Genomic DNA, 113,580 nt, shown 5'->3' with positions numbered 1-113,580 from the left:
AGTCGCTCACCACCGTGTCGCGGCCGATGTGCAGGCCAGGCGTGGGCGGCATCGAGCAGCGGACGTCCTCGCGCAGCAGTGTGGCGAGCCGGTCGATGTCCGTGGCCACGCTGGCTTCGGTGTAACGGCGTACCAGCTCGCGCGTCCTGGCGTCCTGATCGCCGCCACTCCAGTCCTGCCGCTCGGCGGGCAGGTGCTCCCGCATGCCGGCGCGGGCCCGCTGCAACGCGCTGTTCACGGAGTGGACGGAGTCGCCGAGGCACTCCGCGACGTCCTTCGCCGGCCAGCCGAGCACGTCGCGCAGGATCAGCACGGCCCGCGGGCGCGGGGCGAGGTGCTGGACCGCCACCAGGTACGCCAGCTCGATCGTCTCCCGCGCGACGGCGACGGTCTCCGGCTCGTCCGCGTCGCCCGCGGGCAGATCGTCGAGCAGCCGGTCCGGGTAGGGCTGCAGCCACAGCACCTCGCCGCCGGTGGCGGGCTCCGGACGGACCTTGGCGAGCAGGTCCAGGCAGGCGTTGGTGGCGATCCGGTACAGCCAGGCCCGGAACGTCGAGCGCCCCTCGAAGGTCTCCCGCCGCCGCCAGGCGCGCAGGAACGTCTCCTGCACCGTGTCCTCGGCGTCCTCGAACGACCCGAGCATCCGGTAGCAGTGCACGTGCAGCTCCCGCCGGTGCCGTTCCGCCAGCCCCGAGAAGGCCTGCTCGTCGACCTCACCCGGACCGCTCACGCCCAGCTCCTCCAGCCGCGTGTCCGCACTCATCACATCGTCCCTCCGCCTCGTCCTGTCCCGTCGTAGGTGTGACGGGGGCGGGCGCGAAAACTCATCACCGGGGGCAGGTCGGGCGACCGGCCCGCGCCCCTGTCTTGTGGCGACCTCTCGTGTGGCGACACTCCACCAGCCTGCTACAGCGGGCCGGCGGGCGTGTCCGTCGACTCCGGGTGCAGCGCCCCGTCCTTGCGCAGCAGCGCGCTCACCGCGTCGCCCGACGCGCGGTCCAGGCCCTCGCCGTCCGGCAGTACGCCGAGCGCCGTCGCCACGTCGCGCCCGTACAGGTCCACGGCCCCCTCCACCAGGTCCGCGAGTGCCTCCGCCGCGCCCCGCGCGCGGATCCAGGCCGTGGTGAGGGTGACGGTGGCGACGACCGCGGCGGGCCACCACCACAGCGCCACCAGGAGGTACATCAGCCCCCAGCCCGTCAGCCGGGCGTTCGCCCGGTACGCGGCGTGCGCATCCGTCAGTTCGGCGCGCGCCGGGTCCGGCAGCGCCAGCCACAGCCTCGGCCACAGCGCCTCCACGTCGACCCGGTAGGCGTGGTGAACCCGCAGGTCAACGGCCCGCAGCCGGTCCCCGATCCACGTCGGCCGGTCGGCCGGCACCGGGCAGATCCGACGGCACCGGTCCAGCGACGCCCGCAGCGCCGCCCGTGCCTGCGGGTCAGCCCCGTGCGGAGGTACGGCGCTCAGCGCCACCGCCCGGCGCGCCGCGACGACCTCCGCGTACGCCCGCCGCCACCGCTCCCGGCGCCGCTCGGCCAGCCACCGCCCCGGGCCGCGCCGCCCTTCCGCCGCCCACAGCAGCGCCACGCCCTCGCCGAGCGCTGCCGCGGAGAGACCAGCGCCCGTGGCGGCAGCCAGTGCGCCGGCCGCCACGAGGACCACGATCCCGACCTGACCGGCGCCTCGCGCCGCCGCGAGGCCGTCGACCCAGGCGCTCAGTCCGCGCAGGTCCAGCGCCCGCCCCTGGCCGAGCACCGACGCGGCCGTCACCACGGCCACGTACAGCACGCCCGGCAGCAGGAGCAGCGCCACCCAACGCTCGGCCAGCTTCCGGCCGAGTTCCCCGAGGAAGGCGTTCACAGCGGGATCTCCACCCTGACCAGCGGCGTTGCCAGCGCCTCGCACACCGGGTCGGCGTCCCCGCCCGGGGCTCCGGTGTCCAGCTGGGTGAACCGGGAGCAGCGCTGCGCCGCCGGACAGACCCAGCCCCGCAGCACCGGATGCCCGACGGTCCCCGACAGCGGTCGGTAGGCCCGGGTCCGGGTGGTCAGGCCGTCGATGCCGTGCCGGGCGAATCCCTCGTCCAGCGCCTCGAGATCGTCACGTACCCGCTCCGGATCGGTCCCGGAGCGCACCGCGTCCAGCACCCGCTCCAAGTGCTCGGCCACACCGTACTCCCGTGCCCTGCGGGCGAGTTCGCCCCCACCGAGCAGTCGGCACAGCCGGTCGAGTCGATCCGCCAGGTCCTGCATGCGCCCTCCCGTTCAAGGTCGTCATGGCAGAGAATGACAGACAGTGGCCGGTCGTGGGACGGGAGCGTCGAGTGGCTGTGGAGCTGAGTCTTTACGCCGAACTGCGCGCCCGCGTCAGCCTGTTCGAGGACACCGGGGACGTTGCGCCGCTCCTCGACCCCACCACCGCAAGCTTGTTGCAGCTCACCGACGGGGCGCTGCGGGACCATCCGCCGCCCGAGGCCGACATGGCACGGACCGTCGCCGTGGCGAGCTGGCAGCTCCACCTGGCCGCCCCGCCGCCGCCCCTCAGCGCGCGCACCCTGCGGAACCGGGCCCTGGAGCTGTCCGCCTGGCTCGACGCCCTCGCACCCGCGCTGGTGCCGCCCGACATCCGGGCCGGTGTACGGAGACTGCCGCGCCTGCCGAGAGACCTCGCCAGGACCGCACGCGACTCCGACCTTCGGCTGGAGGCGCTCTACGACCACGCCGCGTTCGCCGTCGAGCGCTACCGCGCGATCCGCGACCCGGCGACCCTCCGCACGGCCATCGTCCTGCTCAGCGAACTGGTCGCCGTCACACCGGGGTTGTTCGCGATCCTGCCCGAGGACCAGCGTTCCCGCAGCGTCCGCGCCCGGACCGCGCTGGGCGTCGCCCTCCAGCACGAACTGGCCCGCACCGGCGAACTCCACGTGCTGCACGCGGCGCGCGGCTACAGCGAGGAGGCCGCCCGGCTCTGCGCCGCACACGATCCACAGCGACCCCTGGTCATGTTCAACCACGGCTCGCTGCTCCTCGACGCGTTCCGCCGCACCGGCGACGAGGCGGCCCTGAAGGAGAGCCTGGAGGTCAGCGTCGTCGCGCTGAACCTCACTCCCTTGCACGACCCCCTGCGCGCCGTGCGCCTCTGCCACGTCCAGAACCTGTACTCGGCGCTGTACGACCGTTCCGCCGACCCAGCGGTCCTGCGCTCCGCCGTCGACTTCGGCGCGGAGGCGGCTCGCACCGTGCCCGACGCGGAGCCGCAGCGGGCCGCGATCCTCAACAACTACGGCAAGGACCTGCGCAACCTCTACAAGGAGACCCGCGACCTGGAGCTGCTGCGCCGGTCCGCCGACGCGCTGCGAGCCTCCGTCGCGGGGTCCGCCGCCAACGACCCGAACCGGATCACCCGCCGGCTGCTGCTCACCCGCTGCCTGCTCGACCTCGTCGGGCAGGAACGGGCGGGCGGAGGCACGGCGCTCGTCGCGGAGACTCTGGCGTCCGCCGAGGAAGCGGTCCGCCTCGCACCGCCCGGACACGCCTCGTACCGCGACGCCGTCGGGCTGCTGAGAGAGGCCGAGCGACTGGCCCACACGGTCGGGCAGGACCCCGCCGACCCCGTCGAGGAGGCGCGGCAGCGGGTACGGGCCGAGGCGCCCGGGCCCCGGTCGCGCCGCGCGCGGCGGGCGCTCGCCGGGGCCCTGATGGAGCGCTACGACGAGACCGGGGACCTCGCCGCACTCGCCGAAGGCATCGAGCTGCTGCGCGAGCTCGACGGTGGGCCCGACGGCCCGGACCCCGACCTCACCGCCGGTGAGCAGCTCACCTGGCTCTCCGAGTTGAGTCAGGGGCTCTTCCAGCTGTATCAGCGCCGCCGCGACCTCGACGCGCTCAGGGACGCCGAGACCTACGCCCGGCACGTGGTGGCCTCCTCTCCCCCGTCCGGCGTGGGCCGCGCCGTGGCGCTGGCGCACCTCGGCGAGGTCCTGGTGCGCGGGGCGGACCGGCTGAGCGACGAGGACGTGTACGTCGAGCGGATCTCCGAGGGCGTCAGCTGCTGCCTTCAGGCCCAGCAGACCTGCCCCGACGACCATCCCCTCAAGCCGTCCCTCGTCGCTCAGGCGGGTCACGCCGTCCTGGGCCTGTGCGCAGGGCCCGAGCCGCATCCGGCCCTGCTCGAACTCGCCCTCGCCCTGCTGCGCGAGGCCGTCGCCGCGATCCCGCTCGACGCCACGAACGGACCCATGGTGCGCATCGCACTCGCCGAATGTCTGCAGGTCCGCCACCGGGCCGCAACGGAGCTGGAGACGGCGGAGCCCGGCGCCCTCGCGCAGGCCGCCGCCCTGGCCCGCGAGGCGGCCGCCGCCGTGCCCGAACAGCATCCGGACCGTGCCGAGTTCCTGCTGACGCTCGCCGTGGTCCGCGCCGACGACAACCGCGAGGCGCGGGCGGCGGGCGACGCCGAGCGCGTCGCGCAGTCCGCCGCGGAGGCCGAGGAGGCCTTCCGGCAGGCTGCCGCGATCACCACGGCCCGGCCCGCCGCACGGTTCGCCGCCGCGGCGCGCGCCGGCAACTGGGCCATGGACCGCGGGGACGCCGAGGCCGCGCTCGACGCCTACGGGACGGCCGTCGGACTGCTTCCGCTCCTGGCCCCGCACGAACTCACGCGCCGGGACCGGCAGTTCACGCTCCGGGAGACTGCCGGGCTGGCCTCCTCCACCGCGGCCGCAGCCGTGGCGGCCGGCCACCCCGCACGGGCCGTCGAACTCCTTGAACGTGCCCGGGGCGTCCTCGCCGCCGACGCCCTGGGCGCCCCCGGCTCCGCGCTCTCGACGCTGCGCCGCGAGCAGCCCGGACTCGCCGCAGAGTTCGATGAGTTGCGTCTTGCCGCGCCGACCGCGTTCGACGGCTCGGCCGAGGAGCGGATGCGCCACGGCGTCCGCTGGACGCAGCTGCTCGCCCGCATCCGGGCGGTGGGCAACGCCGACTTCCTGGACGGGCCGACGATCGACGAGCTGCGGGAGGCGGCAGGAGAGGGCCCGGTCGTGCTGGTCTACACCAGCGCTTGGCGCTCCGACGCCCTCGTCCTCGACCCCGCCGCACCACCCACGGCACCGGTCGCCGTCGTTCCGCTGCCTGATCTGATCGCCGAGGACGCGGTCACCCGCGCGCAACGGCTCCAGGACACGCTCGCCGCCCTCCACGAGCCGGGCGACGACCCGTTCGCCGCCTTCGGCGCCCAGGAACACGCCCAGAGCGAGCTCCATGACGTCCTCGAATGGCTCTGGGAGACCGTCGCGGCCCCCGTACTCGACCGGCTCGGTGTCGACGGTTCGGCGGACCGCCCCCCGCCTCGCCTGTGGTGGTGCCCGGTGGGGTTCCTCGCATCGCTGCCCCTGCACGCGGCCGGCCTGCACCGCTCTCCCCCGCCCGCGGGCCGGCGCCGCGCCACGCTCCTCGACCGGACGGTCTCCTCGACCACCTCCACGTTGCGCATCCTGGCGCAGGCCCGGAGGCGTCCGCCCGCGTCCCCGGCAGCAGGCACGCTGGTCGTCGCCCTGCCGCGGACCCCGGGCGCGGAACCCCTCGGCCACGCCGAGAAGGAGGCGGCGCGCGTCGCCGAACTTCTGCGCCCCGCCGGGCCCGTCACCGTACTCGCCGGTACGGCCGCCACCGCACAGTCCGTGCTCGACGCCCTTCCCCGGCACGGCACCGCGCACTTCGTCTGCCACGGTCTGACCGACCCGCTCGACCCGTCGGGCAGTCGGCTGCTCCTCGCCGATCACCGGGAACGTCCGCTGACCGTCGCCGTGCTCGCGGATCTCCGCCTGCGCGAGGCCGACCTGGCCCACCTGTCCGCGTGCAGCACCGGCGTCACGGCCCACCGGCTCGCGGACGAGTTCGTGCACATCACCGCGGCCTTCCAGCTCTGCGGTTACCGTCAGGTCGTCGGCACCCTCTGGCGGGTGACCGACGCGGCGGCCGCGGCGCTGGCCGGGGCCTTCCATGCCCGCCGCGCGGCCGGCCTGCCCGGGGCCCAAGCCCTGACCGAGACCCTCCTGGATCTGCGCGACCGCTACCCCGCGACCCCCACCCGCTGGGCCGCGCACGTCCACACCGGAGTCTGAGCTCGTGCCGGGGTGCCGCCTGGGCGGGTACGACGCACCGCTTGGGGCATCACCTGGCCGTTCCGGCGGGGCGGGGCGGCATTCGAGATGCTCGTGCGGCTCCTGGGGACCGCGGATGACAGGATGGGGGCATGACTATCAAGGTTTTCTTCGACATCACCATCGACGGCGTTCCCGCCGGCCGGATCAACATGAACCTCTTCGACGACGTCGCCCCCAAGACCGCGGAGAACTTCCGCGCGCTCGCGACCGGCGAGAAGGGCTTCGGTTACAAGGGCTCGTCCTTCCACCGCGTCATCCCGGAGTTCATGCTCCAGGGCGGTGACTTCACCCGCGGCGACGGCACGGGCGGCAAGAGCATCTACGGCGAGAAGTTCGCCGATGAGAACTTCACGCTCAAGCACACCAAGCCGGGCCAGCTCTCCATGGCCAACGCCGGCCCGAACACCAACGGCTCGCAGTTCTTCATCACCACGATCGTGACGTCCTGGCTGGACGGCAAGCACGTCGTCTTCGGTGAGGTCGCCGACGAGAGCAGCATGGAGCTCGTACGCAAGATCGAGAGCTACGGCTCGCGGTCCGGCCGCACGTCGGCCACGATCACCATCGCCGACTCCGGCGTTCTCTGACGATACGTCGCCGCGTGCGGGGCCCGGTCGGACCGGACCCCGCGCGAGAGTGCTCTCCAGATCCCTCGTACAGGCTGCTACGGCTTGTCGAGCACCGTCCCCGTCAGCACCGGCCTGCCGGGGAGCGGCTCGGCGTTGCGGTCGGTCAGCGCGAGGCGCATCGACTCGACCGGCTCGGCCACCTGGTCCCGTACCGTCGGCACGACGAAGTCCACGCCTGTACTCCCGGGCGGGATGTTCAGCCACGCCCACAGATGCGCGTCGGACAGCGGCCGCTCGGGGTCGGGCACGTCACCGGACCACTCCTCGAGCCACTGCGGGTCCACGTCCTTGGTGGACAGCTCGGCGCCCTCGGTGGCCGCAAGCACCCGCACCGGCACGTAGAGGTCCACCGCCGCGGGCGCGTCCACGGACAGCCGCCAAGTCAGCGTCCCTCCCTCGGTCACGCGGTCCGTGACCGGCGACAGCGTGATCACCGGCTCGGGGTCGTCGTTCTCGACGGTGAGCCCGCCCCGGTACTTGCCGACGACGGCGCCCCGGACGGCCTTGACGGCGATGTCGTGTGCGACGTCGTCGCCGTAGACCGTGTCGCCCTTCACCCGGACCGGCACGTCGATCGCGTCGCTGCCGGGCCGTACGGTCACCAGGCGGTTGCCGGCCCGGCCACCGTCCGGGTCGAGGACGTACACGCGGACCTGCCCGCTGCCGCGCCCGGAGATCTCGACCGGGATCCGGTAGGTGCGGGTGCCCGAGTCGCCCTCCTTGACGATCGTCCGGCCCACGTCGACACGCGGCAGAGCGGCCGCCTTCACCGCCGAAGTGCCGGGTGCCCACCCCCAGGCGTCCATCAACCAGGCCCGCCCGGTCCGTGAACGGGGCGTCAGCTCAAGGGACTTGACGTGCCCGAGGTCGAGTCCGGCCCGGGTCGCGGCCGACAGCGGGACGCGCAGCTCCCGCGCCCAGTAGGAGGCGGTGTTCGCGGAGCCCGGGAGCCCGTCCACCCGGACGGAGCCCAGGTTCACCCGGCGGTCGGAGGAGTCGGTGACGGACACGTCGAACTTCGTGCCGGTGGTGTTCGGCGGGACGAAGACCCGCAGCGCGAGCTGCTGGGCGCCGCGGAGGGAGAGCGGCTTGGTGGGAGCGACACGCGCGGCCCTGCCCGGCGTGGACCATTTCAGGTCCACGGCGCTGCGGCCGGTCTCCCGTTCCGTCTCCCATGACGCGAAGTGCGGTGACGATCCGGGGGTCTCCGGGTGCAGACAGGCCACGGCCGGGTCCGGGTCGATCGCCGAACACAGCCGGGCGCCGGTCACCTTCGCCCCGCCGTCCGGCAGGAAGCCACCGCTGCGGCGGCCGCCGACCGCGTGGGTCAGCACCCGGGCCGGGTCAGCGGACGGGGCGCGCCTGCCGGAACCGTCGAGCAGGGGACGCACCCGGTCGTCCCCGGCGAGGAAGAGCCGGGCCGCGGCGGCGATGTACGTGGCGCCCGCCTTGTGCTGCTGGGCGGCGGTCAGCCGGGTCGCGGCACCCGGCGCGCACACCGGGTCCGCGGGCTGCTCCGGGTCGGTCCCGAAGTCGTCCTGGGCCGGTGCGACGGCCTCGCCCGGGGTCCACTCGCTGTTGAAGTAGTTGTGGTTGGCGCCGACCATGTAGACCGCGCTGTGCAGTGCCGTGCCCCGGCTGATCCCGCGCGTCCCGTCGACGAAGGCCTCGCCCTGCAAGTCCGAGACGTCACCGTCGCAGCCCGGCAGCAGCGTCACCGACGGCACATCGGCGACCGGATTCTGACCGAAGATCGTCGGTCCGATGAGCACCGTCCCGCGCACCTTCCAGCGCACCGGGCCCCGGTAGCCGTCCTCGGCGGCCGGCGGCGGGTAGAGGCTGTCCATGGCGGCCCGGTTGACACCCTCGCCACCGCGCGAGTGGCCGACGAGCAGGACGCGGGAGAGGTCCGCCTTCGCCGCCTGGCGTACGACGGCCGGGGCGGAGGAGCGATGGGCGGTCCAGTCGGCCCAGCGGGCGAGGTGCTGCCGCACCAGCGAGGAACGCGCCTGCGCGCCGGCGTCCTCGGCCTCCCAGTCCTGGGCGTTGATGCCGTTCGCCGAGATCGACACCGTCACATAGCCCTGGGAGGCCAGCAGTCGCTGGTCGCGCAGATAGCCCAGATGGCTCGGGATCGGCTTGTAGCCGTCCGCGCAGGGCCAGTCACCGGTCACGTCGCCCTCGGAGCCCGGCTTGTAGCAGGTGGAGTGGCGGCCGTGCAGGAACAGTGCGAGCGGCCGCCTGCCGGCGGCATCCTTCGGCGCCACGACCTCGGCGGTCATCTCCACCGGGGTGTCGAACCCGGGCAGGCGTACCGGGCCGAGGCCGTACCTCCCTGTGACCGTGCGATACGAGCCGGGCTTGCCCGGATCGACGCCGTTCACCGGCGCCTGCGCGGGCGTGCGTGGCCCGCGCGATCCGGACTCGTGCGTGCCCTCGGCCGCCGCGTCCAGCCGGCGTCCCGCGGCCGTCACCTGAAGGTCCCTCAGCTGCTTGGGCCGCGTCTCGTCGAGGGCGAGCCGGAAGGTCCGCCCGTCCTTCGCCGGCTTGGGCACCCCGAGCAGCCGGCCCCCGGTACGGAACTCGACCCGCGCGTCCCCCATGGGCACGGTCGTCGGCGCACGCCAGACCAGCTCGCGCGTCCCTCCCTTCCCGCCGATCCGCCACCCCGGCGGAAGGGGGTTGTCGTCCCTCGCGCTCAACAGCCCTGATTCGTGTGGCTGTTCAGCCTGTGCCAGTCCGGGCGAGCCCGCCAGGGCCGCCAGCACCGCCACGGCGGTCACACATATTCGCCGGGCACGGATCAATGATCCTCTCCTCAAAACCCCGTGCGCAGACGTCCCGTCGGTCCCGGGCGCCTCTCGCGTCACATAGGACGGGGGAGGGATGTCCGTGGGTTGTCTGTGGAGCGGAGCGAGTGATGTGATCAAGCCAGTGCGGCTGCGGGGACCAGATCCCGCCCGGGCGATCATGCGTTTGGTTGGAGTGCCTCGGCGAAGGGGACTGATGAGCACTGGGGAGATGAGTCGCGCGGACGCCGTCGCACTCGTGCAGCGGATCATGCAGGGGGACCACGCCTCGGACGACGAGGTGGACGGCTGGCTGGACAGGCTCGACAGAGCACTGGCATGCCCGTCCGGTCATGTCGGCGGATTGGTCTTCTGGCCGCCGGAGCGGGAGCTCACGGCCGATGAGGTGGTCGATCAGGCGCTGGCGTACCGGCCCATCGCTCTGTGAGGTACCGCTCTTCGAAGGACTCGGCTCCCCGCTCCGCCGGCCCACAGCGCCACCTCGGTCCTCAGCCAGGGCGATCTCGACTTCGCACAACCCGGTCCGACCCACATATTGACGTGTCACACGTCACACAGCTACTGTCCCCGCGACCTGCTTGATTGAAACGATTCAGCAGACCGGAGAAGCCATGCTTCTGAGGCGCCCCAACATGCTCGGTCTCCTTACGGGCTTCGTCGTACTCGCGGTACTCGGCGGCGTGACCGTGCTGCCCACTCCCCTGTCACCAGCGGCGGCGGCCGCGGGCGTTCCCCTCGCCGTGCGGGCCCTGAGCACCAACAGCCGGACGAACCCCCTCGGCATCGGCGGTGAAGCCCCGGTGTTCGGATGGCAGCTGGCGTCGGACCGGCGGGCGACGGCACAACAGGCCTATGAGATACAGGTCGGCCGCGGACCGGGGGCCGCCGACGTGTGGTCGTCCGGCAAGGTGAGGTCCGGCCGGCAGGTCGACGTCGAGTACGGCGGCCCGCCCCTGAAGTCGGCCACTCGCTACCACTGGCGCGTCCGGGCCTGGGACGACAAGGGAGCGGTGAGCCGGTGGAGCGCGGACGCGTACTTCGAGACCGGCCTGCTGGACGCCGGTGACTGGGACGGCGCGCAGTGGATCACGCGCCCCGGCGCTCCGAGTGAGCTGGACCAGTGGACCGACTACGCCGCGACCGTTCGGTTCACGCTCGACAGCGGCGCCTTCGGCATGTTCCTGCGCGCTCCCGACACGGCCAACGGCTACATGTGGCAGGTCAACGTCACGGCCGCGAGCCCGACGCTGAGACTGCACAAGCAGGTCAAGGGCACGTACAGCGTCGTCAAGGAAGTAGACCTCGCCCCCTACGGTTTCACCAACGCATCCCTCCTCGCCGACCGGCACACCGTGCGCTACGACGTGGCGGGCGACACGATCAGGACGACACTGGACGGCAGGCTCGTCAGCACCTTCACCGACTCCACGTTCGCCAAGGGCTACATCGGTTTCCGCACCCACGCCTGCTGCGGTGAGCGGGGGACGGTCCATGACGCCGTCGTGACCGGCGCCGACGGCAGCACTCTGCTCGACACCGACTTCGCCTCCGGCCGGAACCCCTTCTCCGGCGGTGACATCGCCAACTCCGCCCTCGCGGTCTCCGGCACCACGGACGCCCTGTACGGTCCCGACGTCCGGCCGATGCCCTTGCTCCGCAAGGCCTTCGCGACCGAACCCGGCAAGAAGGTCGCCTCCGCACGGGTCTACGCCTCCGCTCTCGGCGTCTACGCGCTGGAGATCAACGGCAGGCCGGTCGGCGACCAAGTGCTCGCCCCGGGCTGGACCGACTACCACCGGCGCATCCAGTCCCAGACCTACGACGTCACGAAACTGCTCAACAGGGGCGACAACGCGATCGGCGCCTCGCTGGCGAACGGCTGGTGGGCCGGCAAGGTCGGGCTCGGCTGGAGCCGCCAGTACGGCGACACTCCGGCGCTCGTGGCCAAGATGCGCGTTGCCTACACCGACGGCTCCGTGCAATGGATCGCCACGGACGGCTCGTGGAAGGCGGCCGAGGGACCTTACGTGAAGGCCGACCTCCAGGACGGTGAGACGTATGACGCCCGTCTGAAGCCGGCGGGCTGGAGCCGCGCCGGATTCGACGACGCCGGCTGGGAGACGGCGGCGACGGTGGAGTCACGCACCGCCCGGCTCGTCCCGCAGAGCGACGAGCCGGTGCGCGAGACCCAGGTTCTCAGGGCCCGGAAGATGACCGAGCCCGGCTCCGGGACCTACGTGTACGACCTCGGCCAGAACATGGTCGGCGTGTCCCGGCTGACCCTCACCGGCTCCTCCGGCCGGACCGCGAAGATCCGTTACGCCGAGGTGCTCAACAAGGACGGCACCCTCTACACCGACAACTTCCGCAGCGCCAAGGTCACCGACCGCTATGTCTTCGCCGACTCCGGAACGGTCACCTACGAGCCCGCCTTCACCCAGCACGGGTTCCGCTACATCGAGATCACCGGCGTGGACTCACCACCCGCGCTCACCGACGTTCAGGGCGTCGTCTGGGGCTCCGACCTCCCCTCCACCGGCACGCTGGAGACCTCGGACGGCATGCTCGACCAGTTGGTCAGCAACATCTCCTGGAGCCAGCGGGGCAACTTCCTGTCCATCCCCACCGACACCCCGGCCCGCGACGAGCGCCTGGGCTGGACGGGCGACATCAGCCTGTTCGCCCCGACAGCCAACTACCTCGTCGACACCCGCGCGTTCCTGTCCCACTGGATGACGGACGTCCGCAACTCCCAGCACGCCAACGGCGATCTGCCGGCGGTCGTGCCGACCCCCCAGGGCCAGTTCGCCGAGAGCGGCGTCGGCTGGTCCGACGTCATGATCACCGTGCCGTACCACGTGTGGCGCTCCTACGGTGACACCCGCATCCTGCGCGACAACTACCCCGCCATGCGCAGGTTCTTCCAGTTCGTGCGTGAGAGTGCCGGAGCGGACCTCCTGGAGCCCGGCCGCACCACGTTCTTCACCAACGACTGGCTGCATCTGGACGACCCCACCGAGCAGGGCGTCCTGGGCACCGCCTATTACGCCGAGAACGCCCGCATGATGGCGGAAACCGCCGACGCCCTGGGCGACGAGTCCGCGGCGTCCGACTACCGCAAGCTCTCCGCCGACATCCGCCACGCCTTCACCCGGGCCTACGTCTCGGCCGACGGCACCGTGCAGGGCAACTCCCAGACCGGATACGCCATGGCCCTGGGCATGGACCTCGTCGCGGACCCGGCGCTCGTCGGCAAGGTCGGCGAGAGGTTCGTGGCCAAGCTGGCCCTGACCGGCTACCACCTGCGCACCGGCTTCATCGGCACTCCGCTGCTGCTCCCCGCGCTGAGCCGGATCGGCCGCGACGACCTGGCCTACACGATGCTCCTGCACAAGGACTACCCGTCCTGGGGCTACGAGATCGAGAAGGGCGGCACCACCATGTGGGAGCGCTGGAACTCGATCATGCCCGACGGCGAATTCGGCCCCGTCGACATGAACTCCTTCAACCACTACGCGTACGGCGCCGTGGGTGACTGGATGTTCCAGAACATCGGTGGCCTCTCTGCCCTCGAGCCCGGCTACAAGCGCTCCCGGATCGCTCCCGTACCCGGCGGGAGCCTGACCAGGGGTTCCGGAAGCCTCCACACCGTCCACGGCCTGCTGTCGTCGCGCTGGACCAGCCGCAACAGCGTCTTCAGCCTGAGGGTGACGGTGCCGGTCAACACGGTCGCGGAAGTCCATGTCCCGGCCGGCACGCGCCGCGCGGTGACCGAGGGCGGCCGGCCGGCGGACAGGGCGGCGGGAGTCCGCTTCCTGCGTATGGAGGACGGGGCGGCCGTCTTCCAGGTCGGGTCGGGCACCTACGACTTCGTCGCCGGGGCCGATTCCCGCTAGGCAGTCCTGGCGGCGCGCCGCATCGAGGGCGTCCCCGAGCAGGCCGGGCATCCCGGCCTGCTCGGGTCGACCGACCGCCTCCGCGGGAACGCCGCAGCTCCCCGTCCGGCCGGTCGACACCCTTGTTGCCCATGCCGGCCGCCCTCCCCCTGCGACGGGCAGGCCCCTTGCTGCCGCTTCCGGACTCCGGCGCGTTTCTCCACCGTTCTGTCACGGTCCGGGCACGCCTCGCGCGTACTTCTGGCCACGCAACCGCGGTGGCCGAAAGATGTGTCCTCGAGTGCGGGGCCGGCCGCTGCCGGACGGTCGCCCAGGGGGGATGCGATGAACATATGGGAAGTGCCCGGATACACCGGGTCGCTCGAGCTCGGGGAAGGGGCGAGCGGGCGGGTCGTCCTGGCCGTCCACGAGGAGACCGGGGTTCCGGTCGCGGTGAAGTACCTCAGCGAGTCCCTGCGCACCCGGCCGGGCTTCGTGCACGACTTCCGGGCGGAGGCACGGCTGCTGGGCGGGCTGGACAGCCCGTACGTCGCCGGGTTGTACGAGTACGTGGAGAGCCCGGACGGCGCGGCCATCGTGATGGAACTGGTCGACGGCGTCTCGCTGCGTTCGCTGCTGAAGCGGGAGGGCCCGCTCGATCCCGAGGCCGCGCTCGTCATCCTCAAGGGATCGTTGCTCGGGCTGGCCGACGCGCACCGGATCGGCGTCGTCCACCGCGACTACAAGCCGGAGAACGTCCTCGTCACGCCGGGTGGGTGCTCGAAGCTGGTCGACTTCGGCATCGCGGTGGATGCGGGAACCAGCTCGGGTGTGGCCGGGACCCCCTCCTACATGGCCCCCGAGCAGTGGACCGGCGCTCCCGCCTCTCCCGCCGCCGATGTGTACGCGGCCACGGCCACCTTCTTCGAATGCCTCACGGGCCACAAGCCGTACCTGGGCGACAACATCGCCGAACTCGCGCTTCAGCACGTGGACGCACCCGTGCCGGCCGAGGAGGCCCCCGAGGCGGTGCGGGACCTGGTGCGCCGAGGCCTGGCCAAGAACCCTGACGAACGGCCCGCACGTGCCGAGGACCTCGTCGCGGAACTGGAGACCGCCGCCGGCACCGCCTACGGCCCCGGCTGGGAGGAACGCGGCCGGGGCCGGCTCGCCGCGCTGGTGGCCCTGCTGCCGCTGCTCCTTCCCTCGTCACACGAGGCCCCCCGGAGCACCACGGACACGGCGCGCACCGTCCTGCACCGCCGGCCGGGGCTCGGCCGGGCACGGTCCTGGCTGCCCGGTCGGCCGGGACTGCTCGTGTCCGCCGGCGCAGCGCTTCTCGGTGTCCTTCTGACCCTCGGGATCCCCTTCGAACCGGGGACCGCCGCGCAGCAGAAGGCGCAGGCCCTGGCCACCACCAGTGCCCGGCCCGGCGACAGCGGGGCCGCTCCGCCCGCCGCCACCGCCTCCTCGCCCTCTCCGTCCATCACGCCCACCGGGTCAGCGAGCGTGTCGCCGTCACCCTCCCTGTCGTCGCCCTCGGGCCCGGAGACCACCGGTCCGGAGGAGCCCCCGGCCCCCGCCACCTCTTCCGGCGGCCAGGCGACCACCGCACCGGAGGGTCCGGCCACCGCGGCAACGCCGACGGCCACCACCTCCACCCCACCTGCCGCACCCTCCGTCAAGGACGTCGTGGTGTCGGCCTTCCGGCAGACAGGTCCGACCAGCGCCACGGCCACCATCGGAATCACCACGGACGGCACCGGGCCGGTCTCGATCACGGTCTCCTGGTTCACCGGCCGCACGGCGGGCCCGCTGGGCACTGCGGACGGGCCGTCCCAGACCTTCGAGCGCAGCGGCGCCACCCAGTACACCCTCACCGTCGACCACACGTTCCAGGGCCTGGGCTGCTATTGGGCGGTTCAGGCCACCACCACCCCGGGCTCCGCCGACGGGGGCGCCTCGCAGCAGCTCCTCACGAGGCGGTGCGATCTCCGATGACCGCACACGACGACCAGCACGCTCCCGCTCCCGCCGGTGACCCCAACGCGCAGCCGGGACCCGCGGACGGGCCCACCGAGGTGCTGTGGTCCAAAGCCCGGCCGACTCAGGCACTCGGCAGCAGCCGCGCCCGGAGCGGTGAGCCGGGCCCGGCCGACTCCGAGTACAGCGCCACGGTGCTGGCCAGCCACTGGATACAGCGCCCCGCGACGGACGAGACGCTTGTCGAGGCGGCGGCGGAGGAGCGATCGACGCCGCCCGACCGTGTCGAGGGCACCGTGCTTCGCTTCGGCCCTGGCGTGACCGCCTCCGCCGCGCATCGCACCCAGCGGATGCCCGCCGCGACACCGCCTTCCACACCCCGGCTTCGACGGCTGCGCAGGCACACACTGCCCGTGGTCGTGGTGCTCTGCGTTCTCGCGCTCCTCGCCTGGCAGCGGCTCGGGCAGCCGCTCAGGGTCGACGGGATCACGGTCACGGCCCGGCCGACGGCCCTCGGGTGCGACGGCACCGCCCACATCGTCGCCCTCGTCACGACCAACGGCCGTCCGGGCACCCTGTCCTACCGCTGGGTTCGAAGCGACGGCACCGCCTCGGGCGTCCTGGAGGAGGGGACGGTCCGGGGACAGAAGCGGGCACGGCTCCATCTGCGGTGGACGTTCCAAGGTCCGGGACAGCAGACGGCCCGGGCCGAACTGCGCATCCTGTCCGGGCCCGAGCACACGGCGGCCACCCGTTTCACGTACACGTGCCCCTGACCGCTCGGCCCGGCCCGGTTTTCGTGTCACTCGCCGGTCTGCGGACCGTGCGGCTGCAGGAGTTGGTCGACGGGTGCGTGATCGTCGGTGAGCGGTGGGGCGTCGCCGGTCCAGGAGCCGAGGTCCCCGCCGGTGGTGATCTTCCAGCCGGTCTGCCGGGCGTCCAGCTCCTTCTGCGTCGCGCGGAGGTCGAGCGGTCGGTCGGAGGCGAGCACCACCAGGTTGCCGCCCCTGGAACCGGCCGTCGGGCCCTGGCCGATGTCAGCGGGTTCGCCGAGGACGGCGACGTGCTCGAAGGTCTCACCCAGGGTGGCCACTTCGGCGCGGGCGAAGTCCATACCACCGTGATCGATGAGGTTGGCGACGTACAGCCCGTCCTCGACGAGTACCCGCCGTACGTCGGTCATCGCTTCCACCGTGGTGAGGTGCCACGGCACGCTCACGCCTCCGAAGGCGTCGCCGACGACTAGGTCACGGCTGCCGGTGTCCAGGCGCCGCAGCCCCAGCCTGCCGTCCTCGACGCGCACGCCGATGCCGGCCTGGGACGGCAGTCCGAGTCGCTCGCGGTTGATGCCCACGACCCCGCCGTCGATCTCGGAGACGAGGCTGCGCGTGCCGGGCCGCGTGGCCGCGAGGTAACGGGGCAGGGTGAGTCCGCCGCCGCCCAGATGGTGAGCGGCCAGTGGTGCACCTCGCGGAAAGGCGGCGTCCACTGCCGACGCGATGGCGCGCACGTACTCGAACTTCAGACGGGTCGGGTCGTCGACGTCGACGTAGGAGTGCCGCAGGCCGTCCAGAACGAGCGTGCGGCCGTCGCCTCCGGCGGAGTCCGCGACGACACGTGCGCAGTGGTACTTGGTCTCCACGTCGCAGCCTCCGGGTGCGACGGTGACGCCGAGGCCGCCGGCCAGGACCACCAGTGTCAGGGCGGGGGTGCCACGCCACCCGCGCGTTCGCCACTCGACCCACGCCGAGCCGGCCACCAACAGTGCACCGAGGCCGAGCAGTATCGCGCTGACCGGCAACCTCGAGACGAGGACGAAGCCGGTGAGTACGGTGCCGACGATGGCGCCGACGGTACCGACTCCGGACAGGCGGCCGACCACCGCGCCGGTCTCCGCCAGGTTGGTGAGACGCAGCTTCGTCACGAACGGCGTCACCGCGGAGAGCAGCGCGCCCGGCACCAGGATGGTCAGGGACGCGATCACCAGGAGCACCGCTGGTGCCCACTCCGCTGTGGTGCGCAGGACGGACGGGGTGAGCGCCACGACCGCTCCGGACACTCCGAGCGAGGGGCCGATGAGCCGACGGGGATCGACCTGATCCGCGATGTGCCCGCCCAGCCAGGAGCCGAAGGCTATGGCGGTGAGCGCGATGCCGATCACCATGGTGCTGGTCTCGAGGGTCAGGCCGAGGTAGGGAGCGAGCAGCCGCAGCGCGACGATCTCGACCACCAGAACCGCTGCCGATGAACCGAACACCAGCATCGCGGCGGCACGGGGGCCCAGACCGGCACGGCCCGGCTCGCCCTCGGCGGCGGGCGACGAAGACGGGTCGGTCACGAGCGACATTCTTGCACGCGGCGCACGGACCGAACGGCACCGTGCGAACCGTCATCTCTCCGCGTCTCAGCGTGACTTGCGGTCGGCAGAAGTGGATCGGGCACCGCGTCGGGGGAGCGTGCGCCCGCCGCCGGTCATCCCGAGTCGGCCCCGTGGCAAGGAGCTCAGGGGCGAGGTTGCAGCACCTCCAGGGCGCCGGTTTGGGTGTCGTAGCTGCGCAGGGTGGTGAGCCGGATGGACAGCGGTGGTGCCGGCAGCAGCTCGGGGACCCGCCGGCCCGCGAAGGCACCGGCTCGGCGGGTCCGGCCGAGGGTGATGTGCGGGGCCCAACGCCCGGGTTCGTGGAAGGGGTTGAGGGTCGCGGGCGGGCTGTCCGAGGCCACCGCCTCCCACACCCGGCGGTGCAGCGCGGCCAGCGGGGGGTCGAGGTCCAGCGCCCAGGCCAGCACCGAGGTGGGCCGCTCGAAGCGGACCACGCCGGTGCACCGCACCGGCAGCGGCAGGGCGGCGGCCACCTCGGCGAGTTCCCAGCGGATCGGGGCGGTCAGTTCCGGGCACGCGGCCAGAGTCAGGTGCGGGCTGTTGGTCGGTGAGCGGTGACGTGCCTGGCTGGGCAGCCCCGCGTCCGCGAGCCTCCGCCAGGCCTCCCGGACCGCTTGCTCAGCCGCCTCGTCCAACAAGAGCTCGACCGTGCGCACCCCCGCAGCCTACCGGCGATCACCTACACGGCAGCGCCGACAGGGCCGCGGGCCCCGGGGGCCTGGACGTCTTCATGGCGTGGCCCTGACGTACAGGATGGCCCGGCGCTGTCGTGTACGCCGCACGAGGCTGCCCCCTGAGCAGTGGTCGGTGCTGGAGTCGTTGCTGCCTGCGGTGCACAAGTCGCAGGTGGCCTGGCTGTCGGCGGCTGGTGGGCGGTGTGCGGTGGCGGGTTCGGACCGGAGTTCCGTGGCGGGGGCCGTCCGCCCGTCTTCCATCGTGAGGACTGCACGGCCCGGCATGCGGTCGAGTGCGGGATCAGCCGTCTCGAGCAGCACGGGGCCGTGGCGACCCCGTGCGACAAACTTGCGGTCCGGTTCGAGGCGACGGTTCAGGTCGCGGCGATTCATCAGTGGCTGTGAACCCTCAGTCTGCCGTCGTGCGGATGCCCCAGCAGGAAAGGACGGGCCTGCGGTCATTACGGAGGAAGGGCGCGTTTCCCGGCATCGGCGCGGGGCGGTGTGTATGGGGTTGCACCTTCCGTAGCGGCATGTGGTCCGGTGGACTTACGTCCCGGTCCCTTGAGGAAAGGTCCCTGCTCATGTCCTTCATGCCACCTCGCCAGGTCAAGATCGGTGACGCGGCGGCCTTCGTCGGCACCACGCCGCGGGCGATTCGCCATTACCACGAGATCGGCCTGCTCCCCGAGCCTGAGCGGGGCGGCGACGACCGGCGCCGCTACGGGTACGAGGACATGATCCGACTGCTGTGGATTCGCAAGACGGCCGACGCCGGGATCGCCCTGGACGACATCCGTGACGCCTTTACCACCGGCACGGCTTCCGCCGGTGCGGACAGCGGAGACGGTATCGCGGGCGTCCTGGAGCGGCTGGAGGAAACCCTCGCCGAGCAGGAGGCGGAATTGCGGCGGCAGCGGACCGCTGTGCAGCGGATGCGCACCGAAGGCAGCCGGATGGGCCTGCTCTCCGAATTCGTCACCGACCGTCTCAAGAGTCTGCCCGAGGGCTCCCTGCGTCAGGCGGACCTGGACAGTCTGCTGGTCACTGAGCGGATCCTCGGCCCGCTCGGCGCGGCCGTCCAGACCGCCCGCTTCGTCGTCCTGGCTACGCATCCCACTCTGCGGGAGGACTCCGACCGCATCGATGACGCCGAGGAGGCACTCGATGACAGCGTCGCCGTCGATGATCCGCGGGTGGCTCAGGTGGCCGTCGAGCGGCACGCCTTCGAAAGCGCCCTGCGGGCCGTCATCGAGGAGTCGGGCCTGGCGAAGGACGACGATGCCCTCTTCGACGCCTGGGACACCATGCACCCTGCTACCGCCGATGACGGCGAGGGCGAGGCCGTCATCGGCTCCGGCAGGCGGGAGGCTGACTCCATGAGCGCGTTCGAAGCCATCGGCAAGATGCCCTACGACTTCTCCCCAGCCCGCCTGCGCTGTATGGAACTGGCCGAAGAACTATCCGCCCAAGAGCCACCCGCCACCTGAAACACGGCCTAGCAGGGCCTGACGTACCAGACGGGGGTCCAGTTGTAGCTCGCCACGCTGAAGGGGGCTCCGAGGGTGACGTCGATGACGGTGCGGTTCTGGTTCTTGAACAGTGCCCGGGTACCGCGCGTCTGGTTGTTGTAGTAGGAGCCGTCGCCGGTCCAGTTCTGCAGCGCGTAGTCCTGGCAGTTGTACAGGGCGAGTCGGTCGCCCATGCCGAGGGTCTGACGGTACATGCAGAAGTACTCGTAGTCGCACTCCCATTGGGCCGCGGTACGGCTCGCGGCCGGTGTGCTCAGGTCACGCACGTACTGCTCGCCGGGGACGGTGACCGTCAGCCTGGCACCGTCGGTCAGGACGATCTCGTTCGGCGATACCTGTCGTCCGTCCTGGCGGGCCAGGTAGCGGTCCACCTTGGCCTGCAGAGCACCGGCCTTGTCCTGGCCGAGTCCGGCGGCCCGGGCCTGTTCGGCGAAGACCGCCCGGGTGTGTGTCGTCTCCGCGGATGCCGGGCCCGCCGATCCCACCGTCAACAGGGCCGCGGCCGCAGCTGCGAGGGACGCGTAACGCTTCAGTCTGGCCATGCCATTCCTTTCCTGAGGGAGCAAGGGGAACGTACTCGGCCTGACCTGCGGTCTCCTCCTGACAGGTGTCAGGAGGACACCGCGGCAACCAGCGGAGGGCGGTGTGCCGGGGCCGTTCGCCGGCATCCGAACGGGCGACGCACGGCGGCCGACCGCATCCGGTCCCGGTCCGGCGGACGAACCCTCCACCGCCCGCACGCACGCCCCGCTCGACGGAAGGCTTCCTGCCATGGCCACCGCGCACTGGCTCTTCGGCGACCAGCTCGGACCCCATTTCCTCACCCCCGGCAGTGGACAGGGCCCCGACCGCGGGGCGCCCGTGGTGATGATCGAGGCACGTTCGGTCTTCAGACGCAGACGATTTCACCGCGCCAAGGCCCATCTGGTGCTGTCGGCGATGCGGCACCGTGCGGCGGAGCTGGGTGAGCGGGTGACGTACGTGCGGGTGGAGACGTACCGCGAGGGCCTGCGCCGCGCCGTGGGCGACGCACCGGTGACCGTGTGCCACCCCACCTCCTACGCGGCGCTGCGACTGGTGCGCTCCCTGCCGGGAGTGCGGGTGCTGCCCGCCCGCGGTTTCCTGGTCGCGCACGAGGAGTTCGCCGGCTGGGCCGAGGGGCTCGGCGGACGGCTGCTCCAGGAGAACTTCTACCGCTGGGTGCGCGAACGGCACGACCTGCTGATGGACGGCGGTCGCCCGGCCGGGGGCCGGTTCAACCACGACCACGACAACCGCGAGCCCCCGCCGCGGGGCGCCACCGCACTGGACGTGCCGGGGCCGTACCGGCCGCGCGAGGACGACATCGACGCCGAGGTGCGGGAGGACCTCGAGCGGTGGGAGCGCGAGGGCGTGGTGCGGTTCGTCGGCCGGGACGGTCCCCGCCGTTTTCCCGCCACCCGGCGCGAGGCCCTGTCGGCGCTGCGCCGTTTCGTGGCGCACCGGCTGCCCGCTTTCGGGCCGTACGAGGACGCGATGCTGGCCGGTGACCCGGTGATGGCCCACAGTCTGCTGTCGTCCTCGATGAACCTGGGACTGCTGCACCCGGCCGAGTGCGTGGAGCGTGCCGAACGGGCCTGGCGTGAGGGCGCCGTTCCGGTGAACAGCGCCGAGGGGTTCGTACGCCAGGTCGCGGGATGGCGTGAGTACGTCTGGCAGTTGTACTGGCACTTCGGCGACGACTACCGGCACGGCAACGCCCTCGGGCACACACGGGAGTTGCCGGCCTACTTCACCGGACTCGACGCGGACGCGGTCACCGCTCGCTGTCTTTCCGGGGTGCTCGCCCAGGTCCGTGACACCGGGTGGACGCACCACATCCCCCGGCTGATGGTGCTGGGCAGCCACGCCCTGCAGCGCGGCTGGGACCCGGCCGCCGTCACCGACTGGTTCCACCGCTGCTTCGTCGACGGTTACGACTGGGTGATGCTGCCGAATGTGGTCGGCATGTCCCAGTACGCGGACGGCGGCCGGATGACCACCAAGCCGTACACCTCGGGCGGCGCCTACATCCACCGGATGAGCGACCTGTGCGAGGGCTGCGCCTACCGGCCGACCCAGCGCACCGGCGCTCGCGCATGCCCGTACACCGCCGGGTACTGGGCCTTCCTGCACCGGCACCGGCACCGCCTGTCCGGCAACGCCCGGATGCGGCGGGCGGTGCAGGGCCTGGACCGGCTCGCCGACCTCGACGAGGTGCTGCGCCAGGAACAGCGGCGGGGCGACGGGGTGCCGTGACAAGGCGGCCCCGGCGCACGGTGCCGACGGCGCTCGCCGTGCCTCGTCAGGACGGCACGGCGAGCGTGGGTCGGGGGCGGCTACTCGACGATCTTCAGCAGTTTGTTCGCGGTTCCCTGGGCGGGGTTGGAGATCTTGTCGGGTGTGGCGCCGTCGGTGAGCGCCTTGGCGACCTGCTCCGGCGTGGCGTCCTTGTGGCCCGCCAGGTAGACGGCCGCGGCGCCGACGACGTGCGGCGTCGCCATGGACGTGCCCGATATGGTCTTGGTGCCCTCGTCGCTGTCGTTCCACGCGGAGGTGATGTCGGAGCCGGGGGCGTACACGTCCACGACCGAGCCGTAGTTGGAGAAGTCCGACTGCTTGTCGTCCTTGGTCGAGGACGCGACGGTGACGGCTTCCTTCACGCGGGCCGGGGAGCCCTGACCGGCGTCGGAGGATTCGTTGCCCGCGGCGACGGCGAAGGTGACGCCGGCCGCGATGGCCTTGCCCACGGCTTCGTCGAGGGCCTCGTCGGCGCCACCTCCCAGACTCATGTTCGCGACGGACGGGCCCTGATGGTTCTTGGTGACCCAGTCGATGCCGGCGACGACCTGTTCGGTGGTTCCGGAGCCGTTGTCGTCGAGCACTCGGACGGCGACGATCTTCGCCTTCTTCGCGACACCGTGGGATGTGCCCGCGATCGTGCCGGCGACATGGGTGCCGTGCCCGTTGCCGTCATTGGCGTCGTTGTCGTTGTCCACGGCGTCGAAGCCGGAAGCGGCCCGTCCCTGGAAGTCCTTGTGCGAGGTGCGCACGCCGGTGTCGATGACGTACGCGGTCACGCCCTCGCCCGCGCTGTCGGGGTAGGCGTACTTGCTGTCGCCGGCGGTGTCCGCCTGGTCCAGGCGGTCGAGGCCCCAGGAGGGCGGGTTGTCCTGGGTGGCGTTGATGCTGAACTTCTTGACCTGCACCACCTTGGCGACCGACGGGTCGGCGGCGAGACGCCTGGCCTCGGCGGGCGAGAGGCCGCCGACGGAGAAGCCGTCGAGGGCAGCGGTGTAGGTCCGCTGGAGCTTGCCGCCGTATTCCTTGGCGAGCGAGGGCTTGTTCACCTTGTCGTCCAGCGTGACGATGAAGCTGCCGGGTACGGCTCCCTTCGCGCCGAGGCCGTACACGGTTCCCTCGGCGGGAGCGGGTTCGGGAGCGATCTGTGCGTGGGCCGTCCCGAAGGTCGTCAGGGTTGCGACGACGGCCGTGGCGGTGAGGACCTGCATTCTGCGTGTGAATGCGCGAGCTGACATGTGAGGGTTCTCCTCGTCACTTTTCGTGGGGGGTGTGGGGGTTCGGACCGGAACCGCGTTCGGTCCGCCTCGAACCTGACTCATTGATGTGCTCAGATCAAGAGCTTCACGCCAACCCACGCCGTTTCAGCAGGTCAGTTGCGCACGAACCGGCCACGCTCCCAGCGCGCTTCTTCATCACACGCCGGACGCTCATACGGACGTTGTGTCGAGGGTGTGTGACCATGCGCCCGGGGTGGCGGTGGTTCCGAACAATCTGGGTAGACAGCGCCAGTTCCACAGCAAGCGATTGCGGACCAACATCTTGTTCAACACAAAATGTGTGGCGGACCGCGCCCGGCAGCGAGAACCAGGCCGATTCGTTACCCCGGCCTGACACGCGCCGCCGCCCGCGGTCGCGAACGGCCGTTCAGGGCGTGAACGGAGGAGCCGCGTCGCCGCGGGCGTCCAGGGGACAGGCGTTCAGGAGTGTCGCGGCGTCTGCTTGTCCGGGCATCGGGACGGTGTGGGAGGCCGGCGGGCGGTGTCCGTGCATGAGCCAGTTCTCCAGGGCCGTGAAGGCCGTGCGATGGCATGGCGTGAGCGGACGCAGGCGGTGCGGGTGGGTGTCGACGAGGGCGTCCGTGTGGGTGCCGCCCTCGATGCGGTAGTAGCGGTGCAGCCGGTCGCGGCCGGCCTGGCGCACCATGCGGGCGTAGACGTCGGAGTCCTGGGTGATCGGCAGCAGGACGTCCAGGGTGCCGTGCAGGGTGATCAGCGGTTTGCCGATCCGGCCGGTCAGAGCGATCTTCTCCATGGCCTTGCGGACCTCGCGGGGCCGGGCCGCGTAGTCGTAGTCGGCGTCACAGGCCGGGGTGCCCGGCGCGCAGAAGGGCGTGCCCGCCTCGGCCGGGCCGTCGAAACCGGGATCCAGCTCCTCGCGGTAGATGCGCTGGGTCAGGTCCCAGTACACCCTGTGGTGGTACGGCCAGAGGAACTCGGACCCTGCCGGGAAGCCGGCGGTGTGCAGAGCTCTGCGTGCCGCGTCGGCTCCCTCACCACCGGTGGCGAACACGGGGTGGTTGCGCAGCGCCTGGGGAAGGAAGTCCAGCAGGGTGGGCCCGTCGGAGCGCCACAGGGTGCCCTCCCAGTCGACTCCCCCGTCGTAGAGGCCGGGATGGTTCTCCAACTGCCAGCGCACGAGGTACCCGCCGTTGGACATGCCGGTCGCCAGTGTGCGTGACGGCGGGCGGCGGTAGTGGCGGGCGACCGTGGCGCGGGCGGCCCGGGTCAGCTGGGTGAGCCGGTCGTTCCATTCGGCGATGGCGTCGCCCGGCTCCTTGCCGTCCCGGTAGAAGGCCAGGCCGGTGTTGCCCTTGTCGGTGGCGGCGTAGGCGTAGCCGCGGGAGAGCACCCAGTCGGCGATGGCGCGGTCGTTGGCGTACTGCTCCCGGTTGCCGGGGGTGCCGGCGACCACCAGACCGCCGTTCCACCGGTCGGGCAGACGGATGACGAACTGGGCGTCGTGGTTCCAGCCGTTGTTGGTGTTGGTGGTGGACGTGTCCGGGAAGTAGCCGTCGATCTGGAGGCCGGGTATTCCGCTGGGCACGGCCAGATCCCTGGGCGTCAGGCCCGCCCAGTCGGCCGGGTCGGTGTGACCCGATGCGACGGTGCCCGCAGTGGTCAACTCGTCGAGGCAGGCTACGCGTTGATGCTCGGCGCCCGGTACGCGCACCCGGGTGGGGTGCATGCAGTGGATGCCGCCCGGGCCGGCCGGTGCCGCCGCGGCGGGTGGGGCGGGTTCGGCAGGCTCGGCGGGTTCGGCAGGCGAGGCGGTGAGCGTGCAGGTGAGGGCGGCCAGGGCCAGGCCCGCCGAACCGCCGCGGAGCCAGGAGCGGGCCGGGGGGCGGGATGTGAGCCGCATGGGTGAGCCTCCGCGGTCGGGTACAGGGATGCGCGGGAGGCTATGGCGCCGTTCGGCTGCCACATATGGGGCCGCCCAACACCATCCGGGGCCGCTGCGTAGCTGTCGGCACCACCGGACGCTGAGCGGATCGGCCCTACCACCGTGGGCGGGGGCGGGTCCGGGAGCTCCTGCCCCCTCTGTCGACTGCTGCCATACACGGCCGTGCACGAGCCGGGAAATGTACCGCCGTCACACAGGTTCTCTTCACGCGTGGCTGTCCCACCCATGCCGCCGTCGGGACGCGCACACCGATGATGCACGCCACACGCTCGTCGCCGCTCCCCCGGTACCGGCGAGCTCCCCCCACATCAGGAGGCAGTCGTCATGGGACAGTCGCATCCTGCGTTCCGTTTCTCACGGGCCCGGGCCCTCGTCAGAGGCCTGCGCCGATGGGCAACCGCCGCCGGGGCTCTCGCCCTGACCGGCGGGCTGCTCGCTGCCGGCCCCCAGGCATCCGCCGCGGGTCTGACCCAGGTCACCGGGTTCGGCACCAACCCCGGCAACCTGTCGATGTACACCTACGCGCCGGACGCTCTGCCCGCCGGGGCCCCCTTGGTCGTCGCCCTGCATGGCTGCACGCAGAGTGCGAACGACTACTACGCGCACTCCGGCTGGCCCAAGTTCGCCGACGCCTACGGTTTCGCGCTGGTCCTGCCCCAGACCAGCAGCGCCAACAACGCCAACTCCTGCTTCAACTGGTTCCAGCCGGGCGACAGCGGACGCGGCCGGGGTGAGGCGCTGTCGATCAAGCAGATGGTGGACAAGGCCGTCGCGCTGTACGGCGGCGACACCCGGCGCGTCTACATCACCGGCCTGTCCGCCGGCGGCGCCATGACGGCGAACATGCTGGCCGCCTACCCCGACGTCTTCGCGGGCGGGGCGATCGGCTCCGGACTGCCCGCCCACTGCGCGAGCAGTGTGTCCACGGCGTACACCTGCATGTACAGCCCGCCGGACAAGAGCCCCGCCCAGTGGGGGGAGTCGGTGCGTTCGGCCGCTCCGGCCGGCACGCACTCCTGGCCGCGCGTGGCGATCTGGCAGGGCACCGCCGACACCACCGTGCGGCCGGCCAACGCCACGGAGCTGCGCGACCAGTGGACGAACGTGTGGGGCATCGGCCAGACGCCGTCCCGTACGGAGAGCCTCGGCGGGGGCACCACGCTGAGCGTGTACGACGATGCCTCCGGCCGCTCCGCCGTCGAGGTCTACACCGTCTCCGGCATGGGGCACGGACTGGCCGTCGACCCGGGCAGCGGCGCCGAACAGTGCGGCAGCGCCGGAACCTACTACCTCGACTCCATCTGCTCCAGCTACCACACCGCCCGCTTCTGGGGGCTCGACGGCGACGAGGACACGGGCTCCCTGCCCGCGCCCACCGGGCTGACGGTCACGGGTACCACCGACACCACGGTCTCCTCGAGCTGGCAGGCGGTCGCAGGCGCGGCCTCGTACGCCGTCCGTCGCGACGGCACACAGGTGGGCCGTACGACGTCGGTTTCCTACACCGACACCGGCCTGGCCGCCGGCACGACATACCGCTGTACGGCGACCGCCGTGGACACCGCCGGTGAGACGGGCAGCGCCTCCCCCGCCGTGGCGGCCACAGCCACCGGCTTCACGCCCACGTGTCACACGGCCGACAACTACGAGCACACAGCCGCCGGCCGCGCCTACCGGAGCGGCGGTCACGCCTACGCCAAGGGTTCGGGCCAGGCCATGGGGCTGTGGAACACCTTCACCGGTCACACCCTCAGGCAGACGGCGCCCGGTCACTACGTCATCGACGACGCGGGCTGTCCGGACTGACCCTCAGCCGCCCACGTCACGCCGCGGCATCACACCGCCCTTTGGCACGTCGGCCCCTGACACCGCTGGCGCCCGTCCTCGTACGGCCTCAGCTCTGCGCCTCGGAATCAAGGCGCGCGAGCCCCTGTTCCCGAGCGTGCGGCGATCTCCTCGGGGACGGAGGGATCGGTTTCCCGCGTGTGCTCTGCAGATCCGTGGAACGCATGCCACCGGATCTGCAGAGCGGGAGGTCATCGTCTGCGGGCCCAGCCGCCGCCGACTCCGGCCACCTGGAGAGCGAGGCACAACAGTCCCAGCAGCATGACGTTCGTCGAAGAGAACACGTCGTTGGTGCTGATCTCTGCCGCGTTGATCAGGAACGCGAAGAAGAACAACACCGCCGCGACTATGCCGAGCATGAAACGAGCTCCTCTCGTTGGGGGTGAAGCCCGTATGCCCCGCCTCCGCCTTCGCAGTCACCCTGATGGTGCCTTGGACGCACCATGCAGGGAGATGCGGGCTGCGATGCGCTTGCCGACCGTCTCCCGGTGGACGGACAGGGCATCGGTCACCGCCTTGACGATCTCCAGGCCATGGCCACCGATCCGGCCGGGATCAGCCGTCCGGGGCGCCGGGACCTTGGGATCGCTGTCCCACACGACGACTTCCACCGCCCGCGTGGTCAGGCCCAGTTCCACCAGGACGGGCCCGGGGGCGTACTTGTAGGCGTTGGTGACCAGTTCGCTGACCACCAGCTGGGTGAGGTGCTTCGCGCGGACAGGTACCGTCAAGCCGTAGTCCTCGCAGGCCTGTTCCAGGAAGGCGATGGCGCGTTGGCGGGCGTCCGCGATGCAGCCGTCGTCGCCCCCCAGAGCGAAACCCACCCGTATCAGATGCTCCTCCAGCGTCGTACACCCGCCACCGTCGGTCTCAGATTCCACTGGCCCCGCCTTCCCCGTTCGCCAGCCGGTACCCCGAGTCCCGCCGAACATGCCCCCGTCGAGGTCACGACCGTCACGTGGGTGCATGCGGCCGGGGGCACGGGGAAGGATCACCCGGACGCGTCCCGTCCTGGGGCACCTAGATCGCAGTCGAGGAAAAAGTGGCCCACAGGGAAAGAACGGACCGGCACGGACGCCTCCATGCCGAGCAGCGCGACGTCGAGGGCATCCGTGTCGTGACACTACGGGGCGAGATCGACCACGACGTCCAGGACGTGCTCAGCGCAGCCCTGCTCACCGAGAGCGGGGCTGTGCCGCCGCGGATAGTCGCCGACCTCACCGATGTCACCTTCATGGACTCCAGCGGCATCAACGTCTTCGTCGCCACCCACCGACGGGTCAGCAGCGCAGAGGGATGGGTACGCATCGCCGGCGCCCAGCCGTCGGTGCTGCGCGTCCTGCAGCTGGTCGGCATCGATACGGTCATCACCTGCCACCCCACCACCGAACAGGCCCTCCACTCCGACCTCTGACCCAGGCGCCGGCAGTGATGTCGCACACGGACGGTGACCGGCATTGCCCGGCGCTTTGTGGGTATGCGCTGCCCGTGCTGGACAAAGGATCGAGGGACACGGCGAACTGCATGGACGAGCAAGAGGAAGGTGACGGCGGGCATCCGCTGGCCACCCGTGCCATATCCGTGTCCGCTGCCTTCGAGGACGACACGGGGATCGCTGAAGCCCGGGACCTGGCCCGCTCCTTCCTGACGCGTGTGCAGGCGGTACACGGACTTCCGGTCTCCGGCCGGGCCATGGGCATGGTGCAGCTGGTGGTCAGCGAGCTGGTCACCAACGCCCGCAAGTACGCCCCGGGCCCCTGCCTGCTCACACTCGAGATCGCCGACGGGGCCGCGCGGATCAGTGTCTGGGACAGCAGCACCACCCTGCCGGCGATCCTTGCTCCCGACCCCAGCCGGATCGGCCAGCACGGCCTGGAGATCGTCGCCGCCATCTGCGTCAGCTTCGCCATCCACCGTGAGCCGGTCGGCAAACGCATCACGGCGGACGTCATGCTCGCCGACGACCCCGGCGGCGCTCCGGCGGGCCGCCAGAAGCTGTGATACGGCGGGACAACGCCCTGGGCGCGGCCCTGTGCGCCATCGTCGGGGCCCCGCTCACGAAATCGCCGTGACCGGGGTCCCTGCATCAGCCACCTCGGAAGGTGCCGACCGCCGCTAGTTCCGGTATCGGAACACGATCCGGCCGCGCGTCAGGTCGTACGGCGGGAGCTCCACCAGCACCCGGTCCTCCAGCATGATCTTGATGTAGTTCTTGCGGATCTTCCCGCTGATGTGCGCGAGCACCTGGTGGCCGTTCTCGAGCTCCACGGTGAACATGGCGCTGCGCAGGCACTCGACGACCTTGCCCTCGACTTCGATGACGTTCTTGTTCCGCGTCATCGCACCAGCTCCAGGTTGCTGCTCATCGGCCGGGCGCCGCCGATGCCCTCGAACAGCGCCGAGGCCGCTCGGTTGGACTCGTTGACCTCGGCCCAGGCCGCGGTGGCCCCGGAGCGGTGCAGCGTCCCCAGCGCGTGGGCCAGCAGCGCCCGCGCGATGCCGCGGCGCTGCTCGCCGGCCCGGACCGCGACCAGTCCGATGCGCGGACGTTTCACCCTCACCACCCGGATCAGACCCAGGTAGCGGTCGGGTCCCGCGGCCACCGCGTACTTCGACGGGTCGACGACGGTGTCGCCTTGAGCGCGGGGAACCACCTCCGCGGGCATCGACTGCCACCCGACGGTCGCCTCGACTTCGTCACGGATCGCGCGGTCCACCGCCCGCAGCCGACTCTCGTCCGCCTGGCCGGCGGGCACGATCGTCACGCCCGGAGGCGGCAGGACGTCGTCGAGCCCGGTGACGCTCGGGTCGGTCGGCACGACGTACTCCCACTCGCGGCGCCGGATCGTGAAACCGGCCCGCTTCCAGCCGGTCGTCAGCTCGACGTCGGCTTCGTCGACCACCGTGTACAGCGGTGCCGGGAGTTCCGCCGACATCGCCTCGGCGAGCAGGTCGAAGGCGGTGTCGTGCCAGGCGTCGATGCTGACGAACAAGCGTCCGTCGGGCCGGTGTTCCGCATGCCCGCGGCCGACCACCAGGTCGTCATCCAGTGCGTGCCATTGCCTGTCCGCGACACGCGTGATCACCACCGCGTTCTCGCCCAGGCCGGAAGTGAAGGGCTTTGTGTTCATCGGAGTCTCCCTCCAGGAGTGCCTCGATCTCAGGCGCTCCTGGCGACACCGAACGTCAGCCGCCGGACCGTGACGGGTTGAGGGAGCACCCACGGGTAACTGTGTTCACGGGGCTCACCTCCCTACGACGATGTCACGGTCCACCGCGAAAGTAGCAGTGGGCCGTCTCCTCGCTCAAAGCCTTTTCCGCAGGGTCGTTCGGCATGCCCGGGTCGCGGGCCGGGGCCCTCGGTGCGGTCCCGGCCCCGCGAGGCCGGGCCTACACGCGGTCGGCGGCGATCAGGACGTACTGGAAGGAGCCGTCCCGGTAGGACTCGATGAACGCCTCCTCGATCCCGGTGACCAGCGAGGACGTGGCCCGAAGCTCCCAGTAGGGCAGGGTGTCCGGGGTGAGGTCGACGATGGTCTGCGGCACGAGCCGGTTGTCGGCCATGGCGCGCAGATACTCACGGCGGGAGTGGATGTTGCACTCGAAGTGGGCGTTGATCTGGGAGACCCACTTCGACGGCTGGCCGTAACGGGGGTTCCAGCAGCCGGTGATCGTCACGTACCGGCCGCCCACCTTCAGGAAGCGGGAGTGCTCGGCGAAGAGGTCGTGGAGGTCGACGTACATGGTCGACTCGTTGTTCCACGAAGCGGTGATGCTGCCCTTCTCGAAGGGCGTGTCGAGCATGTTGCACACGCGGGAGCGGACGTGGTCCTCGATCCGCAGTTCTCGCGCGCGCCGGTTGCCGAAGTCGGCCTGGGTGGCGGACAACGTCACACCCTCGACCTTGCAGCCGAAGCGACGGTGGGCCATGACCATGGATCCGCCGCGGCCGCAGCCGGCGTCGACGAGGGTGTCCTCGGGTCCGATGGCGCCGAGGTGGTCCATGAGGGCCTCTGCCTGTGCCGACTCCAGCCGGTGCAGCTCCGCGATGAGCTTCTTCTCGTACTCGCTGTGTGCCGGGTCGCCGAGCGCGGCGTGGTCCACTTCACCGATGCCGTAGTGGTGGTGGTAGAGCCCGTCCACGTCGCCGAGGCGCAGGTTGACCGGTCGCGCCTCGTTGTTCCAGTAGCGGGCGATGTCCCCCTGGTAGGGCGTCGCCGGGGCCGGGATCTTCGCGGTGACGGGGGAGGTCGTTTCAGTGGTCACAGAGATATCCGTTCTCTACCAGAAGTCGGGCAGGCTGTAGCGGTAGGTGTTGGTGCGGTGCCAGTCGTGGTTGCCGTCGACCCAGGCGGCCAGGCCCCTGAGGAAGCGCAGCACGGCGGGCAGGGGGTACGACGCGGCGAGGTCGGCGGCGGCCGCCTCGAAGGCGTGCATGAGTTCGTTGTGGACCGCGACGGCCTTCAGATAGGCGTCGCGCTCGGAGAGCTGCTCGCGTTCCGCGATCACCACCGGCAGGTTCAGGTGGCGGCCCGGGCTGTTGAGTTCCTTGGTGTACGAGTAGAGGTCGTTGACGATGGTGGTGGCATTGCCGGCGAGGGCGATGACCCGCTGCATGTCCGGCTGGGCGTGCAGGTCCGCGGGCAGTTCGTAGCCGCCTACGGTGTCGGTGATCGTGGGGCAGGGGCGGAAGTTGTTGAACTGGCGCATCGCCAGGTACTCCCACACCTCCGGGACGTGATCGGTCTCCGCCCAGGCGGCCTCGGCGAGATAGCCCATGTGGAGCCGGGCCATGTCGTGCCGGTAGCGGTCGGCCTGGGAGGGCGTGGCGGCGCGGACGAAGTAGTCCATGGCGCTGTGGTAGGCCCGGCGCGGGGCGTCCGAGGTGAGCGACTCCTGCCAGGCCGGCGCGTACTCCGCGGTGGTGTGGAGTTGGTCGAGCGCGGTGTGCGCGAGGAGGATGCGCCCGCCGAGACCGACGGGTGACCCGCCGTGGTCCTCGCAGTAGCAGTCGTCCAGCGCGTTCTCCGCGACCATCAGCCGTGTGGCGAGCATCAGGTGGTCGACCGTGGGGGCGTCGGGGTGGCACCCGACCATGTAGCGGCCGACGGAGAAGCCGTCGAACTGCCCTTCCCACTCCTCGGGGTAGAGCTGGACCTCGTCCTCCGCCCACCGCTTGATCCGGCTGCTCACCTCTTCGACGCGTACGGGGTCGGGCTCCGGGACCGGGTGGTGGTAGAGGCCGGGGACGGCTCGCCCCTCGGCGGGCGCGGCGGGAGCCGACGGCACCTGGTCCGGGAGCGAAGGGGCGTCTCCGCGGGTCAGGGAGAGCGATGTCGTGCCCAGTCCGGTCGGTCCGCGCAGGATCCGTTGGAGGGCGGAGTCGGCCGCGGGAACGGCAGGCGTGTCCCGTACGGCGGAGGGGGACGGTGGTGGTGGGGGGCCGGGGATCGGGACCGGCGGATGCAGTGCGCCGAGGAACTGCGGGGCCGTCGGCGGGACCGGAACGTGGTGCACCACCGGCGGGCCGCGTCCTGCACGGCTGTGGGCGGCGTCGGTTGCTGCTCAGGGGGTGACGATCCGAGGGGCCCGGAGTCGGGCATCGGCGGCTCCTTGCTGCGGGGGGGACTCCGTTACGCGTGGAGGTGACCGGAGGTGGACCTGCCGCGCGGGTGAGGGCTTCAGTGGGGCCTGGGGGCGATCTGGACGTTCTCCAGCACACCCAGGGCATCGGGCAGGAGCACCGCGGCGGAGTAGTAGGTGCTGACGAGGTAGGAGATGATCGCCTGTTCGTTGATGCCCATGTACCGCGCGGCGAGCCCCGGTTCGTACTCGTCCTGCAGTCCGGTCTTGCGCAGGCCGATGACGCCCTGGTTCTTCTCGCCGGTGCGCATCGCGATGATGGAGCTGGTCTGCTCCTTGCTGATCGGGATCTTGTTGCAGGGCAGGATGGGCACCCCGCGCCAGGCGGGGACGGACTGTCCGCCGAGGTCGACATGGTCGGGATACAGACCGCACGCGTTGAAGCCACGCCCGATGGCGGCGATGGTCCTGGGGTGGGCGAGGAACATCTTGGTGCCGCGGCGGCGGCAGAGCAGATTGTCCATGTCGTCCGGGGTGGGCGGGCCGGAGTGGGGCTGGATGCGCTGCTTGAAGTCGGCGTTGTGCAGGAGCCCGAACTCGCGGTTGTTGACCAATTCGTGTTCCTGACGCTCACGCAAGGCCTCGATGGTGAGCCTGAGTTGCTCCTCCGTCTGGTTCATCGGCCCGTTGTAGAGGTCGGCCACCCGGGAGTGGATCCTCAGAACGGTCTGCGCCACGGAGAGTTCGTACTCGCGCGGCTCCAGTTCGTAGTCGACGAAGGTGCCCGGCAGTTCCGCCTCCCCGACATGGCCTGCCGACATGGCGATCTCGGCCTCGCCGTGCTTGTTCTGCCGGTGCCGCGCACGAGAGGTGTACGCCTCGACGTGGGCCTGGAGGGCGGGCGAGGAGGCCTGCACGGCGGCGAAGTCGGCGCGGGTGAGTGTGAGGAGGGTGCCGGAGGTCTCGGCGGTGACCGTGCGGTCGTGGCGGGCGTCGGAGTCCAGCAGGGCGTTCTCACCGAAGCGGTCACCGTCCGCGAGCACCTCGAGGGCGATCTCTCCGCCGTACTTGCCCTCGGAGGTCTGGCTGAGCCGGCCGTGGGCGATCAGGTGGATCCCGTCCGCGGAGCTGCCGCGCTCGGCGAGGACGTCGCCGGCCGTGAAGTCGCGCTGGGTGCAGCGGTCGGCGAGGGCGGTGAGGACGTCCGTGTCCTCGAACCCGCGCAGCAGGGCCAGTTCACCGAGTTCCCGGGGGATGACGCGGACCCTGGCGCCCTCCTGGACGAACTCGATGCACCCGTCGCCGACGGTATGGCGCAGCCGCCGGTTGACCCGGTAGGCGCCGCCTTCGGCCTCGACCCAGGGCAGCATCCGCAGCAGCCAGCGGGAGGTGATCTCCTGCATCTGCGGAACGGACTTGGTGGTGGTGGCGAGGTTGCGGGCGGCGGCCGTGCTCAGGGATTGCTGCGGCGCTGCGCGGCTGGTCTCGGTTTCCGGGATGCTCTCGACGGTCATCGGAGGCGGTTCTCCTTGCACAGCGGGGCGACCGACGGCACACGGGTGCGCCGACGGGGAGACAGGGAGGACTGGACAACGAGCGGGAAGAACCACACGGATCCGCCCACCTGCAGAAGCTATCCATTGGGCAGGCCGTATCCGCCGGGAAGACGAGCCGCTTACCTCGAAGCAGTGACAATCTGTTGAATGCGGTTTATCGGTCCGCGACGTGAGATCGACACCTCCTCGCCCGGGAGGCACTTGAGTTTCCAGCGGCTGGAGGGTCCAGGATCTCTGCCATGGACGACGAACGCCCCGAGGTGCTCACCATCGGCCGGCTCGCGCGCCGCACCGGCCTCTCGGTGCGTACCCTGCGCTTCTGGTCGGACGAGGGAGCGGTGCCGCCCGTGGCCCGCTCCGCGAGCGGCTACCGGTTGTACGACGCCGGGTCCGTGGCCCGCGTCGAGCTGGTGCGAACCCTCCGGGAGCTGGGCCTCGGGCTCGACGAGGTGTGCCGGGTGCTGAGCGGTCGGACCACGGTCGCCGAGGTCGCCGACGCGCACGTGACCGCGCTCGACGCGCAGATCCGCTCCCTGAAGGTGAGCCGGGCCGTCCTGTCCACCGTGGTGACACGTGGTTCCACTGCTGAGGAGACGGCACTGATGAACCGGTTGGCGCGGCTTTCCGCCGCCGAACGCAAGCAAGTCATCGATGAGTTCAAGGAGGAGGTGTTCGGCGGGCTCGACGCCGAGCCACGCCTGCGCGACCGCGTACGCGCCATCACCATCGAACTGCCCGACGATCCCACACCCGACCAGGTCGACGCCTGGATCGAACTGGCCGAACTGGTGGGGGACCCCGGCTTCCGCGCCCGGCTGCGCTCCTGGATGGAGCTCAACACGCCCGCACCCGGGCAGGGTCCCCCGCCCGGGGCGTCCATCTGGTGGGCCAGGCAGGTCGTGCAGAGCGTCGCCGAAATCAGAAGGCGCGGGGCCGCCCCCGACGGGCCGGAGGCGGCCGACCTGCTGTCCGAGCTGTTCGGCGAGGCGGACCGGGTCGCCGTCCTGCGCAGCCTGGAGGCCGGGATCGAGGCAGGAGCGGAGCGTTACCGCAGGCTCGTCGCCCGCGTGCGCGGACAGCATGCGTCGCCCGACGCGAGCGAGGAGCTAGAGTGGCTGGCACGGGCCCTGCGCGCCGCGGATCGGGCCTGATCGGCCGTATCGCGCTCGTTCGCCGTCATCTCGTACACACGAGGTGACGGCGAACGGTGGCACGACCCGCCTCGACGGCTCAGGCCGCCGCGCGCCACCACGCGGGAGACACACTGAGGCTCCAGACCTCGCCCGTCTGCTCCCCGGCGTTCTCGTCAGCGCGGACGAAGATCCTCACGCCGGACTCGGGCACCCGGTAGCGGTGCGTGTCCCCGGACGTGCCGTCCTCGTCCGGCTCGGATTCGATCGAGCAGCCGAGCCCGGCGATCGCGGCGGCCAGGTCCTCGAAGCGCGTCGAGGGAGCGAAGACGCCGTACGCATCGCGCAGGGCCGCCGGGACGGACGACTCGGTGTCCCACCGCAATCGGTGCACCTGCACGCTCACTCCGAAGCAGGGCCGGGCGCCGTCCTCCTCCTGGAACGAGAGCTCCACGAGCCCGTAGTCCCGGCGCAGCAGGCTGCCGTCCTCGGCGTCGAGGAAGTCGGCGCCGAGCCTGGTCTCCCATTCGGCGGGCTGCGCGCCGATGCCCACGCCCAGCACGTCGCCGCGGGTGGCGACATGGGCGTAGAAGTCGAGGCCGGACATCTACATCCTCTCCATCGCTTCGATCAGGGCCTGCAGTTCGGCCGTGCGGTCGTTGCTGAAGCGCCACTGCGGGTTGCGGCCTTCCTTCATGGCCTTGGCGCTGGACTCGAAGACCTCCTTGGCGCCCTTCGTCACCCTGATCATGTCAGCGCGCACCTTGGGGTCGGATTTGATCGTCGCGACGACGGCGTCGACCTGCTTCTGCGTGGCGGTGCCGTTCCTCAGCCGAATGGCCTCGCCCCGGATGCCGCCCTGGCCGTCCGGGCGCAGCGCCACTTCCATGCCGTCCTTCATGTTGACGTGAGCGCCCTTGGTGACCCAGTCCTGGTCGACCTGGCCCACGTGGTCGATCTCGAGGCTGCACTTGTTCTTCTTGGCATTGTGGACCAGGACGGGTGTGCTTCCGGCGAGCACGTAGTACGTGTGCGTGCCGGCGACGGTGAGGTTGTGGACCGTCTGCTCGACGGTGCGCGTGGCGACCGCGGTGACTTCCACGTCCCCGCCCGTGCTGGTGCGCAGCTCCGTTCCCGCGGTCAGGTCCACGGCATCGGTCCACAGGCCCGGGCCCGGCGTCCAGAAGGGGTGGCGGTCCGTCGCCGTGATCGTGTCCGTGCGCTCCCCCGCTGCGCCGTCGGTGTCCACGACGACGGTGATCAGGCGCTTCTCCCCCGTTCCCGTGATCAGGTCGGTCACCGGCTCGGCCCGGGTGGAGCCGGTTCCGGGATCGGTGGCCAGCACCTCGTCTCCTTCGCGCACGCGCTCGATCGGTGTGCTGCCCCCGTCGCCCATGAGGACCAGCGTCCCGGCCGGGAAGCTGTTGTCGGTGACGCTTCCGGCGACGCACGTGCCCTTGCGGGCGGTCCGCACGTCGTCGCCGTCCAGGGCCTTCTTGCCCGTCTTGAGCCAGCGCAGCACGACCAGCGCTCCCGTGGCCCGGTCGAAGCCGCTCAGCTCCTCGCCGGTGGCGAGGTCCTTGCCCGTGACGGCCTCGACGATGCCCTTGCCGTCACCGATGCCGGGCAGCAGGTCCAGCAGCAGTCCCATGCGGCGCTGCTGCTCGTCGGCGTCCAGTCCGGAGGTGCCGGAGCCCCAGGTGTCCTTGAGGTGCGAGAAGTCGAACTCGATGCCGGGCAGCTCCTTGAGCTTCTCGGCGCCCTTCTTGATGCCGGGCACGTGCTTGTTGAGCTCGTCCATGCCCTTGTTGGCCTGGCCGATCCCCCGGTTCATCTCGTCCATGCCCTTGTTGGCGCGGCCGATCCCCCGGTTCATCTGGTCCAGGGCGCCGTTCACCTCACCCAGCGAGTCGTTCATGTCGTCGAGGGCATGACTCATCTGGCTGAGGCCGGCGTTGATCTTGTCGAGGTCCTTGCCCATGCCCTCGAGACCGGTCCTGATGCTGGTCGCCGCCTTCTGGAACTCCGGGTCGCCGACGAGAGCGGCCAGGGCGAAGATGATCTGCAGGAACGCGACGGTGACCTCGGCCAGCGCCACCACGGTCTGGATGGTCTCGTTGACCTTCGCGAGCCGGTGGTCGACGTCCGCCTGCGCGGCGGCGTAGGCGGCGCGGATCTTCTTCTCGGCCTCGGCCCGCAGGGCCGGGTCGGTGATGGCGGCGGGGTCCTGTTTGACCGCCTCCTTCAGCTCCTCGAACCCGGCGAGCTCCTTGCGGAGGCCGGCGAAGTGCTGGGTGTTGTCCTTGTGCAGGTAGTGGATGGCGTACGCGGCCACCCCCACGCCGGCGCCGACCCGGATCGCCTTGTCGGCGAACTCCCGGTAGCAGGCGGGCTTTTCGAGCAGCGGCTTGCCGCCGCACCCGGAGTACTTGGCTGCTGCTCTGACGATTCCGGCGAGCTTCTCGGCGGCGCTGACGGCCGCCTGGCGCCTGTCGATGCCCTCGGCCGCGGCAGCGGTCTTCTCCCCCAGGCCCGGGCCGAACAAAACCGCCAAGGCCATCAGAAACGCGACAGTGTGCCGCGTCATACGGTGATGCATACACGTCCTACGTCGAGGGCCCGCGGATGCACGGCTGGTCGACCGTCGCGCGGGCCCAGAGTCCTCGGACGAGAACTCCCCCTGAAAATTACCGAGCGGTAGCTTACGTGAGGTGCACACCGCCCGTGACGGCAGCAGCACGTCGCAGCGGGGTGCGTAGGATGCTCCTCATGCAGGTGCGCAGTACATCCATGCGTGGCGAGATCGTCATACGCCGGGCTGTCGCCCGGGACGTCAAGCGACTCACGCGGCTCGTGCGCGGCTCGCGCGCCTACGAGGGTCAGTACGCGGGGATGGTCGAGGACTACCGCGTCGGGCCCGACTACATCGAGACGCATCGGGTCTTCGTCGCCGTCGACGCCGACGATGCCGGGGGCCGGGTGCTCGGTTTCTACTCGCTGGTCCTCGCGCCGCCGGAGCTTGACCTGCTCTTCGTCGAGAACGGGATGCAGGGCCGCGGCATCGGGCGGCTGCTCGTCGAGCACATGAAATCCGAGGCGCGCGTGGCGGGGCTGGACCGGGTCCGGGTGGTGTCACACCCTCCGGCCGAGGGGTTCTACCGCAGCGTGGGCGCGCTGCCCACCGGGACCGTCTCCGCGAACCCTCCTGCCGTGGCCTGGGACCGCCCCGAGCTGGAGTTCCCGGTCCAGTGACCACCGACCCGAGTCCGCGTGGGACGGGTGGCGGGCGGTGAGCTGTCAGACGGCGGATGCCCGTGGGGGCGTTGGGCGGTTACCGCTCAGCGGGTGGGCGGTCTCTGCCCGTGACGTCCTCGCCCCCACCACCATCCCGCTCGACGGTAGATCCCCGGGCTCAGCTCGACAGTTCCAGAAGGCGCTGCATCAGGAGTTGCTCCCTGTCTGCGGCCTCATGAACGAGTTTTGACGCACTGTGGAGGGATTCCCGTGAGGACGCGACTCCCGCCTCGTTCAGCAGTCCGGCCACCTCGGTCCACTTCTTCGACACCTCGCGGTACGCGTCCGAGACCTCCTGGTATTCGCCCGTGCCGGTGATATCGGCGGTCTCCGCCAGGAACTCCGCCCACATCGTGCGGAACAGGCCGCCGCCGGTTCCCGCGTCCTCCATGATCGTGCAGATCTCCGGAAGGCTGTCGGCGGGTGAGTCGAGGTCGTCGAGCCACTGCGGCATCAGGTCGGCGACCTTGTGCATGCCCTTGTATCCGAAGTTGGAGATCGGCGGATTCAGAAAGTCCTCCGCCGCCTTTTTGATGCCTTTGCGCGCGGCTTTCCCCAGATCGGGAATGCCGCCCTTGGGGAGGTCGAGGGTGAAGGCGCGATTGCGGGAACTCATCGGTCCCCGGGCGTTCCGCGCTGTTTCGAGGGATTCCCCGGAGGCCCACTGGAGGCCGAGCGGCCGGGTTTCGACCAGGGCGAAACGGTCGTCGTCGTAGCCGACGCACGCGACGTAGTGGGCCGCGAACCGGAAGTCGTCGGTGGAGTAGTCGAGGAAGTAGCGGTCGAGCTTGAGACCCACAATGGTTCCGGATTCAAGCTCGGCCAGCAGCTGTTCCTTCGCCCGCTTCACCGACGACGTCTCATGAACGGACAGCCGCAGTTTCAGCGCATTCGCGAGATTCTCGGACAGCGTGTCGGGCTTGATGCGGCCACCGACGAACGGGGTCGGCATCTGCTTCGTCCGCCAGTAGATGAACGACAAACCACCGGCGAGCCCGAAAATGAGCGACTCCGACAAGTCGACCTCCCGCTGCCGCAGGAGATTCACGAGGGTGGTCGACTCGCAATGGTTGCCGACGTACGGATCTTCTTCTAAAAGCGACACTTGTTCTCGTCTCCCTTCCATCGCGTAGAGCGTAGCGCAACCCCCTGAAGTACGATTGCGGACGCCGGAATCAGGGAGGTCTTCTTCGTTCAGATTCGCGAGACCAGGAAGTTGCCGAGGAACAGGTGATCCATCTCGGTCTTGAGGAAGCAGGACAGGGCGTCCGTGGGCGAGCAGACGATGGGTTCGCCGGCGACGTTGAACGAGGTGTTGATCAGGCAGGGAATCCCGGTCAGTTCGGTGAACTCCCGCAGCAGCTCGGCGAGCAGGGGGTTGCTCTGCTCGGTGACCGTCTGGATCCGCGAGGTGGCGTCGACGTGGCAGGCGCCCTGGATCCTCTCCCGGTACTCGGGACGCACCGGAACCACGAAGGTCATGTAGGGCGAGGACGTCTTCTTGCCGAGTTCGAAGACGTCCGGCGCGAGGTGCTCGAGGACCACGGGGGCGAAGGGCCGGAACTGCTCGCGGTGCTTGATGCGTTCGTTGATGATGTCCTTGATGTCGGGGAACTTCGGGTTGGCCAGGATGCTGCGGTTGCCCAGGGCGCGCGGCCCGTACTCCATACGCCCCTGGAACCACCCGATGACGCAGCGCTCCTGCATCAGGGTGGCGGCCTCCCGCGGCACGTCCGCGGGGTCCAGCTCGCGCCAGACGACCTGGTCGGCGTACTGCTGGAGGGCGGCCCGGATCTCCTGGCCGTCGTAGCTCGGGCCCAGGTACGGGGACGGGCCGACCCGGGGCGGTGTGCCGGCCCGGCCACTGGCGAACAGCGCCGCGCCGATGGCCACGCCGACGTCGCTGGCTCCGAAGCTGACGTCCATCCCGGTGAAGCGTGAACGCTCCAGCAGTTTGCTGTTGTTGACGCAGTTCAGGGCGAGTCCGCCCTCGAATATCACGCGCGGCAGGTCGCTCCGGGCTTCGAGCGTCCGGATCTGGCCCGCGGTCGCCGTCTCCAGCATGTGCTGGGCCGCACTGGCCACGCGGACCCGGTAGTCGAACTCCTCCCGGTCCTCGGCATCTCCGCCGAAGATGCGGTCGAAGAGCTCGTAGTAGGCGGGTACCGCGTTCGCCGGATAGGGAATCCTGTAGGTGCCGTCGGGGCACATCTCGACCACGTGCTCGAGGAACGGGTTCGGCTCGGGCGGCGGGCCATAGCCGGCCAGTCCCATCACCTTGTACTCGTCGTTGTTCGGGACGAATCCGAGATAGCGCGTCACCACGGAGAAGAGCATCGCGAGTGAGTGCCGCGAGTCGATGGTCATGTCGTCGAAGATCTTCACCTCGCCGTCGCGCACCTCACCCATGATCGACGAAAGCCATTCGGCACGGCCGTCGCTGACCAGGAATGCCGCGTCTCCGCCGCCCGAGAGGTGGTATCCCGTCATCAGATGCGCGATGTGGTGCGGAACCCGGACCAGCTTTTCAGGGCTCAGCCGGTGGCCCGTGTACTCGAGGAAATCGGCCTCGGTCGCGGCCTCGCCGAACATCGCCTCATGGGTTTCCGCCAGCCGCCGCAAGCGCGCGAACTTCTGCTCGACGGACGCTTCCCGGTCCTCGGTGATCTCGGCGATCATCTTGTTCACCACGTCCTGCGAGAACTGCCAGGAGAAGGCGAACGTGTCGACGTCGTCGAAGGATATGCCGACCGAATCCAGGCACCAGCGCATCGCGTTGACCGGGAAGCTCGACGTCTTCTTCTCCCGGTTGAGCCGCTCCTCCTCGACGGCGGCGACGAGCTTACCGTCGACGACGAGCGCGGCGGACGAGTCATGGCCGTACAGCAGGTGACGGTCGATGCCGGTGGCGCGAAAGAGGCGTCCGAAGATTTCCGCAGACTTGCCGAATCCGTTGTAGCCCAGAACGATCATGAGGAGCTCCTTTCGCTATGGCCAGATCGTGAGGTAGTCCGAGATCACGCTGGATCGCCGGAAGCCCGTATCCAGGACCGCGCCGGTCAGATCGGCACCGCTGAGGTCCGCGCCGTCCAGGTTCGCGCCCACCAGGCGGCAGCCGTTCAACTCGGCCAGGATGAGGTACGCCTCGCACAGGTCGGCGCCTTCCAGATTCGCGCCCCTGAGGTCCGCGGACATCAGATACGACTCGGTCAGCACGGCGTCGGTGAAGTCCGCCTCGGCGAGCTCGGCGCCCTGCAGGTCGGCGCCGTGCAGCATCGCCTTGCGCAGATCGGGCCGGAAGGGGCCCTGCGCCCGGCGCCGGCGGGCGTGCTCGTTCCAGTGTCGGGGACCCTGGAGCAGTACGGTCTCGTCCTCGGTGGGCATGTCTCGACCTCGTGTCTACAGGGTGGTGAGCGCGGTGAGCGCCCGCTTCTCGACGTCCATGGCGGACCGCGCGGTGTCCGACACGGCGTCCACCAGCGTTTTGAGGTCGTCGCGCGCGGTGGCGGCCCCTGCTGCCAGCAGTGCGGATCCCAGGTTCGACCAGAGCCGGCCGCTGTCGAGGAACTGCCCGGCCGCTTCGGCATAGCGCGCGTCGCCGGTGCTGTCGGCGACCCGCGCCAGGTAGCGGCCGATCAGCGGGCGGAACAGCCCGCCGCCGGTACCGAAGGACTCGATCTGCCGTCCCAGGTGCAGCAGTTGACGCGCCAGTGCGTCGGTCCGCACCACATGGCCGGCCAGGTCCACGTCCTCGACCTCACCGTGCTTGGACTGCGGCCAGGACGCCGCCGTCGTGGCCAGCAGCTTCATCCCGGGGATGCCCAGGTTCCGGCTGCCCGGCCTGAGGATCTCGCGGCACAGGGTGCGGACCGCCACCGGACCGACACGGTCCAGCTGCGGAGTTCGCCGCGGGGTGCCGAAGACGTACACCTTCCGGTCCGGGTTCAGCGGCGGCGAGTTGCGGCTGGACCGGGCCGCCTGGAGCTCGGCCGCGCTCACCGTGACGGGTGCGTCGAACGCGGGGTCCGACACCTCGAAGGCGTCGGCGCCGAGCGGGCGGACCACGTTGACGAAGTACCCACCGAAGGAGGTGCGCCCCTCCAGACCCCAGTAGGGAAGCAGACCGAGGTCGACCCGGGTCATGACGGCCGGCGCCGAGGCGAGCAGCTTGGCCAGGCCGTCACCGGACTTCGGCGTGTGCGTGGCGACCTCGACGCCCATCAGCCGTGCCGCCCGGAGCGGCATGATCGCCTGCTTGCCGACGACGATGTCCGGCGCGTTGCCGTTCGCCGGGAAGAACGAGAAGCCGAAGCCTCCGTCCAGCCCGAACACGATCTCCTCGTCGACGTCGTAACCGCCGGCCGCGAGGACCGCGCATTGGCAGGCCGACTCGCAGTGGATGCCCCGCCGGTGGGCGTAGCGGCCGGTCTCGTTCATCGCGTCACCCCTGTCCCAGTGCCATCAAGGACCGGCGCAGCCGCGGGTCCATCTTCTCCACCGCGTACCGGAACGTGTCGCGGGGCATCTCGGTGTGCCAGGTGCGCAGGAACTCGGCCACCTCGTCGGGGTGGGCCTCGGCGGTGACCTTGAGCAGCCAGCCCGAGCCCTTCCGCACGTAGACGTCGTCGTCGTGCATGAGCCGGACGCAGTTGTCGAGGACGTGCGACAGCGGCAGCTCGAAGACCGTACGGCCCACCTTGCGCCGGACGAACTTCACAACTGCCACGTTCGCGGCGCGTCTGGCCCACGGGGAGGCGGACTCGGCCCAGCTCCGGGTCCGCGGGATCAGCTCCAGGTGCCCGAGGAAGAACGGGTACAGGAGTTTCAGGCACATGTCGTCGCACTGCGCCCAGTTGGACACGTACGTCTCCAGCCAGTGCCGGCAGCGCTCCAGCAACTCCTCGCCGAGTCCGGTCCTGGCGACCTTGTGCAGGACCGCGAAGCCCAGGAGCACCTCCTCGTGGTATTCGGCGTGCGCCAGCAGCTCCTCCGCGAGGAGCAGCCGTGTCGCCGCGGGAGTGTCGCGCCGGTGGCGGAAGTAGTCGGTGGCGATCTCGGCGACCGCGGCGTTGCCGACCCCGAGCGCCCGGATCTCGTGCGGGAAGTACCGCTGCATGCGCACCGCGAAATCCGGGTCGGCCCTGGCCGCGAGTGTCTTCGACAGCTCGTCCGCGGCGGTTGGAACATTGATCACTTGGTGCCGATCGTGAGTTTGAGCGGCTGGGCGGTCACCGGCTTCGGTGCGCGTTCCAGCCGAGGCTTGCCTTGCATGACGTACTCGTATTCCTGGTGCATATCGGCCACGGCCTGGACGGTTTCCCTCGAACGGTCCGTCAGGTTCTGGCCGCCCAGGCCCCACCACAGGTACCAGTTCTTGTGGCTCAGATAGGCGTCGCGGACGAAGTCGAGCGTGTCCCGGTCGGCGAGGATGGCCGGCTCCACGTAGAAGGCGGGGACGAACGTGCCCTGGCCCTCCCGCAGGATCCCGGCCTTGACGGCCTGGCGCTGCAGCTTGGTGCCGCTGAGGATCCGGATGCCGAGGTTGGCGTAGATCTGAGCCGGATTCAGGTACCGCTCGGTGAAGCGGATCGACTCCCTCAGTGCCTGCGGGGTCTCCCCCGGCCCGCCGAGGAAGATGCAGTGGGTATGTTCGATCGGGCTGGCCGTGAACAGGCGGTCGATCTCGAGGACCCGGGCCATGTCGAAGCCCTTCATCAGGTCCGCCAGGGCCTCGTCGGTGAGCGCGTCGGTGCCGAGGTCGACCCGGATGCAGCCGGCCGCGTGCAGCAGCTTCACGAACTCGGGTGTGACCGCGTTCGGCGTCAACTGGCAGTACCAGGGCACGTCGAGCTTGGCGCGGATCATCTCCTCGCACACCTCGGCCGCGTACTCCATCGGGTAGTTGAAGGTCGCGTCGACGATCTCGAACTCCCGCACGGCCGGGTTCTCCGCCATGGCCCGCTGGATCTCGCCGACGACCTCGACCGGGTCCTTGAACCGGTCGCCCTTGCCCTCGGTCTTGCGGATGATGCAGTAGGAGCAGAACAGCTTGCAGCCCCGTTTGGTCTGCAGGGTCTCGATGGCCGGCTGGTGGTCGCGGGTGAGGTCGGAGGCCGCCGAGACGCCCTCCTCGAAGTACCGGGGGTCGTAGACGGAACGGTCGGGCTCCAGCGCTCCCAGGTCGAACGCGGAGTTCGACTGGTTCTGGCAGAACTTGCCGTTGTCGTCGAGGTAGCAGAGCCCCGAGATGGACTCCCGCCGCCCGCCGGACTCCAGGTAGTCCAGCAGCTGGACGATGCCGGCCTCGCCCTCACCCGCGATGCCGTAGTCCGGCTGGGCGTACTCGAAGAACGACAGCGGCTCGACGGAGAAGCCGGAGCCACCGAGGACGACCTTGGCGCTGGTGTACTTGCGCACGCACTGGACGATCTTCTCGGTCATCGGGCCGAAGAAGACCGGGTCGATGAAGGTCAGGTTGTCCAGGTTGCGTACGGCGATGCCGACGACGTCGTACGTCCCGGTGGTCAGCTTCTCCCGGACCGACTTGAGCTCCCTGGACTCCCAGAGCAGGTCGAGGACGTCGACCTGGTGTCCGGCGTGCTTGAGCGCGGCGCTGATGTAGGCCATGCCGATGGGCAGCGCCGGCCGCGGCACCCGGATCTTGTTGGTGGAGATGAGCAGTACGCGCATGGGCCTTCACTCTCGTCAGGACTGCCAGTACGTCGCCGGCTGCAGGTCGCCGCTCAGGGTGGCCTTGGTGCGGTAGCGGCGCATGCGGTCCAGGTCGACCTCGACGACGCCGACACCGGGCTCCTTGCCGAGGTCCACCATCCGTTCGTCGCCGTCCACGAAGTCGAATCGTTCGGCCTCCAGGAACAGCGGGTCCGCCAGGATCTGGCTGCGCCCCATGTAGCCGAACCCGGCATACAGGTTGGTGCCGATCCCGGAGGCGAACGCGATGATGCATTCGGCGTCCACCGCCCTGACCGGCAGTCGCATGTTCGCCACGTAGGCGAACATCTCGGGTACCAGCGCGGAGCAGACGATGATGTCGACCCCGCGGCGGCAGTACTCCCGTGCGACCTCCGGGAAGTTGATGTCGTAGCCCTGCATCAGGCCGATGCGCCCGAACTCGACGTCGAAGACGGGGTATGCGGATCCTCCGCTGAGGTAGCGGGCCTCCAGTTCGTGGCTGTGCACGCGCCGGTAGTGGCCGAGCAGGGTTCCCTCGGGGCCGCACAGCACCGATGTGCTGTAGTACTTGCCGTCGTCGCCGCGCTCCAGCAGGCCGGCCACGATGTGCACACCGGCCTGCTTCGCCTGCTCGCGCAGGAAGTCGGTCTCCGGCCCCGGTATGGTCACCGACACGTCCGCGGCCTCCAGGATGTTGCCGGAGGTGGAGAACGCCTCGGGCAGGCAGATCAGGTCCGCTCCCTGCGCGACGGCCTCGCCGATGTAGTGCTCGGCGCGGCGCAGGTTCTGCTCCGGCTTGCCGAGCTTCGACTCCATCTGGACGACGGCGATCTTCGTCCCGGGCATCAGGTGCTCACCGGTTCGAGGGGACGCGAGGAGATCACCAGGCCGAGGTCCTCCTCGACGACCTGCCAGTCCGCCAGGCCGGCTTCCTTGAGCAGCTCGGCCGCCTCGTCACGGGTGTAGGCGGCCTGCAATGAGCGCATGAACTCGTCGCCGCCCTCCTTCACGAACTGCAGGATGAAGGTGATGTGCCCTTCCTCCGCGTGCCGGTTCATGTCCTCGATGATCACGATGCCGTCGGGCTTGCAGATCCGGGCGCACTCCTTCAGCGTCTCGACCGGCCGGCGCCAGCGGTGCAGCGAGGAGAACGAGAACACGATGTCCGCGGAGTCGTCCGGGAAGGGCAGCCGGTTCAGCTTGGCCATCTCGAACTCCACGTCGCCGGCGCTGTTGGCCCACACGGCCAGCGTCAGGTTGTCCTCGGCGACGTCCACGAGGTTCTGGTTCTCCTCGACGCCGGACACGGCCAGGTCCGGCAGCTTGCCGGCCACGTGGAGGGACAGCAGGCCGGTGTTGAAGCCGACCTCGACGAGGTCGGTCATCCCGTCGCGGACGTGGGCCAGGATGCGGTCGCTCGGCCGCTTGTACGCCATCAGCGCGGAGCGGCGCATGCCGAGGTCGTAGAAGCGGACCTTGTCGATGTCGTCGTGCGGGGACGCCTGCGGCACTCGCTCGGTCAGGTTCAGCAGTCGGGCCTCAGTGGTGGTCACAGCCGGCCTCCTCGTCCTTGGGCCGCGTGGTGAGCTGCAGGGGGATCGGCCGGCTCGAGATGAAGTTGGAGATGTCCGCTCCCAGGTGCTGCGGGTAGCGCCGGAATTCCGGCGAGTAGAACGCCTTGGAGATGTTGTCCAGGTAGTACCAGCCCTTGGGGCCGGTCACCTCGATGCCGTTCTCGTCGGCGGTGATGAGTTCCTTCTCGATCAGGTCGTCGATCTCGGCGCGGAACATCTCCATGAAGTCGACGCCGTGGATCCGGCGGAAGCGCTCCCGGTTGACCCGCCCGGCCTTGACACCGAGGACCATCGACCGGCGGATCGACTCCGACTTGGTGATGTGCTTGCCCATGGAGATCGGCAGCCGGCCTTCCATCACCGTCTGGATGTAGCGGCCGATGTCGGGCTCGTTGAAGTACCAGTGGTCGCGCAGGTGCCCGGTGGCGGTGGGGCCGAGCGGGATGATGGGGATGTCTTCGCTCCACGACGTCTCGCCGTATTTGGGCTGGTGGCCGGGCTTGGCGAAGCAGTCGCCGTAATAGCCCAGGAAGCCGGCCTTGGTGAGCTTCTCCGCGGCGAACAGGAACATGTCGTCGACCACGGCCTTCTCCGGGACCGGCGGCAGCTTCCTGCGCTTGGTGGAGATCTGCGCGAACTCCATGTACGTGTAGAACGAGATGCAGGTGACCCCGAGTTCGATGGCGACGTCGAGGCTGTGCTCCCAGCTCTCCATCGTCTGCCCGTTGATGCCGTGCATCAGGTCGATGTTGATGTTCTCGAACCCGCACCGGCGCAGCAGCCGGATGCTCTCCTTGAGCATCTCCGGGTCGTTCGGGCGGCCGATGTTCTTCAGTTCCTCCGGCACGAAGGTCTGCACCCCGAGGCTGATGCGCCGTATGCCACGCTCCAGCAGGACGGTCGCCTTGCGCTCGCTGATGTCGACCGGCGTGGTCTCGATGGAGAAGTCGGCGCCCTCCTCGACGTTGAAGCTGCTGAACATGTGGCCCAACAGGTCGTCGAGTTGGGGGGCGGTGAGCGCGGTCGGGGTGCCGCCACCGATGTAGCCGAGGGTGATGACGTGGTCCTGGATGTAGGGCCGCTCGGCGTAGTTGGTGATCTCGGTCTTCAGCGCGTCCAGGTAGGTGCGGGTCAGGTCGCGGTCGGTCTGGTGCTTGATGTACGGGCAGCTGAAGCAGAGCCGGTTGCAGAACGGGATGTGGACGTACACGCCCATGGGCTTGCGCGTGAACACCTCCTCCTCGTTCACCGGCACGTGCTTGGTCGGGTACTGCCGCACCCACTCGCTGTCGCGCTCCGGGTACTCCTTCCAGAACGGCATGCTCGTGGTCGTGGTGGTGATGCTCATGCGATGTCCTCCGGTTCGACTTGGTCGACGATGGAACGGACGACGTCCGCCAGAGTGGGCTGGAAGTAGGACGCGGAGCGCAGTGCGAGGCCGGCGGCGTGGGCGCGGGCGACCACCTCGGCCAGCGTGCCCTGGTGGTCGCCGTCGGCCAGGTCGAGCCGTACGCCCTGGTCGACGGTGCGGACGGAACGGACCGGGCCGCCGGCCTGCTCCTCCTGCCCGGCCCAGTCCTGCAGTCGCGCGAGGTGGGACTCGGTGAAGGCCTCCAGGATCAGGCTGGAGCGCTCGCCCCACCGGGTGACGGCGTCGAGCGAGGCGTCCTTGATCTGGCGGCCCTGGTGGAGCACCACGACCGAGTCGGCCAGCGCGAGAAGTTCGTCGCGGTGATGGCTGGCGAACAGCACGCCGACGCCGTCCTTCTTCAGGCTGCCCAGCAGCTCCAGCAGCGTCTCGCGCGCCGTCGGGTCCAGGCCGGTGGTCGGCTCGTCGAGGATCAGCAGGTCGGGGCGGTGCGCCACGGCACAGATGACGTGCAGTTTGCGCTGGCTGCCGCCGGAGAGACTGCGCACGTACTGGTGGCGGTACTGCTCCAGGTCGGCCAGGGCGATGAGCTCCTCGTACCGGCCGGGGTCGGCCCGCCGGAGCTTGAGCTGGTGCTTGACGTACGTCTCCACGCTGACGCCGTCCGGGAGGTCCTTGGCCTGCTGGACGTACCCGATGTGGCGGCCGACCTGCCCCCAGCGGCGGGGCGGAGTGCCGCAGACGCGCACCTCGCCGCCCGACGGGCGCAGCAGGCCGGCGACGAGCCGGATCAGCGTGGTCTTCCCGGCGCCGTTGGTGCCGATGATGGCCACGCCCTCGCCGGCGGCCACCGAGAAGGTGAGGGAGCGCAGGGCGAAGTCGGGGCTCACCCGGTGGTCGAGCCGGGAGACCGACAGGACCGGCGCTGCGGTGCTCGTGCTGTCAGCCATGGCCGATCCTCCTGCGGAAGGCCCAGGCTGCGACGCCGAGGGCCAGGAACGAGTAGGCCACCGCCAGCACCGATGCCCCGGTGGCCGAGACGTCGGGCGAGGTGGCGGCGCGGAAGATGTCGACGTGCACCGAGAGGGGGAGCCGCTCGAAGACGTCGCCCAGCGCGCCGAGGTTGTCGAGCGGGAAGAAGATCCCGGCGAAGTACATGAGCGGGATGACGATGATGTTCACGACCGCCGGGAAGGAGATCTCGTTGGTGTACGTGGCGATGAGGATCCCGAGTCCGGCGAAGGCCGTGCACGCGGTGAAGAAGCCCAGCACGAACAGCGGCACCGACTCGATCCGGGCGTCGAAGACCCCGACGCCGAGCAGGAGCACCAGCACGAACTGGAACAGGCACTTGAGCACGACACCGACGATCCGGGCGAGCAGGAACCCGGAGTACGACAGGGGCGAGAGGATGAGGTCCTCGATGGTGCGCCGGTTGCGGTCGATGATGACCGTGTAGCCGACGGTGTAGGTGCAGCTGAACATGATGCCGGCGCCGATGATGCCGGGGAAGACGAAGCCGAAGTAGTTGGCGGCCGTCGGCGCGGGGCTCACCATCTGGTCGGTCGCCGCCCCGAAGGCCAGCACCATCGACACCGACGTCAGCAGCGTCGACACCGCGAACAGGCGGTTGTCGAAGAACTGCCGCATGTCCATCACGACCAGCCCGAGCACATCGCCGAGCCAGCCGGACTCCGGCTGCATACGCGTCGCCCTCATCAGGCGGGCCCCCCGTGGTTCGTGGTCCAGGTCGAGCGCAGGTCGTCGTGGAAGGGCAGCCCGGCGCGGACCTTGCGCCGCTGCCGCCAGTGCACGTCCGCGTCGATCACCGTTTCCTGGCTGCCCGGGCCGGCCTCGGCGAGGATGTCCGCGTCCTGGTCCTCGCGGGCGTCCTGCACCAGACCGTCGACGATCATGCTGCGGCCGACGTAGGTCATGTTCGCGAAGCGGTTCTCCCCCACCCCGCCGGCGAAGACCAGCGCGCACTCGTTGTCGGCGGCCCGGGCACGGCACAGGGAGCGCAGCGGATGCGAGAACGGCCCGAAGAGGTTCGCCACGCAGACGACGAGGTCGGCGTCCTGGGCGAGGTACTGGCGGCTGGCCTCGGGGAAGCGCAGGTCGTAGCTGACCTGGAGGCCGATCCGCCCGACGGGTGTGTCGATCACCTCGCCGGGCGCGCCGGTGGAGATGTATTCGGCCTCGCCCGCCCACACGCAGGCGCGGTGGTACCAGCCGAGCGGGTCGCCGCCGGGGCCGACGAGTACGGCCGCGTCGAAGACGTCCCGGCCGGCCGACAGCAGCACGCCCGCGGCGATGTGCATCCCGAGGGTGCGGGCCTGCTCGGCGAGGAACTCGACGACCGGACCGTCCTCGGCGGTCGCGTCGGTGCGCAGCGTCGGGAAGTTCAGGCCGGTGGCGAACGTCGCAGGCAGGCACGCCAGGTCGGCCTCGCGCTCTCGTGCGGTGGACAGGAGCTTGGCGGCTCGCGCCAGGTTCTCGTCCCGCTGCCCGGGCTCGATCCGCATCTGCAGGGCGGCGAGCCGGGTTCGGGGACCGCGGAAAAGGCTCATCGCGGCGCCGCCTCGGCCGTGACTTCCTTGCACGCCCGCTCGAGCACCGGAAGGAACTCGTCCACCATCGCGGGTGTCACATGCCGGGTGACGACCAGCCGCAGGGTTTCGCCGAATCGCTTCGAGGTGGAGACGATCCAGCCCTTCGACTCCAGCAGCTGCGAGATGCGCACGGCGTGCGGCATCTTGACCACCACGATGTTCAGCTGCGGTTCGGCGAACAACTCGTGCCCGGCGGCGCGCAACCCGTCCACCAGGTACCGCGTCACCTCGAAGTTGGTCCGGGTGAGGTCGCGGAAGCCGTCACGGCCGAGGTGCTCCAGCACCGCGTAGGTCGACACCGCGGCGGCGCCCGGCCGGGTGCCGAGCAGGGTGTTGTGCACCGGTGTGTCGATGAAGAACGAATCGACGGCGAAGCGTCCGGCGTCCTGTGCGCCGCGGAACAGGATCGCCCCGGCCGGGACGTTGGCCAGTCCGTACTTGTGCGGGTCGATGGTGATCGAGTCGACGCCGTCGACCGTGAAGTCGAACTGGGGCAGGTCGTGGCCGAGTTCACGCGCGAAGGGGATGATGAAGCCACCGGTGGCCGCGTCCACGTGCAGGTGCACCTCGCGTCCCGCCACCACCGGCCCGATCTCGTCGACCGCGTCGACCACACCGAACTCGCTGCTGCCGGCGGTCGCGACGACCGCGACGGTGTGCTCGCCGATGCGCCGGGCCACCTCACCGGCCGGCAACCGCAGGGAGTCGTCGACCGGCACGACCACCGGGGTCAGGCCCAGCAGGCCGAAGACCTTGGTGAAGGAGAAGTGCACGGTGCTGCTGACGACGACTTCGGGCCGGTCGGTCAGCCTGCCCCGGGCACGCGCCGACTCGCGGGCCACCAGCATCGCGATCAGGTTCGCCTCGGTACCACCGGACACCAGGCTCCCCGACCCGCCGGGGTTGCCCAGCAGGTCGAGCAGCAGCTCGACGACCTTGCGCTCGATCCGTTTGGTGCCGCGGAAGATGCGCACGTCGCCGAGGTTGGTGTGGGCCGCGGCGGCCGCCATCTCGACGCCCAGCGGATGGGGTTCGGTGCAGATGGAATTGAGCACCCTGTTCCAGGGCACGTCGTCCGCCATCTCCGTCGCGATCCGCCGTCGGACGTCGGAGGCGGACTCACCGGCGTTGCGCATCTCAACTCACCTGCGCCGTCAGGTCCGTGTACAGCTCCGTCCGGCGCGCCCACAGCCCGAACCAGAGGGTCTGCTGGAAGCGCAGGTCGGGTTCGCGAAGGTGCCGGATCCTCTCGACGTCCCAGGGCGCCTCGATGACACCCTCGTCGGTGCCCGCCTCGGCGACGAAACCCTCGGGCACCGCCACGGCACTGCCCCCGCCGCAGCGTTCGCTCAGCGAACCGGCGAAGACGACCGCGACGGTGTTGAGGGTCGCGATCCCCCACACCGCGGCGCGCTGCGATGCCTGCTGCCTGCCGTCGAGGGACCCGGCCACCAGCAGCAGCTCCGCACCGGCCAGGCACTCGATGCGCGGCGGTTCGACCAGCCAGAAATCGGGGCCCAGGAGCACCCCGACGCGGCCGAACGGCGTCTCGACGACGGGGAAGTCGTCGCCGGTGCCGGTCGTCCCGTCGGGCAGGACGGGCCGCTCCACCCGGGCGCACTCCGAGCCGCCCGGGTCCAGCAGCCTGGTCACCTGCACCAGCCCGCCGCCCGGCCGTGTCTCCGTCCACGAGCCGGTGAGCACGTAGGTGCCGCGGGTCCGCGCCAGTGCCGTCAGCCGGTCCAGGCACTCCTCGCGCAGCCGCCGGGGCAGCTCCTGGACGTCGCCGCCGTTGGTGAACACGTTCTCGGGGAGGACGAGGAACGACGCCTCGTCGGTCACCCGGCTGTCGAGATCGTCGAGTACGGCCGAGGCCGTCGCCTCAGGGGTCGCCCGGCGGGCGTGCTGCGCTACGAAGATGGTCACGAACGAGTCCCCTCATGTGTGCTGGTCGCGGCGGCGGGCCGGCCCCGGTCCGGGCCGCCGCCCCCGGTCAGGCTCGCCCGCAGTTCGCCCGCGAGATCCCGGTCCGCTCCGGCGTACGGGGTGAGCAGCGCCCGGTAGGCGTCGGGCCTGCGCAGTTGCTGCCAGCGGCGGCCGTCGCCGTCCGCGGGCTCGTCGATGTCGACCACGAGGGTCTCCGGCTCGTCGCTGCCGGCCTGCGCGAGCACGCCGTCCGGGCTCGCGACCAGGCTGGTGCCGGCGAAGTGGATCTCCACGAGCCGGTCACCGCGTTTGCCGCGGACGACGCCGACCGAGCTGGCGTAGACGATGTTGACGTCGTTCAGGTACGCCGCGGTGCGCAGGGCGTTCACCATGAGCGGCTGGTTCTGCCCCAGGGTCCCGCCCGGTACGAAGACCGTTCGTGCGCCGGCCAGGGCCAGCAGCCGGACGACCTCGGGGATCCAGAAGTCCGAGCACACGGCGATGCCGATCTGCCCGAACTCGGTCGACAGCACGCCGAGCGCGTCCGTCTGGCGGCACACCACCATCTCGTTGCCGAAGGGGTGCGCCTTGACGGCGCGGCCGGTGATGACGCCCTGCCGGCCGATCAGCAGGGACGTGTTGCGGTACATGCCGTCCTGCATGTCCTCGACGAGCGACCCCAGCAGGATGTGCGTGTTGAGCTTGCGGGCCAGGGACTGGAAGCCGTCGACGATCGGCCCCGGTATCGGGGTGTCGGTCCGTCCTTTCAGCCCGTCCTGCCCGGGCATGTACCACGGCGGGCCGAGCAGGAACTCGGGAAAGCACACCAGGTCGATGTCGCCGGCACCGCACACGTCCTCGATCGCCTGGTAGGCGTTGCGCAGGCCGTCTTCGGGGTCGTCGACCCACTGGGTCTGTACTACCGCTACCCTCATGCGTCTTGTCTCCTCGAGATGCCACCGGGTGGATGGGCCGCGGCCACTGCGTGCCGCGGCGGGGTGCGGGTCATGACGGGGCGGTACTCCAGTCCTGCACGCCGACGATCGTGACCTCGGCCTCGACTCCGAGCGCCTCGTCGACGCCGCTGCGGATCGCGCGCCGCATCGCGCCCGCGTCCACCGCCTGGGAGTCGGTCACGGCGCAGGTCACATGGAAGGTGCCGTCCCGGACGACGCAGGCGAAGTGCGGTGCGAGCCTCCGGTGGCGGAACACGATCCGCTCCACGTCCGACGCCGAGACCAGCCCGTCCGGTCCGCGTACCGCCGACGCCATGCTCCCGAGCGGCACCAGGACCCGGCTCTCGGAACCGCAGTCGCAGCGGCGGTCCGCCGGCCACAGCTCGACGGCCTCGCCGGTCGGTGAGCCGTCCAGGAGCAGCTCTCCGCGCGCACCACCGCGGACCTCCGCCCGCAGCCGGTGGTCGCACAGGTGCAGTGCGCCGTGGTCGCAGGCGACGGCGACCGTCGGTGTCGACGGTGTGCCGTACAGGGCGGAGGTCCTCGCCGCCCAGGCGGCGCCGATGCGGTCGAGGCGCTCGGTGGAGCAGGCCTCCCCCACGCAGACGATCGTCCGGATCGTGGAGTCCGCCGGGCGCCTGCCCAGCGACGCCGCGAGGCCCGCCAGCTCCGCGGCGAAGCTCGGTGAGCACACCAGGGCCGTCACCTCGTACTGCTCGATCAGCCCGAGCAGCCGCGGCATCGGGCAGATGGTCCCGCTCGTCCCGACACTGATCACCGAGGCGCCGACCATCTCGATCACACGGTCCACCTGGGCGCCGATGAACGACAGTTCGTACGGCACGGCCGAGACGACGACGTCGTCCTCGGTCAGCAGGCGGCCCAGGGCCAGGGTCAGGTCGATCTGGCTGCGGATCCACTCGTCGCGGGTCAGCACGACCGGCTGTGACGCGCCCGAGGGGTCGAGCCGCTCGCCGTAGCGCGACTTGTGCGTGTCGCGGCGGTCCGCCGCGGCGCCGTGGTCCCGGGTGAGCAGGTCCAGGAACCGTTCGTAGTGCGTCGCGATGGGCGTGGTCGTCGTCACCTGGCCTCCGCTTCCCGGGCGAACCGGCGCCACCCGTAGTCGTCGAGAGCGCTGTCGCCACGTTCGGTCCGGAGCAGGGGACGGCGGTCTGCGCCGCCCTGCATGTCGACGCTGACGACCGTCGCCAGGACGAACTCGTGGTCGCCGATCCGGTAGGACGATTTGAGACTGCAGTCGATGGTGCCGACGGCCCCGGGGAGCCGCGGGCAGCCGTTGGCCGAGGGGGTCCACGCGAGGGCGTCGAAGCGGCTGTCGGGCCTGCCCTGAGAGAAGGCGTCGGACACCTCGTGCTGGTCCTCGCCGAGGATGTTGACGCAGAACCGGCCGGTCTCCGCGATGGCGTTCCAGCTGGTGCTGCCCGAGCGGACCAGGAAGCCGATCAGGGCGAGTTCGTCGGAGACGACGGTGAGTGATCCGATCACCAGGCCGTACGGTGTCGGCCCGTTCCGCTCGGACTGGCGTGCCGTGCCGGCGACCACCGTGACGGCCCGTGGCAGAAGCTCGCCGATGACCCCGAGGTCCGGCGCCGCGCTCGGCCGGGGGTGTCCGGCGGGGTGGGGCTCCGGCATCGGCGGGCCGGGGTCGTCGCGCAGCCGGCGTACGAACTCGCCGGTCACGCTCGCCGCGTTGTCCGCGAGTTGCTCTGGTGTCCCGCTGTGCACCACCCGGCCGCCCTCGCGGCCGGCGCCGGGCCCCAGATCGATCACCCAGTCGGCGATGGCGATCACCTTCACGTCGTGCTCGATGACCACGATGGTGTTGCCGGTGGATATCAGGCGCTCGAAGAGGGCCAGCAGGTGACGGATGTCGGCGGCGTGCAGGCCCCGTGTCGGCTCGTCGAAGATGAACAGCGTGCGGCTGCGGCGCTGTTTGAGGAGCTCGCCGGCCAGGTTGAGCCGCTGCGCCTCACCACCGGACAACGTGGTCGTCGAGCAGCCGAGTTGCAGGTAGCCGAGGCCGAACTCGCCGAGCACGCCGAGCGCTTGGACGACCTTGGGACTGCTCTTCGCGTCGAACCATCCGAGTGCGTCCTCGACGGTCATGGACAGCACGTCGTGGATGTTCTTGTCGCCCAGCCGCACATCGAGGACGTGCTCCTGGAACCGTCGGCCCTCGCACTCGGGGCAGACGATGAACTCGCTCTTGAAGAGGGTCATCTCGATCTCGGCCAGCCCGAGTCCCTTGCAGGACTCGCACCGTCCCCCGGCGACGTTCGGGCTGAACTCGCCTCGGCCCAGGCCGCGTTCGACCGCGTCGGCGCTGCCGGCGAAGGCGTCGCGGATGTGGTCGCTGATGCCGATGTAGGTGACGAGCGTGCTCCGGCTGGAGCGTCCGATCGGCCGCTGCTCGACGTAGATGACGTCGTCGAGGGCTTCGGCTCCCCGGATGGCGGCGTTCGCGGCCACCGTGCCGGTCGACCGCTGGGCGATGGCCCGGGAGACCGATGCGTGGAGGCCGGCCACCAGGGAGCTCTTGCCGGCGCCGGACACGCCGGAGACGCAGGTGAGCCCGCCCAGCGGGAACGTCGCGGTCTGGTCGACCACGTTGTTGCGCGTGATGCCGCGCACTTCGAGCCAGGCGGCGTCGGCGAGCTCGGCCCTCGTCCGCGACGGCCCGCCGGACAGCATGGCGGTCGCCGTCGGTGAGTCACCGGAGCTCAGCAGGTCGGCGAAGCGGCCCTCGAAGACGATCTCGCCGCCGCGGGAGCCGGCCCCGGGCCCCAGCTCGACGATCCAGTCGGCGGCACGGATCACCGACTCGTCGTGCTCGATGACGATGACGGTGTTCCCGAGATCGCGCAGCCGTCGCAGGGAGGTGAGGATCTTCCCGGTGTCGGCCTCGTGCAGACCGGCGGTCGGTTCGTCGAGGACGTACATGACGCCGGTCAGGTCGCTGGCCAGATGCTGAGCGAGCAGCAGCCGTTGCAGTTCACCGCCGGAGAGGGTGATGACCGGCCGCCGCAGTTGCAGGTGTCCGAGGCCGACCTCCTCGATGTTCGCGCTCTGCTTGACGATCGCGGAGGCGAGTTCACGCACCTGCGCCGGCACCGCACCGGACGAGAGCCCGTCGCGCAGCCGGGTGATCGAGCGCGACAGTTCGTCGCTCTGGAAGTCGTGGAAGGTGTGCCCGGCCACCGTCGCCCTGAGCGACTCGGGGCGCAGCCGCCCTCCCTTGCACCCGGGGCAGACTTCCCGTCCGAGGTAATTGGTGAAGGCGTTCTTGCGGGCGGCCGACGACGCGTTCCGGTACGCGCGCTCCAGGAAGCCCAGAATGCCCTCGAAACGGAAGTCGTTGGTGACCTTGCGGATCTTGAGCGTGTAGATCGTGTCCGAGCCGTGCAGCACCCGCTCGGTCTGCTCCGCGCTCAGCTTCTCGAACGGCAGGCCGAGGTCCAGGCCGATGTCCGCGGCCATCGCCTCGAAGGCCTTGCGCACGTTGGGGACGGCGAACGTCCCGGGGTCGGCACCGTCCCAGATCTCGGTGAGCGTCTTCGACCGGTCCGGGATGATCTTGTCCAGTGAGAAGCCGACGAGTTCGCCGATCCCGTCGCACTGGAGGCACTTGCCCTCCTTGCGGTTGGGGCTGAAGTGCTTCGCGGAGTGGGGTTCGGCGAAGCAACCGCAGTCGTCGCAGAACAGGTCCGGGCCGGTCGGGCCGAGACAGGCCGGGCACACCGGCCGCGAACCGGCGCCGAACAACAGCCGGTACAGCCCGTCGAGGCCGGTGAGGGTCCCCACGGTCGAGCGGGGATTGGAGTAGCCGCCGTCGCGCTGGCGCAGGGCCACCGGCGGCTGGGTCCCCGCGATCCGGTCGAACTGGTAGTCGCCGTCGCCCATGTCGAGGGACTTGCTGGACAGGGCGCCCAGGTAGAGCGTCTTGGAGTGTTCGAAGAGGGTGTCGATGACCAGGGACGACTTGCCCGATCCGGAGACGCCCGCGGCGACGACCAGCTTCCCCTTGGGGAAGGAGACGTCGACCGACTTGAGGTTGTGGGTCGTGACGCCTTCGAGCCGGATGCTGTCGAGACTCATGTGGTGTCGTTCCGCCCTTCGGCCAGGTCGCGGGCCTGGGTTTCGCAGCGCTGCAGGTCGGGATAGCGGGCATAGAGCATCGAGCGGACCCGGGCGGGATCACCGCGGTTCCACGTCTCGTAGAGCTCCTGACGCATCCCGAAGCGGTCGACGGCGAGATCGGCGGCGAGGCGGAAGATCCGGGACTTCTCGTCCACGCGCATGTCGCGCCCGCACATGTAGGTGTCCAGTACCGCGCGCAGCTCGGACGTCCCCAGATCGGCCTCCGAGGGCTGCATGATCAGACCCGACGCGCCGATCTGCCGGATGATCTCCGAGCCCCGCGTCGAGAAGCGGCCGGCGACGGCGTCCAGCGCCGCCGTAGAGCCGGGGGCGAGCAGCCCCGAGGGGGTGGGCCGGCTCTCGGCGTCGATCGCGGCCAGGCCGAGCCGGACGATCTCGACGTACGAGGTGAGCTCGCCGAGAAGATCCGTGACCTGCCGGAACTTGTCGACGCCGATCGCCTGGGCCAGCAGCGACGCGACACCGAGCATGGTGCGCAGCCGGTGGTAGTAGCGCAGCTGCCCGGTGTAGAGCGACCACTTGTTCAGCTCGCCGAATCCACGGACGGCCGCCTGGGAGTCGTCGAGCAGGAAGACCCGGTCCATCGGGATGAACACGTCGTCGAACACCAGCATGGCGTCCTGCTCGTCGTAGCGCGAGGAGAGGCCGCCGGAGCCGTCGGCGTACGACGTGCGGCACAGGACGCGCAGGCCCGGTGTCGCCAGTGGAGCGGCGAACCAGCAGACGTAGCTGGGGTCCTCACGCAGATAGTTCGCGGGCGAGAGGTAGATGAGCACGTCGTGGGCGTACGGCGCCAGTGTGGCGATCTGTTTGGCTCCCCGGACGACGATGCCGTCGGCGCCGCGCCGCACCACCCTCAGGCCCAGTTCCGGCCGCTCGGCGGGGGTCGCGGAGCGGTCGATCTGCGGGTCGCCCAGGCCGTGGGTCAGGGTGAGGTCGTTCTCGCGGCAGTAGTGGTAGTAGTTCTCCGCGTTGCGCCCGAACTCGGGGTCCACCTTGGCCAGTTCGAAGCGGTAGTCGTAGAGCCCGACCACGACGTTCGACATGAAGTCGGGTATCCGGGAGAGCTGGCCGTAGGAGGCCTCCGCCCAGCGGTGGGAGTTGGCCCACTTGCGGCCGAGGCCCTCCCGGTCGGCCGGCGCGAGGTACGACAGGCTGACGAGGTTGCCGGAAGTGTCCGACCGGTGGAGCATCTCGTCCGCGCGCTCGGGCAGGTGCTGGGCGTCGTAGAGGCCGGCCAGCGTGGACAGCATGGGCCGGAAGCCCGGGTCGCCGGTCACGTCGACCCGGCGTCCGTCGCACCAGACCTCCCGCTCGTCCTTGAGGCTGGCGATGTACTCGTTGCCTCGCCAGGCGCCACCGGAGGAGCCCGGCAGGAGGGCTGTCTCGTCCTTGGGCATGTCGGAGGCTGTGGATCCTGTGGTGGTCACCGTGCGCGCTCCTACGGGTTCCGCTCGGCCGCACCGGACCGGAACGGCTGGTAGCCCTGCTCTTGCACCTGGGGGAAGTACTCGCGTGTCGCCTCGCCCACGACCCGCATCAGTTCGGAGTCGAGGGAGCTGGGATCGGTGATGAGCTTGGCCATGGGCGAGTCCGGCACGGCGTTCGTCAGCGGCGTCCGGCGTGCCCGGTGGATCGTGGCCAGTGAGTGCTGGGCGTTGGCCGCGTCCCTCATCTTGTAGACCGCCTGGGGCCCGTCCGGGATGCCGATCATGGATTTGGTGCCGCCGCTGCCCAGGCAGTTGCGGGGCATGTGCAGATGCTCGTGGCGCCACTGCTGGTGGGCGGAGTGCAGCTTGAACGCCTGGTCGACCACGGTGTGCCGCAGCCAGGCCTCCGGGTCGTCGTGGCGGCGTGCGTCGATGTCCCTGACGGTCTCCTCCAGCGACGAGGCGCCGAATGAGCGCAGCCAGGTTTCGAGGTCGTTCCACATGTGCTTGAACAGATCCCGGAACATGTGCTGCTTGATCGACAGCGAGTGCGTACCGCTGGCGGGTCCCAGGTTCGTCCGGAACTCGTGGTACTCCCCGGTGGCGAGGTGTTCGGCCATCACCCGCTGGGCGTCGACCACCGGATCGAGCAGCTCCCGGCAGGCCGTCAGGTGCTGTGCCGCCCGGCTCAGAGCCGATGCGCGGATGGCCCGGATCGCGACCTCGAGGTGGTCGTTCGCCTCGGCGCAGAGGATCTCCGGTACCTGGTGCAGGGCGACGAACTCGCCGTGCAGGGTGTCCCCGTGCAGCTCGGTCGCGGCGACCGCACGCGCCAGTGTCTCTGCGGAGATCAGCTCGTCGGTGCTCCGGCTCACCCCGATGGGTAGGGCGGTGAGGTCGCTCTCCCACTTGGTGGCGTCGTGGCAGCCGATCCGGATGCCGTGCAGCACCCGGTACAGCGAGTCGTCGATGCTCTTGGTGGCGATGGTGGAGCGGGTCAGTTCGGGCGCGCCGGTTAGCAGCGAGCCCTTGGCCACGTCCTCCAGTCCCCGGAGCGCGTCCACGTAGGCCGCGTAGCCGGCGGACTCGGAGATGCTCACGGTCGTGGCCCCCGCGGACACGCCGGCTCCGTAGATGCCGCGGGCGCCGAAAATGACCGTGCCGAGCCTGCGCAGCAACCGGTGGAACCCTACGGCCCACTGGATGTAGCGGGAGGCGCTCTGGATGTCGTCGGCCAGCAGGCACGCCTGGGTCCTGTTCGCCAGCCGGGCCAGGTTGAGCAGGCACACCTCGGACGCCTGGAGGACGGCGCACACCGTCGAGTCGTACGTGCCTTCGGGCACTCCTCGTGCGGCCCGCGCCTCGCCGAGCAGGTCGATGCGGTGCAGCTGGTCGTAGCTCTCGGCCACCGGCCCCAGTTCGGTCGTCTGCCGTCGGCCGGCGCACATGTCGGCTTCTACTGGATCGTCCAGGCTTGACATTGCGCCATCACTCCCCGCTGGGTGCCGCTGAGTACCGGATCGATTCGGTGGGGCAGGATTCGAATGCGTCGAGGACCCGCTCGAGCTCGTCGGGTGTCTCGGGCTGTTTGCACACGTAGTGGACGTCGTTGTCGAGGTCCGCGTCGAAGTTGTCGGGCGCCAGGTCGTTGCAGAGCTTGCAGTCGATGCAGGTGTCATCGATCTCGAAGCGCCCGTCGATCGGAATGCGCGCGGGAAGCGGCAGTTCAACCCTCACCGGCAGCTCCTCCTCCCCCGTAGGCACTGAAGTTGCGCATCGTCGGTTTGGCCGAGGTTCGCAGCGCCGTCTCGAACCGGTGGGTGTCCAGCGCGCGGAACCGGGTGGCCGCTCCGAGGCGGTCACGGACCGCGGCCTCGATCGATTTCCGGGTGGCGTCGTCGGCGCCGGACGGTGGCAGGGCGATCTCCAGGGCATCGCCGTCGATGTCGAAGGCGAAGTAGTACGGCTCGGTGGTCATGGCGCCGAGGACGATGTCCTCGATCTCCAGCTGGGAGGTTCGGCGGTCACCGAGCGGAATGCGGTCGCCGATGCGGCCACGGTGTTGCAGCCGGCGCAACGGTGAACCGCAGGCGCACGGCGCCGCCTCGATCCGGCACACGTCGCCGGTGCGGTACCGCAGCAGCGGCATGGCCCGGCTCGCCAGCGTGGTCACGGCCAGTTCACCGACGGAGCCGTCCGTCAGCCGCGCGCCGGATTCCGGGTCGACCACCTCGAAGAAGGTCCGTGTCTCGACCAGGTGCAGCTCACGCTCGCGGCAGAACATGGCCAGCGTGTTGGTCTCGGTCATGCCGAACATCGAGTACGCGACGGCGTCCCACTGGTCGGCCAGGCGCCGCTTCTTGGCGGGCGACGCTCCCTCCCCCGCCATGAGGATCTTCGTAACGGCGAGGTCGCGTCGTGGGTCGATGCCGCGGCGGCGGGCCATCTCGCCGAGGAACAGGGCACGTGTGCCGGAGCACACCAGGGTGGTCGCGCCGGATCGCAGCAGGGCGTCGACCATCCGGTCCGGGGTGCAGGACGGGGAGGCCGCGCCGAGCGGCACGATGGTGCAGCCGAGGAGCTCGATCGCACGGTCGAGGTCCTGGCCCACCCCGGCCAGCTCGTACGGGACGGCGATGGCCGCGACGTCCCGCTCGTCCAGCACGGCGGACAGCAGACCGGCGACGGTGAGGTTGTTCTCCAGCCAGTCCGCCATCGTGAAGAACGCCGCGATCGGGCGCCCGTTGCCGGTGCCGGAACTCTCGTCGAACCGGATCACCTCCCGCCGCGGCACGGCGAGCATGCCGAGCGGGTAGGCGGCTGAGAGATGGTCACGCGTCGTGAAGGGCAGGGCCTCGAAGGCGTGCGGGCGGCCCTGCGCGGCCTCTCGGGCGGCCTGGGCCGGGACGAAGGCGGCGTAGAACGGTGAGTTGCGGCAGGCGTGTTCCACGGTCGCGGAGAGCGCCTGCGCGATCCAGGCGTCGAGGGCCTGCCGGTCCAGTGACGTGACCGCGGCGACCTTCCGGGCGATGTCGACGCGGGAGACGAGGGTGTCGCGCAGTGCGCCGCGCGGGTCGTGGCCGGCCGGCCTGGAGAGCGTGGTCATCGGGACGCCTCCTCCAGCCGTGCCATCGCCGTTCGTTCCTCGGCCGCCAGGCCGGCGACGATCGCCGCGGCCTCGTCGAGTGAGCGCCGGGCACTGGAGTCGTCGGCGTCGCGCAGCAGGTTCGCCACGTCCGTCCAGCGCTTGGCGATGCGGCGGTACTCGACGGCGAGTTCGTCGTAGGCCTCGACGCCGGTCAGCTCGTGTGCCTCTTCGAGGAACTGCGCCCACAGCGTCCGGAAGAGTCCGCCGCCCGTGCCGCCTTCCTCCATGCTGGTGCCGACGGCGCTCATCGCCTCCACGGGCCGGTCGAGCTTGTCGTGCCACCCGCGCATCAGGGAGCCGGCCTTCGCGATCCCCTTGAATCCCATGTTGGTGATCGGCGGGCTCAGGAAGTCCTGTGCGGCGGCCAGGATCGAGGTCCGGCAGGCCTTCGCGAGGATCGACTCGTCGTAGCCGCGCGGGTCCACCCGGACGGACAGGTGGCGCGAGGACATCGGCCCCTTGGCGGACCGGGCCCGGGCCATGCTCTCCCGCGATGTCGACCGCACGCCGAGCGACCGGGTCTCGACGACGACGAACCTGTCGTCCTCGTAGCCGATGCAGGCGACGTAGTGTGCGGCGAAGTGGTGGTTCTCCCGCGCGTAGTCGAGGTGGTAGCGGTCGAGCTTGAGGCCCACCACGTCGCCCTCGTCGAGAGCCTCGATCAGTGTGGCCTCGGCCTTCGCGGGTGAGGACGTCTCCTGCGCCCGCAGCTCCAGGGAGAGCGCGTCCGCCACGTTGCGCATGAGGTGGTCGGGTTTGACCCGGCCGGCGAGGAACGGGCTGGGCATCTGCTTCGAGTGCCAGTACAGGAACGACAGGCCCTGTCCCAGCCCGAAGATCAGTGGCTCGCTCAGCTCGATGTCGTGGTTGCGCAGCATGTTGAGCAGAGCGGTGGATTCGCAGTGTTCACCGGAGTACGGCGAGATCTCAATGACCGCCATCGCCGTGCCCCGTTCCGCCGCGCGGCGCCTCGTAGACGATCTCGAGCACGGAGCCGCTGTCGTTGTTGCGCAGGTGCCCGTAGGTGTGGCCGAGTTCGTCCGCCTCGGTGAACGCGATGTTCTCGAGGTGGTCGACGTCCCGGTCGAGGACGTCCAGGAGGTAGCGGACGTCGGCGTCGGTGTGCACGTCGATGGCGACGTGCGACATCAGCCGTCCCCGCTCGCCGGCGGGGCGGTCCGCCCAGGGGCCGAACCGGCGGCAGGCGAACATCTCGATGACCCGTCCGTCGGAGAGGGCGATCGAGTTCCACCATCCGGGCGTGCCGTACTGCCGGGGTGAGATGTACGACGGCCCCATCTCGACGGTGGTGATCTGCCCGGACGCCCTCAGGTCGTTCAGGTGGGCGTTCCAGCCGAACACCTCGTCGTCGTTGTCGTAGTCGCCCATGTAGATGCCGACGTGGTTGACCCCGGCGAACTTCTCCACGACGTGGTCCGGCGCGTATCCGCACCAGGCCGACAGGTACTGCCCGCAGTCGAGGTCCCGCCAGGTGCTCGACGTCCGGAGGATCTCCTCCCAGGCCCGGCCGAAGCCGGCGCGGTCGGGGAAGCGCCCGTCGCGCGTGGCGGTGATGGCCGGCGAACTTCCCGCGAGTGCGTTCATGGCGCTTCCTTCCTGCCCGTGATGACGATCCCCATCTGCACTTCCGTCACGACGGCCGTGTCGAGCGCGGTGCCGCGCAGCAGCTCGTCGATCTCGCTCTTGACGTACGAGGACCGGATCGAGGTGCGGAAGCCCGGGCGCATGTCGGCCGCGATGTTCGCCTTCATGAACTGGAACGTCGTGCGGTCCACATCCCTGCGCAGGTCGGAGACGCAGTACCGGCCGCCCGGCCTGAGCACGCGGTGCATCTCCGACAGGGCGGTCACCGGATCCGCCCATTCGTGCAGGGAGGACGCGCTGATGACGTGATCGAAGCGGTGGTCGTCGAACGGCAGGGCCAGGACGGTGCCGCACTCGTAGGCGCAGCGATCGGCGACGCCGTACGCGTTCGCGTTGAGGGTCGCCCGTCGGAGCATCGCCGGTGAGATGTCGAGGCCGACGAGCCGGGCGGAGTCCTGGGCCTGGATGATCCATTCCAGGCCCAGGTAGCCCGGGCCGCATCCCAGCTCCAGGACCTCGCCGGAGGAGATCTCCGCCGCCAGGATGTCGTCGATCTTCTCCTGGAGCCAGCCGTTGTCCCGGATGTGGCGCTGCATCTCGTCGTATTTGAGGGCCAGCTCGTCGCCCTGCAGGCCCTCGTCGGTCTCCGGCACCCGGGCGGCGACGGTGCCCCGCGCGCTAGCCACGGCCCGGCCCCAGCCGCCGTATTCCCACTGCTACACCTCTCATCGTCGCGCTCCCCATGTGCACGTCGGAACGGTCGTTGTCCGTCAGGAGATTGACCGAGGATCTGAGCGAGTCGTCGACCGAGGACGCGCCCGGATACCACCAGCCGGCGTCCGCCATCACGACGTTCGGTGCGACGGAGTCGGAGATCTTGACCGTCATGCGCACCCCGCGCGCACCGGCCCGCGTGAAGAGGTCGACCTCTTCACCGTCGGTCAGACCTTCCCGGTCCGCGGTGTCCGGATGGACGGTCACCCGCGCCGTGGTCTGGCCGCGCGAGGTGGTCGGGAGTTGGTGGAACTCGGTGTTGTAGAACTGGCGCGGATGGGCGCTGGTCATCAGGTACGGCAGGGCCGGGTCCGTCTCCGGCGGGCGCCGGAAGACCGGGAACGGCTCATAGCCCATGGACCGCAGCCCGTTGTTCATGAGGTTCACGCGCCCGGACCGGGTACGGAATCCGCCCTCGCGGTACTTGTGGTACCGCTTCTCGTTGCGGATGTAGCCGATCTTCGTGAACTGTTCCCAGGTGAGCTCGATGCCGGCCAGCTTCGCGTCGAGAGCGGCTTCCAGCGAGGGGAAGAAGTGCTCGCTCAGGCCGAGCCGTTCGGCGAGCTGGAGGATGATCTCCTCGTCCGAGCGGCAGCCCTGGACCGTGGCGATCTTCCGCCGGGCCGCGATGTAGGAGTTGAACTCGACGATCTGGTCCCGTTCTAGCCAGCTCGATGTCGGCAGGACCACGTCCGCGTACCGGGCGGTCGGCGTCATGAACAGGTCGCACACGACGACCAGGTCCAGCTTGCTCATCGCCTGACGGACCAGCTCGGTGTTCTCGTGCGAGGCCAGCATGTTGCTGCCGAAAACCAGCATCGAGGTGATCGGGTACGGCGAGCCGGTCACGATGGCCTCGTGCAGGTCTCCCGGCGCGACCCAGCCGGACATCGAGAGGATCTTGTGCTTGTCGCCGCCGATCCGCTTCTTCGCCTGCTCCTCCGGGAGCAGGTCCGAGCGCGGGAAGGCACGCCGGCCCTCGATCGGCATCGGCTCCCAGATCACGTCGCCGCCGGGGGCGTCGATGTTTCCGCAGATCGCGGCGAGGAGGGCGATGGCGCGGTGGGTGTCGAAGGAGTTCTCGTTCTGCGACAGACCGGTTCCGGCCTCGATGCACGCCCGTGCGGCGAGGGCGTAGGAGCGGGTGGCTTCGTGGATGAGCCCGGGTGCGAGTCCGGTGATCCGCGCGACCCGCTCGATGTCGTACGCCTTGACGTGCGCGACGAGTTCGTCGAACCCGGAGGTGTGCGCGGCGACGAAGTCGTGGTCGTACCAGCCCTCGTCGACAACGATCTTGATCATGCCGAGTGCCAGTGCGCAGTCGGTGCCCGGCTGAATCGCCAGGTGCAGGCTGGAGCGGGCCGCGGTCTGCGTCCGTCGCGGGTCGACGGTGATGACGCGGCTGCCCCGCTCGACGGCTCGCAGCAGTTTGATGCCGATCACGCCGTCCGAGTGGGTGCTCGGCTTGTTGCTGCCCCAGAGCAGGACGACTTCGGGGTCACCGTCGTAGTCGCAGAAGGTGAAGGCGCCGTACGTCATGATCGAGGCCATGACCCGCGGGTAGAAGCACACGTGGGCCGGACCTACCACGTTCGGTGTCCCGATCGCGTTGGCGAGCCGGAACACCCATTCCTGGTAGTTGCGGTCGGTGCCCTGGGCGAGGGCGACGGACTCGGGCCCGTGCCGGCCGATGGTCGCGGCGAGCTCGCTGCCGATCCGGTCGAGGGCGGCGTCCCAGCTGACCGGCTCGAACTCCCCCGAGCCGCGCGGGCCGGTACGCATCAGCGGCGTCGTCAGCCGGTCCGGGCTGCGCAGCAGGTCGAGGGACGCCTTGCCCTTGATGCAGAAGTAGCCCTCGCTCGTGGGATTGTCCGGGTCGCCGTGGATGTCGGTGGGGACGCCGTCGGAGAGCTCGACCATGGCGCCGCATCCGCCGTGGCACATACGGCAGACGGACCTGGCCCGGGTGATCGTCAAGCCGGCTCACCCGCCCGCTTGGCGGCTGACACGAGCAGCCTTTCGAAGAGAACCTGTTCGGCGTCGGCGATCGCGTCCAGCAGGGCGGCGACGGCTTCCAGTCGCCTTTGCCCGTCGTCTGCGCGCCGGTAGGCCGTCAGCAGGTCGATGGCCTGGTCCCACTGCCGCCGCACGTCGTCGAAGTCCTCGACGAACGGATCGAGTTCGGGGTCGTCGTACCGCTGCCGGGCCTCCCGCAGGAATTCGGTGTAGAGCTTGCGGAAGTTCGCTCCTCCGGTCCCGGCGAAGCGCCAGAAGCGACCGACTCCCGGCACCGTCTCGTCCGGGGAGGCGAGGGTGTCGCCCCATCCGGCGATCTCGGAAGCGGCCCGCCGCATGGCACGGAGGCCGAATCGGGGTCCGCGGTCCTCGGTCATCCGCTGCGCGGTCTGCCGGACGGCGTGCCAGATCTGTTCGCGCAGAACCGCATCGGTGTCGGTGGTCAGACGTTCCGGCAGCTTCTCGACGTACAGGTGCAGATGGGGCGACGGCATGAAGCCCTCGTCCGAGGCACGGGCACGGCGCAGCGACTCCGCCGGAAGGGTCTGCGCGCCACCCTGCTGCTCGGTGTCGACGACGTGGGCGAGGGAATCGTCGAGCCCGTACACCGCGACGTAGTGCGACGCGAAATGGCTTCGGGACGAGAAGTAGTCGAGGTGGAAGATGTCGACGGACACTCCCACGACGTGCCCCGCGGCCAGCAGCTCCGTGGCTGCGGCGGAGGCCGATTCCGAGTCGGGGGACCGTGCTTCACGCAGGGTCGCACCCAGGGCCGCGCAGGCGTTGCGGGACAGCAGGGCGGGCTCGATCCGGCCGGTGAGCATCGGCGTGGCGTGACCGGGATCCGGAGCGTCCCAGTATTGGAAGTCGATCCCCTGGCCGAGGCCGAACAGCATGGCTTCGGATATGCCGGCGCCGGCATGGTGGAGCATGTTGCGCAGCGTGGTCGTCTCGCAATGAACGCCGAGCTGGGGTTGAAATGTCGCCAAGCGCATATGGCTTTCCAATCGCAAGGTGCGAAGTTGCCGTGAACGAGGGTGCGGCTATGCGTCGAGCAGGACTTCGTTGTATCCCTGCAGATCGAGAAATCCGGAGCCGCTGGCCAGGACCACGATCACGGGTTCGAGGTGGTCCGCGTCGGCCTTCGCCACGACGTCCAGGGCCGCGGCGACCGCGTGACCGGCCTCGGGGGCGAGCAGCAGGCCCTCGGTCTGCAGCAGGAGTCGGCCGGCTTCGAGCGCCGTCCGCTGGTCGAGGGCGACGGCGTCCAGGACGCCCTTGTGCCGCAGCAGGCTGACGAGGGCGGAGCTGTGGTGGTTGCGCAGTCCGCCGACGTGGTTGGGCGGGGGGATGAAGCTCTCGCCCATCGTGTAGCCCAGGACCTCGGGCGTGAAGCCGCCCAGGTCGGTGCGGCCGTACGCGTAGACGCCCTGGGTGAGGCGGGGCGCCGCCGTGGATTCCGCGGCGAGGAAGCGGAGGTCCGCTCCGTCGGCCTTGGCCCGCAGGTGAGGGCCGATGAGACCGCAGAGGTTGCTTCCGCCGCCCGAGCACGCGATGAGGTGGTCGCCGCGTCCGTCGACGCCCAGGTCCTCGCCGTGGGTTTCCTTGAGCTGCTGCGCGACTTCGAGTCCGAGCAGCGTCTGGTGGAGGTAGACGTGGGGCATTCCGCTGCCGGCCAGGTACGCGGCGGAGGGACTGCCCAGGGCGTGCTCGATCGCGTCGCTGATCGCGGTGCCGAGACTGCCGGGGTGGCCGGGGTGCTCCCCGAGGATCTTTCGTCCGATCGCCGTGTGGGTCGACGGCGACGGCCGCACCTCGGCCCCCAGGAGCTCCATGTAGTGGCGCCGGTAGGGCTTCTGGTCGAGCGAGCATTTCACCATGAAGATCTCGGCCCGCAAGCCGAACATCTTCGCCGCCAGCGCGACACTCATCCCCCATTGACCTGCCCCGGTCTCGGTGACGAGAGTCGTCCGCCCCTCCTCGGCCGCGTAGTACGCCTGTGCCAGGGCGGTGTTCAGCTTGAAGCTGCCGGTGGGAAGGACGTCTTCACGCTTGAGGTAGATTCTCGCGCCCGTACCGAGATGCTTCTCGAGCCGGTGTGCCCGGTGCAGCGGTGTCGGCCGTCCGCATTGCCGCAGTCGTTCCGCGACCGGTTCGGGTATCGCGATCCATTGCTCGTCCGAACCGTTTTGCTCGATGAGGACCCGCGGCCGGACTTTCGCGGATACCTCCGCGGCGGAGGGGCTTCCGGAATCCCTGACTTCGGGTATGGGTCCGGGCAGATCCGCCAGGAAGTTGTACCAATGGGTCGGCATTCCCGGTAACGCTGAACCGTCACGAACAATGACTTGGGACACGGGTGATTTCTCATGCCCAACACGGCCAGGACTATACGAAGTCACGTTCCCCCCGCACCCCGCTTCAAAATTGTGTGAGCCAGCGTACAAACCGTTCGAGCACCGCGCAACCGGTCGAACCTCAAGTCGCACATTCAACGAATACGGCAGACTCAGAAAGGCTTTTCCATCTCTTTCACGCAGCAGTCCGCGAGAATCCGGGAAATGATCTCGGCGCAATCAACCGGAGGCGACGAATCCAAGACGTCGCCAGCCTCACGCGACGAACCGGCTGGACAGCTATACGCCAGTTTCTCGAGAATTGATCCGTTCCGTCAACGAATCCGCCAGGAGCTGCCAGCTTTCGGCGTGGTGCCGTGCCAGCTCGGCGATCAGTGGTGCGCAGTGGATCGGGATACTGCTCGCCATCGCCGCCCAGTCGTGCGGCTGCGCGGTCGTGGGGTCCAGTGTCCGCAGCAGCTTCCGTCCCACCTCGGTGAACCGGAGCGAGGGATCGGCCCGCAACCGCCGCACGGCCGAGGCCAGGTCGGCGCCGTCCGGGTGCGCCCTGGGGGGGTTCACCATCGCGGGGTGGCCGGCCCCGCTCCCCCGGACCGGCCCGGCGTTCGGCCGTACCGTCGTCTGCGGTTCTCCCAGGGCCGCGCGCGCCCGCTTTCGCAAGTCCTTCGCCGTGGTCAGCGAGATGCCCGCGGCGCGCGCCACCTCCTGCGCGGACGCGTCGGGATGCGCGGCGAGGTACACCAGCGCGCGACTGCGGCCTTCGGCCGCCGCGAGCGGGTAGGCCACCCCGTCGCGCCCGAGCCGCACGGCGGTCGGGTGCGGAAGTTCCGCACCCGACCGTCGCCTGAGCGCTGCGACGGTCTTGTCCGACAGGCCGACGACCCCTGCCAGCCTCCGGTTGGACCACTCCGGGAAGTCGGCGAGCATGTGGAGGGCCGCGGCCTTGCGGTCGGCAAGGGAGAGCGGCAGTCCGTGGTTGCTGTTCAGCTTGACCGCGAGGACGAAGGCCTCTCGCTCGTCACCGTTGAAGAGCACGGCGCTTATGTGCGTGGCGCCGCTGTTCTCCACCGCCCTGAGCCGGTGCACACCGTCGATGACGGTCATCGTCTTCCGGTGGATCACGATCGGCGGCAGTTCGGAGCACACTTCGGCGAGCGCATTGATGTGCCGTGGGTCCTCTCCGACCCTGCGGAGTGAGCCCACGACCATGATGCGGCTGATCGGGACCCGGGTGATCTCCGACAAAAGTCCGCCCAGGTGCGGATCCGGGCCGGGTAAGTGCTGTTGCATCGGCTTCTGTACGGATGCGGAGATGTGGTCCATCGCTCTTCCTCCTCAGCAACTCCCAGTGGTCCCACCAGCTGTCGTACGCATCATGCGGTTGCGGATGACGTCAGGCAGCGCGGCGAACCACGGTTCGAGGAAAGGAAGAGCTGTCATGGGCCATCGGAAAGGTGAACAACATCGAGTCTCCCCCGTGACGCAATGCCGAGAACCGACTCCCGAACCCTGTCAGGAGGATCGGGTCGGTGCAAGGCTTCTGTCATGCGGTTCTGTCGAGGAAGCCGGCCATTCCTTGATCGCTGATCGACTGACGGCAGGGGTGCAAAGCTCTCCGGCCGAGACGGAATGATCGGCTCCTCGCGGGTGGACGGAAAAGTCCTCGCAGTTGGACGCATGATCTGTCTTGGTCATCCGGGTCGCACAGCCCGTTCTCTTGGCCGGCGTGAAGAGCAAAGGCGAGATCACGGAGACTGTGGAAGCCGCCGATTCACAGGTAGTGCCACGCGGCGCCGAAGATGTTCAAAATTCCACTATTACTCTGCCGTTCAGGCTGTTCTCCTGGTGTATTCACCGACCACGTACAACGGCGGGTGCCGGGGCGTTGTACGGAGGTTGCGCGCCTGTGCGCCCCACCGGCGCCCTCCCGTTCAGGTCCGGGACGGCGCACGGTCGAGCGCATGGGGGTCAGCGGCGAAGCGTGTGCGGGACGCGGGGACGGCACGGACTGTCCGCACAGGGAGGTGCTCGACGTGGCGGCGGACGGTCCCCGGTGTGAGGAGTGCCGCCACCACTGGGAGTTGGACGGGACGGAGCCGGAACGCAGGATGGTGGAGGACGAGGGGCCGACGCGGCCGCTGGGCGCTCCGGGCGAGGCCGGTCACGACAGCGCCGCGTAGACCCGACCTTCACGACCGCGCGTTCTCGGCGCGGCAGCGGGTCAGTGGTCGGAGTAGCTGAAGTCGCCCACGGTCCAGGCACTGATGTCCTCGATCGCGACGCGGAACATCCCTCCCGTCTCCGGGATCCCCACGGTGCCTTGCAGGATCCGCGCGACATGGAAGTGCAGATGCGTGGGCGGCCCGTCCTTCTTGTGCGGGGTGTCGAAGACGGTGGAGAACGCACCCAGGCGGGCGGAATCCGTCAGCACCTCCGACACCCGCTTGCGCCACATGGCTTCGGGAGCGAGGCGACCGGTGATGACAGCACCACCGGTGACCACGGTCAAGGACATCTGACTGCTCTGCCCGGACTCCACAAGGGCGGCGATGTCAACGATCAGCTCGTCAGGCTTCGGCATGAGATCGGATTCTATGCGCCGTGCCGTCCGTTCGGCTCGGCCGGTCCCACGAACGGGCAATACAGGCGCGTACGACCCCCCGCCGGGTGCCGTCGGCAAGGCGGGGCGGGCGGCGCCCGGCCCTCGTCTGCCCGGCCCCCACACCCGCCCGCCGACCCGCCGAAGCGGGGGCGGGGCAGGTCGGATCGCGGTGAACCTCGGCGTCGTAGCCGTGCGACACCCCGGGCCGCAGCAGCACCATGTCTCCGACCGCCGGCCGTCGCCGGCCGCCCGGTGCGTGGTGCACGCCGTCGCCACCGGTGACGACCACGACCTCCACGAAACTGTGCGTGTGCGGTGCGAGGGCGCCCTCGTGTTCGTACCGGCCGGCGTACACCGGCAGCCCGTCGGGGAGAAAGAGCAGGCCATGCACCTCGTCCACCGGCGGCTGTCCCAAACGGCCTGTATACAGGGCCGGACGACCGGCCCGGCAGCCGCCGACTCTGACGGGCACGCCGCTCCCCTGCCCGAGTCCGGGTGTCCCGTACCTCGGCCAAGGAGGCTCTTCCGGTGATCTTCTCTCGTCGGCCGCACCCCTCGCGCCTCACAGCGGGTAGGTCGTATGCGCACAGGACAGGTCGAGAAGTAGGAGGAGCAGCACATGTACGCAGTGATTCGCCGGTACGAAGGGGTGACCGAGCCCGCCGAGGCCGGGCGCCTGGTGAACGAGGAGTTCTTGCCTCTGGTTCGGCAGGTACAGGGTTTCGTGGCCTACTACTGGGTCGATGCCGGGGGCGGCGTGATGGTGTCGACGAGTGTCTTCCAGGACCGCTCCGGCGCCGAGGAGTCGACCGACAGGGCCAAGGACTTCGTCCGGGACCGGCTCGCCGCACTGCTCCCCCAGCCGCCCCAGGTCACAGCCGGCGAGGTCGTGGCCGCGTCGTAGCGTCCGCACCGCACCGGGGCGCCATCGACGTTGCGCCGGCTCGTCTTACGATTTCCTGACTGCGGCGCACGCCGGTGCGCCGAACGGGAGGGGATCCGGTTCGTGGAGAACAGACGTGGCCTGTACGGCGGATGGAGAACGGGGGCGCTGCTGATCGCCGTCGTCATGGGGCGCCACCACTGACGGCGACTCCATGATCACCGCCTCGTCCGTCGGCCTCTCCCAACGGGAGAACACCCAGTTCGGCGGCAGCGGACTCCTCGGATGATCTGACCCGGGCGCCCGCCGTCCGCCGTCCGCCGTGGAGTCAGCTGGTGGAGAGCATGCCCTCGCGCAGCCGGGCCAGGCAGCGCGAGAGCAGGCGGGAGACGTGCATCTGGGAGACGCCCAGGCGTTCGCCGATCTGGGCCTGGGTGAGTTCCTCCACGAAGCGCATCTGGATGATCTGCCGGTCGCGTTCGTCGAGTGCGGCGATCATCGGGGCGAGTGCGTGGAAGTCCTCCACGAGTTCGAGGGCCTGGTCGTCGGCGCCGATGAAGTCCGCGAGGGCCGTCTCGCCGTCCTCGCTGCTGCTGATCGCCGCGTCCAGGGAGGTGGAGTTGTAGCCGTTGGAGGCCAGGCGGGCCTCCCTGACTTCGTCCTCGGGCAGGCTCATCAGCTCCGACAGTTCCTTCACCGTCGGGGTGCGGCCCAGGCGGCTGCGGAGTTCCTCGGTGGCGCGGGCGAGGTGGACCCGGGCCTCCTGCAGCCGGCGCGGGACGTGCACGGCCCAGGTGGTGTCGCGGAAGAACCGCTTGATCTCGCCGACGATGTAGGGGATGGCGAAGGAGGTGAACTCCACCTCCCGGGTCAGCTCGAACCGGTCGATGGCCTTGATCAGGCCGATCATGCCGACCTGGACGATGTCCTCCATCTCCTCCGGCCCGCGGCTGCGGAACCGCCCCGCCGCGAAGCGGACCAGGGACATGTTCATCTCGATCAGCGTGTTCCGCGCGTACTGGTACTCGGGCGTGCCCTCCTCCAGCACCGCGAGCTGGTCGAAGAACAGACGCGTCAGCTCCCTGGCGTCCTTCGGCGCCACCCGGGCGGGGTCGGCGACCTCCGGCATGCCCTCCACCTTGGTGTCCGTCTTCGCCGCAGTCACTGTCGCCACGATGCTTCCCTCCCCTGTCGCCACACACCGCCAGCCTGCCTCGGGCTGACGATCGCGCGTGTACCCCGGCATGTACAGAGCATGCCCCCTACGCGATCCGGAGTGGAGTCACCTACTTGTCTCCCCCTGGCGATCGATGGCCGCAGCCCCTTCCCTTGTCATGCCCTCATCTGAAATCTTGCGTCGACCCATTCGACCCACGGCCCGGCAGGCAGCACCCCTTGCCCCGGGTTCTCGGAGGATGCTGTGACAACCCCCCGCATATACCGGCACCGTCTCAGACGGTCGTTGCTGTCCGCCGCCGCTGTCGGAGCGGCCCTCGCGCTCGCCACGCCCGCCGGGGCGGCCGACGTGGACACCGGCCTCCCGCCGGGTCCGGCCGCGGCCCGCGCCGCCGCGCCCGCCCAGACGGCCGCCGGCTGGGCCGCCGGAACCCGCTCCTACCTCGTCATCACAGCCCCCGGCGACACATCCGCCGCTCGCAACGCCGTCGCGGCGAACGGCGGTTCGGTGTTCGCGCACTACGACGCGATCGGCGTCGTGGTCGCCCACTCCTCGTCGGCCGGCTTCGCCGCCGCGATGCGCTCCGTCACGGGCGTGCAGAAGGTGGGTGCCACGCGCACCTCGGACGTCCCCGCCGACGCCTACTCCCCCACCCTGCCGAGTGCTCCCGGGCAGTCGTCCACCACGCTCGCCGAGACGGCACGGTGGGACATGACCAGGATCAACGCCGACAAGGCCTGGGCCGTCAGCACCGGTTCGGCGTCCGTCACGGTGGGCGTCCTCGACACCGGGGTGGACGACCGGCACCAGGACATCGCGCCCAACTTCGACACGGCGGACTCCGTCTCGTGCGCCTACGGCAAGGCCGACACCCGGGCCGGCGCCTGGCGTGACGTCGGCAGCCACGGCACGCACGTGGCAGGCACCATCGCCGCCGCGAAGAACGGCAAGGGTGTGGTCGGCGTCGCACCGGGCGTGAAGATCGCCTCCGTGCGCGTCGCGGAGCCGAGTACGAGCATGTTCTTCGCCGAGAACACCATCTGCGGTTTCATCTGGGCCGGTGACCACGGCTTCGACGTCACCAACAACAGCTATTACACGGATCCCTGGATGTTCAACTGCCCCGACGACCCGGACCAGGCGGCCATCGTCGAGGGCGTGCGCCGGGCGCAGGAGTACGCGGAGGGCAAGGGCTCGCTCCAGGTCGCGGCGGCGGGCAACTCCAACTACGACCTCGCGAACAAGCGCACCGACAGCTCCAGCCCGAACGACTCCACCCCCGTCAACCGCACCATCACCAACGCCTGCATCGACATTCCGACGGAGCTGCCGGGCGTGGTGACCGTCGCGGCGATGGGCAACGGGAACATCAAGGCGTCGTACTCCAACTTCGGCCGGGACGTCATCGACGTCGCGGCCCCGGGCGGCGACGGAGCCTACGGCGTCTACTCCACGCTCCCGGGCGGCAAGTACGGGAACATGAACGGCACATCGATGGCCTCGCCGCACGTCGCCGGTGTCGCCGCGCTGCTGAAGAGTGCCGATCCGGCCGCCACCCCCGCTGATCTGCGCGCGCGGCTGGGAAGCCAGGCGACCGACACCGCGTGCCCGTCCGACGGCCGCTGCACCGGCACCACGGCGAAGAACGCCTTCTTCGGGGAGGGCCAGGTCGACGCGCTGAAGGCCGTCGGTGGCACCACGCCGCCGCCCGGCCGCTCCTTCGAGAACACCGCCGACGTCACCGTCGCCGACAACGCCACGGTGGAGTCGCCGATCACCGTGACCGGTGTGACGGGCAACGCCCCGGCCGCGTTGAAGGTCGGTGTGGACGTCAAGCACACGTACCGCGGCGACCTGGTGCTGTCGCTCGTCGCCCCCGATGGGTCGGTCTACTCGCTGGAGGACTTCGCCGACGGCGACAGCGGGGACGACGTGGTGAAAACGTACACGGTGGACGCATCGTCGGAGACCGCGTCCGGTACGTGGAAGCTGCGTGTCCGCGACATCGCGACGCAGGACACCGGGCGGATCGACGCCTGGAACCTCACCTTCTAGCGGGAGGGTTCCACCGGGTGCGTGAACTCCTCGCGGCGGGGCGCCTGCGCCTCGCCGCGAGGAGCGGGCCGGGCCGTACCCGTGCCCTCACCACGTCACGGGCAGCTCCAGGGGGAAACGCCGGATGGTCCGGGTGTCCCAGGGCACTTCCTGAGCCGGTACGGCCAGGCGCAGCCGGGGCAGGCGGGTGAACAGAACCCCGATCGCGGTCCTGAGTTCCGCGAGGGCGAGGGTGCTGGCGACGCAGTGATGGCCGCCCCACCCGAACGTCATATGAGGGTGCGCCGAACGGTCGACGTCGAGGACGTCGGGGTCCGCGAACACCTCCGGGTCCCGGTTGGCGGCCAGGTAGGAGACGTGCACGAAGTCTCCGGCGCGGATCAGCACTCCTTCCAGCTCCACGTCCTCCAGCGCGACGCGCGGGATGCCGACGCCCTTGCGGAAGGGGATGTGCCGCAGGAGTTCGTCCAGCAGCCGGGGAAGCTGTTCCGGACTGCGCCGCAGCAGATCGCGGAGTTCGGGGCGGGTCAGCAGGGTGTAGGCGATGTTGCTGATCTGACAGGTGGCCGTGTCGTTGCCGCTGAGGATGAGGGTCAGCGCCAGGACGGCCAGCTCGTCGTCGCTGAGGGGCTCCTCCTCTTGGTCGCCGGCGGCCATGGTGGTGATGAGGTCGCTGCCCCCGTCCTTGCGGCGTTCGGCGACGAGCGTGGTGAAGTAGGCGCGCAGGTGCTGCTTGGCTTCCGCCGCCGCCTGCCGGGCATCGGGCGCGGTGGCCAGCATCTGCTGGGTGAGGCGCAGCATGAGCGGCCGGTCCTCGTCGGGTACGTCCAGCAGGGCGCAGATGGTGTGGTTGGGCAGCGGTTCGGACAGGCCACGGGCCAGGTCGGCCGGCGGGCCCTGCTCGGCCATCTCGTCCACGAGCCGGTGGGCCACCTCCTCGATGGCCGGCGTCATGCGCTTCACGCTGCTTTGGGTGAAGGCCCGGGCGGCGGCGTGGCGCAGCCGGGTGCCGCGCGGCGGGTCCATGACGTTGATCGATTCCGGGGAGACGATCGGCTCGAGAGTCATCCGGGGGTAGTCGCGGCCGACGATGGCGGCCCGGCTGAACCTGGGGTCGGTCGTCACCTGGCGTACGCCGTCGAAGGTGGTGACCAGCCACGCCTCGGCTTCGCCGTAGGAGAGCCGGATACGGCTGACCGGGCCGCGGGCCATGAGCTGTGCGAGGGACGGATCGAACTCGAGTTGCTCGCTGTAGTCGAAGGGGCAGGCGGCGGTGTGAGCCATGTGTGCTCCTGAGCTCGTGCGGTGGTGCGGCCATGTGGGCGGAACCGGTGGGCACGGGCCACGGCCGCCCCGCCCGTGGGGGACATTTCGCATAGTGCGGCAGAGCGCCGCTCCATGCATCCAGTGCCGGGGCAGACGGCAGAAAGCGGGGAGACGTGCCCGAACCCACCTCTCGGACACCACAGCAGCCGACCGTCGACGTGCTGGTCGTCGGCGGCGGACCGACCGGCCTCACCCTCGCCTGCGACCTGGCCAGGCGCGGCGTGCGGACCCATGTCATCGAGGCGACCGAGCACCTTCCCGCCGGTTCACGCGGCAAGAGTCTTCAGGCCCGCACGCTGGAGGCGTTCGACGACCTCGGCGTCATCGACGCGGTGCAGGCCGCCGGCGCCCCCTTCCCGCCCATGCAGACCTGGCGCGACGGCGAGCGCGGGGGCGAGTGGCAGCTGATCGAACCGGACCCGGAGGCGCCGGTGTCGTGTCAGCCGCAGCAGTGGCTGATCCCCCAGTGGCGCACCCAGGAGATCCTGCGCGATCGTCTGCTCGAACTGGGCGGAACCCTGGAGTGCGGTGCCCGGCTCGTGTCCCTGACGCAGACGGACACGCACGTGACAGCCGAGGTGGCACGGCCCGACGGCGGTCGTCGCCTGATGACAGTCCCCTACCTGGTGGGCGCCGACGGCAGCCACAGTTCGGTGCGCGAGTCCCTCGGCATCGCCATGAAGGGCGAGGACCGCGGGTTGCGTTCGGCGGTGGTGTCGGACGTGCGGGTTCGGGGCCTGGACCGGGATCACTGGCACATCTGGCCCGACGACCCGCCGGGTGAGCTGCTGCTGTGCCCGCTGCCGGGCACCGCCGACTTCCAGCTGAACGCCAAGATCACGGGCGATGAGTTCACCGCGACGGCCGAGACCGTGCGCACTCTGGTCGCCGAGCGGACCCATCTGCCCCCGGACGCCGTCACGGAGGTGGTGTGGAGTTCGTTCTACCGGCCGCGCACCGCGTTGGCCGAACGCTTCCGCCAGGGGCGGGTCTTCCTCGCCGGGGACGCCGCCCATCTGCACCCGCCCGGCGGTGGCCAGGGGCTGAACATCGGCGTGCAGGACGCCTACAACCTCGGCTGGAAGCTCGGGCAGGTCATCGCCCGCGGCGCCCCGGACACGCTGCTGGACAGCTACGAAGCCGAGCGGCGGCCCGCGGCGGCGGGCGTCCTGGACCTCAGCACCCGCCTGTACCGTGCCGGCCGCAGACCCGAGGACGGCAAGCAGTCACGCTTCCGGGGGAAGGTCTGCCACCTGCTGTCCGTGCACTACCGCGACAGCGAGCTCTCGGCCGACACCCGCGCACTCGGCTCCCCGACGGGTGTCCGGGCCGGCGACCGCGCGCCCGACCTCCCGTGCGTCACCGCCGACGGCCCCTGCCCGAATCTCTTCGGCCTGCTGAGAGGCCCGGACTTCACCCTGCTGGCGGTGAATTGCGCACCGCCCCGCGCGACACCGGGTGTCCGCACCCATCACGTGACGGGCGGACCGCTCGCCGGGGAACTCGGCACCGGGTTGTTCCTCATCCGCCCCGACCACCACATCGGACTGGCTGCCGACAGCCCGGAGCATGTGGAGCGCTACCTGGCACGGGTCGGTCTGCCGAGCAGCGAGACCTAGCCGGTCGTCGGGGTGCGGCCCGGCCTCAGCACAGGACGCGCAGTGCGCCGGGCAGCACCCTGGCCGTGACCGGGAGGGCGGCCTCGATCTCGCCGTCCGCGCCGTAGGGAAGGTCCCGGTCGGCCTCGATGCGTATCTCCCGGCCGCGCAGGACCCGCACCTGGGGGCGGTGGACGTGGGCGCCGGTGTCGAGTTCCTTCATCAGGGCGAAGAACAGCCGGCGCGGCGCGTCGCGGATCATCACGACGTCGAGAAGACCGTCGTCGAGCCGGGCCTCGGGAGCGATACGGCGCGCGGAGCCGTAGTAGCTGGAGTTGGCGGCCACCACGGTGTAGCCGGTGCAGGTGTGCTCCTGGCCGTCGACGGTGATCCGGTAGCCGACGGGGCGCCAGGTGCTGATCGCGCGCAGGGCACCCGCGTAGTAGGAGGCCGAACCGCGCAGCAGGCGGGAGCGGTTGGCGTGGAGGTTGGCCAGCGCGTCCACGCCCGCGTAGACGCTGCCGAGCACGACGGTGCCGGCGTGGACGGACGAGGTGACCTCGATGGTGTCCACGGCACGTGGTGTGCCGTGGAGCAGCACGTGGGCCACGCCTTCGGGGTCGCCGGGCAGGCCCAGGGCCCGGGCGAAGTCGTTGCCGCGCCCGGCCGGGACCATGCCGAACAGTGCGCCGGTGCCGCTGAGGGCTCCGCCGATGCTCCCGGTGATGCCGTCGCCGCCGACGGCTAGCACCACCCGGCCGCGTTCCCCGGCGTCCCGGGCGAGTTCGCGGGCGTGGGCGAGGCTGCGGCTGTACTCGGTCTCCAGCCCGGCACCCGCCTCCCGGAGCAGACGGGCCACCTTCAGCAGCGCCGCAGCGCTGGTGGCTCCGCCCGCGGTGGGGTTGACGACGGCGGTGAACTGTCGCATCGATGTGCCTCCGGGCTGACGGGTGGTGCCGGGCTGTCGTCTGATGGGGTGGTGCGTGCTCGCGGGGGTGGGACCGGCCGTCAGTCGGCCGGCAGCAGGACGCCGGGGTTCAGCAGGCCGTCCGGGTCCAGGCGTTGCTTGACGGCCTGGAGTGCGGCCACGCCCAGGTCCGTGGCCTCGCGGAGGTACCAGTCGCGGTGGTCGGTGCCGACCGCGTGGTGGTGGGTGATGGTGCCGCCCGCCGCGAGGATCGCCTCGTTCGCGGCGTGCTTGGCGCGCGTCCAGTGCACGACCGGGTCCTCGCCCTGTGCCGAGACGACGGTGAAGTACAGCGAGGCACCGTTCTCGTAGACGTGCGAGATGTGGCACATGACCAGGGGCGGCGTGCCGTGCTCGGTGAGTGTGGCGGTCAGCGCGTCGCGGACGCCCGCGTACAGGCCGGGCAGCCGGGACCAGTAGGCGGCGGTCTCCAGCGTCTCGGCGAACGCTCCCGCTTCGAGGAGCGAGTCCCGCAGGTACGGTGCCGCGTAGCGGCCGTGTGCCCAGCGGCGTCCTGGTTCGTCGCCCGCGAACTCGCCGCCGCAGTCGGTGAGTACGGCCGCCGCGGCCGCCCGGCGCCGGTCGGTGTCCTCCTCGGTTCCCTCGAAGCCGACGACGGCGAGACATCCCGCGCTCTGCTGCTCGGCGGCGGAGCCGATGGCATCGGGCTGGGCCAGGCCGATCAGTGTCTCGGTCTCGTCGGAGAGCCTCAGGACGGTGGGGCGCGGGCCGTCCTGGGCGAGCCGGCGCAGGGCGGCGGTGCCCGCGTCGAAGGAGGCGAAGCGCCACCCTTCGTAGCGGCGGGTCCGCGGGACGGGCCGGACGCGGACGGTGACGGAGGTGATGACGCCGAAGGCGCCCTCCGAACCGAGCAGCAGTTGCCGCAGATCGGGCCCGGCGGCCGAGCGGGGCGCGCGGCCGGTGTCGAGGGTGCCTCCGGGCGTGGCGAGGGTGAGGCCGAGGACCATCTCGTCGAAACGGCCGTAGCCGGCGGAGGCCTGGCCGCTGGAGCGGGTCGCGGCGAAGCCCCCGATGGTGGCCCACTCGTAGGACTGCGGGAAGTGGCCGAGGGTGAAGCCGTGTTCGGCCAGGAGCGCCTCGGCCTCGGGGGCGCGCAGGCCGGCCTGCAGGGTGGCGGTCCGGGAGACGGGGTCGAGGTCGAGCAGCCGGTTCAGATGCCGCAGGTCCAGGGCGACGAAGGGCGCCTCGCCGGTGGGGGCGAGGCCTCCGACGACGGAGGTGCCGCCGCCGAACGGAACGAGGGCGAGGCGGTGTTCGGCGCAGACGCGGAGCACGGCGAGCACCTCGTCATGGCTCTGCGGAAGAGCCACGGCCGCCGGGGCGTCGGCGGTGTCACCGGCGCGCAGCCGCAGCAGGTCCGGGGTGGACTTGCCGCGCGTGTGCCGGACGCGGCTCTCGGTGTCGGTACGGACGTCCTCCGCCCGATCGCCGAGTGCGGTGCGCAGCGCGTGCAGGGCGGCGCCCTCCAGTGCGGGCGTGGAGATCTCGATCTCCTCCAGCCGGGCTGATGCCGTGGGCTGCGGCTTGACGCCGAGCCAGTCGCGCAGCAGCCCGGTCACGGTGTCGGGCAGCGCCGTCGCCCTGGCCGGGTCTCCCCAGCCGTTCCACAGCATGTCCATGCCTGTCGTCCTCACCGGTCGTCGGGGTTGCCGCTGGAGCGGCGTCGGGCGTTACACTGTTACACATGACGCCTAATCGTCACAACAGCTCGGCCCAGCCGAACCCCTCCGACAACGACGTGGTGCTCGACGCCGTCCGCGACTGCGTCCTCGCCGTCGGGGTCCGCCGGACGACCATGACCGACGTGGCCCGTCGCGCGGGCCTCTCGCGGATGACGCTCTACCGCCGCTGGCCCGACGTCCGCTCCCTCGTCGGCGATCTCATGACGCGCGAGTGGATCGCCGTCGCGACCGGGTCCATGCCCGAGAGGCGGCCGGAGCTGGGCACGCGCCCGCCGCTGATCGACGGCCTGGTCGCGGGGGTCGAGGCGTTCCGCGCCCACCCGCTCTTCCAGAAGATCGTCGACGTGGACCCCGAACTGCTCCTGCCCTACGTGCTGGACCGGCGCGGCGCGAGCCAGGAAGCCCTGCTGGAGCTCCTCGCCGGGGCGCTGCGCGAGGGGCACGCCGACGGTTCGGTGCGCGAGGCCCCGGCCGCACGCCAGGCCCGGACCGTGCTGCTGATCCTCCAGTCCTTCGCCCTGTCCCTGCGCACCATGACCGACGAGGACGACCCCGAGCTCACCACCGCGGCGTTCCTGGCCGAACTGCGCACCGTTCTGGAGAGGACCCTCACCCCATGACCCAGACCGCCGTCCCGGCCGCCGGGGCCTCCCTGTCCGCGGCCCGGCGCGCCCGTGAGCTGACCGAAGCGACCGACGGCCGGGTGGTGGACGTGCTGGTCGTGGGCCTCGGCGCGACCGGCGCCGGAGCGGCCCTCGACGCCGCCGCCCGCGGTCTCGACGTCGTCGCCGTCGACGCCCACGACCTGGCGTTCGGCACCTCGCGCTGGAGCTCCAAGCTCGTCCACGGAGGGCTGCGCTACCTGGCCTCGGCCCAGTTCGACGTCGCTCACGAGAGCGCGGTCGAACGGGGCGTGCTGATGGAGCGTACGGCGCCCCACCTGGTGCGTGCCCAGCCGTTCGTCCTGCCCCTGACCGGACTCGTCTCGCGCGGCCAGGCCGCGCTGGCCTGGGCGGGCTTCCGGGCCGGCGACGCCCTGCGGCTGTCGGCCCGCACGGCGCGCGCCACGCTGCCCGCCCCGCGCCGGCTGTCGCCTGTCGAGACCCGGCACCTGGCCCCGGCACTGCGCCCCGGCGGGCTGCGGGGCGGCCTGCTGTCCTGGGACGGGAGGCTCACCGACGACGCGCGTCTGGTGACCGCCCTCGCCCGCACGGCCGCCGCGCACGACGCCCGTGTGCTGACCCGTGTCCGGGCCCTGGAACTCACCGCGTCCGGCGCCCGCGTACGGGACGAACTCACCGGCGAGGAGGGCGAGATCCGGGCCCGCGCGGTGATCAACGCGTCCGGCGTATGGGCCGGGGACCTCGTCGAGGGCATCCGGATCCGGCCCTCCCGCGGCACCCACCTCGTGCTGCGCTCGGAGCACATCGGCCCGCTCCCCGCCGGCCTGCACATCCCCGTCCCCGGCGAGACCAACCGGTTCGTCCTCGTACTGCCCCAGGACGACGGCCGCGTCTACGTCGGACTCACCGACGAACCCCTCGACGGACCGGTCCCCGACGTCCCCGACGTGCCCGAGACCGACATCGGCTTCCTGCTCGACATCCTCGGCTCCGTGCTCGACGTCCCCGTCCGCCGCGGCGACGTCGTCGGCGCGTTCGCCGGCCTGCGCCCCCTGCTGGACACGAGCGGGACGGCCCAGCCCGGCACCGCCGCACGCACGGCCGACATCTCCCGCCGGCACGCGGTACTGACCTCACCGGACGGCGTGGTCAGCGTGGTCGGCGGCAAGCTCACCACCTACCGCCGGATGGCCGAGGACGCCGTGAACGCCGCGGTCGAGGCACGCGGCCTGGCCGCCGGTCCCTCACCCACCGCCACGCTCCCGCTGGTGGGCGCCGCGGCCCCCCCGGCACTCGCCGCGCTGCGCGCGCCGCGCCGCCTCGTCCAGCGCTACGGCACCGAGGCACCGGCGGTGCACACCCTGGGCGTACGGGACCCGCGCCTGGGCGAGCCGGTCGTCCCGGGTCATCCCGTCACCGGCGCCGAAGTGCTGTGGGCACTGCGGCACGAGGGCGCCCTGGACGAGGCGGACCTGCTCGACCGGCGCACCCGCATCGGACTCGTCCCGGCGGACCGGGCCGACGCGCTGGAGGCCGTACGCGCTCTGATGGGAGAAGCGGCCCCCCTCGCGTGAGGCCGCCGTGAGGAACGGCGGGTGCGTGCTTCGACGCAGGCGAGCGGCTCCACTCTCACCCGCACCGGGTGAAGCCGCCCGTCCCCGCCAGGGGCACGCTGAAGAGGACGCCGAGCCGAACCTTCGGAGGAGGCTCCTCTCCCCGTCCCCTCCGGCCCCCGAGCATCGAAACCGAGGCGCAAGATGACCGCCACACCCACCCAAACGTCACACAGGGCGAAGGACGAATGGGCCACCGGCCTGACCGCCTTCGCCGCCGTGATGCTCTTCCTGGTCGGGCTGCTCGACCTCTTCCGGGGCATCATGGCCATCGCCGAGGACGACATCTTCGTCACGACCCGCAACTACGTCTTCGAGTACGACCTGACCGGCTGGGGCTGGATCCACCTCGCCCTCGGCGTGGTCGCCATGGTCGTCAGCATGGGGCTGCTCAAGACGGCGATGTGGGCCCGCGTCGTCGGTGTCGCCATCGCCGGGCTCGTCATCATCGCCAACTTCCTCTCCCTGCCGCAGTACCCGGTCTGGTCGATCGTGATGATCGCGCTGTCGGGCTTCATCATCTGGGCCCTGTGCGTCGTACCGCGCGAGAACCTTCTCGAACCGTCCGAGGAAGGCTCATGGCGCGCACACGACGACGCGTACCGTCCCACGGCCTCTCCCCGGCCTCCTCGCTGAGGGCCCCGGGGCGGCCTCCGAGGTGGCTCGGTCCGCCGTGCGGCCGTGCAGGAAGGCTGGGATGCTGAGGGTGGAAGCGCTGCCCATGACGTGGCCCTGACCCGACAGGGGTGATGTGCGCCGTGTCGGACTTTCCTGCACGTGCTCGAGCATCCGAGATTCCCGTCGTTACGCCGCTGTCGTACACCGATCCCCTCGGCAATCCGTTCCTGCGCACGCGGTTCGCCCTCCCCGCGAGGCCCCGCACCTACCTGCGGCGCCGGCGTCTCGCCGACCACCTCGACCAGGCCTTCAATACGCCGCTGACTCTCCTCAACGGCCCTGCCGGAGCCGGCAAGACCCTGCTGGCCGCCGAGTGGGCCTCCGGGCAGAGCCCGCCGGTCGCCTGGCTCTCCTTCGACGGCGGAGACCACCGCCCCGGGGTGTTCTGGGCCTACGTTCTGCAGGCCCTGCGCGCCTGCGGTGCACCGCCCTCCGAAGCGGTCGGGACACCGGTCAACGCCTCCAGGGTGAGCCGCAGGATCCTGTCCACACTCGCCTCCGAGCTGAACGACCGAGACGGGCCGGTGCTGCTCGTGCTCGACGAGTACGACCGCGTGACCGACACGAAGATCGCGGAGCAGCTGGAGTTCGTCCTGCACCACGCCGGCCGGGGACTGCGCCTCGTCCTGATCACCCGCACCGAACCGCTGCTCCCGCTGCACCGCTACCGGGCGGTCGGCGAACTGACGGAGATCCGCTCCGCCGAACTGGCCTTCACGCCCGAAGAGGCCGCCGCGCTGCTGGAACTGCACGGTGTGAGCGTTCCGGTCCAGGCGGCGCGGAACCTGGTCGACCGGACCCGGGGCTGGGCCGCCGGTCTGAGCCTGTCCGCCCTGGCCGCCCGGGAGAGCCCGGACCCCGAGCTGTATCTGAAGGAGTTCGAAGCGGACCGCAGCACGGTCGCGGACTTCCTGCTGGCCGAGGTCCTCAAGAGGCAGACGCGGGAGACCCAGGACCTCCTGCTGCGCGTGAGCGTCCTGGACCGCTTCTGCCCCGATCTGGCCAACGCGCTGACCCATCGCATCGACGCCGAGCCCCTGCTCGCCGACCTGCACCGCGAGAACGCGTTCGTCGAACGGCTCGGGCACTCCTGGTACCAGCTCCACCCGCTGTTCAGGGAGATCCTTCGGGCCCATCTGCGCGTCCGCCTGCCCGGGCTGGAGCCCGAACTCCACCGACGGGCCGCGCGGTGGCTGCGTCGGCACGGCCACCTGCCGGAGACACTCGCCCACAGCGCCGCCGCGGACGACTGGGACCTCGCCGCCGGTGCCCTCGTGGACGACCTCGCGATCGGACGGCTCTTCACCGGCCCGAACTCGCACGACCTGGCGCAGTTGTTCTCCCACATGGGGCCCGAGGCGAGAAGCCCGGCCACGGACCTCGTGCGCGCCGCCCACGACCTGTCCCACCACGACCTCGATCACGGCCTGGCGAGCCTGCGCCACGCCGAGGAGCAGCTCGCCGACGACGACCGCGACCTCGCCGCCGCGCGGTTGAGCTGTGCGCTGCTGGAAGCGCTGGCCGCCCGGCTGACCGGATGTCCCCCGCAGGTGGAGAAGGCCGCCGAAACGGCCGCCGAACTGCGGCAGGAGGTACCGGCTCACCTTCTGGACAAGCATCCCGAGCTCACCGCCCTCCTGCTGACCCATGTGGGCTCGACACTCCTGTGGGCCGGGCGTTTCGAGGACGCGCGTGCCGTACTGAACACCGTGGCCGATGCTCCCGGCGGACCGGCCACCGAGGCGCCCCGGGAGGAGGCGATGGGACACCTGGCCCTGCTCGACTACCTCAACGGCTGGACCGGCCGGGCGGAGCGCAGGGCACTGGCGGCGGTGTCCGAGACGGATCGCCCCGGCCCGCCCCGGACGACCGGCTCCGGGATCGGACGGATGGTCCTGGCCGCCGTGGCCGTCGACCGGGATGAACTGGACCGGGCCCAGGCCCTCCTCGACCAGACCGCCGGCCTTCCCTCCGGAACGCGTGATCCGGTGACGGCGGCGGGGCACGCCTTCGCCTCGGCACGCCTCCTGATGGCCAGGGGAAAGATGCGAGCCGCCGTCGAGGCGGCGGACCCGGCCGTCCCCGCCGCCGTGGCCTCGCCGTGGGCGACGAGCCAGGAAGCGCTCGTCACCTCGGCCGCCCACCTGGCCGGGGGGCGGCCGGACAGAGCCGCCGAGGTACTCCGGGCGGTCTCCGGCGACCAGCCCGTGTGCGCCGTGGAGGCCGCGTCGATCCAGCTCGCCGCACGACGTACCGGGGCGGCACTCGACCTGCTCGACAGCATCCACGCCGAGGAACGCACCGGCCCGGCGGTGAGCGTCAGGGCAGCGCTGGTGAGGGCTCGGGCCGCCGACGGGGCGGGAGACACGGCGACCGTCCGGAGGCTCCTGACGCAGGCACTCCTCGACGCCCGGCGCGAGCGGCTTCGGCGTCCGTTCCTGGACGCCGGGGCGTGGATCCGGCCCCACCTGGCCACGGCGCCGCTGCACGATCTGGCGGCGGGCTGGCTCACGCCCGCTCCGGCGCTGCCCCGCGGGCGGCCGGGACCGCCGTCGCCCCCTCCTCCCCCGCTCGTGGTGGTGGAGCTGAGCGCACGCGAACACGACGTCCTGGAGCGCGTGGCCCGGATGATGTCGACGGAGGAGATCGCCGCCGACCTCTGCCTGTCGGTGAACACGGTGAAGACCCACCTCAAGAGCGTCTACCGGAAGCTGGCGGTGAACCGGCGCGGCGAGGCGGTGCGCCGAGCCCGCGACCTCCGGATGCTGTGAGGACGCGCCGGTGCGAGAGCCCGGCGTGAGCCCTCTCCCCCTTCGTGGGTGAGGCGTGCAGCGCGTAGGTCAGGTGCGATGAGAGCGGCCGGCGGCGTGCGCGCCGGGACCGGGCCGACACTCTGAGGCCACAGGGAGCCACCATGTCCAGGACCACACCCGCCCCGGCCGACCGCGGCAAGCACCGGACGGAGCGCCGGGCCCGCGCCGATTACACGGGGGGCGTCTACGGTTCGATGCTCGCGGCCTCCGTGGTGATCGGCGCCGGCTCCCTCGGCTCGTTCCCGCGGGCCGAGCTGGTCCTGCTGCTGCTCATCACCGGAGTGGTGTTCTGGATCGCGCACGTGCACGCCCAGTTGTTCGGGGCGCGCCTGGCCCAACAGGCTCCGGACCGCCGTCTCGTGATGCACGTGTGCCGTGACGAGTGGCCCATCGTCAAGGCCGCCGTCCCGCCGGCGGCCGCCGTGGCGGTCAGTCCGCTCCTGGGGCTGGACGTCCAAGGGGCGCTCTGGCTGGCGCTCTGCGTCGCCGTGGCCGGCCAGGTCGGGTGGTCCGTGGCCGCGGCGCGCCGTGCCGGTGCCTCGCCGCGGCTGATGGCCGTCACCGCGTCGGTCAATCTGCTGCTCGGTCTGCTCATCATCGTTGTCAAGATCGTGCTCAAGCACTGATCCCGGTGTCCGTCACACCGGGCGGGTCACCTACTCCGGGTGAGGTTCGGACCGGCACGGAGGTGGACGATGGCGGAAAGGGCGCCGTCCGCCTGTCCCGGGAAGCCGTGGGAGGACAAGTTCGTGCGCTACGAGATCCGCGTCGAGGGACACCTGTCGGAGACACTGGCCAAAGCCTTTCCGGAGCTGGGCCATGTGGTGATGGCCGGGCAGACCGTTCTGTTCGGCCCCGTCGTGGACGAAGCGCACCTGTTCGGGCTGCTGGCCCGCTGCCAGTCCCTGGGCCTGCGGGTCGTGGAGATGCGGCCGGTGCCGGAGTGACGCGGCCGTACCCGGCACACGACACGAAGGACCTCCGCCCCACCGCCATGGTGGCGCCGACGGCTCACCCACGGAGGGTGAGCCCGGCACCGGCGACAGGCGGGACGCTGAAGCGGTCGCATCCCCCGCTCGGGCCGTGTCGCATCCTTCGGCAGACCCCCGCACCTCGATCACACGAGGAGGAGCCATGGCCATGTCCCGTGGCCCGTCACCGCTCCCCGGGCATGAGCACCACTCCGACGGAGCGGTCCTCATGGCGACGGGTGACTCCGCGTACGGCCTCGCGCGGCTGGGCCGTTCCTGGACCTGGCTCCTGGGCTCGGCCGTGGCGACGCTCGTCCCGGGCGTCCTGGTACTGGTCTGGCCGGAGGCGACCCTGCACGTCCTGGCCGTCCTCATCGGGCTGTATCTGCTGGTCAGCGGGGCGTTCCGGTTCGTGGCCGTCTTCGGCCGGGAGGAGCACGGAGAACGGCTTCCGGCGCTGATCCTGGCCGTGCTCTACGTCCTGGCCGGGGTGCTGTGCCTGCGGAACCCGCTGCAGACGATCGCCGCGCTCTCGCTGGTCGTCGGGGTCGTCTGGCTGGTGTCCGGGATCCTCACCCTGTACACGGCCGTCGCCGCGAAGGACCTGCCGCACCGCGGCGTCGTCCTGGGCGCCGCGGTGCTCGGCATCATCGCCGGGATCGTGGTGCTCGCCCTGCCGTCGGAGTCGGCCCGCGCCCTGACCCGGCTGCTCGGCCTGTGGCTCGTCCTGCTGGCCCTCGCCGAGGCAGCGGTCGCCCTCGCGTGGCGGGCCGCGCTTCGTAAGACGCGCGCCGTGGGGCCCGGCGCCCCCACGGGCGTGGCCTGACACCGCACACGACACTCTCGGGCATCCCGGGCACCCTCCCGGCCCCGCGACGCCGCTGCATCCTCCCTCCCGTGCGGCGACCTCACAGCCGGAGCCGGCGCACACGCGGAAAGGCGCACCCATGAACCCGGCCGCATCCCCGGACCCGCGGCACCCCGGCGAGGCCGCTGACCCGCAGCACGTCATGACCGCCGACGAAAGAGCGGAGTACGAGCGGCTGCGCCGTCACGCGGCGGTACGCCACCGGCGGATACGGCGGGCCGGCTCCACCCTCCTCCTCCTGGCGGCCCTGCTGCTCGCGCCCGTGGCAGTCGTCGCCGCCTGGGTCCAGGACACGGTCTCCGACACCGACAGGTACGTGGAGACCGTCGCGCCGCTGGCGTCCGAGCCGCCCGTGCAGGACGTCGTGATCAACCGGCTGACGGACCGCGTGGTGAACAACGTCGACGTCCGGGCGGTGACGGACGCACTCGTGCGGACCCTTCAGGACGCGGGGGCACCACCGCGCGTCGTCGACGGGGCGGCGTCGCTCGAAGGTCCGCTGCGCAACGCGGTCAGGACCGTCGTGGACCGCACCGTCACCCGCGTGATCACCAGCGATGCCTTCCAGCAGGCGTGGGAGGGAGCCAACCGGCGCTCGCACGCCGCGGTGGTGAACATGCTCACCGGTGACCGCGAGGGTGCCGTGACCTCCGAGGGCGGCACCGTCCGGCTGGACGTGGGAGAGGTCGTCGACCAGGTGCGGGAGCGGCTCGTCGACGAGGGCTTCGACAAGGCCGCCGCCATCCCGGACGCCGACCGGACGATCACCTTGTTCGAGTCGGAGCAGCTGGGCAAGGCTCAGGACGCGATGCGGCTGCTGGACGTCCTCGGCGCCTGGTTGCCCGTCCTCACCGTCGTACTGGCCGCGCTCGCCGTGTGGACCGCTCCGGCACACCGGGTCATGCTGATGATCACCGCGACGGGCGTCGGCGTGATGATGGTGGTACTGCTCGTCGCCCTGGCCGTGCTCCGGCGCGCCTACCTGGACTCGGTCCCGCCGACGGCCCTGCCCGCCGACGCGGCCGCGGTCATCTACGACAGCTTCGTCCGCTTCCTGCGCGACAGCACGCTCACCCTGCTGGTCGTGGCGGTGATCACCGCACTGGTCGCCTGCCTGTATGGTCCTGGACGCCTCGCGCGTGGCGTCCGTGCGACGGCGGACCGGGCCACGACGGCCACCGGCGGGGCGCTTGCACGCAGGGGCGTGCGCACCGGTGCCACGGGACGCCGGCTCGCAGAACACCGAAAGTGGACCACCGGGGTGGTCATGGCGGCCGGAGCCCTGACGCTGGTGCTCTGGAACCACCCGACCGTCGCAGCGGTCGTGCTCGTCCTCGGCATCGCCCTGGCCGTCCTGATCATCCTGGCGATTCTCGCCTCCGCCACCGGACCGGCGGACCGGGCAGCGGACCAGGCGCCGCAACAGGCGGCCCCGTGAGCCATGACCGGGACATCCGGCCGAGGAGACAAGGCCCTCGGACGCACGACGGCACGGATCGCGGCGGGCCTGCGGTCCGGGGACGCAGCCCGGCTGCTGTCCCGTCTGTCGACGCTCAACATCGTCGAGGGCTCCGTACGGCTGGCCGCGCAGGCGTTCCTCACCGCACTGCCGCTGCTGATGACCGTCGCCGCGTTCGCCCCCGGCGGGGTGCAGGACCTCCTGGCCGACTCGCTCCGGGCCGTTCTGGGGATACGCGGCGACACCCTCGACGAGCTGCGCCGGGTCTTCTCCGCGACGGGCACGACACGGAACACGGCCGGAGCGGTGAGCGCGGTGGTGACACTCGTGTCGGCCACGGCGTTCAGCCGGGCTCTGCAGGCGGTGTGCCTGCGCTGCTGGCGCCTTGCCCGCACACCGATACGGGCCGCGGTCTGGCGCTGGCTGCTCTGGCTGGTGGTCTGGCTCGCCTACCTCCTGCTCCAGGCGCCGCTGCGCCACGGGTTCGGCGCGGGCGCGGTGACGGGAGTGCTGCTGTCCGTGCTCTCGGCGACGCTGCTGTGGTGGTGGTCCCAGCACCTGCTGCTGGGCGGGCGGATCGGCTGGCGGAGTCTGCTGCCGGGAGCACTGCTGGCCGGCGGCGGTACTGTCCTGCTGAGCCTGGCCGCGCGGGTGCTGGTCCCCACGGCCATGGAACGCAGCCTGGACGAGTTCGGCCCGCTCGGACCGGTGTTCACCTTCCTCTCCTGGCTCATCGCCGTCTTCCTCGTGGCCGTCTCGGGCCTGGCCCTCGGCGAGTACGTCGCCTCCACCACCTGGTACCGGAGGTCCGCCCTCGGCCGCACGCTCACCCGTGCCGGGTGAGGCGGGGTGTGCCGTGCCGTGTCCACGCTGAGGACAGCGCGCGCCGCCAGCCCGGCGAGCACCGACGACGGAGGAAGACATGAGCGCACAGACGTATCTGGCGTACGACTACCCCCTGCTGAGCGTCTTCTGGAGCATGCTCCTGTTCTTCCTGTGGATCATGTGGTTCGTCCTGCTCTTCCGCGTGGTGGTCGACATCTTCCGTGACGACGACATGAGCGGCTGGGCGAAGACCGGCTGGCTGGTGCTGACCGTCCTGTTGCCCTTCCTCGGCGTGTTCGTCTACGTGATCGCCCGCGGCAAGAACATGGGCCGCCGTGAGATAGCGCAGGCCCGGGCACAGCAGGAGGCCTTCGACGCCCGCGTCAGGCAGGCCGCGGGCAGCGAGGGCCGGTCCAGCAGCGTCGACGAGCTCGCCAAGCTGTCGGAGATCCGCGACCGCGGCGCCATCACGGACGACGAGTTCCGCAAGGCGAAGGAGCTCGTCCTGAGCGGCCACGCGCCGGCCGGCTCCTCGGGCTCCACCACCCACACCTCCGGCCGTTGAGCGATCGGCGCCGACCTCGCCTCGAACCCCATGACACACGCGTCGGCGATGGGTGCCCCGTACAGTTGAGCGAGGGGAGTCACCTCCCCTACTCGCACCCCTCCGTACGGGAGCACCCATGCACCACCCGTCCGGCGGCCCCGACGACGACTCCGGCGCCCTGTTCGGACTCGACGCCCTCACTCCTCGACCGGCCGCCACCGACCGGCGTCCCTCCTTGTGCACCTCCGCCGTGGCTCGCCGGCTGCTGCCCGTGCGGGAGATCTACGCCGAGCCCGCCGCTGCCGGGTCGCCGCGCGGGAGGCAGATCAGCGCCCGGTTCCCCGACGCGCGCGTGACGACGGTGGAGTCCCACTGGCGCCTCCCCGGGCTGCACGGCAACCAGGGGAACGTCGAGCGCTGGGTGCGCATCAAGGGGGAGACGCTGGTCCTGGGCGAGAAGAAGACCCTCACCACACGCCCCAACGGCCGCTCGGCGGACTGGATCGCCCCCGGAGCCTCCAACGGCTGCGCGATGGCCTGCGCCTACTGCTACGTGCCCCGGCGCAAGGGGTACGCCAACCCCATCACCGTCTTCACCAACATCGACCGGATCGTCGCCCACATCGCCCGGCACGTGGCGCGGCAGGGGCGCAAGCCCGAGCCGAACCAGTGCGACGCGGAGTCATGGGTGTACGACATCGGGGAGAACGGCGACTGCTCGGTGGACGCACTGATCTGCGACAACACCGCGGATCTGGTGCACGCCTTCCGCCAGTGGCCGAAGGCCAAGGCATCCTTCGCGACCAAGTTCGTCAATCCCGACCTGCTGGCCCTCGACCCGCGTGGCCGCACCCGCATCCGGTTCTCGCTGATGCCACCGGACGACCCCCGGCTGCTCGACGTACGCACCTCGCCCGTCGCCGAGCGCATCGGCGCGGCGGCCGACTTCCTGGACGCCGGGTACGAGGTCCACTTCAATCTCTCCCCCGTGGTCGTCCGCCCCGGCTGGGAGCGCGCCTGGGCGGAGTTGCTCATCCACCTCGACGACGTCCTGCCGCGGCGGGTGAAACAGCAGGCGGCGGCGGAGGTGATCATGCTCACCCACAACCGGGACCTGCATGAGGTCAACCTCGGCTGGCATCCCCGTGCCGAGGAGGTCCTGTGGCGCCCGGAACTCCAGCAGGCCAAGCGCTCGGAGAACGGCGCCCTCAACCTCCGGTACCGCAACGACGTCAAGGGCGAGGCGGTACGAACCCTGCGCTCCCTGATCGACCGCCACGCGCCGTGGCTGCGCGTGCGCTACGCCTTCTGAGCGACGGAAGGGACAGCACGGCGCCGTCGCGTTTCGGACCGGGCCCCCCGCGCCGCCGCGCAGGGGGCCCGGGAGTGCGCCGCCTCCCGTGTCCCTCGCGTCGGCGGGCACTCGAACGGGACGCCGTCCCGAACCCTTGCCCACCCTTCGAGGCAACCCGGTGCGGCGGATGCACCCGACAGGCCCCGGGCACCGCAGGGAACGCTTCCTCACACCGGTGGGCATCGCCCGAATGCCGGGGATGCGGGCACCCGCCGACAGGGCAGTCAGTCCTGCATGAGCGATCACCACGAGGGACCCGACGCAGCCCACCGCCGTCCGCCCGGCATGACCGACGCCACCGTCCGGGCGTTGGGCGCCCTGTCCAAGGCACTGGAGACGACCGAGCGCGCGCGAGGGCACCTGTACGCCTTCCACCAGCTGACGGGCGGGGCCGACTTCGAGCTGGACCGCGCGGCCGACCTCATGCACGAGGCCGGTCACCCTCGATGGGCGGAACGGATCCGTCACGAGATCACGGGCCGCAATGTCATTCCGGGGCACTGGACCTTCCAGATCATCGAGGCCTACGACAACACCTACTACGAGCCGTTCAAGGCCACGGAGAGGGAAGCGCGCCGGGAACTGGCCGACGGCAGGGACCACCTGTACGAGGCCGAGCTCAAGGAGAAGCGCCGCACCGGCGGGCACCCCGATCACTCAGCCCGGCCCGACGTCACACCGCGGGGGTGACAGGTCCTCTCCGGGGTGTCGGCCGACCGGCCCCGTGCCTGCCGGAGGGCCACGCCGCCGGATGGCCCATCTCACCGGTTCGGGACCTTTGTGCACATAACCTGCGCGGTATGAACAAATGCCATATCGCATACCTGGCGTGCGCGGCGGCACTGCTCGGAACGGGCCTCGGAGCCGCTCCGTCGACCGCCGGCCACACGGTCCACCTGGTGAGGCCCGGGGAGTCGGTCCAGAAGGCGGTGGACAGCGCCCGGCCGGGCGACACCGTTCTGCTGGCGCACGGCACCCACCACGGAAGCGTCGACGTGACCACGCCCGGCCTCACCCTGCGCGGCATGGGCCGCGGCACGGTGCTCGTACCGGAGGCGGGCGCGAGCACCGCCGCCGTTCCCACCGGCGGAGCGGGCGCCGGGAGAGCGGCCGACAGCTGTGCCGCGGCCGGTAACGGCATCTGTGTCACGGGCACGAAGGACCGCGGCGTCGACGGCGTCACCATCGCGTCCCTGACGGTGACCGGCTTCGCCAAGACGGGCATCCACGCCAATGAGGCCGACAGGCTGACGGTGCGGAACGTCACCGCGGTCCGGAACGGGGTGTGGGGCATCGCCACGGAGCGCTCGGCCCGTGGCGTGTTCCGCGGCAACACCGCCCGGGACAACGGCGACGCGGGCCTCTTCCTCGCCAACACGGTGAAGGAGGAGGAAGGCGCCACGGACACCGGGGGAACGGTGGTGGCGCACAACCGGCTGGAGGGCAACCGCATCGGCGTCACCATCCGCCGGCTGCGCAACCTGACCGTCGCGGGCAACCACCTCACGGGCAACTGCGCGGCGGTCTTCGTGGTCGGCGACGAGAACAAGCCGAAGGCCGGACTCGTGACCGTGCGCGAGAACCGCATCGAGCGCAACAACAAGTCCTGCCCGAAGACCGCCCGGCTGGACGCCCTGCAGGGATCCGGCATCGTCCTCACGGGCACCGAGGACAACCTGATCACCCAGAACGTGATCAGGGACAACGTCGGCACGTCCCCGCTCTCGGGCGGCATCGTCGTGTTCAAGAGTTTCGTCGGCACGACCAGCGAGCGGAACCGGATCAGCGACAACCTGCTGCAGGGCAACTCCCCGGCGGACCTGGTCAACACGGACCCCGGCGTGGGCAACACGTTCCAGGGCAACTCCTGTCTGTCGTCCCGGCCCGCCGGTCTGTGCTGACGGTCCACCGCCGGGCTCCGGAATCCGGGAGTTCCGCGACCGTCCGGTGATCCTCCTGCTCGACCCGAGCACCCCCCGTGCTTGACCCAAGTAGAAAGGCGGCACATGACGACCACTCAGCCAGCTCCTCCGCCGTCCATGCGGCTGCGGGAACTCGCGTTCGGGGCGGCATGTGCCGCCGCCCTGCGCGCGGCCGCCCGGCTGGGCGTCGCCGACGCGCTCGGTGATCAGCCCCTGGCCGTGGAGGACATCGCGGCCGCGGTGAAGACCGAACCCGGCCCGCTGCGACGGCTCCTGCGGGCCCTGTCCTGCTATGGCGTGTTCGCCGAACGCCCGGACGGGACGTTCGCGCACACCGACGTCTCCCGACTGCTGCGCGAGGACGACCCCAACAGCCTGCGCGCCATCGCGCTGTGGTGCACCGAGCCGTGGACCTGGGACGCCTGGCCGAAACTGGACGAGGCGGTGCGCACCGGCCGCAACGTGGTGGAGGAACTCTACGGCAAGGAGTTCTTCCCCTACCTCAACGAGGACGCCCCGGAGTCGGCCGACGTCTTCAACCGCGCCATGACGACGTCCAGCGTGCAGTCGGCGCAGGACGTCGCCGCGTTCCTCGACCTCTCGGGATGCACCTCGGTCGCCGACATCGGCGGCGGCCAGGGGCACGTGGTGGCGAGCCTGCTGGACAAGTACCCCGGCCTGCACGGCACGCTGCTCGACCTTCCCCGGGTGGTGGAGAACGCCGTCCCGCGACTGCGCACGGGCGGCGACCTCGCGGACCGCGCGCAGGTCGTGCCCGGCGACGTCCGGACCGCCGTCCCGGTGAAGGCCGACGTCTACGTCATCAAGAACATCCTGGAGTGGGACGACGAGAGCACCACCCGCACGCTGCGCAACGTCCGCGCGGCCGGCGGTCCCGGGACACGGGTGGTGGTCATCGAGAACCTCGTCGACGACTCACCCTCCATGCGGTTCAGCACCGCGATGGACCTGCTGCTGCTCCTCAACGTCGGCGGGGCGAAGCACACGCGCCAGAGCATGGTGGACCGGCTCACCGAGGCCGGCCTGGTCATCGACGACATCAGCCCGGTCAACCCCTATCTGCACGCGTTCGACTGCCACATCCCCGGCTGATCCGACCGCGACCCGCGGGACCCGGTGATCCCGGACCCCCGGTGCAGACAGACCGACGGCCGCCGGGTCCGCGACGCTGCGGACCCGGCGGCCGTCGAGTGCCGGCCGCGGTCAGCCGGCCGGCTCGCGCTCCCAGAGGTAGAAGCGCTGCGCCATGGCGTCCTTCGGGGAGCGCCAGGTGTCGGGGTCGTACGCGCTGACGTACGCGGACAGGCGCTCGCTGACGTCCCGGAACTCGGGATGCCCGGTGATCTTGGCGATGGCGGGTCCGGGCTCGCGCTCGGACTCGATCAGGTGCATGTACACATCGCCGAACTGGAAGAGGCTGCGCCGGGTCACACCGACGAGGTGCGGCAGCTCCCCGCGGTCGGACTCCTCGAACACCTTGGCGATGTCGGGCGCCGATCCCGGGGCCATCCGGGCGACGATCAGGGCTTGGTGCATGGGGCTGTTCTCCGTCCGGCTCAGTCGGTCAGACCGGCACTCGCACCGCGCTCGGCGGCGATCTTCTCGATGCGGTCGCGGATCAGACCCATCTGCACCTTCGAGTTCCGGTTGATGTTGTCCGTCATCCACGCGTCGTCGACGGGTGCCTCCGGCTTCATCGCGAAGTCCTGCGTCCAGACCATCCGCGTGCCGGCGGGCACCTCCTCGTACCGCCAGTGGATGTTCATGTGGTCGAACGGACCCGTCTCGACGCGGCGGGCCCTGACGGTGAGCGTTTCACGGTCCGGCTCGCGCTCGGAGACCCAGCTCCACACGGTGCCGTTCTCGTCCGGGTGCATCGTCAGCCGGAAGGTCGTCTTGTGGCCTTCCCGGGAGATGATCTCGACGGAGGCGTACTCGCTGAACAGCTGCGGCCAGTTCTCCAGGTCGTTGGTCACCTCCCAGACCAGGTCCACGGGTGCCGCGATGGTGATCTCGTTCTGCGTGTGTCCGGCCATGTCACGCTCCTGCCAGGAGGGCACCGTTGACGAGGTCGAGGAACTGCCGGGGTGTCTTGGAGCGTTCGGCGTCGGTCGGCATCGGCGTGCCGTACCGGTTCTCCAGTTCGCCCACGATGCCCAGCAGGCCCAGCGAGTCGACGCCGAGCTGCTCGAAGGCCGTCTCGTCGCGGCGGAGTTCCTCCGGAGTGACGGTGACCCCGGTGCACTTCTTCATGAGTTCGGCGAGTTCTTCCACCGTGATGCGGTCAGTCATGCGAGTTACCTTCCTTGCCTGTTCCACGGCGCCTCAGGACGAGGCGTCGGTGGCGCCGTGCCGCAGCACCAGCGCCGAGTTCGACCCCATGAGCCCACGGCTCAGCACCAGGGCCGTGCGTACCTCGGTGGTACGGGCCCGGCCGGTCACGAGGTCGAGGTCGTGGCAGATGTCGAAGACGTTGGGGGTGGGCGGGATCAGGCCGTGCTCCATCGAGAGCACCGCCGCCGCGACGTCCATCAGCGGCGCGGCGCAGTAACCCCGGCCGATCCCGGTCTTCGGCGCGGTGACGGGTACCCGGGCGCCATGGGCCCCGAGAGCGTCGGCGATGGCCAGGGCCTCGGCGCGGTCCGCCTGCGGTACCCCGAGGGCGTCGGCGAAGACCACGTCGATCTCCTCGGGGGCGCAGTCGGCCTCCGCCAGGGCGCCCCGGATTGCCTGGGCGAGCCCTTCCCGGGACTCCTCCCAGCGGGAGGCTCCCGTGAAGGTCGCCGCGTGTCCGGCCAGGTGGGCCCGCACGGGCGCGCCCCGTTCCCGGGCCGTGCTCTCCGTCTCCACCACGACCATGGCGCCGCCCTCGGCGGGCACGAACCCGCAGGCCGTGGAGGTGAAGGGGCGGTAGGCACGGGTCGGATCGTCGAGCGTGCTGAGTTCCTCGTAGCCGAGCTGGCAGACCACCGAGTAGGGCGCGATCGGCGCCTCCGTCGCGCCGGCCACGATCACATCGGTGCCGCGCCGTACAGCTCGTGCCGCGTGGGCGAGGGCGTCCAGGCCGCCGGCCTCGTCGGCCGCGACGACCGAGCAGGGGCCCTTGAAGCCCCGGCGGATGGAGATCTGGCCGGTGCTGGCGGCGTAGAACCAGGCGATGGACTGGTAGGGGCCGACGAAGCGGCTGCCCTTGCCCCACAGCTGCTGGAGCTCACGCTGTCCGAACTCGCCGCCGCCGGAACCGGCCGCGGTGACGACGCCCACCGAGAACGGCACTTCGTCGGTCACGGACCGGGGGAGCCGGGCGTCGTCCAGCGCGAGGTCGGCCGCGGCCATCGCGAAGTGCGTGAACCGGTCGGTCTGGACCAGGAAGCGCTCCTCGATCGCCGCCGAGGGGTCGAAGTCGCGCACCTGGCCGGCCACCCGCAGCGGCAGATCCTCACAGCCCTCCCGGGTGACGCGGTCCAGGACGCTGAGGCCCTCCCTGGTGGACTTCCAGAAGATCTCGGTGCTGGATCCGTTGGGCGCGACCACACCGATTCCCGTGACGGCCGCGCGCCGTGGACGAGGTTCGCTCATCGTGACTTCTCCCTCGGCCGGTTCATGACCACCGCGGACTGGAACCCGCCGAAGCCGCTGCCCACCGAGAGCACGCTGTCGAGCTTGCGCTCGCGGGCCACGCGGGGGACGTAGTCCAGGTCGCACTCGGGGTCGGGGGTCTCGTAGTTCGCGGTCGGCGGTACCACCTGGTGGGTCAGGGCCAGCACGCAGGCGACGAGTTCGATCGCTCCGATGGCGCCCAGGGAGTGGCCCACCATCGACTTGATGGAACTCATGGGGGTTTCGTAGGCGTGCGGTCCCAGCACCCGTTTGACCGCGGCGGTCTCGTGGCGGTCGTTCTGCTTGGTGCCCGAGCCGTGCGCGTTGACGTAGTCGACCGCCGTGGGGTCGAGCCGTGCGTGGTCGAGGGCGTCCTCGATGGCGCGGGCCATCTCCAGGCCCTCGCTGGTGAGACCGGTCATGTGGTAGGCGTTGCCGAAGGTGGCGTAGCCGCCGATCTCGCAGTACACGCGAGCGCCGCGGGCCCTGGCGTGCTCCAGCTCCTCCAGGACGAGTACGGCTCCGCCCTCGCCCATCACGAAGCCGTTGCGGTCGGCGTCGAAGGGGCGCGAGGCGTGGGCCGGGTCGTCGTTGTTCGGGGAGGTGGCCTTGATCGCGTCGAAGCAGGCCATGGTGATCGGGGAGATCGGCGAGTCGGAGGCGCCGGTGATGCAGATGTCGGCGCGACCCTCCTCCACGGTGTGGAAGGCGTACCCGACCGCGTCGAGCCCTGAGGTGCAGCCCGTGGACACGGTCTGCACCGGGCCACGCGCCCCGAACCGCTCCGCCACGGTCGAGGCGAGCGAGCCGGGCGTGAAGGCGCGGTGCAGCTCGGGGCCCGCTTCCCTGTGGTCCACGTCCCAGCGCTGCCCGCCGTGGCTGACCAGGACGTAGTCCTTCTCCAGCCGGGTGGTGCCACCGACCGCCGTGCCCAGCGAGACGCCGACCCGCCACGGGTCCTCGGCGGCGAGGTCGAGACCGGCGTCCCGTACCGCCTCGTCCCCCGCGACCAGGGCGAACTGGATGTAGCGGTCGCTGCGTTCCGTCTCCCGCTCGTCCAGGCCGTGGGCGGCGGGGTCGAAGTCGCACTCGGCGGCGATCCGCGAACGCAGACCGGTCGGGTCGAAGAAGGTGATGGCCCGGGTCGCCGTGCGTCCGGCCGTCAGGAGGTCCCAGAACGCCGGCACACCTATGCCGCCGGGGGCGACGATACCTATACCGGTGACCGCCACTCGTCTCGTCATGACCGGACCTGACGTCGTTCGGCCGCCTCCGCTCCCACCACCGCGGACTGGACGTCGGTCTCCTCGGTGTCGACGTGGCCGAGCGGCGGACTCGGGGCCAGGGGGCCGAGGTGGAAGACCAGCCGGGCCTCCACGTTGCCGACGTTGCGGAAGCGGTGGCGCATGTTGACGGGGATCAGCAGCCCCTGCTCGGGCTGGAGCGGGTGCGGCTCGCCGTCCAGGTCCACCTCGAGCTGCCCGCACACCACATACACGAACTCCTCGGAGTACGGGTGGTAGTGCTCACCGATGCGGTCACCGGGCTCGATGAGGGCCACGCCCATGAATCCACTGGTGGCGCCCACCGCGGCCGGAGTGAGCATGGCGCGCAGATCACCGCCTCGCCGGCGGTTGGGCTCGACGTCGCTCAGGCTCACGATGTTGGGACGAGATGTGATCACGGGTTCCTCCGTTGAGGTGCTGCGCCAACGTGGGAGAGGCGGCAGCGCCTCCCCCACCGGATGGCGAATCAGGCGTCGGGCGACCGACGGTCGGTGACGAGATCCATGCGCGCCAGTTCGAGGAGGCGCGCGAGGCTGCTGTCCTTCGACGCGGCCACGTCCATGTCCGCGGTGTCGTCCAGGAGCGTCGTCAGCTCGGCCACCTGTGCCGAGTCGGACAGACCGAGAATCCGGGCGGGGTCGGCCGCCTCGAGTCCGCCGTGCACGTCGATCAGCCGTACGACGACGTCGTCGCGCTGGAAGATCGTGCTGCGCAGGACCGGGCTGCGCGGGTCGTCCGCCGCCGCCTCGTCACGATGGGCCAGGAGTTCGGCGAGCTGCATCCCCCGCTCCGGCCGCGCCGGGTAGTACAGGGCGTACCGCTCGGCCTGCGGGTTCTGCCGCTCCGCCATCACGTGGTGGACGGCCGGCAGTGCGGCCCGGGTGAAGAAGACCCGGGCGGACTCGGGGTCGTTGAGGTCCCGGTCCTGCTCCAGATGGGGGTTGATGGCCTCTTCGACGGCCCGTACCTCGGGCTGCCGGGCGACGTGGCGCAGCGCGGCCAGCAGGTCGCCGCGTACCTCGACGGCCCGCACCACCCGGTTGCCGTGCATGAAGAGCGAGGTGCGGCACAGGCGCGTGGTGTCGTCGACCTTCGGCTCGGGCGAGTCGTAGTCGGCGAGGATCTTGGCGACGATCTCCTCGCTGCCCGGCTTCACGGTGAAGGTGAGCGCGTGCCGGATCACGCCGTCACCGATCCTGGGCGCCGTCTGGAGCCTGCGGTCCGCCTGGTCGATGCCCGTGGCCGGGCCGCCGGTCTCGCGCACCACGTGGAAGCGCAGCGACCGGGTGTCGCGGACGCAGCTGTGCAGCGGCTCCACCATCCGCACGTGCTCCTCGCTGTTGACCCAGGCCAGGAAGGGCGGGGCACTCTCCCACTCGCTCGTGATGAGCCACTGGGAAGGGTTCTCGATCGACTGGCACAGCTGGTCGCTGACATGCCCGGGCACGGACGCGACCTGGTTGCACAACTGTTCGTAGGCTTCGAGGAACTGGTGCTGGGCCCCGTCGTGGACGTCGACCAAGAGGACGACGCGCAGCCGGGAACCGTCGAACACGGACTGGGAGACATGGTGCGACGCCTGTCGCGCACGCGAACCTTCCACCCGTTCGGACGTGGTGGTCATCCCGCACATCTCCTTCGCGGAGGGGAAAGTGAGCGCCGGTCGCGGTCGTGCGACGTCGGCGTTCCTCGATCCTGTGGCCGCCCCCGCACATCGCGCGACTCGGACGGCGTACGCGAGTGAAGGGCGGGGGGACGGCCGGTGCGAGATGAGCCGGGGCGGTCCGGGCGATCCGCGCGGTCACGGCCCGCCGGGCCGCACTCCCCCGCACAGGTGACGAACGCGTCGACCGGCCCCCCGCCGCGGCGGGGCGGTCGACCTTCCTCCGGTCGACCGCCCCGCCGGCAGAGCAGCGATCTCAGGCGACTGCCAGCGCGGTCCTCAACACCTGGTGCAGTACCGCCTCGGCATCCGCTTCCCGCCCCTGCGACCGCCATGCGACGAACCCGTCGGGCCGGACGAGTACGGCGCCCCCGGGGCCCGTGCCGTGGCGCTCGGCCCAGTCGGCGTCGTCCTCCGCTACGAGGTCGGCGTGGGCTGCGGCGCCCACCCGGTACGACCTGAGCGGAAGGGACAGCCTGTCGGCGAGCCGGACGGCCGCCTCGTGCCACTCGTTCGGCTCAGCGGCGTCACTGAGCAGCACGAGGGACCGCTCGTACAGGTCGAGCGTCGAGAGCCGTTCGTCCCCTCGGCGCACCCACAGGTGGGGCGCCCTGCTGCCCGGTTCTCCGCTCAGGTCGAGGCGCTCCGGCACCACCGGGACCGCCGGATCGGCGCCGGCGACGGCACCCTGCGGGTAGCGGTAGCCGAGGGCCACGTTGAGGATGCCCTTCTGCGGGCCACCGCCGCCCGCTGCGGGGGGCGGGGCGAATCCGGGGTGGCTGTGCTCGGCGGACCGGGCCGCGGCGCGCGCGCTGGTGGCCTCGGCCACGGGACGGCGCTCGGCGTCGTACGTGTCCAGCAGCCCCTCCCCCGCCCAGCCGTCGACCACCGCGGCCAGCTTCCAGGCGAGGTTGTGCGCGTCCTGGATACCGGTGTTGGAACCGAAGGCCCCGGTGGGCGACATCTCGTGCGCCGAGTCACCGGCCAGGAACACACGCCCCGACCGGTAGCTGCGGGCGACGCGCTGAGCGGCGTGCCAGGGCGCCTTGCCGGTGATCTCCACGTCGAGGTCGGCGACCCCGACCGCCCGGCGGATGTGCTCGACGCATCGCTCGTCCGTGAACTCCTCCAGGGATTCCCCGTTCTCCGGGTGCCAGGGGGCGTGGAAGACCCAGTTCTCGCGGTTGTCCACCGGCAGCAGGGCGCCGTCGGCCTCCGGGTTCGTCAGGTAGCAGACGATGAAGTGCCGGTCCCCCACGACGTCGGCGAGCGCGCGGGAGCGGAACGTGAGGCTGACGTTGTGGAACAGGTCGCCGGGACCGCTCTGGGTGATGCCGAGTTGTTCGCGCACGGGGCTGCGCGGGCCGTCCGCGGCGACGAGGTAGTCCGCACGGATGGTGGTGTGCTCACCCGTCTCGCGGCTCTTGACTACGGCGGTCACACCGGTGGGGTCGCTGTCGAACGACATCAGTTCGGTGGAGAAGCGCAGGTCGCCTCCGTGCGCGCGGGCATGGTCGAGCAGCACCGGTTCGAGGTCGTTCTGGCTGCACAGGCACCAGGCGCTGGGGCTGAAGCGGGCGAGGCCGCCGCCCGGGTCGATGTCCCTGAACAACCACTCGCCGGCGTCGCCGACCAGGGTGGGCGTCTGGAGGATGCCGTGGTTGACGGCCAGGGTGGCGGCCGCGTCCTTGATCCCGTTCTCGACACCCGCCACCCGGAACAGTTCCATGGTGCGGACGTTGTTGCCGCGCCCGCGCGGGTGGATGGAGGTGCCTGCGTGGCGCTCCACCAGCACGTGGGGCACTCCGAGCCGTCCCAGGAACAACGAGGTGGACAGGCCGACCAGGGAGCCGCCCACGATGAGGACCGGGACGCTGATGGTGTGGGGGCCCGTCCGTCCGGCTCGTTCGTTCATCAATCTCGCCTCCAGCGCGTCGATGCCGCCGACCCGGCCGGATACGGCGGAGATCCTCATGCATGCCCCGGGAAGCTGACGGCGGCTCAGGCTTCACCCGCCTGCGCCGCGGCGCGGGCGGGTCCCCGTGGGCGCCGTCCTCCTGCGCCTGGCCGACGTCGACGCCACCGGGCTGGTGATCGAGGGAGCGAACCCGGCGCGGGGCGGTGCTACGGCGACGAGGACGTCTTCCTGTCGTCGCGGCTGCGGCGCGACGTCGGCCTCGCTCCGGTTGGCCTGTACCACGTGCTGGGCGCCGCCGCGGCAGCGTTCCTCCTCGTCGGTCCGGGCGGGGTTCCCGCGAGCGGCGCCGCAGCGGCCACGGGACAGATCACCGGGACCGGCGGAAAGTGCGTGGACGTCGCGGGCGCCGCCACGGTGAACGGCACCGCCGTCCAGCTCTACGACTGCAACGGCACCACCGCCCAGCAATGGACCGTGGGCGGCGACGGCACCGTCCGTGCGCTCGGCAAGTGTCTCGACGTGCGGCATCACCGCCATGACCGTCGCCGACGTCGACGGGGTGAAGATCGCGGGCGTCCTCTTCGACGCCGGCACCACCAACTCGCAGACCCTGATGGAGGTCGGCCCGGCCGGATCCACCGCGGACCACGCGGCGAACCCGACCTCCCTGCACGACGTGTACTTCCGCGTCGGCGGTGCGGCCGTCGGCAAGGCGACGACCAGCCTGGTCGTCAACAGCGACGACGTCATCGGCGACCACATGTGGATCTGGCGCGGCGACCACGGCACCGGCATCGGCTGGAACACCAACACCGGCGACACCGGAGCTCGGCGGCACCGGGACCATCCGGCACGTCATCAACGACCGCGGCGGCCCGTCGAACTCCTCGACCAACGTGGCGAACCTGGTGAGCTACCCGTGAGGCGGCTCAGGCCTGTCGGTCTGGCGGGCGGCGGTCAGCAGAGCGAAGCCCAGCGCGAAACCGAGCATGGTGACGACTCCCCGGGGCCAGAAGATGTGACTGTCCAGGAACGACCAGCAAGCGGCCAGCAGAACCGCGGCACCCGGCAACACCCTTACGCCGTGCCGGCGCCAGAGCAGCGCGCTCGTGGCGAGCACGGCCACGATCAGTCCGTACACACCGGCCCGGCCCAGCTCGTCACCGGTCGCGAACAGCCGCCCGGCCGCCCCGTGGACGCCGTGCTCGACCACCGCACCGGCCGATATCCCGGCCACGGCGTCGAGTCCGGCGTAGTACGCGGCGTAGCAGAGGGAGCCGGCACAGGCGAGCAGGGCGAGGGCGCCTTCGACGCCGCGCCACCGTGTCCCCCGCAGGGGCAGGACCAGGCCGAGCGCCAGGAAGGGGAAGACGGGCAACAGGGCGATGTGCAGCGCCACCCAGTGGCCCGCTGTCGCCGCGGTCAGATGCGCTGGATGCATCGCACCTGCCGCCGCCAGCACCAGAGGGGCGACGGTCACCAGTGCCGTGGTGCGCAGCGCGGGGAAGGATGTCATCGGGACACCGTAGGAGAGTTCCCGGTGCGCTGAGGGGACTGCCAGGAGGGCGTAAGACACCTGTAAGACGACGGGCCGGAGGTTCAGCGCGCCACGCGGTGGCGGAGGTAGACGACGCCCGAGCCGAAGGTGTGGGTCTCGACGAGTGCGAGATCCACCCGGCGCTCGTGCCGGGGGAAGAACGGAATGCCGCCGCCGACCAGTACGGGGTAGACGACGGTCCGGTACTCGTCGATCAGCCCCGCCTCGGCCGCCTGGGCGGCGAGGGTCGCGCCGCCGATCGCGATGTCACCCTCCCCGGGCTCGGACCGCAACCGCGCGATCTCCTCAGCGACATCGCCGGAAGCCAGTCGGGCGTTGCCCTGTACCGACGACAGCGTGGTGGAGAACACCACCTTCGGGAGCGGGTTCCAGAGCGCGGCCCATTCGAGCTTGGAGTCGTCGAGCGAAGGATCCTGATCGGCGGTCTCCCAGTACAGCATCGTCTCGTACAGCCGTCGTCCCAGCAGATGGACGCCGACCTCCCGGATCTCGTCGATCCAGAAGCGAAACACGTCGTCGTCCGGCCCCGTCCAGTTGAAGTCGCCGTCCGGCCCGACGATGTAGCCGTCGAGTGAGACGTTCATCGAGTAGGTCACGCTGCGCATCAGAAGTCCTCCTCGGGGGCGGGTTCCACCGTACGACCGCCGGTGCCGCAGAGCGCATCACGACTCACGGGCCCCGCACGGCGTCCAGGGGCGCCCCTGGGGAGGTCGGCAGTTCGGCCGGCCCAAGGAGCCCCCGGCAGATGGAGCGCAACCGCTCTCCCCTCCCCCGCCGGAACGACCGCACGGTCTGCTCTACCCTCATGTGCGTGGCCGATCAGTGCTGTTCGGCCTCGGAGGGACCGGCAGAGTCAGCTGCGCCGGAGGACCACCGGAGCAGGGCTCGAACACAGGCGTTGGTTCGCCTGTCAGGAGGACCGTTGCACCAGGACGAGCGGGCGGACCGGCCCGGCAGCCGCGGAGAGCACGAGATGCAGCGCGCTTTGGGCACCACGGGTCGCGCTGATCGCTTCTACGACGAACAGGTGGTGGACCGGCTCAACCCCCGGATGAGGGAGTTCGTCGCCCGCCAGGAGATGTTCTTCCTCGCCACATCGGACAGCACCGGGCAGTGCGACAGCACCTTCCGGGCCGGCCCGGCCGGTTTTCTCCACGTCCTCGATGACACGACCCTCGCCTACCCGGAGTACCGGGGCAACGGCGTCATGGCCTCGCTCGGCAACATCCGGGAGAACCCGCACGTCGGCCTGCTGATGATCGACTTCTCCGTGGATCGCATCGGGCTGCACGTCAACGGCCGGGCCCGCCTGGTCACCGACGACAGCATGCGTCGGAGCCATCCCGGACTGCCCGCCGACCCACTGCCCGGGCGCCGCCCTCAGATGTGGGTCGAAGTCGAGGTCGAAGAGGCTTACATCCACTGCTCGAAGCACATACCGAGGCTGGTCCGGGCGCCCCTGCGGCCGCGGACCGAAGCAGAGGCCACCACGGCGACCGTCGGCGAACAGGCCTGGGGCACGGACGACGTCAAACGCAAGGGCGGCGACTACTTCGAGACGGCGAACGCGAGACACAGCCAGGCCGTGCGGTGATCCGGGCCGGGGTCCGGATCACCGGTAGTGCCTGACGCGCGCCGTATGCGCATCACAGGCAGCCCGCACACGTCACTGCCATCGGATCGGGCTGCTGCCGGAGCCCGAGCGCGACCACACCGGGTACCGGAGCACCGACGCCGCCGCCGTGCGGCTGATCCGGGTCCGCACCCTGGCCGATGCCGGCGGACAGCCGCGAACGGCCCGCACGGCTCGCCGCCGGGGAACACCCGGCGCTCCCGCGGAGCGTCGTGGGCTGTCTCGACCGGCTGCGCGGTCCCGGCGTCGAGGAGACCTGATGATGCGCGCCGTGGAGGCGGGTGGGGCGGGTGCCGACGGCTTCGACGCCCCGTTCGTCGACCTGATGGACTCGGCCATGGCCGAGTCCATCACCGGGCGTCGAGCAGTGGTGGCGATCCCGGAGGAGCGGGGCTGGACGCGCATCGGGCGAGTGCCCGCCGACAGGCTCGACACCGACCTGCCGTCCCGGGCCTGGTCGCATGATCGTGGGCGTGGACGGTTTCGCGTGACCGGGGGCGGGCTGCCGCTGTGGCCGCCTCCGTGTCCGGTCCGGGCGCCGGAGCCGTCCCTCCGTGGAACAGTGGAGGAGGGCATGGGCCGGGAGCCCGCGCGGGAGCGGGCCGGACCGAGGAGGCCGGGATGCGTCTTCCTGTGCTGGTGGGCATCGACGGGTCCGAGCGCGCCGCGGCGGCGGCCGACCGGGCAGCGTGGGAGGCGGTGCTGCGCGGCGTCCCGCTGCGGCTGCTGCACGCATCTCCGCGGCTCCCCGGAGCCGTCGTTCCGGGTGCGGCCCTGGACCGCCTGCGCGACATCGGCGCGCAGTTGCTCCGACGGACGGTCGCGGACCTCGCCGACCGATACCCCGACCTCCCGGTGGAGAGCGTGCAGACCGACGACGCCCCGGCCGTGGCTCTCGTCGCCGCGGCACGTGATGCGGGGCTCCTCGTCGCCGGTATGCGCGGAACGGGCGGATTCGAGGGGCTGGCGGTGGGCTCGGTGGCTCTGCGGGCGGCGGCAGCGGCCCCCTGCCCCGTCGTGCTCGTCCCGCACGACCCCACCCTCGCAGAGGGAGGCCCGGCCGCGTACAGCACCCGCCAGGTCGTCCTGGGGTTTGACGCGCACCGGCCGGTCGGTGAGGTGGCCGACTTCGCGTTCTCGGCGGCCGATGCACACACCGCGCGACTGCACGTGGTGCAGGCCTGGGCCTTTCCCGCCGAATCCGTCTCGGCACGGATCCTGGTGGTGACCGCGGAGGACCGGGCGAGCTGGGAGGACCAGGAGGTTCTGCGGCTGTCCGACGTCCTGCGCCCGTGGCAGGAGAAGTACCCCGGCGTGACCGTCGCCGGCGATCTCATGCTGCTCCACCCCGCGGAAGCGCTCCTGAACGCCTCCCGGAGTGCGGACCTGCTCGTCGTGGGGCGCCGCGCCGACCCACGCGCGGCGGAAGGCCGTCTGGGGCCCGTCGCCCACGCCGTACTGCACCACGCCCGCTGTCCGGTCGCGGTCGTGCCGCACGGAGGGTGACGGCTCAGCCGTAGAAGGCCTCGAACTCGTCGTACAGCGACGGATCCACCACCTTGTTCTGCGCGGTGGCCTCCACGAGGGGGACGCGGACGATCCGCGTGCCCCGCAGGGCGACCATGCGGCCGAAGTCGCCCTCCTTGACCGCGTCGATGGCATGCAGTCCGAACCGGGTGGCGAGCCACCGGTCGAAGGCGCTCGGTGTGCCGCCGCGCTGGATGTGGCCGAGGACCGTGGTGCGGGCGTCCTTCTCGGTGCGGGCCGAGATCTCCTGGGCCAGCCACTCTCCGATGCCGGACAGCCGTACATGGCCGAACTCGTCCAGGGACCGGTCCTTGACCACCAGCTGTCCCTCCTTGGGAGCCGCGCCTTCGGCCACGACGACGATCGGCGCGTAGTTGATCTCGAACCGGCGCTTCACCAGCTCACAGACCTGATCGATGTCGAAGGGGCGCTCCGGGATGAGGATCACGTTGGCGCCGCCGGCGATGCCGGCGTGCAGGGCGATCCACCCCGAGTGCCGTCCCATGACCTCCACCACGAGGGCTCGCATGTGCGACTCCGCGGTGGTGTGGAGACGGTCGATGGCCTCCGTCGCGATACCGACGGCGGTGTCGAATCCGAAGGTGTAGTCGGTGCCCGAGACGTCGTTGTCGATGGTCTTCGGCACACCGACGATGTTGATCCCGTGCCTGCTGAGCTCCGTGGCCGCCCCCAGCGTGTCCTCTCCGCCGATCACGACGAGCGCGTCCACCTCGTGCGAGGCGAGGGTGTCCCGTACCCGTTGCAGCCCGTCCTCGTGCTTGAACGGGTTCGTGCGGGAGGACCCGAGGATGGTCCCGCCGCGGGGGAGAATCCCCCGGACACGGGAGACGTCCAGCGGAACGACGTCGTTCTTGAGCAGGCCGAGCCAGCCGTCCCGCACACCGACGAAGTCGAACGCGTATTCCTGGACGCCCTTGCGGACGACACTGCGGATCACGGCGTTGAGGCCGGGGCAGTCACCGCCGCCGGTCAGTACTCCGACCCTCATGGCCTTTCTCCCATCCGCCGCACACCTCGTCCGCTCGCGCCACTCACGGCGACCGGAGACCGCTGCCGGCCCTCGCAGGCGCCGTCTTCCTCCAGCCTCCCTCGATTCGATCTGCGGTGGCCACTCGGGCGGGCCCTTCCGGCGAAGGTCATGTGTGTCGCCGCCGGCGGAGCCACACGCGGTGCGCGGCTGCCGGCAGGACAGTACGGTGCTGGAACGGAGGCCCGACGGCAGCGCGGCGCGCGGAGGCGGCATGACGAACGAGCGGGCGGCGAAGGTGCCGCGCAAGGCGTACGAGAAGGAACTGCTGCGCCTGCAGACGGAGTTGGTGAAGCTCCAGGAATGGGTGCGCGCCGAGGGCGCGCGGCTGGTCGTCGTCTTCGAGGGGCGGGACGCGGCCGGCAAGGGCGGCACCATCAAACGGGTCGCCGAACACCTCAACCCGCGCGTCGCGCGGATCGCGGCGCTGCCGAAACCCACCGAGCGCCAGCGCACCCAGTGGTACTTCCAGCGGTACGTCGAGCACCTGCCGGCCGCCGGGGAGATCGTGCTGTTCGACCGGTCCTGGTACAACCGGGCCGGTGTCGAGCATGTGATGGGCTTCTGCTCGAAGGAGGAGTACCAGCTCTTCCTGCGCCAGTGCCCGATCTTCGAGCGAATGCTGACCGAGGACGGCATCCTGCTGCGCAAATACTGGTTCTCGGTGAGCGACACCGAGCAGCAGGAGCGGTTCCGCCGACGTCTGGAGGATCCACTGCGGCACTGGAAGCTGTCGCCGATGGACCTGGAGTCGATCAGCCGGTGGGAGGCGTATTCACGGGCGAAGGACGAGATGATGGTGCACACCGACATCACGGAGGCCCCGTGGTACGTCGTCGAGAGCGACGACAAGCGCCGCGCCCGGCTGAACATGATCGCCCATCTGCTGGAATCCGTGCCGTACCACGAGGTGCCCCCTCCGGTGCTGGAGCTGCCGGACCGCCCCCCGTCGACCGGCTACCAGCGCCCGCCACGCGACCTGCAGACATACGTCCCCGACCACGCGGCCCGGCTGTGAGGGACGTCGTGCCGCGGGGCCGTGGAGGGTGGCGACCGGGGTGAGGGAAGGGGCCGGGGCCCGCGGTGGTCCCGGCGTCGGTGTGGGAGGCGGCCGGTCAGCCGGCGTCCCGGCGCGCGTGTGCTTCGGCGAGGAGGAGATAGCTGCTGGCGGTCCAGGTGTAGGCGCGGTCGCGCAGGCCCGTTCCGGTGAGCGCGTCGAAGTTCTCGGCGAAGCCGTGGGTTTCGCACAGGGCGCGGAAGCGCGCGCTGATGTCGTCCGCGAGGCGCTCGTGGCCGGCGCGGCGCAGGCCGTCCTCGATGAGCACGGTGGCGGGGGCCCAGATGGGCCCGCGCCAGTAGCCGTCGGCGAGGTAGTGCGGTGAGGTGGGCAGTTCGGTGGCCAGACCGTACGGCGTGAGGTGGGCCTTGATGTGGTCGGCCAGGGTGCTGCTGACATCGGCGGGCAGGTGTTCGCCGAGGACGACGGGCATCAGGTCGAGGAGGCTGGAGCTGCTCCAGGTCTCCCCGGTGTCGACCGCCCGGGCCACGAATCCGTCGGTGGCCCAGAGTTGGTCCAGCAGTGCCGCCTGTGTCTCCTCGGCGGTCCGGGTCCAGCGGATGGCCTCGTCCGCCTTGTCCAATGCGGTGGCCAGGGTGGCCAGTTCGCGCAGCTGGAGGACGAGGAAAGCCGCCAGGTCGGCGCTTTCGACGACCCGCGCGGGGTCGAAGGTGGTGGCGTTGTCCCAGCCGCTGTCGTTGCCGTGCTGATAGTGGGGCAGGTCGGCGCCGGGGGCTCGCCGGGCGGTGAGCCAGAAGCGCGTCCAGCGTTCCAGCCGTCCGTAGGTCTCGGCGAGCTCGGCGGGGCCGGGAGGGGTCGGCAGGCGGCGGCGCAGGTGGCCGAAGGTCCAGCCGTGGATGGGCGGTTTGACGAAGTTGTAGAGAACCTCGGAGTGGGTGACCGAGTCGGGCAGGGCTCCGCTGTCGTCCTGGTGGTCGAAGGGCAGGGCGAACTGGTCCAGGGCCAGTTCGGGGCAACCGGGAGCGAGGGCGAGGGCGTTGAAGCAGTGGTCCCAGCTCCAGACTTTGTCCATCCAGTGCTTGGACATCAGCACCGCGGGCCGGGTGACCAGCCCGGTGGGACGCACGGTCGCCGACCAGACGACGTAGGCGGCGAGTTCGGCGGCGGGGGTGGCGGCAGAGCGCCATGGGGCCACCTGGTCGACGAACTCCGCGAACGAGCTCTGTGCGGACTCGGTGATCGCGTCGAACGTCGCCGGGGACGCGTACGGCGGGCGGGCGGCGTCGAGTTCCTCGATCGCGATCTCCCAGGGGCCCTTCGCCTCCGCGGTCAGCGTGATGCCGCGATGGCCGCCGCCCAGGGTCTGGGTGCCGGCCTCGGTGACGGTGCCGGACAGCACGGTGACGCGGTAGCGGCGTCCGGTCTCGTAGGAGGTGAACACGTGCGCGTCGGCGGCCGGGTCGCGGAAGAAGTACGTTCCGCTGAACGGGGTGAGGGTCTGCGCGGCCGCCCCGACGCCGATGCCCAGGCCGCTCCCCCGCAGGCGCACGGTGTCGGGCGACTCGTAGGCGAGGTCGATGCGTCCGGTCTCGCCGGTCCAGCTGAGCAGGCCCGGTGTGGTCTCGACGCGGGTGCCGGCCCGGTCGCCCGTCTCCGGGTCGAGGGGGACGAGGCGCAGGACGGCGTGCATGCCGTTCTGGTGGGAGACGAGGTGGAGGTCCTCGGCGTAGGTCTTCTCGGCCACCACGGGTGAGATGTCGAACCAGGATCCGTGGGTGCTGAACGGGATGTCGTGGACGGAGAAGGCCGGGCCGGATCGGGCGGCGGTCATGACGCTGACTCGTTTCTCGGGCAGGGGTCACCGGCCGGCTGACGCGCATGCGGGTCGGTGGTGACGGGGAGGGGGGAAGGGGTCGGCGCGGGGGTCAGTCCTTGACGGCCCCGGCGGTCACTCCGGCGGCGACGTAGCGCTGGGCGAGGACGAGGATGACCGCGGCGGGCAGCGAGGCCACGACGGCGGTGGCCATGATGGCGTTCCACTCCTGGTTGTTGTTGCCTATGTAGTGGTAGATGCCGAGGGTGATCGGCTCGTGGGCGCCGCCGTTGACGAGGGTTCCGGCGAAGACGAAGTCGGACCAGGACCACAGGAACGCGAACAGGGACACCGTGACGACCGCGTTGCGGCTCATCGGCAGGACGACGGACCAGAAGGTCCGCAGGGCCCCCGCCCCGTCGGTCTTCGCGGCCTGGAGCAGTTCGCCGGGGATGCCGGACATGAACGCGGTGAAGATGAGGACGCCGAAGGGGACGGCCAGCGTGGAGTCGGCGACGATCAGGCCGGGGACGGACTGGAGCAGGCCGAGGCTGAGGTAGATGGCGTAGAAGCCCATGGCCATGATGATGCCGGGGATCATCTGGGCGGCCAGCAGGACGAAGTTGAGGATGCCGCCGCCGCGTGGGCGCAGCTTGGCCAGGGCGTAGCCGGCGGGGGCGGACAGGGCGACGGTCAGGACGACGGTGCCCAGGCCGATGACGAGGCTGGTGCCGAGGTAGGGCAGTTGCTCGTGGAGGACGGTGCGGTAGCCGTCCAGTGTGCCGTGGGCGGGGAAGAGGTCGGGTGGACTCTTGCGCATGTCCCGGTCGGGGGTGAGGGACACGTTGAGCATCCAGTAGACCGGGAAGAGCATGACTGCGGTCAGGAGCAGTCCGAGGGTGGTCTTCCACCAGGT

At 70.7% G+C, this 113,580-nt stretch carries 98 protein-coding genes and 5 pseudogenes (2 of these 103 cut by a window edge); 38 read left to right on the top strand and 65 right to left on the bottom strand.

Annotation, left to right across the window (positions count from 1 at the left end):
• The 3 genes from BJ965_RS37910 to BJ965_RS37900 all read right to left on the bottom strand — a co-directional run.
• Positions 1-763, bottom strand: partial view of an RNA polymerase subunit sigma-70 gene (locus BJ965_RS37910; protein ID WP_184916301.1) — the 5' portion only. Its footprint begins 236 nt before the window's first position; only the first 763 of its 999 coding nucleotides appear in the window; it begins with the start codon at positions 761-763; its stop codon lies off the left edge, out of view.
• Positions 764-906: 143 nt separating this feature from the next.
• The gene (locus BJ965_RS37905) at positions 907-1,860 is read right to left on the bottom strand and encodes a hypothetical protein (RefSeq protein WP_184916298.1); all 954 of its coding nucleotides are present in this window, start codon (positions 1,858-1,860) and stop codon (positions 907-909) included.
• Positions 1,857-2,252 (bottom strand): hypothetical protein, encoded by a 396-nt coding sequence (locus BJ965_RS37900; protein WP_184916295.1) that lies wholly within the window; start codon positions 2,250-2,252, stop codon positions 1,857-1,859. Before BJ965_RS37900 ends, BJ965_RS37905 begins: the two co-directional genes overlap by 4 nt.
• Before the next feature lie 71 nt (positions 2,253-2,323).
• Between BJ965_RS37900 and BJ965_RS40245 the strand changes: the two genes are divergently transcribed.
• Positions 2,324-6,121 carry a CHAT domain-containing protein gene (locus tag BJ965_RS40245; protein WP_221513311.1) on the top strand — a complete coding sequence of 1,266 codons (3,798 nt, stop codon included), beginning with the start codon at positions 2,324-2,326 and terminating at the stop codon, positions 6,119-6,121.
• A 131-nt stretch (positions 6,122-6,252) separates the two neighbouring features.
• Positions 6,253-6,750: a peptidylprolyl isomerase gene (locus tag BJ965_RS37890; RefSeq protein ID WP_184916289.1), complete on the top strand. Its 498-nt coding sequence runs from the start codon at positions 6,253-6,255 to the stop codon at positions 6,748-6,750.
• 77 nt (positions 6,751-6,827) lie between these two features.
• On the opposite strand, the gene BJ965_RS37885 is transcribed toward BJ965_RS37890, so the two are convergent.
• Positions 6,828-9,599, bottom strand: a complete 2,772-nt coding sequence (locus BJ965_RS37885; RefSeq protein WP_184916286.1) for a hypothetical protein — start codon at positions 9,597-9,599, stop codon at positions 6,828-6,830.
• Between the two features lie 199 nt (positions 9,600-9,798).
• Between BJ965_RS37885 and BJ965_RS37880 the strand changes: the two genes are divergently transcribed.
• The 4 genes from BJ965_RS37880 (at position 9,799) to BJ965_RS37865 (ending at position 16,236) form a co-directional block, all read left to right on the top strand.
• Positions 9,799-10,029 (top strand): hypothetical protein, encoded by a 231-nt coding sequence (locus tag BJ965_RS37880; RefSeq protein ID WP_030847963.1) that lies wholly within the window; start codon positions 9,799-9,801, stop codon positions 10,027-10,029.
• A gap of 205 nt (positions 10,030-10,234) precedes the next feature.
• Positions 10,235-13,498 (top strand): alpha-L-rhamnosidase, encoded by a 3,264-nt coding sequence (locus tag BJ965_RS37875; protein WP_184916283.1) that lies wholly within the window; start codon positions 10,235-10,237, stop codon positions 13,496-13,498.
• A 324-nt stretch (positions 13,499-13,822) separates the two neighbouring features.
• Entirely contained in the window at positions 13,823-15,478 is a 1,656-nt protein-coding gene (locus BJ965_RS37870) for a serine/threonine-protein kinase (RefSeq protein ID WP_184916280.1), read from the top strand.
• On the top strand, positions 15,475-16,236 hold the full coding sequence (locus tag BJ965_RS37865; RefSeq protein ID WP_246546241.1) for a hypothetical protein: 762 nt from the start codon (positions 15,475-15,477) through the stop codon (positions 16,234-16,236). The genes BJ965_RS37870 and BJ965_RS37865 overlap by 4 nt, the downstream gene beginning before the upstream one ends.
• A gap of 26 nt (positions 16,237-16,262) precedes the next feature.
• Here BJ965_RS37865 and BJ965_RS37860 read toward each other — a convergent pair whose 3' ends face one another.
• Both BJ965_RS37860 and BJ965_RS37855 read right to left on the bottom strand, forming a co-directional pair.
• The gene (locus BJ965_RS37860) at positions 16,263-17,807 is read right to left on the bottom strand and encodes a fused MFS/spermidine synthase (protein ID WP_184916275.1); all 1,545 of its coding nucleotides are present in this window, start codon (positions 17,805-17,807) and stop codon (positions 16,263-16,265) included.
• Positions 17,808-17,962: 155 nt separating this feature from the next.
• Entirely contained in the window at positions 17,963-18,496 is a 534-nt protein-coding gene (locus BJ965_RS37855; protein ID WP_184916272.1) for a 2'-5' RNA ligase family protein, read from the bottom strand.
• Positions 18,497-18,751: 255 nt separating this feature from the next.
• On the opposite strand from BJ965_RS37855, the pseudogene BJ965_RS40625 reads away from it, so the two are divergent.
• Positions 18,752-18,919, top strand: a pseudogene (locus BJ965_RS40625) (IS5 family transposase); the annotation flags it as partial.
• Between the two features lie 173 nt (positions 18,920-19,092).
• Entirely contained in the window at positions 19,093-20,004 is a 912-nt protein-coding gene (locus BJ965_RS37850; protein WP_184917980.1) for a MerR family transcriptional regulator, read from the top strand.
• Positions 20,005-20,012: 8 nt separating this feature from the next.
• Here BJ965_RS37850 and BJ965_RS37845 read toward each other — a convergent pair whose 3' ends face one another.
• A complete protein-coding gene (locus tag BJ965_RS37845) occupies positions 20,013-20,588 on the bottom strand; it encodes a hypothetical protein (RefSeq protein ID WP_184916269.1) in 576 nt (191 codons plus the stop codon).
• Between the two features lie 229 nt (positions 20,589-20,817).
• On the opposite strand from BJ965_RS37845, the gene BJ965_RS37840 reads away from it, so the two are divergent.
• Entirely contained in the window at positions 20,818-22,323 is a 1,506-nt protein-coding gene (locus BJ965_RS37840) for a cryptochrome/photolyase family protein (protein ID WP_184916266.1), read from the top strand.
• 80 nt (positions 22,324-22,403) lie between these two features.
• On the opposite strand, the gene BJ965_RS37835 is transcribed toward BJ965_RS37840, so the two are convergent.
• Positions 22,404-23,603 carry a S8 family peptidase gene (locus BJ965_RS37835; RefSeq protein ID WP_184916263.1) on the bottom strand — a complete coding sequence of 400 codons (1,200 nt, stop codon included), beginning with the start codon at positions 23,601-23,603 and terminating at the stop codon, positions 22,404-22,406.
• A 409-nt stretch (positions 23,604-24,012) separates the two neighbouring features.
• Positions 24,013-25,506 carry a tannase/feruloyl esterase family alpha/beta hydrolase gene (locus tag BJ965_RS37830; RefSeq protein WP_184916260.1) on the bottom strand — a complete coding sequence of 498 codons (1,494 nt, stop codon included), beginning with the start codon at positions 25,504-25,506 and terminating at the stop codon, positions 24,013-24,015.
• A 366-nt stretch (positions 25,507-25,872) separates the two neighbouring features.
• Between BJ965_RS37830 and BJ965_RS37825 the strand changes: the two genes are divergently transcribed.
• A complete protein-coding gene (locus BJ965_RS37825; RefSeq protein ID WP_184916257.1) occupies positions 25,873-27,354 on the top strand; it encodes an extracellular catalytic domain type 1 short-chain-length polyhydroxyalkanoate depolymerase in 1,482 nt (493 codons plus the stop codon).
• 230 nt (positions 27,355-27,584) lie between these two features.
• Here BJ965_RS37825 and BJ965_RS37820 read toward each other — a convergent pair whose 3' ends face one another.
• On the bottom strand, positions 27,585-27,752 hold the full coding sequence (locus tag BJ965_RS37820; RefSeq protein WP_097222720.1) for a hypothetical protein: 168 nt from the start codon (positions 27,750-27,752) through the stop codon (positions 27,585-27,587).
• A gap of 57 nt (positions 27,753-27,809) precedes the next feature.
• A complete protein-coding gene (locus BJ965_RS37815; RefSeq protein WP_184916254.1) occupies positions 27,810-28,274 on the bottom strand; it encodes an ATP-binding protein in 465 nt (154 codons plus the stop codon).
• Between the two features lie 161 nt (positions 28,275-28,435).
• On the opposite strand from BJ965_RS37815, the gene BJ965_RS37810 reads away from it, so the two are divergent.
• Both BJ965_RS37810 and BJ965_RS37805 read left to right on the top strand, forming a co-directional pair.
• A complete protein-coding gene (locus tag BJ965_RS37810; RefSeq protein WP_313667654.1) occupies positions 28,436-28,807 on the top strand; it encodes an STAS domain-containing protein in 372 nt (123 codons plus the stop codon).
• A 110-nt stretch (positions 28,808-28,917) separates the two neighbouring features.
• Positions 28,918-29,394, top strand: coding sequence for an ATP-binding protein (locus tag BJ965_RS37805; RefSeq protein ID WP_184916251.1), 477 nt, complete (start codon positions 28,918-28,920; stop codon positions 29,392-29,394).
• Between the two features lie 114 nt (positions 29,395-29,508).
• Here the strand turns inward: BJ965_RS37805 and infA are convergent, their stop codons facing one another.
• The 5 genes and pseudogenes from infA to BJ965_RS37780 form a co-directional block, all read right to left on the bottom strand.
• Positions 29,509-29,733 (bottom strand): translation initiation factor IF-1, encoded by a 225-nt coding sequence (gene infA / locus BJ965_RS37800; protein WP_007386266.1) that lies wholly within the window; start codon positions 29,731-29,733, stop codon positions 29,509-29,511.
• A complete protein-coding gene (locus BJ965_RS37795; protein ID WP_184916248.1) occupies positions 29,730-30,524 on the bottom strand; it encodes a GNAT family N-acetyltransferase in 795 nt (264 codons plus the stop codon). Before BJ965_RS37795 ends, infA begins: the two co-directional genes overlap by 4 nt.
• Before the next feature lie 259 nt (positions 30,525-30,783).
• Positions 30,784-31,659 carry a geranyl diphosphate 2-C-methyltransferase gene (locus BJ965_RS37790; RefSeq protein ID WP_184916244.1) on the bottom strand — a complete coding sequence of 292 codons (876 nt, stop codon included), beginning with the start codon at positions 31,657-31,659 and terminating at the stop codon, positions 30,784-30,786.
• 15 nt (positions 31,660-31,674) lie between these two features.
• Positions 31,675-32,996, bottom strand: a pseudogene (locus BJ965_RS37785) (family 2 encapsulin nanocompartment cargo protein terpene cyclase).
• Between the two features lie 78 nt (positions 32,997-33,074).
• A complete protein-coding gene (locus BJ965_RS37780) occupies positions 33,075-34,490 on the bottom strand; it encodes a family 2B encapsulin nanocompartment shell protein (protein WP_184916238.1) in 1,416 nt (471 codons plus the stop codon).
• A 281-nt stretch (positions 34,491-34,771) separates the two neighbouring features.
• Between BJ965_RS37780 and BJ965_RS37775 the strand changes: the two genes are divergently transcribed.
• Entirely contained in the window at positions 34,772-35,683 is a 912-nt protein-coding gene (locus BJ965_RS37775) for a helix-turn-helix domain-containing protein (protein ID WP_184916235.1), read from the top strand.
• Between the two features lie 79 nt (positions 35,684-35,762).
• Here the strand turns inward: BJ965_RS37775 and BJ965_RS37770 are convergent, their stop codons facing one another.
• Both BJ965_RS37770 and BJ965_RS37765 read right to left on the bottom strand, forming a co-directional pair.
• Complete coding sequence (locus BJ965_RS37770; RefSeq protein ID WP_184916232.1) at positions 35,763-36,269, bottom strand: hypothetical protein; 507 nt, start codon at positions 36,267-36,269, stop codon at positions 35,763-35,765.
• Positions 36,270-38,249, bottom strand: a complete 1,980-nt coding sequence (locus BJ965_RS37765; RefSeq protein WP_184916230.1) for a pre-toxin TG domain-containing protein — start codon at positions 38,247-38,249, stop codon at positions 36,270-36,272. It abuts the gene before it with no gap.
• 182 nt (positions 38,250-38,431) lie between these two features.
• On the opposite strand from BJ965_RS37765, the gene BJ965_RS37760 reads away from it, so the two are divergent.
• Positions 38,432-38,914 (top strand): GNAT family N-acetyltransferase, encoded by a 483-nt coding sequence (locus tag BJ965_RS37760; RefSeq protein ID WP_184916227.1) that lies wholly within the window; start codon positions 38,432-38,434, stop codon positions 38,912-38,914.
• Positions 38,915-39,074: 160 nt separating this feature from the next.
• On the opposite strand, the gene BJ965_RS37755 is transcribed toward BJ965_RS37760, so the two are convergent.
• The 28 genes from BJ965_RS37755 to BJ965_RS37620 all read right to left on the bottom strand — a co-directional run bounded on the left by BJ965_RS37755 (position 39,075) and on the right by BJ965_RS37620 (position 70,918).
• Positions 39,075-40,082 carry a BtrH N-terminal domain-containing protein gene (locus BJ965_RS37755; RefSeq protein ID WP_184916224.1) on the bottom strand — a complete coding sequence of 336 codons (1,008 nt, stop codon included), beginning with the start codon at positions 40,080-40,082 and terminating at the stop codon, positions 39,075-39,077.
• Positions 40,083-40,150: 68 nt separating this feature from the next.
• Entirely contained in the window at positions 40,151-41,929 is a 1,779-nt protein-coding gene (locus tag BJ965_RS37750) for a carbamoyltransferase family protein (RefSeq protein ID WP_184916221.1), read from the bottom strand.
• 15 nt (positions 41,930-41,944) lie between these two features.
• A complete protein-coding gene (locus BJ965_RS37745; RefSeq protein WP_184916218.1) occupies positions 41,945-42,340 on the bottom strand; it encodes a pentapeptide repeat-containing protein in 396 nt (131 codons plus the stop codon).
• 15 nt (positions 42,341-42,355) lie between these two features.
• The gene (locus BJ965_RS37740; protein WP_184916215.1) at positions 42,356-43,393 is read right to left on the bottom strand and encodes a BtrH N-terminal domain-containing protein; all 1,038 of its coding nucleotides are present in this window, start codon (positions 43,391-43,393) and stop codon (positions 42,356-42,358) included.
• A gap of 4 nt (positions 43,394-43,397) precedes the next feature.
• Positions 43,398-44,150, bottom strand: coding sequence for a DNA alkylation repair protein (locus BJ965_RS37735; RefSeq protein WP_313667650.1), 753 nt, complete (start codon positions 44,148-44,150; stop codon positions 43,398-43,400).
• Positions 44,147-45,646 carry a B12-binding domain-containing radical SAM protein gene (locus BJ965_RS37730; RefSeq protein ID WP_184916212.1) on the bottom strand — a complete coding sequence of 500 codons (1,500 nt, stop codon included), beginning with the start codon at positions 45,644-45,646 and terminating at the stop codon, positions 44,147-44,149. The genes BJ965_RS37735 and BJ965_RS37730 overlap by 4 nt, the downstream gene beginning before the upstream one ends.
• A gap of 15 nt (positions 45,647-45,661) precedes the next feature.
• On the bottom strand, positions 45,662-46,495 hold the full coding sequence (locus tag BJ965_RS37725) for a carbon-nitrogen hydrolase family protein (RefSeq protein WP_184916207.1): 834 nt from the start codon (positions 46,493-46,495) through the stop codon (positions 45,662-45,664).
• Complete coding sequence (locus tag BJ965_RS37720; protein ID WP_184916204.1) at positions 46,495-47,202, bottom strand: class I SAM-dependent methyltransferase; 708 nt, start codon at positions 47,200-47,202, stop codon at positions 46,495-46,497. Before BJ965_RS37720 ends, BJ965_RS37725 begins: the two co-directional genes overlap by 1 nt.
• Positions 47,189-48,571: a coproporphyrinogen-III oxidase family protein gene (locus BJ965_RS37715; RefSeq protein ID WP_184916201.1), complete on the bottom strand. Its 1,383-nt coding sequence runs from the start codon at positions 48,569-48,571 to the stop codon at positions 47,189-47,191. The genes BJ965_RS37720 and BJ965_RS37715 overlap by 14 nt, the downstream gene beginning before the upstream one ends.
• Positions 48,568-49,542: an ABC transporter ATP-binding protein gene (locus tag BJ965_RS37710; protein ID WP_184916198.1), complete on the bottom strand. Its 975-nt coding sequence runs from the start codon at positions 49,540-49,542 to the stop codon at positions 48,568-48,570. The genes BJ965_RS37715 and BJ965_RS37710 overlap by 4 nt, the downstream gene beginning before the upstream one ends.
• Complete coding sequence (locus BJ965_RS37705) at positions 49,535-50,311, bottom strand: ABC transporter permease (RefSeq protein WP_246546236.1); 777 nt, start codon at positions 50,309-50,311, stop codon at positions 49,535-49,537. The genes BJ965_RS37710 and BJ965_RS37705 overlap by 8 nt, the downstream gene beginning before the upstream one ends.
• Positions 50,311-51,162, bottom strand: coding sequence for a carbon-nitrogen hydrolase family protein (locus tag BJ965_RS37700; RefSeq protein ID WP_184916195.1), 852 nt, complete (start codon positions 51,160-51,162; stop codon positions 50,311-50,313). Before BJ965_RS37700 ends, BJ965_RS37705 begins: the two co-directional genes overlap by 1 nt.
• A complete protein-coding gene (gene mfnA / locus BJ965_RS37695) occupies positions 51,159-52,340 on the bottom strand; it encodes a tyrosine decarboxylase MfnA (protein ID WP_184916192.1) in 1,182 nt (393 codons plus the stop codon). The genes BJ965_RS37700 and mfnA overlap by 4 nt, the downstream gene beginning before the upstream one ends.
• A 1-nt stretch (position 52,341) precedes the next feature.
• On the bottom strand, positions 52,342-53,130 hold the full coding sequence (locus BJ965_RS37690; protein ID WP_184916188.1) for a carbon-nitrogen hydrolase family protein: 789 nt from the start codon (positions 53,128-53,130) through the stop codon (positions 52,342-52,344).
• On the bottom strand, positions 53,127-54,065 hold the full coding sequence (locus BJ965_RS37685; protein ID WP_184916185.1) for a carbon-nitrogen hydrolase family protein: 939 nt from the start codon (positions 54,063-54,065) through the stop codon (positions 53,127-53,129). The genes BJ965_RS37690 and BJ965_RS37685 overlap by 4 nt, the downstream gene beginning before the upstream one ends.
• A 70-nt stretch (positions 54,066-54,135) precedes the next feature.
• A complete protein-coding gene (locus tag BJ965_RS37680) occupies positions 54,136-55,170 on the bottom strand; it encodes an AMP-binding protein (RefSeq protein WP_184916181.1) in 1,035 nt (344 codons plus the stop codon).
• A complete protein-coding gene (locus tag BJ965_RS37675; RefSeq protein WP_184916178.1) occupies positions 55,167-58,202 on the bottom strand; it encodes a flavin reductase in 3,036 nt (1,011 codons plus the stop codon). Before BJ965_RS37675 ends, BJ965_RS37680 begins: the two co-directional genes overlap by 4 nt.
• Positions 58,199-59,695: a 4-hydroxyphenylacetate 3-hydroxylase family protein gene (locus BJ965_RS37670; protein WP_313667647.1), complete on the bottom strand. Its 1,497-nt coding sequence runs from the start codon at positions 59,693-59,695 to the stop codon at positions 58,199-58,201. Before BJ965_RS37670 ends, BJ965_RS37675 begins: the two co-directional genes overlap by 4 nt.
• An 11-nt stretch (positions 59,696-59,706) precedes the next feature.
• On the bottom strand, positions 59,707-61,176 hold the full coding sequence (locus BJ965_RS37665) for a hypothetical protein (RefSeq protein ID WP_184916175.1): 1,470 nt from the start codon (positions 61,174-61,176) through the stop codon (positions 59,707-59,709).
• Positions 61,177-61,183: 7 nt separating this feature from the next.
• Entirely contained in the window at positions 61,184-61,432 is a 249-nt protein-coding gene (locus BJ965_RS37660) for a ferredoxin (RefSeq protein WP_030847845.1), read from the bottom strand.
• Positions 61,422-62,801: a phenylacetate--CoA ligase family protein gene (locus tag BJ965_RS37655; protein ID WP_184916171.1), complete on the bottom strand. Its 1,380-nt coding sequence runs from the start codon at positions 62,799-62,801 to the stop codon at positions 61,422-61,424. Before BJ965_RS37655 ends, BJ965_RS37660 begins: the two co-directional genes overlap by 11 nt.
• Positions 62,798-63,784 carry a BtrH N-terminal domain-containing protein gene (locus BJ965_RS37650; RefSeq protein WP_184916168.1) on the bottom strand — a complete coding sequence of 329 codons (987 nt, stop codon included), beginning with the start codon at positions 63,782-63,784 and terminating at the stop codon, positions 62,798-62,800. Before BJ965_RS37650 ends, BJ965_RS37655 begins: the two co-directional genes overlap by 4 nt.
• Positions 63,771-64,448, bottom strand: a complete 678-nt coding sequence (locus tag BJ965_RS37645; RefSeq protein WP_184916166.1) for a hypothetical protein — start codon at positions 64,446-64,448, stop codon at positions 63,771-63,773. The genes BJ965_RS37650 and BJ965_RS37645 overlap by 14 nt, the downstream gene beginning before the upstream one ends.
• Positions 64,445-65,134, bottom strand: a complete 690-nt coding sequence (locus tag BJ965_RS37640; RefSeq protein ID WP_184916163.1) for a class I SAM-dependent methyltransferase — start codon at positions 65,132-65,134, stop codon at positions 64,445-64,447. The genes BJ965_RS37645 and BJ965_RS37640 overlap by 4 nt, the downstream gene beginning before the upstream one ends.
• Positions 65,127-67,199, bottom strand: coding sequence for a molybdopterin-containing oxidoreductase family protein (locus BJ965_RS37635; RefSeq protein WP_281402961.1), 2,073 nt, complete (start codon positions 67,197-67,199; stop codon positions 65,127-65,129). Before BJ965_RS37635 ends, BJ965_RS37640 begins: the two co-directional genes overlap by 8 nt.
• Positions 67,196-68,233: a BtrH N-terminal domain-containing protein gene (locus BJ965_RS37630; protein WP_184916159.1), complete on the bottom strand. Its 1,038-nt coding sequence runs from the start codon at positions 68,231-68,233 to the stop codon at positions 67,196-67,198. The genes BJ965_RS37635 and BJ965_RS37630 overlap by 4 nt, the downstream gene beginning before the upstream one ends.
• A 48-nt stretch (positions 68,234-68,281) precedes the next feature.
• The gene (locus BJ965_RS37625) at positions 68,282-69,553 is read right to left on the bottom strand and encodes a TrpB-like pyridoxal phosphate-dependent enzyme (protein ID WP_184916155.1); all 1,272 of its coding nucleotides are present in this window, start codon (positions 69,551-69,553) and stop codon (positions 68,282-68,284) included.
• Positions 69,554-69,874: 321 nt separating this feature from the next.
• Positions 69,875-70,918 carry a ParB/RepB/Spo0J family partition protein gene (locus BJ965_RS37620; protein ID WP_184916152.1) on the bottom strand — a complete coding sequence of 348 codons (1,044 nt, stop codon included), beginning with the start codon at positions 70,916-70,918 and terminating at the stop codon, positions 69,875-69,877.
• Positions 70,919-71,556: 638 nt separating this feature from the next.
• Here BJ965_RS37620 and BJ965_RS37615 point away from each other — a divergent pair.
• The gene (locus tag BJ965_RS37615) at positions 71,557-71,775 is read left to right on the top strand and encodes a hypothetical protein (RefSeq protein ID WP_184916149.1); all 219 of its coding nucleotides are present in this window, start codon (positions 71,557-71,559) and stop codon (positions 71,773-71,775) included.
• A gap of 41 nt (positions 71,776-71,816) precedes the next feature.
• Here BJ965_RS37615 and BJ965_RS37610 read toward each other — a convergent pair whose 3' ends face one another.
• Both BJ965_RS37610 and BJ965_RS40560 read right to left on the bottom strand, forming a co-directional pair.
• A complete protein-coding gene (locus BJ965_RS37610) occupies positions 71,817-72,176 on the bottom strand; it encodes a hypothetical protein (RefSeq protein WP_184916146.1) in 360 nt (119 codons plus the stop codon).
• Positions 72,163-72,552, bottom strand: a complete 390-nt coding sequence (locus BJ965_RS40560; RefSeq protein WP_376777989.1) for an AraC family ligand binding domain-containing protein — start codon at positions 72,550-72,552, stop codon at positions 72,163-72,165. The genes BJ965_RS37610 and BJ965_RS40560 overlap by 14 nt, the downstream gene beginning before the upstream one ends.
• Positions 72,553-72,816: 264 nt before the next feature.
• Here BJ965_RS40560 and BJ965_RS37600 point away from each other — a divergent pair, with 264 nt between their 5' ends.
• A complete protein-coding gene (locus BJ965_RS37600; protein WP_184916140.1) occupies positions 72,817-73,101 on the top strand; it encodes a hypothetical protein in 285 nt (94 codons plus the stop codon).
• A 307-nt stretch (positions 73,102-73,408) separates the two neighbouring features.
• On the opposite strand, the gene BJ965_RS37595 is transcribed toward BJ965_RS37600, so the two are convergent.
• Positions 73,409-74,254: an RNA polymerase sigma factor SigF gene (locus BJ965_RS37595; protein ID WP_030847811.1), complete on the bottom strand. Its 846-nt coding sequence runs from the start codon at positions 74,252-74,254 to the stop codon at positions 73,409-73,411.
• A 246-nt stretch (positions 74,255-74,500) separates the two neighbouring features.
• On the opposite strand from BJ965_RS37595, the gene BJ965_RS37590 reads away from it, so the two are divergent.
• Entirely contained in the window at positions 74,501-76,312 is a 1,812-nt protein-coding gene (locus BJ965_RS37590; protein ID WP_313667643.1) for a S8 family peptidase, read from the top strand.
• 87 nt (positions 76,313-76,399) lie between these two features.
• Here BJ965_RS37590 and BJ965_RS37585 read toward each other — a convergent pair whose 3' ends face one another.
• Entirely contained in the window at positions 76,400-77,596 is a 1,197-nt protein-coding gene (locus tag BJ965_RS37585; RefSeq protein ID WP_184916137.1) for a cytochrome P450, read from the bottom strand.
• A 155-nt stretch (positions 77,597-77,751) separates the two neighbouring features.
• Here BJ965_RS37585 and BJ965_RS37580 point away from each other — a divergent pair, with 155 nt between their 5' ends.
• Positions 77,752-79,257, top strand: coding sequence for an FAD-dependent oxidoreductase (locus BJ965_RS37580; protein ID WP_184916134.1), 1,506 nt, complete (start codon positions 77,752-77,754; stop codon positions 79,255-79,257).
• A 25-nt stretch (positions 79,258-79,282) separates the two neighbouring features.
• Here BJ965_RS37580 and BJ965_RS37575 read toward each other — a convergent pair whose 3' ends face one another.
• A complete protein-coding gene (locus BJ965_RS37575; protein ID WP_184916131.1) occupies positions 79,283-80,164 on the bottom strand; it encodes a diacylglycerol/lipid kinase family protein in 882 nt (293 codons plus the stop codon).
• A gap of 80 nt (positions 80,165-80,244) precedes the next feature.
• Positions 80,245-81,843 (bottom strand): FAD-binding oxidoreductase, encoded by a 1,599-nt coding sequence (locus BJ965_RS37570; RefSeq protein ID WP_184916128.1) that lies wholly within the window; start codon positions 81,841-81,843, stop codon positions 80,245-80,247.
• A gap of 65 nt (positions 81,844-81,908) precedes the next feature.
• On the opposite strand from BJ965_RS37570, the gene BJ965_RS37565 reads away from it, so the two are divergent.
• From BJ965_RS37565 to BJ965_RS37500, 14 genes are all read left to right on the top strand, one after another.
• On the top strand, positions 81,909-82,526 hold the full coding sequence (locus BJ965_RS37565) for a TetR/AcrR family transcriptional regulator (RefSeq protein WP_184916124.1): 618 nt from the start codon (positions 81,909-81,911) through the stop codon (positions 82,524-82,526).
• The gene (locus BJ965_RS37560) at positions 82,523-84,103 is read left to right on the top strand and encodes a glycerol-3-phosphate dehydrogenase/oxidase (protein WP_184916121.1); all 1,581 of its coding nucleotides are present in this window, start codon (positions 82,523-82,525) and stop codon (positions 84,101-84,103) included. The genes BJ965_RS37565 and BJ965_RS37560 overlap by 4 nt, the downstream gene beginning before the upstream one ends.
• A 183-nt stretch (positions 84,104-84,286) precedes the next feature.
• Positions 84,287-84,778 (top strand): DUF7144 family membrane protein, encoded by a 492-nt coding sequence (locus tag BJ965_RS37555; protein WP_184916118.1) that lies wholly within the window; start codon positions 84,287-84,289, stop codon positions 84,776-84,778.
• Positions 84,779-84,936: 158 nt separating this feature from the next.
• A complete protein-coding gene (locus tag BJ965_RS37550; RefSeq protein WP_313667810.1) occupies positions 84,937-87,591 on the top strand; it encodes a helix-turn-helix transcriptional regulator in 2,655 nt (884 codons plus the stop codon).
• Between the two features lie 143 nt (positions 87,592-87,734).
• Positions 87,735-88,259, top strand: a complete 525-nt coding sequence (locus BJ965_RS37545) for a hypothetical protein (protein ID WP_184916112.1) — start codon at positions 87,735-87,737, stop codon at positions 88,257-88,259.
• A 123-nt stretch (positions 88,260-88,382) separates the two neighbouring features.
• Complete coding sequence (locus BJ965_RS37540; RefSeq protein WP_030847793.1) at positions 88,383-88,580, top strand: hypothetical protein; 198 nt, start codon at positions 88,383-88,385, stop codon at positions 88,578-88,580.
• 187 nt (positions 88,581-88,767) lie between these two features.
• Positions 88,768-89,430, top strand: coding sequence for an HdeD family acid-resistance protein (locus tag BJ965_RS37535; protein WP_184916109.1), 663 nt, complete (start codon positions 88,768-88,770; stop codon positions 89,428-89,430).
• 121 nt (positions 89,431-89,551) lie between these two features.
• Positions 89,552-90,910, top strand: coding sequence for a hypothetical protein (locus tag BJ965_RS37530; RefSeq protein ID WP_184916106.1), 1,359 nt, complete (start codon positions 89,552-89,554; stop codon positions 90,908-90,910).
• Positions 90,911-90,913: 3 nt separating this feature from the next.
• The gene (locus tag BJ965_RS37525; protein ID WP_184916103.1) at positions 90,914-91,774 is read left to right on the top strand and encodes a ribonuclease BN; all 861 of its coding nucleotides are present in this window, start codon (positions 90,914-90,916) and stop codon (positions 91,772-91,774) included.
• A gap of 79 nt (positions 91,775-91,853) precedes the next feature.
• Positions 91,854-92,321 carry an SHOCT domain-containing protein gene (locus BJ965_RS37520; protein WP_184916100.1) on the top strand — a complete coding sequence of 156 codons (468 nt, stop codon included), beginning with the start codon at positions 91,854-91,856 and terminating at the stop codon, positions 92,319-92,321.
• A 118-nt stretch (positions 92,322-92,439) separates the two neighbouring features.
• Entirely contained in the window at positions 92,440-93,615 is a 1,176-nt protein-coding gene (locus BJ965_RS37515; RefSeq protein WP_184916097.1) for a spore photoproduct lyase family protein, read from the top strand.
• Positions 93,616-93,891: 276 nt separating this feature from the next.
• Positions 93,892-94,347, top strand: a complete 456-nt coding sequence (locus BJ965_RS37510) for a hypothetical protein (RefSeq protein ID WP_184916093.1) — start codon at positions 93,892-93,894, stop codon at positions 94,345-94,347.
• Between the two features lie 110 nt (positions 94,348-94,457).
• Positions 94,458-95,558, top strand: coding sequence for a right-handed parallel beta-helix repeat-containing protein (locus tag BJ965_RS37505; protein WP_184916090.1), 1,101 nt, complete (start codon positions 94,458-94,460; stop codon positions 95,556-95,558).
• Between the two features lie 105 nt (positions 95,559-95,663).
• Entirely contained in the window at positions 95,664-96,692 is a 1,029-nt protein-coding gene (locus BJ965_RS37500; RefSeq protein WP_184916088.1) for a methyltransferase, read from the top strand.
• Between the two features lie 111 nt (positions 96,693-96,803).
• On the opposite strand, the gene BJ965_RS37495 is transcribed toward BJ965_RS37500, so the two are convergent.
• The 8 genes from BJ965_RS37495 to BJ965_RS37460 all read right to left on the bottom strand — a co-directional run bounded on the left by BJ965_RS37495 (position 96,804) and on the right by BJ965_RS37460 (position 104,064).
• A complete protein-coding gene (locus tag BJ965_RS37495) occupies positions 96,804-97,136 on the bottom strand; it encodes a TcmI family type II polyketide cyclase (protein WP_184916085.1) in 333 nt (110 codons plus the stop codon).
• 20 nt (positions 97,137-97,156) lie between these two features.
• Entirely contained in the window at positions 97,157-97,636 is a 480-nt protein-coding gene (locus BJ965_RS37490; protein ID WP_184916082.1) for an SRPBCC family protein, read from the bottom strand.
• Between the two features lies 1 nt (position 97,637).
• Positions 97,638-97,892 (bottom strand): acyl carrier protein, encoded by a 255-nt coding sequence (locus BJ965_RS37485; RefSeq protein WP_031104670.1) that lies wholly within the window; start codon positions 97,890-97,892, stop codon positions 97,638-97,640.
• 33 nt (positions 97,893-97,925) lie between these two features.
• Positions 97,926-99,179, bottom strand: coding sequence for a ketosynthase chain-length factor (locus BJ965_RS37480; protein ID WP_184916079.1), 1,254 nt, complete (start codon positions 99,177-99,179; stop codon positions 97,926-97,928).
• Positions 99,176-100,444: a beta-ketoacyl-[acyl-carrier-protein] synthase family protein gene (locus tag BJ965_RS37475; protein WP_184916075.1), complete on the bottom strand. Its 1,269-nt coding sequence runs from the start codon at positions 100,442-100,444 to the stop codon at positions 99,176-99,178. The genes BJ965_RS37480 and BJ965_RS37475 overlap by 4 nt, the downstream gene beginning before the upstream one ends.
• Entirely contained in the window at positions 100,441-100,884 is a 444-nt protein-coding gene (locus BJ965_RS37470) for a cupin domain-containing protein (RefSeq protein ID WP_030847753.1), read from the bottom strand. Before BJ965_RS37470 ends, BJ965_RS37475 begins: the two co-directional genes overlap by 4 nt.
• Positions 100,885-100,952: 68 nt before the next feature.
• Entirely contained in the window at positions 100,953-102,110 is a 1,158-nt protein-coding gene (locus tag BJ965_RS37465; RefSeq protein ID WP_184916072.1) for a SchA/CurD-like domain-containing protein, read from the bottom strand.
• A gap of 295 nt (positions 102,111-102,405) precedes the next feature.
• On the bottom strand, positions 102,406-104,064 hold the full coding sequence (locus tag BJ965_RS37460) for an FAD-dependent oxidoreductase (RefSeq protein ID WP_184916069.1): 1,659 nt from the start codon (positions 104,062-104,064) through the stop codon (positions 102,406-102,408).
• Positions 104,065-104,349: 285 nt separating this feature from the next.
• On the opposite strand from BJ965_RS37460, the pseudogene BJ965_RS37455 reads away from it, so the two are divergent.
• Together BJ965_RS37455 and BJ965_RS39715 are read left to right on the top strand one after the other, a co-directional pair.
• A pseudogene (locus tag BJ965_RS37455) lies at positions 104,350-104,589 on the top strand (ricin-type beta-trefoil lectin domain protein); the annotation flags it as partial.
• Position 104,590: 1 nt separating this feature from the next.
• Positions 104,591-104,893: pseudogene (locus BJ965_RS39715) on the top strand (coagulation factor 5/8 type domain-containing protein); the annotation flags it as partial.
• Between the two features lie 87 nt (positions 104,894-104,980).
• Here BJ965_RS39715 and BJ965_RS37450 read toward each other — a convergent pair.
• Together BJ965_RS37450 and BJ965_RS37445 are read right to left on the bottom strand one after the other, a co-directional pair.
• Positions 104,981-105,583 carry a hypothetical protein gene (locus tag BJ965_RS37450; RefSeq protein ID WP_184916066.1) on the bottom strand — a complete coding sequence of 201 codons (603 nt, stop codon included), beginning with the start codon at positions 105,581-105,583 and terminating at the stop codon, positions 104,981-104,983.
• A gap of 83 nt (positions 105,584-105,666) precedes the next feature.
• Positions 105,667-106,230 (bottom strand): dihydrofolate reductase family protein, encoded by a 564-nt coding sequence (locus tag BJ965_RS37445; RefSeq protein WP_184916063.1) that lies wholly within the window; start codon positions 106,228-106,230, stop codon positions 105,667-105,669.
• A 317-nt stretch (positions 106,231-106,547) separates the two neighbouring features.
• On the opposite strand from BJ965_RS37445, the gene BJ965_RS37440 reads away from it, so the two are divergent.
• The 3 genes and pseudogenes from BJ965_RS37440 (at position 106,548) to BJ965_RS37435 (ending at position 108,764) form a co-directional block, all read left to right on the top strand.
• Positions 106,548-107,219, top strand: coding sequence for a pyridoxamine 5'-phosphate oxidase family protein (locus BJ965_RS37440; RefSeq protein WP_246546229.1), 672 nt, complete (start codon positions 106,548-106,550; stop codon positions 107,217-107,219).
• A gap of 31 nt (positions 107,220-107,250) precedes the next feature.
• Positions 107,251-107,512: pseudogene (locus BJ965_RS40555) on the top strand (MerR family transcriptional regulator); the annotation flags it as partial.
• 367 nt (positions 107,513-107,879) lie between these two features.
• Positions 107,880-108,764, top strand: a complete 885-nt coding sequence (locus BJ965_RS37435) for a universal stress protein (protein WP_184916058.1) — start codon at positions 107,880-107,882, stop codon at positions 108,762-108,764.
• Positions 108,765-108,768: 4 nt separating this feature from the next.
• Here the strand turns inward: BJ965_RS37435 and BJ965_RS37430 are convergent, their stop codons facing one another.
• Complete coding sequence (locus tag BJ965_RS37430) at positions 108,769-109,794, bottom strand: 6-phosphofructokinase (RefSeq protein ID WP_184916055.1); 1,026 nt, start codon at positions 109,792-109,794, stop codon at positions 108,769-108,771.
• 253 nt (positions 109,795-110,047) lie between these two features.
• Here BJ965_RS37430 and ppk2 point away from each other — a divergent pair, with 253 nt between their 5' ends.
• Positions 110,048-110,851, top strand: a complete 804-nt coding sequence (ppk2, locus tag BJ965_RS37425) for a polyphosphate kinase 2 (protein WP_184916051.1) — start codon at positions 110,048-110,050, stop codon at positions 110,849-110,851.
• Between the two features lie 97 nt (positions 110,852-110,948).
• Here the strand turns inward: ppk2 and BJ965_RS37420 are convergent, their stop codons facing one another.
• Positions 110,949-112,682, bottom strand: coding sequence for an amylo-alpha-1,6-glucosidase (locus BJ965_RS37420; protein WP_184916048.1), 1,734 nt, complete (start codon positions 112,680-112,682; stop codon positions 110,949-110,951).
• A gap of 94 nt (positions 112,683-112,776) precedes the next feature.
• Positions 112,777-113,580: the 3' portion of a carbohydrate ABC transporter permease gene (locus tag BJ965_RS37415; protein WP_184916045.1), read on the bottom strand. Its footprint extends 21 nt past the window's final position; the window shows 804 of its 825 coding nt (coding positions 22-825); its start codon lies beyond the right edge, outside the window — the gene reads right to left on this strand; it ends in the stop codon at positions 112,777-112,779.

It is taken from the genome of Streptomyces luteogriseus, assembly GCF_014205055.1.
GTDB classification, from domain to species: Bacteria; Actinomycetota; Actinomycetes; order Streptomycetales; family Streptomycetaceae; genus Streptomyces; species Streptomyces luteogriseus.
Note: the sequence above shows the minus strand (reverse complement) of the source record. Positions and strands in the feature narration are given on the sequence as shown.

Coding starts and splice junctions, on each gene's coding strand:
- BJ965_RS37870 (WP_184916280.1), top strand. CDS start 13,823: ATGAACATATGGGAAGTGCCCGGATACACCGGGTCGCTCGAGCTCGGG.
- BJ965_RS37845 (WP_184916269.1), bottom strand. CDS start 20,588: ATGGCCAGACTGAAGCGTTACGCGTCCCTCGCAGCTGCGGCCGCGGCC.
- BJ965_RS37545 (WP_184916112.1), top strand. CDS start 87,735: ATGTCCAGGACCACACCCGCCCCGGCCGACCGCGGCAAGCACCGGACG.
- BJ965_RS37685 (WP_184916185.1), bottom strand. CDS start 54,065: ATGAGGGTAGCGGTAGTACAGACCCAGTGGGTCGACGACCCCGAAGAC.
- BJ965_RS37865 (WP_246546241.1), top strand. CDS start 15,475: ATGACCGCACACGACGACCAGCACGCTCCCGCTCCCGCCGGTGACCCC.
- BJ965_RS37620 (WP_184916152.1), bottom strand. CDS start 70,918: ATGGACCACATCTCCGCATCCGTACAGAAGCCGATGCAACAGCACTTA.
- BJ965_RS37830 (WP_184916260.1), bottom strand. CDS start 25,506: ATGCGGCTCACATCCCGCCCCCCGGCCCGCTCCTGGCTCCGCGGCGGT.
- BJ965_RS37510 (WP_184916093.1), top strand. CDS start 93,892: ATGAGCGATCACCACGAGGGACCCGACGCAGCCCACCGCCGTCCGCCC.
- BJ965_RS37880 (WP_030847963.1), top strand. CDS start 9,799: ATGAGCACTGGGGAGATGAGTCGCGCGGACGCCGTCGCACTCGTGCAG.
- BJ965_RS37560 (WP_184916121.1), top strand. CDS start 82,523: ATGACCCAGACCGCCGTCCCGGCCGCCGGGGCCTCCCTGTCCGCGGCC.
- BJ965_RS37600 (WP_184916140.1), top strand. CDS start 72,817: ATGTACGCAGTGATTCGCCGGTACGAAGGGGTGACCGAGCCCGCCGAG.
- BJ965_RS37820 (WP_097222720.1), bottom strand. CDS start 27,752: ATGCTCGGCATAGTCGCGGCGGTGTTGTTCTTCTTCGCGTTCCTGATC.
- BJ965_RS37495 (WP_184916085.1), bottom strand. CDS start 97,136: ATGCACCAAGCCCTGATCGTCGCCCGGATGGCCCCGGGATCGGCGCCC.
- BJ965_RS37570 (WP_184916128.1), bottom strand. CDS start 81,843: ATGGACATGCTGTGGAACGGCTGGGGAGACCCGGCCAGGGCGACGGCG.
- BJ965_RS37705 (WP_246546236.1), bottom strand. CDS start 50,311: ATGAGGGCGACGCGTATGCAGCCGGAGTCCGGCTGGCTCGGCGATGTG.
- BJ965_RS37715 (WP_184916201.1), bottom strand. CDS start 48,571: ATGAGCATCACCACCACGACCACGAGCATGCCGTTCTGGAAGGAGTAC.
- BJ965_RS37795 (WP_184916248.1), bottom strand. CDS start 30,524: ATGAACACAAAGCCCTTCACTTCCGGCCTGGGCGAGAACGCGGTGGTG.
- BJ965_RS37610 (WP_184916146.1), bottom strand. CDS start 72,176: ATGCCGAAGCCTGACGAGCTGATCGTTGACATCGCCGCCCTTGTGGAG.
- BJ965_RS37555 (WP_184916118.1), top strand. CDS start 84,287: ATGACCGCCACACCCACCCAAACGTCACACAGGGCGAAGGACGAATGG.
- BJ965_RS37535 (WP_184916109.1), top strand. CDS start 88,768: ATGGCCATGTCCCGTGGCCCGTCACCGCTCCCCGGGCATGAGCACCAC.
- BJ965_RS37655 (WP_184916171.1), bottom strand. CDS start 62,801: ATGACCACGCTCTCCAGGCCGGCCGGCCACGACCCGCGCGGCGCACTG.
- BJ965_RS37725 (WP_184916207.1), bottom strand. CDS start 46,495: ATGCCCGGGACGAAGATCGCCGTCGTCCAGATGGAGTCGAAGCTCGGC.
- BJ965_RS37840 (WP_184916266.1), top strand. CDS start 20,818: ATGGCCACCGCGCACTGGCTCTTCGGCGACCAGCTCGGACCCCATTTC.
- BJ965_RS37875 (WP_184916283.1), top strand. CDS start 10,235: ATGCTCGGTCTCCTTACGGGCTTCGTCGTACTCGCGGTACTCGGCGGC.
- BJ965_RS37525 (WP_184916103.1), top strand. CDS start 90,914: ATGACCGGGACATCCGGCCGAGGAGACAAGGCCCTCGGACGCACGACG.
- BJ965_RS37770 (WP_184916232.1), bottom strand. CDS start 36,269: ATGTCCGGCCTCGACTTCTACGCCCATGTCGCCACCCGCGGCGACGTG.
- infA (WP_007386266.1), bottom strand. CDS start 29,733: ATGACGCGGAACAAGAACGTCATCGAAGTCGAGGGCAAGGTCGTCGAG.
- BJ965_RS37700 (WP_184916195.1), bottom strand. CDS start 51,162: ATGAGCCTTTTCCGCGGTCCCCGAACCCGGCTCGCCGCCCTGCAGATG.
- BJ965_RS37755 (WP_184916224.1), bottom strand. CDS start 40,082: ATGGAAGGGAGACGAGAACAAGTGTCGCTTTTAGAAGAAGATCCGTAC.
- mfnA (WP_184916192.1), bottom strand. CDS start 52,340: ATGCGCAACGCCGGTGAGTCCGCCTCCGACGTCCGACGGCGGATCGCG.
- BJ965_RS37450 (WP_184916066.1), bottom strand. CDS start 105,583: ATGACATCCTTCCCCGCGCTGCGCACCACGGCACTGGTGACCGTCGCC.
- BJ965_RS37565 (WP_184916124.1), top strand. CDS start 81,909: ATGACGCCTAATCGTCACAACAGCTCGGCCCAGCCGAACCCCTCCGAC.
- BJ965_RS37805 (WP_184916251.1), top strand. CDS start 28,918: ATGGACGAGCAAGAGGAAGGTGACGGCGGGCATCCGCTGGCCACCCGT.
- BJ965_RS37860 (WP_184916275.1), bottom strand. CDS start 17,807: ATGTCGCTCGTGACCGACCCGTCTTCGTCGCCCGCCGCCGAGGGCGAG.
- BJ965_RS37825 (WP_184916257.1), top strand. CDS start 25,873: ATGGGACAGTCGCATCCTGCGTTCCGTTTCTCACGGGCCCGGGCCCTC.
- BJ965_RS37625 (WP_184916155.1), bottom strand. CDS start 69,553: ATGCCGACCCATTGGTACAACTTCCTGGCGGATCTGCCCGGACCCATA.
- BJ965_RS37750 (WP_184916221.1), bottom strand. CDS start 41,929: ATGATCGTTCTGGGCTACAACGGATTCGGCAAGTCTGCGGAAATCTTC.
- BJ965_RS37435 (WP_184916058.1), top strand. CDS start 107,880: ATGCGTCTTCCTGTGCTGGTGGGCATCGACGGGTCCGAGCGCGCCGCG.
- BJ965_RS37520 (WP_184916100.1), top strand. CDS start 91,854: ATGAGCGCACAGACGTATCTGGCGTACGACTACCCCCTGCTGAGCGTC.
- BJ965_RS37485 (WP_031104670.1), bottom strand. CDS start 97,892: ATGACTGACCGCATCACGGTGGAAGAACTCGCCGAACTCATGAAGAAG.
- BJ965_RS37645 (WP_184916166.1), bottom strand. CDS start 64,448: ATGAACGCACTCGCGGGAAGTTCGCCGGCCATCACCGCCACGCGCGAC.
- BJ965_RS37430 (WP_184916055.1), bottom strand. CDS start 109,794: ATGAGGGTCGGAGTACTGACCGGCGGCGGTGACTGCCCCGGCCTCAAC.
- BJ965_RS37745 (WP_184916218.1), bottom strand. CDS start 42,340: ATGCCCACCGAGGACGAGACCGTACTGCTCCAGGGTCCCCGACACTGG.
- BJ965_RS37835 (WP_184916263.1), bottom strand. CDS start 23,603: ATGTCAGCTCGCGCATTCACACGCAGAATGCAGGTCCTCACCGCCACG.
- BJ965_RS37900 (WP_184916295.1), bottom strand. CDS start 2,252: ATGCAGGACCTGGCGGATCGACTCGACCGGCTGTGCCGACTGCTCGGT.
- BJ965_RS37710 (WP_184916198.1), bottom strand. CDS start 49,542: ATGGCTGACAGCACGAGCACCGCAGCGCCGGTCCTGTCGGTCTCCCGG.
- BJ965_RS37490 (WP_184916082.1), bottom strand. CDS start 97,636: ATGGCCGGACACACGCAGAACGAGATCACCATCGCGGCACCCGTGGAC.
- BJ965_RS37650 (WP_184916168.1), bottom strand. CDS start 63,784: ATGGCGGTCATTGAGATCTCGCCGTACTCCGGTGAACACTGCGAATCC.
- BJ965_RS37475 (WP_184916075.1), bottom strand. CDS start 100,444: ATGACGAGACGAGTGGCGGTCACCGGTATAGGTATCGTCGCCCCCGGC.
- BJ965_RS37530 (WP_184916106.1), top strand. CDS start 89,552: ATGAACCCGGCCGCATCCCCGGACCCGCGGCACCCCGGCGAGGCCGCT.
- BJ965_RS37765 (WP_184916230.1), bottom strand. CDS start 38,249: ATGACGCGGCACACTGTCGCGTTTCTGATGGCCTTGGCGGTTTTGTTC.
- BJ965_RS37500 (WP_184916088.1), top strand. CDS start 95,664: ATGACGACCACTCAGCCAGCTCCTCCGCCGTCCATGCGGCTGCGGGAA.
- BJ965_RS37420 (WP_184916048.1), bottom strand. CDS start 112,682: ATGACCGCCGCCCGATCCGGCCCGGCCTTCTCCGTCCACGACATCCCG.
- ppk2 (WP_184916051.1), top strand. CDS start 110,048: ATGACGAACGAGCGGGCGGCGAAGGTGCCGCGCAAGGCGTACGAGAAG.
- BJ965_RS37675 (WP_184916178.1), bottom strand. CDS start 58,202: ATGAGTCTCGACAGCATCCGGCTCGAAGGCGTCACGACCCACAACCTC.
- BJ965_RS37615 (WP_184916149.1), top strand. CDS start 71,557: ATGGGGGTCAGCGGCGAAGCGTGTGCGGGACGCGGGGACGGCACGGAC.
- BJ965_RS37630 (WP_184916159.1), bottom strand. CDS start 68,233: ATGCGCTTGGCGACATTTCAACCCCAGCTCGGCGTTCATTGCGAGACG.
- BJ965_RS37890 (WP_184916289.1), top strand. CDS start 6,253: ATGACTATCAAGGTTTTCTTCGACATCACCATCGACGGCGTTCCCGCC.
- BJ965_RS37515 (WP_184916097.1), top strand. CDS start 92,440: ATGCACCACCCGTCCGGCGGCCCCGACGACGACTCCGGCGCCCTGTTC.
- BJ965_RS37460 (WP_184916069.1), bottom strand. CDS start 104,064: ATGAACGAACGAGCCGGACGGACGGGCCCCCACACCATCAGCGTCCCG.
- BJ965_RS37730 (WP_184916212.1), bottom strand. CDS start 45,646: ATGCGCGTACTGCTCATCTCCACCAACAAGATCCGGGTGCCGCGGCCG.
- BJ965_RS37780 (WP_184916238.1), bottom strand. CDS start 34,490: ATGACCGTCGAGAGCATCCCGGAAACCGAGACCAGCCGCGCAGCGCCG.
- BJ965_RS37575 (WP_184916131.1), bottom strand. CDS start 80,164: ATGCGACAGTTCACCGCCGTCGTCAACCCCACCGCGGGCGGAGCCACC.
- BJ965_RS37665 (WP_184916175.1), bottom strand. CDS start 61,176: ATGTCAAGCCTGGACGATCCAGTAGAAGCCGACATGTGCGCCGGCCGA.
- BJ965_RS37775 (WP_184916235.1), top strand. CDS start 34,772: ATGGACGACGAACGCCCCGAGGTGCTCACCATCGGCCGGCTCGCGCGC.
- BJ965_RS37760 (WP_184916227.1), top strand. CDS start 38,432: ATGCAGGTGCGCAGTACATCCATGCGTGGCGAGATCGTCATACGCCGG.
- BJ965_RS37505 (WP_184916090.1), top strand. CDS start 94,458: ATGAACAAATGCCATATCGCATACCTGGCGTGCGCGGCGGCACTGCTC.
- BJ965_RS37465 (WP_184916072.1), bottom strand. CDS start 102,110: ATGACCACCACGTCCGAACGGGTGGAAGGTTCGCGTGCGCGACAGGCG.
- BJ965_RS37480 (WP_184916079.1), bottom strand. CDS start 99,179: ATGAGCGAACCTCGTCCACGGCGCGCGGCCGTCACGGGAATCGGTGTG.
- BJ965_RS37740 (WP_184916215.1), bottom strand. CDS start 43,393: ATGAACGAGACCGGCCGCTACGCCCACCGGCGGGGCATCCACTGCGAG.
- BJ965_RS37445 (WP_184916063.1), bottom strand. CDS start 106,230: ATGCGCAGCGTGACCTACTCGATGAACGTCTCACTCGACGGCTACATC.
- BJ965_RS37585 (WP_184916137.1), bottom strand. CDS start 77,596: ATGGCTCACACCGCCGCCTGCCCCTTCGACTACAGCGAGCAACTCGAG.